98 protein-coding genes and 3 tRNA genes (1 of these 101 running past the window's edge) are annotated in these 114,071 nt (G+C 66.3%); 48 read left to right on the forward strand and 53 right to left on the reverse strand.

What is annotated here, in order from left to right; translation table 11 throughout:
* The 10 genes from rimM to tsaD all read right to left on the reverse strand — a co-directional run.
* A protein-coding gene (rimM, locus tag EV687_RS04930) for a ribosome maturation factor RimM (RefSeq protein WP_122226708.1) crosses the window boundary here: on the reverse strand, positions 1-562 show its 5' portion. Its footprint begins 158 nt before the window's first position; 562 of the gene's 720 nt are visible here — the first part of the coding sequence; the start codon lies at positions 560-562; its stop codon lies beyond the left edge, outside the window.
* Between the two features lie 159 nt (positions 563-721).
* The gene (gene rpsP / locus EV687_RS04935; protein WP_122226709.1) at positions 722-997 is read right to left on the reverse strand and encodes a 30S ribosomal protein S16; all 276 of its coding nucleotides are present in this window, start codon (positions 995-997) and stop codon (positions 722-724) included.
* Positions 998-1,237: 240 nt separating this feature from the next.
* Positions 1,238-2,647 (reverse strand): GntP family permease, encoded by a 1,410-nt coding sequence (locus EV687_RS04940; RefSeq protein WP_122226710.1) that lies wholly within the window; start codon positions 2,645-2,647, stop codon positions 1,238-1,240.
* A gap of 294 nt (positions 2,648-2,941) precedes the next feature.
* Positions 2,942-3,421 (reverse strand): DUF2269 family protein, encoded by a 480-nt coding sequence (locus EV687_RS04945; protein WP_122226711.1) that lies wholly within the window; start codon positions 3,419-3,421, stop codon positions 2,942-2,944.
* Between the two features lie 27 nt (positions 3,422-3,448).
* Positions 3,449-3,847: a DoxX-like family protein gene (locus EV687_RS04950; protein WP_122226712.1), complete on the reverse strand. Its 399-nt coding sequence runs from the start codon at positions 3,845-3,847 to the stop codon at positions 3,449-3,451.
* A complete protein-coding gene (locus EV687_RS04955; protein ID WP_122226713.1) occupies positions 3,847-4,782 on the reverse strand; it encodes an NAD-dependent epimerase/dehydratase family protein in 936 nt (311 codons plus the stop codon). The genes EV687_RS04950 and EV687_RS04955 overlap by 1 nt, the downstream gene beginning before the upstream one ends.
* Positions 4,783-4,851: 69 nt before the next feature.
* The gene (locus EV687_RS04960; protein WP_122226714.1) at positions 4,852-5,274 is read right to left on the reverse strand and encodes a hypothetical protein; all 423 of its coding nucleotides are present in this window, start codon (positions 5,272-5,274) and stop codon (positions 4,852-4,854) included.
* A gap of 141 nt (positions 5,275-5,415) precedes the next feature.
* Positions 5,416-5,871 (reverse strand): thiol-disulfide oxidoreductase DCC family protein, encoded by a 456-nt coding sequence (locus EV687_RS04965; protein WP_122226715.1) that lies wholly within the window; start codon positions 5,869-5,871, stop codon positions 5,416-5,418.
* A 135-nt stretch (positions 5,872-6,006) separates the two neighbouring features.
* Complete coding sequence (locus tag EV687_RS04970) at positions 6,007-6,555, reverse strand: GbsR/MarR family transcriptional regulator (protein ID WP_122226716.1); 549 nt, start codon at positions 6,553-6,555, stop codon at positions 6,007-6,009.
* Between the two features lie 59 nt (positions 6,556-6,614).
* A complete protein-coding gene (tsaD, locus tag EV687_RS04975; protein ID WP_122226717.1) occupies positions 6,615-7,682 on the reverse strand; it encodes a tRNA (adenosine(37)-N6)-threonylcarbamoyltransferase complex transferase subunit TsaD in 1,068 nt (355 codons plus the stop codon).
* A 225-nt stretch (positions 7,683-7,907) separates the two neighbouring features.
* Here tsaD and EV687_RS04980 point away from each other — a divergent pair, with 225 nt between their 5' ends.
* The 4 genes from EV687_RS04980 to ligA all read left to right on the forward strand — a co-directional run bounded on the left by EV687_RS04980 (position 7,908) and on the right by ligA (position 12,501).
* A complete protein-coding gene (locus tag EV687_RS04980) occupies positions 7,908-8,159 on the forward strand; it encodes a GlsB/YeaQ/YmgE family stress response membrane protein (protein WP_122226718.1) in 252 nt (83 codons plus the stop codon).
* Between the two features lie 146 nt (positions 8,160-8,305).
* Positions 8,306-8,869 (forward strand): hypothetical protein, encoded by a 564-nt coding sequence (locus EV687_RS04985; RefSeq protein ID WP_242612470.1) that lies wholly within the window; start codon positions 8,306-8,308, stop codon positions 8,867-8,869.
* A gap of 132 nt (positions 8,870-9,001) precedes the next feature.
* Positions 9,002-10,201 (forward strand): cell division protein FtsZ, encoded by a 1,200-nt coding sequence (locus EV687_RS04990; protein ID WP_122226719.1) that lies wholly within the window; start codon positions 9,002-9,004, stop codon positions 10,199-10,201.
* 101 nt (positions 10,202-10,302) lie between these two features.
* Complete coding sequence (gene ligA, locus EV687_RS04995) at positions 10,303-12,501, forward strand: NAD-dependent DNA ligase LigA (RefSeq protein WP_423201063.1); 2,199 nt, start codon at positions 10,303-10,305, stop codon at positions 12,499-12,501.
* A 59-nt stretch (positions 12,502-12,560) separates the two neighbouring features.
* Here the strand turns inward: ligA and EV687_RS05000 are convergent, their stop codons facing one another.
* The 5 genes from EV687_RS05000 to EV687_RS05020 all read right to left on the reverse strand — a co-directional run bounded on the left by EV687_RS05000 (position 12,561) and on the right by EV687_RS05020 (position 17,480).
* On the reverse strand, positions 12,561-13,382 hold the full coding sequence (locus tag EV687_RS05000) for a TFIIB-type zinc ribbon-containing protein (RefSeq protein ID WP_122226720.1): 822 nt from the start codon (positions 13,380-13,382) through the stop codon (positions 12,561-12,563).
* 59 nt (positions 13,383-13,441) lie between these two features.
* A complete protein-coding gene (locus EV687_RS05005) occupies positions 13,442-13,966 on the reverse strand; it encodes a phosphoribosyltransferase (protein ID WP_122226721.1) in 525 nt (174 codons plus the stop codon).
* An 84-nt stretch (positions 13,967-14,050) separates the two neighbouring features.
* Positions 14,051-15,481 (reverse strand): adenylosuccinate synthase, encoded by a 1,431-nt coding sequence (locus tag EV687_RS05010; RefSeq protein WP_122226722.1) that lies wholly within the window; start codon positions 15,479-15,481, stop codon positions 14,051-14,053.
* Between the two features lie 215 nt (positions 15,482-15,696).
* Positions 15,697-16,863, reverse strand: coding sequence for an ATP phosphoribosyltransferase regulatory subunit (locus EV687_RS05015; protein WP_122226723.1), 1,167 nt, complete (start codon positions 16,861-16,863; stop codon positions 15,697-15,699).
* Positions 16,864-16,955: 92 nt separating this feature from the next.
* Positions 16,956-17,480, reverse strand: coding sequence for an Lrp/AsnC family transcriptional regulator (locus EV687_RS05020; RefSeq protein WP_122226724.1), 525 nt, complete (start codon positions 17,478-17,480; stop codon positions 16,956-16,958).
* A gap of 140 nt (positions 17,481-17,620) precedes the next feature.
* Between EV687_RS05020 and glmS the strand changes: the two genes are divergently transcribed.
* Positions 17,621-19,513 (forward strand): glutamine--fructose-6-phosphate transaminase (isomerizing), encoded by a 1,893-nt coding sequence (glmS, locus tag EV687_RS05025; RefSeq protein WP_122226725.1) that lies wholly within the window; start codon positions 17,621-17,623, stop codon positions 19,511-19,513.
* A 160-nt stretch (positions 19,514-19,673) separates the two neighbouring features.
* Here the strand turns inward: glmS and parC are convergent, their stop codons facing one another.
* Positions 19,674-22,115, reverse strand: coding sequence for a DNA topoisomerase IV subunit A (parC, locus tag EV687_RS05030; protein WP_122227228.1), 2,442 nt, complete (start codon positions 22,113-22,115; stop codon positions 19,674-19,676).
* 362 nt (positions 22,116-22,477) lie between these two features.
* Here parC and hpxO point away from each other — a divergent pair, with 362 nt between their 5' ends.
* The 5 genes from hpxO to EV687_RS05055 all read left to right on the forward strand — a co-directional run bounded on the left by hpxO (position 22,478) and on the right by EV687_RS05055 (position 27,573).
* Positions 22,478-23,635: an FAD-dependent urate hydroxylase HpxO gene (gene hpxO, locus EV687_RS05035; RefSeq protein ID WP_122227230.1), complete on the forward strand. Its 1,158-nt coding sequence runs from the start codon at positions 22,478-22,480 to the stop codon at positions 23,633-23,635.
* 132 nt (positions 23,636-23,767) lie between these two features.
* Complete coding sequence (locus EV687_RS05040; protein WP_122226726.1) at positions 23,768-24,508, forward strand: GntR family transcriptional regulator; 741 nt, start codon at positions 23,768-23,770, stop codon at positions 24,506-24,508.
* A gap of 282 nt (positions 24,509-24,790) precedes the next feature.
* Positions 24,791-25,816 carry an ABC transporter substrate-binding protein gene (locus tag EV687_RS05045; protein WP_122226727.1) on the forward strand — a complete coding sequence of 342 codons (1,026 nt, stop codon included), beginning with the start codon at positions 24,791-24,793 and terminating at the stop codon, positions 25,814-25,816.
* 118 nt (positions 25,817-25,934) lie between these two features.
* Positions 25,935-26,783 carry an ABC transporter ATP-binding protein gene (locus EV687_RS05050; RefSeq protein WP_122226728.1) on the forward strand — a complete coding sequence of 283 codons (849 nt, stop codon included), beginning with the start codon at positions 25,935-25,937 and terminating at the stop codon, positions 26,781-26,783.
* 22 nt (positions 26,784-26,805) lie between these two features.
* Positions 26,806-27,573 carry an ABC transporter permease gene (locus EV687_RS05055; RefSeq protein ID WP_122226729.1) on the forward strand — a complete coding sequence of 256 codons (768 nt, stop codon included), beginning with the start codon at positions 26,806-26,808 and terminating at the stop codon, positions 27,571-27,573.
* A 124-nt stretch (positions 27,574-27,697) separates the two neighbouring features.
* Here the strand turns inward: EV687_RS05055 and EV687_RS05060 are convergent, their stop codons facing one another.
* The 3 genes from EV687_RS05060 to EV687_RS05070 form a co-directional block, all read right to left on the reverse strand.
* Entirely contained in the window at positions 27,698-28,099 is a 402-nt protein-coding gene (locus EV687_RS05060) for a BLUF domain-containing protein (RefSeq protein ID WP_122226730.1), read from the reverse strand.
* 224 nt (positions 28,100-28,323) lie between these two features.
* The gene (locus tag EV687_RS05065; RefSeq protein ID WP_122226731.1) at positions 28,324-29,355 is read right to left on the reverse strand and encodes a porin; all 1,032 of its coding nucleotides are present in this window, start codon (positions 29,353-29,355) and stop codon (positions 28,324-28,326) included.
* A 174-nt stretch (positions 29,356-29,529) separates the two neighbouring features.
* Entirely contained in the window at positions 29,530-30,471 is a 942-nt protein-coding gene (locus tag EV687_RS05070; RefSeq protein ID WP_242612516.1) for an isopenicillin N synthase family dioxygenase, read from the reverse strand.
* Between the two features lie 944 nt (positions 30,472-31,415).
* Here EV687_RS05070 and EV687_RS05075 point away from each other — a divergent pair.
* The 4 genes from EV687_RS05075 (at position 31,416) to ileS (ending at position 39,634) form a co-directional block, all read left to right on the forward strand.
* Positions 31,416-32,444, forward strand: a complete 1,029-nt coding sequence (locus EV687_RS05075) for an ABC transporter substrate-binding protein (RefSeq protein WP_122226733.1) — start codon at positions 31,416-31,418, stop codon at positions 32,442-32,444.
* Between the two features lie 33 nt (positions 32,445-32,477).
* Positions 32,478-33,446 carry an isopenicillin N synthase family dioxygenase gene (locus tag EV687_RS05080; RefSeq protein ID WP_122226734.1) on the forward strand — a complete coding sequence of 323 codons (969 nt, stop codon included), beginning with the start codon at positions 32,478-32,480 and terminating at the stop codon, positions 33,444-33,446.
* A gap of 390 nt (positions 33,447-33,836) precedes the next feature.
* A complete protein-coding gene (locus tag EV687_RS05085; protein ID WP_122226735.1) occupies positions 33,837-36,413 on the forward strand; it encodes an EAL domain-containing protein in 2,577 nt (858 codons plus the stop codon).
* Positions 36,414-36,748: 335 nt separating this feature from the next.
* Positions 36,749-39,634, forward strand: coding sequence for an isoleucine--tRNA ligase (gene ileS / locus EV687_RS05090; RefSeq protein WP_122226736.1), 2,886 nt, complete (start codon positions 36,749-36,751; stop codon positions 39,632-39,634).
* Between the two features lie 54 nt (positions 39,635-39,688).
* On the opposite strand, the gene EV687_RS05095 is transcribed toward ileS, so the two are convergent.
* The 5 genes from EV687_RS05095 to EV687_RS05115 all read right to left on the reverse strand — a co-directional run bounded on the left by EV687_RS05095 (position 39,689) and on the right by EV687_RS05115 (position 42,122).
* Positions 39,689-40,405, reverse strand: a complete 717-nt coding sequence (locus EV687_RS05095) for an HAD family hydrolase (protein WP_122227232.1) — start codon at positions 40,403-40,405, stop codon at positions 39,689-39,691.
* A gap of 136 nt (positions 40,406-40,541) precedes the next feature.
* Positions 40,542-40,817 carry a heme-binding protein gene (locus EV687_RS05100; RefSeq protein ID WP_242612517.1) on the reverse strand — a complete coding sequence of 92 codons (276 nt, stop codon included), beginning with the start codon at positions 40,815-40,817 and terminating at the stop codon, positions 40,542-40,544.
* A 199-nt stretch (positions 40,818-41,016) separates the two neighbouring features.
* The gene (locus EV687_RS05105) at positions 41,017-41,226 is read right to left on the reverse strand and encodes a YgaP family membrane protein (protein ID WP_122226738.1); all 210 of its coding nucleotides are present in this window, start codon (positions 41,224-41,226) and stop codon (positions 41,017-41,019) included.
* 33 nt (positions 41,227-41,259) lie between these two features.
* On the reverse strand, positions 41,260-41,787 hold the full coding sequence (locus EV687_RS05110) for a rhodanese family protein (RefSeq protein WP_122226739.1): 528 nt from the start codon (positions 41,785-41,787) through the stop codon (positions 41,260-41,262).
* 23 nt (positions 41,788-41,810) lie between these two features.
* Positions 41,811-42,122: an ArsR/SmtB family transcription factor gene (locus tag EV687_RS05115; RefSeq protein WP_122226740.1), complete on the reverse strand. Its 312-nt coding sequence runs from the start codon at positions 42,120-42,122 to the stop codon at positions 41,811-41,813.
* Positions 42,123-42,258: 136 nt separating this feature from the next.
* On the opposite strand from EV687_RS05115, the gene EV687_RS05120 reads away from it, so the two are divergent.
* Positions 42,259-42,612 (forward strand): carboxymuconolactone decarboxylase family protein, encoded by a 354-nt coding sequence (locus tag EV687_RS05120; protein ID WP_122226741.1) that lies wholly within the window; start codon positions 42,259-42,261, stop codon positions 42,610-42,612.
* 14 nt (positions 42,613-42,626) lie between these two features.
* A complete protein-coding gene (locus EV687_RS05125; RefSeq protein ID WP_122226742.1) occupies positions 42,627-43,001 on the forward strand; it encodes a DsrE family protein in 375 nt (124 codons plus the stop codon).
* 151 nt (positions 43,002-43,152) lie between these two features.
* Here EV687_RS05125 and EV687_RS05130 read toward each other — a convergent pair whose 3' ends face one another.
* On the reverse strand, positions 43,153-44,145 hold the full coding sequence (locus tag EV687_RS05130) for a porin (protein WP_165392810.1): 993 nt from the start codon (positions 44,143-44,145) through the stop codon (positions 43,153-43,155).
* A 279-nt stretch (positions 44,146-44,424) separates the two neighbouring features.
* On the opposite strand from EV687_RS05130, the gene dapC reads away from it, so the two are divergent.
* From dapC to EV687_RS05150, 4 genes are all read left to right on the forward strand, one after another.
* Positions 44,425-45,645 carry a succinyldiaminopimelate transaminase gene (gene dapC / locus EV687_RS05135; protein ID WP_122226744.1) on the forward strand — a complete coding sequence of 407 codons (1,221 nt, stop codon included), beginning with the start codon at positions 44,425-44,427 and terminating at the stop codon, positions 45,643-45,645.
* A 118-nt stretch (positions 45,646-45,763) separates the two neighbouring features.
* Complete coding sequence (locus EV687_RS05140) at positions 45,764-46,747, forward strand: ABC transporter substrate-binding protein (RefSeq protein ID WP_122226745.1); 984 nt, start codon at positions 45,764-45,766, stop codon at positions 46,745-46,747.
* A gap of 18 nt (positions 46,748-46,765) precedes the next feature.
* Positions 46,766-48,514 (forward strand): ABC transporter permease, encoded by a 1,749-nt coding sequence (locus EV687_RS05145; protein WP_242612471.1) that lies wholly within the window; start codon positions 46,766-46,768, stop codon positions 48,512-48,514.
* Positions 48,502-49,701 carry an ABC transporter ATP-binding protein gene (locus EV687_RS05150; protein WP_122226747.1) on the forward strand — a complete coding sequence of 400 codons (1,200 nt, stop codon included), beginning with the start codon at positions 48,502-48,504 and terminating at the stop codon, positions 49,699-49,701. The genes EV687_RS05145 and EV687_RS05150 overlap by 13 nt, the downstream gene beginning before the upstream one ends.
* Before the next feature lie 72 nt (positions 49,702-49,773).
* Here the strand turns inward: EV687_RS05150 and EV687_RS05155 are convergent, their stop codons facing one another.
* The 3 genes from EV687_RS05155 to EV687_RS05165 form a co-directional block, all read right to left on the reverse strand.
* Positions 49,774-52,926: an efflux RND transporter permease subunit gene (locus tag EV687_RS05155; protein WP_122226748.1), complete on the reverse strand. Its 3,153-nt coding sequence runs from the start codon at positions 52,924-52,926 to the stop codon at positions 49,774-49,776.
* A gap of 20 nt (positions 52,927-52,946) precedes the next feature.
* Positions 52,947-54,239 (reverse strand): efflux RND transporter periplasmic adaptor subunit, encoded by a 1,293-nt coding sequence (locus EV687_RS05160; RefSeq protein ID WP_122226749.1) that lies wholly within the window; start codon positions 54,237-54,239, stop codon positions 52,947-52,949.
* Positions 54,240-54,569: 330 nt separating this feature from the next.
* Positions 54,570-55,946 carry a Glu/Leu/Phe/Val family dehydrogenase gene (locus EV687_RS05165; protein ID WP_122226750.1) on the reverse strand — a complete coding sequence of 459 codons (1,377 nt, stop codon included), beginning with the start codon at positions 55,944-55,946 and terminating at the stop codon, positions 54,570-54,572.
* A 163-nt stretch (positions 55,947-56,109) separates the two neighbouring features.
* On the opposite strand from EV687_RS05165, the gene EV687_RS05170 reads away from it, so the two are divergent.
* The 11 genes from EV687_RS05170 (at position 56,110) to proX (EV687_RS05220) (ending at position 70,333) form a co-directional block, all read left to right on the forward strand.
* On the forward strand, positions 56,110-56,559 hold the full coding sequence (locus tag EV687_RS05170) for a PACE efflux transporter (RefSeq protein ID WP_122227233.1): 450 nt from the start codon (positions 56,110-56,112) through the stop codon (positions 56,557-56,559).
* 582 nt (positions 56,560-57,141) lie between these two features.
* Entirely contained in the window at positions 57,142-59,583 is a 2,442-nt protein-coding gene (pgaA, locus tag EV687_RS05175) for a poly-beta-1,6 N-acetyl-D-glucosamine export porin PgaA (RefSeq protein WP_162846554.1), read from the forward strand.
* A gap of 123 nt (positions 59,584-59,706) precedes the next feature.
* On the forward strand, positions 59,707-61,761 hold the full coding sequence (pgaB, locus tag EV687_RS05180) for a poly-beta-1,6-N-acetyl-D-glucosamine N-deacetylase PgaB (RefSeq protein WP_207226377.1): 2,055 nt from the start codon (positions 59,707-59,709) through the stop codon (positions 61,759-61,761).
* Positions 61,758-63,086, forward strand: coding sequence for a poly-beta-1,6-N-acetyl-D-glucosamine synthase (pgaC, locus tag EV687_RS05185; protein ID WP_122226752.1), 1,329 nt, complete (start codon positions 61,758-61,760; stop codon positions 63,084-63,086). The genes pgaB and pgaC overlap by 4 nt, the downstream gene beginning before the upstream one ends.
* 52 nt (positions 63,087-63,138) lie before the next feature.
* Positions 63,139-63,783: a poly-beta-1,6-N-acetyl-D-glucosamine biosynthesis protein PgaD gene (gene pgaD, locus EV687_RS05190; RefSeq protein ID WP_162846555.1), complete on the forward strand. Its 645-nt coding sequence runs from the start codon at positions 63,139-63,141 to the stop codon at positions 63,781-63,783.
* A 69-nt stretch (positions 63,784-63,852) separates the two neighbouring features.
* Positions 63,853-64,257 carry a rhodanese-like domain-containing protein gene (locus EV687_RS05195; RefSeq protein WP_122226754.1) on the forward strand — a complete coding sequence of 135 codons (405 nt, stop codon included), beginning with the start codon at positions 63,853-63,855 and terminating at the stop codon, positions 64,255-64,257.
* 196 nt (positions 64,258-64,453) lie between these two features.
* On the forward strand, positions 64,454-64,861 hold the full coding sequence (locus tag EV687_RS05200) for a hypothetical protein (protein ID WP_130466456.1): 408 nt from the start codon (positions 64,454-64,456) through the stop codon (positions 64,859-64,861).
* Positions 64,862-65,560: 699 nt separating this feature from the next.
* Positions 65,561-66,838 carry a glycine betaine/L-proline ABC transporter ATP-binding protein ProV gene (gene proV, locus EV687_RS05205; protein ID WP_122226756.1) on the forward strand — a complete coding sequence of 426 codons (1,278 nt, stop codon included), beginning with the start codon at positions 65,561-65,563 and terminating at the stop codon, positions 66,836-66,838.
* 14 nt (positions 66,839-66,852) lie between these two features.
* Positions 66,853-68,175 (forward strand): glycine betaine/L-proline ABC transporter permease ProW, encoded by a 1,323-nt coding sequence (gene proW / locus EV687_RS05210; RefSeq protein ID WP_122226757.1) that lies wholly within the window; start codon positions 66,853-66,855, stop codon positions 68,173-68,175.
* 42 nt (positions 68,176-68,217) lie between these two features.
* Positions 68,218-69,258 carry a glycine betaine/L-proline ABC transporter substrate-binding protein ProX gene (proX, locus tag EV687_RS05215; protein WP_122226758.1) on the forward strand — a complete coding sequence of 347 codons (1,041 nt, stop codon included), beginning with the start codon at positions 68,218-68,220 and terminating at the stop codon, positions 69,256-69,258.
* A 58-nt stretch (positions 69,259-69,316) separates the two neighbouring features.
* A complete protein-coding gene (gene proX, locus EV687_RS05220; RefSeq protein WP_122226759.1) occupies positions 69,317-70,333 on the forward strand; it encodes a glycine betaine/L-proline ABC transporter substrate-binding protein ProX in 1,017 nt (338 codons plus the stop codon).
* Between the two features lie 194 nt (positions 70,334-70,527).
* Here the strand turns inward: proX (EV687_RS05220) and EV687_RS05225 are convergent, their stop codons facing one another.
* Together EV687_RS05225 and EV687_RS05230 are read right to left on the reverse strand one after the other, a co-directional pair.
* Positions 70,528-71,463: a DUF6999 family protein gene (locus EV687_RS05225; RefSeq protein WP_122226760.1), complete on the reverse strand. Its 936-nt coding sequence runs from the start codon at positions 71,461-71,463 to the stop codon at positions 70,528-70,530.
* On the reverse strand, positions 71,460-73,457 hold the full coding sequence (locus EV687_RS05230; protein ID WP_122226761.1) for a StlD/DarB family beta-ketosynthase: 1,998 nt from the start codon (positions 73,455-73,457) through the stop codon (positions 71,460-71,462). Before EV687_RS05230 ends, EV687_RS05225 begins: the two co-directional genes overlap by 4 nt.
* A 265-nt stretch (positions 73,458-73,722) precedes the next feature.
* Here EV687_RS05230 and EV687_RS05235 point away from each other — a divergent pair, with 265 nt between their 5' ends.
* Together EV687_RS05235 and EV687_RS05240 are read left to right on the forward strand one after the other, a co-directional pair.
* On the forward strand, positions 73,723-74,430 hold the full coding sequence (locus EV687_RS05235; RefSeq protein ID WP_122226762.1) for an AzlC family ABC transporter permease: 708 nt from the start codon (positions 73,723-73,725) through the stop codon (positions 74,428-74,430).
* A gap of 14 nt (positions 74,431-74,444) precedes the next feature.
* Positions 74,445-74,801 carry an AzlD domain-containing protein gene (locus EV687_RS05240; protein WP_122226763.1) on the forward strand — a complete coding sequence of 119 codons (357 nt, stop codon included), beginning with the start codon at positions 74,445-74,447 and terminating at the stop codon, positions 74,799-74,801.
* Positions 74,802-74,822: 21 nt separating this feature from the next.
* Here EV687_RS05240 and lolA read toward each other — a convergent pair whose 3' ends face one another.
* Positions 74,823-75,464 (reverse strand): outer membrane lipoprotein periplasmic chaperone LolA, encoded by a 642-nt coding sequence (gene lolA / locus EV687_RS05245; RefSeq protein WP_122226764.1) that lies wholly within the window; start codon positions 75,462-75,464, stop codon positions 74,823-74,825.
* 337 nt (positions 75,465-75,801) lie between these two features.
* Here lolA and EV687_RS05250 point away from each other — a divergent pair, with 337 nt between their 5' ends.
* Both EV687_RS05250 and EV687_RS05255 read left to right on the forward strand, forming a co-directional pair.
* Positions 75,802-77,316, forward strand: a complete 1,515-nt coding sequence (locus EV687_RS05250; RefSeq protein ID WP_122226765.1) for an AMP nucleosidase — start codon at positions 75,802-75,804, stop codon at positions 77,314-77,316.
* A 10-nt stretch (positions 77,317-77,326) separates the two neighbouring features.
* Positions 77,327-77,842, forward strand: coding sequence for an AAA family ATPase (locus tag EV687_RS05255; RefSeq protein ID WP_122226766.1), 516 nt, complete (start codon positions 77,327-77,329; stop codon positions 77,840-77,842).
* On the opposite strand, the gene EV687_RS05260 is transcribed toward EV687_RS05255, so the two are convergent.
* From EV687_RS05260 to EV687_RS05275, 4 genes are all read right to left on the reverse strand, one after another.
* The gene (locus EV687_RS05260; RefSeq protein WP_122226767.1) at positions 77,833-79,515 is read right to left on the reverse strand and encodes an ABC transporter ATP-binding protein; all 1,683 of its coding nucleotides are present in this window, start codon (positions 79,513-79,515) and stop codon (positions 77,833-77,835) included. The two genes, EV687_RS05255 and EV687_RS05260, sit on opposite strands and share 10 nt — an antisense overlap.
* On the reverse strand, positions 79,512-80,651 hold the full coding sequence (locus EV687_RS05265) for an ABC transporter permease (protein WP_122226768.1): 1,140 nt from the start codon (positions 80,649-80,651) through the stop codon (positions 79,512-79,514). Before EV687_RS05265 ends, EV687_RS05260 begins: the two co-directional genes overlap by 4 nt.
* Before the next feature lie 146 nt (positions 80,652-80,797).
* The gene (locus EV687_RS05270) at positions 80,798-82,483 is read right to left on the reverse strand and encodes a long-chain fatty acid--CoA ligase (RefSeq protein WP_122226769.1); all 1,686 of its coding nucleotides are present in this window, start codon (positions 82,481-82,483) and stop codon (positions 80,798-80,800) included.
* Positions 82,484-82,695: 212 nt separating this feature from the next.
* On the reverse strand, positions 82,696-83,280 hold the full coding sequence (locus EV687_RS05275) for an IMPACT family protein (protein ID WP_122226770.1): 585 nt from the start codon (positions 83,278-83,280) through the stop codon (positions 82,696-82,698).
* A 42-nt stretch (positions 83,281-83,322) separates the two neighbouring features.
* Here EV687_RS05275 and cobT point away from each other — a divergent pair, with 42 nt between their 5' ends.
* From cobT to EV687_RS05290, 3 genes are read left to right on the forward strand one after another with little or no spacing between them, the layout of a single operon-like run.
* Complete coding sequence (gene cobT, locus EV687_RS05280) at positions 83,323-84,402, forward strand: nicotinate-nucleotide--dimethylbenzimidazole phosphoribosyltransferase (protein WP_122226771.1); 1,080 nt, start codon at positions 83,323-83,325, stop codon at positions 84,400-84,402.
* Complete coding sequence (locus EV687_RS05285; protein WP_122226772.1) at positions 84,399-85,274, forward strand: adenosylcobinamide-GDP ribazoletransferase; 876 nt, start codon at positions 84,399-84,401, stop codon at positions 85,272-85,274. The genes cobT and EV687_RS05285 overlap by 4 nt, the downstream gene beginning before the upstream one ends.
* A 14-nt stretch (positions 85,275-85,288) precedes the next feature.
* Positions 85,289-85,885, forward strand: coding sequence for a histidine phosphatase family protein (locus tag EV687_RS05290; protein ID WP_122226773.1), 597 nt, complete (start codon positions 85,289-85,291; stop codon positions 85,883-85,885).
* 95 nt (positions 85,886-85,980) lie between these two features.
* On the opposite strand, the gene EV687_RS05295 is transcribed toward EV687_RS05290, so the two are convergent.
* Positions 85,981-86,056 (reverse strand) — tRNA-Asn (locus EV687_RS05295).
* Between the two features lie 254 nt (positions 86,057-86,310).
* On the opposite strand from EV687_RS05295, the gene EV687_RS05300 reads away from it, so the two are divergent.
* The 3 genes from EV687_RS05300 (at position 86,311) to EV687_RS05310 (ending at position 88,989) form a co-directional block, all read left to right on the forward strand.
* Positions 86,311-86,514 (forward strand): hypothetical protein, encoded by a 204-nt coding sequence (locus EV687_RS05300; protein WP_130466457.1) that lies wholly within the window; start codon positions 86,311-86,313, stop codon positions 86,512-86,514.
* Between the two features lie 517 nt (positions 86,515-87,031).
* Complete coding sequence (locus EV687_RS05305) at positions 87,032-87,973, forward strand: replication initiation factor domain-containing protein (protein ID WP_162846556.1); 942 nt, start codon at positions 87,032-87,034, stop codon at positions 87,971-87,973.
* Entirely contained in the window at positions 87,970-88,989 is a 1,020-nt protein-coding gene (locus tag EV687_RS05310) for a tyrosine-type recombinase/integrase (protein ID WP_122226776.1), read from the forward strand. The genes EV687_RS05305 and EV687_RS05310 overlap by 4 nt, the downstream gene beginning before the upstream one ends.
* Positions 88,990-89,032: 43 nt before the next feature.
* Here the strand turns inward: EV687_RS05310 and EV687_RS05315 are convergent.
* Both EV687_RS05315 and EV687_RS05320 read right to left on the reverse strand, forming a co-directional pair.
* Positions 89,033-89,108, reverse strand: a tRNA-Asn gene (locus tag EV687_RS05315).
* A 64-nt stretch (positions 89,109-89,172) separates the two neighbouring features.
* Positions 89,173-89,808 (reverse strand): response regulator, encoded by a 636-nt coding sequence (locus EV687_RS05320; RefSeq protein ID WP_122227237.1) that lies wholly within the window; start codon positions 89,806-89,808, stop codon positions 89,173-89,175.
* A 125-nt stretch (positions 89,809-89,933) separates the two neighbouring features.
* On the opposite strand from EV687_RS05320, the gene EV687_RS05325 reads away from it, so the two are divergent.
* Positions 89,934-91,379: a sensor histidine kinase gene (locus tag EV687_RS05325; RefSeq protein WP_122226777.1), complete on the forward strand. Its 1,446-nt coding sequence runs from the start codon at positions 89,934-89,936 to the stop codon at positions 91,377-91,379.
* 107 nt (positions 91,380-91,486) lie between these two features.
* Positions 91,487-92,965, forward strand: a complete 1,479-nt coding sequence (locus EV687_RS05330; protein ID WP_162846557.1) for a trypsin-like peptidase domain-containing protein — start codon at positions 91,487-91,489, stop codon at positions 92,963-92,965.
* A gap of 194 nt (positions 92,966-93,159) precedes the next feature.
* Here EV687_RS05330 and EV687_RS05335 read toward each other — a convergent pair whose 3' ends face one another.
* From EV687_RS05335 to trhP, 11 genes are all read right to left on the reverse strand, one after another.
* Positions 93,160-93,816: a VTT domain-containing protein gene (locus EV687_RS05335; protein ID WP_122227239.1), complete on the reverse strand. Its 657-nt coding sequence runs from the start codon at positions 93,814-93,816 to the stop codon at positions 93,160-93,162.
* A complete protein-coding gene (locus EV687_RS05340; RefSeq protein WP_122226779.1) occupies positions 93,816-94,535 on the reverse strand; it encodes a hypothetical protein in 720 nt (239 codons plus the stop codon). Before EV687_RS05340 ends, EV687_RS05335 begins: the two co-directional genes overlap by 1 nt.
* 240 nt (positions 94,536-94,775) lie before the next feature.
* On the reverse strand, positions 94,776-95,306 hold the full coding sequence (gene secG, locus EV687_RS05345) for a preprotein translocase subunit SecG (RefSeq protein ID WP_242612472.1): 531 nt from the start codon (positions 95,304-95,306) through the stop codon (positions 94,776-94,778).
* A gap of 66 nt (positions 95,307-95,372) precedes the next feature.
* A complete protein-coding gene (tpiA, locus tag EV687_RS05350; RefSeq protein ID WP_122226780.1) occupies positions 95,373-96,176 on the reverse strand; it encodes a triose-phosphate isomerase in 804 nt (267 codons plus the stop codon).
* A gap of 27 nt (positions 96,177-96,203) precedes the next feature.
* Positions 96,204-97,193: an NAD(P)H-quinone oxidoreductase gene (locus tag EV687_RS05355; RefSeq protein WP_122227243.1), complete on the reverse strand. Its 990-nt coding sequence runs from the start codon at positions 97,191-97,193 to the stop codon at positions 96,204-96,206.
* A 45-nt stretch (positions 97,194-97,238) separates the two neighbouring features.
* Complete coding sequence (gene pnp / locus EV687_RS05360) at positions 97,239-99,446, reverse strand: polyribonucleotide nucleotidyltransferase (RefSeq protein ID WP_122226781.1); 2,208 nt, start codon at positions 99,444-99,446, stop codon at positions 97,239-97,241.
* Positions 99,447-99,687: 241 nt separating this feature from the next.
* A complete protein-coding gene (gene rpsO, locus EV687_RS05365) occupies positions 99,688-99,954 on the reverse strand; it encodes a 30S ribosomal protein S15 (RefSeq protein ID WP_122226782.1) in 267 nt (88 codons plus the stop codon).
* A gap of 174 nt (positions 99,955-100,128) precedes the next feature.
* Positions 100,129-101,331 (reverse strand): deoxyguanosinetriphosphate triphosphohydrolase, encoded by a 1,203-nt coding sequence (locus tag EV687_RS05370; RefSeq protein ID WP_207226378.1) that lies wholly within the window; start codon positions 101,329-101,331, stop codon positions 100,129-100,131.
* Positions 101,331-102,461 (reverse strand): 3-dehydroquinate synthase, encoded by a 1,131-nt coding sequence (aroB, locus tag EV687_RS05375; protein WP_122226783.1) that lies wholly within the window; start codon positions 102,459-102,461, stop codon positions 101,331-101,333. The genes EV687_RS05370 and aroB overlap by 1 nt, the downstream gene beginning before the upstream one ends.
* A 100-nt stretch (positions 102,462-102,561) precedes the next feature.
* The gene (locus tag EV687_RS05380; RefSeq protein ID WP_122226784.1) at positions 102,562-103,086 is read right to left on the reverse strand and encodes a shikimate kinase; all 525 of its coding nucleotides are present in this window, start codon (positions 103,084-103,086) and stop codon (positions 102,562-102,564) included.
* A complete protein-coding gene (gene trhP, locus EV687_RS05385) occupies positions 103,083-104,480 on the reverse strand; it encodes a prephenate-dependent tRNA uridine(34) hydroxylase TrhP (protein ID WP_122226785.1) in 1,398 nt (465 codons plus the stop codon). The genes EV687_RS05380 and trhP overlap by 4 nt, the downstream gene beginning before the upstream one ends.
* A 338-nt stretch (positions 104,481-104,818) precedes the next feature.
* Here trhP and EV687_RS05390 point away from each other — a divergent pair.
* The 3 genes from EV687_RS05390 (at position 104,819) to EV687_RS05400 (ending at position 106,936) form a co-directional block, all read left to right on the forward strand.
* Positions 104,819-104,895, forward strand: a tRNA-Val gene (locus EV687_RS05390).
* Positions 104,896-105,071: 176 nt separating this feature from the next.
* A complete protein-coding gene (locus EV687_RS05395; RefSeq protein ID WP_130466459.1) occupies positions 105,072-105,278 on the forward strand; it encodes a hypothetical protein in 207 nt (68 codons plus the stop codon).
* Between the two features lie 161 nt (positions 105,279-105,439).
* Entirely contained in the window at positions 105,440-106,936 is a 1,497-nt protein-coding gene (locus EV687_RS05400) for an ABC transporter substrate-binding protein (protein WP_122226787.1), read from the forward strand.
* Positions 106,937-106,945: 9 nt separating this feature from the next.
* Here the strand turns inward: EV687_RS05400 and EV687_RS05405 are convergent, their stop codons facing one another.
* Positions 106,946-107,164, reverse strand: coding sequence for a hypothetical protein (locus tag EV687_RS05405; RefSeq protein WP_130466460.1), 219 nt, complete (start codon positions 107,162-107,164; stop codon positions 106,946-106,948).
* Here EV687_RS05405 and EV687_RS05410 point away from each other — a divergent pair.
* A complete protein-coding gene (locus tag EV687_RS05410) occupies positions 107,158-108,987 on the forward strand; it encodes a PhoH family protein (protein WP_122226788.1) in 1,830 nt (609 codons plus the stop codon). The genes EV687_RS05405 and EV687_RS05410 overlap by 7 nt on opposite strands.
* A gap of 285 nt (positions 108,988-109,272) precedes the next feature.
* Complete coding sequence (locus tag EV687_RS05415) at positions 109,273-110,382, forward strand: NAD(P)/FAD-dependent oxidoreductase (RefSeq protein WP_122226789.1); 1,110 nt, start codon at positions 109,273-109,275, stop codon at positions 110,380-110,382.
* Between the two features lie 78 nt (positions 110,383-110,460).
* On the opposite strand, the gene EV687_RS05420 is transcribed toward EV687_RS05415, so the two are convergent.
* The 3 genes from EV687_RS05420 to EV687_RS05430 all read right to left on the reverse strand — a co-directional run bounded on the left by EV687_RS05420 (position 110,461) and on the right by EV687_RS05430 (position 114,024).
* The gene (locus tag EV687_RS05420; protein ID WP_122226790.1) at positions 110,461-111,426 is read right to left on the reverse strand and encodes an N-carbamoyl-D-amino-acid hydrolase; all 966 of its coding nucleotides are present in this window, start codon (positions 111,424-111,426) and stop codon (positions 110,461-110,463) included.
* Positions 111,427-111,527: 101 nt separating this feature from the next.
* Entirely contained in the window at positions 111,528-112,751 is a 1,224-nt protein-coding gene (locus EV687_RS05425) for a Zn-dependent hydrolase (RefSeq protein ID WP_122227247.1), read from the reverse strand.
* Between the two features lie 10 nt (positions 112,752-112,761).
* Positions 112,762-114,024, reverse strand: coding sequence for a diaminopropionate ammonia-lyase (locus tag EV687_RS05430; protein WP_122226791.1), 1,263 nt, complete (start codon positions 114,022-114,024; stop codon positions 112,762-112,764).
* Positions 114,025-114,071: the final 47 nt, after the last annotated feature.

The following is a 114,071-nucleotide window of genomic DNA, read 5'->3' on the forward strand; positions in this document are numbered from 1 at the left end:
GCACGGTTCCCAGCAGCACACCTTCGCGGTTGTGCACCGCCATGCCCAGCAGATCGAGCCAGTAATACTCGCCCTCGGGCAACGGCGGGAAATCCGAACGCGGCACCGCGATCTGCGCCCCGCGCAAGGCCTCGGCCACATCGCGATCATCCAGCCCCTCGAACGAGGCCACCAGGCCATCGCCCTGTTCGCGCAACTGCTGCACTGCCAGCTTCAGCGGCGCACGCAGCGCGCCACCGGCCGGTCGCCGCCCGGTGGCAGGCGGCAGCAAATACCACACTGCAGCCTGCTGAAGTACCTGGGCATCGGCGCTGTAAGGCGCGAGCTTGACCGCGCCGCGCACGCCCCACGCCCCCAGAACGTGCCCCAGTTCCACCAGATCGGACGGCAAGGCCGCCGCATCGACCTGCGCAGGTGCCAGTGCTTGCACGACCTTGCTGCGCACAGCCGCCGCGTGCGCGGTGGATGCGGTCGGGTCGGCATTGGCTCGCTGCGATTTCTTCTGATCCGGAGCAGACGAAGATGCGGGCAGCGGAAGGTGACGGGGAGCGGTTTTGGCCATTGGGGACGAACACCTGGCGGACATGAAAAAACAGGTATTGTGCCGCATGTGCGGACATCAATACCTGTGATGTGCGGAATGCACCACGCCCTTGGTGGTCTGCCGCATTCCATTGCAATGAACCGTGCCGCCCGCGGCGGCACCATTCATTCGGCCCGATCAGGCCGCAGCGGCAACAGCAGTCTGGGCTTGCTCGGCAGCGGCCTGCTTGGCCAGACGCTGCACGGTGTCAGACGCCTGGGCGCCAACACTCTGCCAGTAGCTCAGGCGGTCGTGGGCCAGGCGCAGGCCTTGCTCGGAACCGCGGGCGTTGGGGTTGTAGTAACCGATGCGCTCGATGAAACGACCGTCACGGCGCACACGCTTGTCAGCCACGACGATGTTGTAGAAGGGACGAGCCTTGGAGCCGCCGCGAGAGAGTCGGATAACGACCATGTTCAGTATTCCTTGGAATCAGTCAAATGCAATCGCACTGGCCCCCAAAGGCCCGGCACGATTGCCAGCAAATCCACAGCGCTTGAGACACGCGACATGACCACCCGGCCAGCGACTACGCTGTAAAACAGGCGATTATAGCAAAGGAGCCGCCTCTTTTTCCATGGGTGGCTTGTCAATTTGTCGCCATTGCGCGCGCGATGCCATAAAACCATGCCCGGATGGATCCTCTGCGCCCACTCAGAAACTGCCGAACAAGGTGCCCAGCGTGATCACGACGGCCAGCGCCAGCAGCGGGAACAGCATGGTCACCGCCGCGATGTTCAGGTAGGACTGGCGGTGCGTGAGCTTGCAGATCGACAGCAGCGTGATGATGGCGCCGCAATGCGGCAGGGTATCCATGCCGCCGGCAGCCATCACCGCCACGCGGTGCAGCAGCTCGGTGCTGATGCCCATCTCCTCGGCCATGCGCAGGTAATCGGCCCCGAGGGTCTGCAGCGCGATGCTCAGGCCGCCCGAGGACGAACCGGTGATGCCGGCCAGCACGTTCATCGCCACCGCCTCGGAAATCAGCGGGTTGTTCGGCGCCACGTTGAGCACGGCGTCGCGGATGATGGCAAAGCCCGCCAACCCGGCGATGACGGCGCCATACCCCACTTCGGAGGCTGTGTTGAAAAGCGGCAGCATGAAACCGAACACACCCTTGTTGACGGTCTCCTTCAGATTGCCCCAGCGGCCCAGGCGCACCAGGATCAGCGCCGTGCAGGCGACCACCAGCGCGATGATCAGCGACCACAGCCCGACGATGCGCTGCGGGCTGACCTGCGGGAACGGCTCGGCCAGGAACGAGAAATCCACGTTCGGAAACACGGCATAGACAAACAGCGCGTTGACACCGACGACCAGCAGCAATGGCAGCAATGCCAGCGGCAGCGGCATGATGGAATAGCGGCCATCGGCCTGGCCCTGCCCGCCCTCGGCCTGCTCGGCCGATTCGTCATGCTCGCCATAGCCCTCGCCGTTGGCATGCGCCTTGGCCACCCGGCCATGCAGCCACCACAGGCCACCGGCGAGCATGATGATCGAGGCAATGATGCCCAGCCCCGGCGCCGCAAACACATTGGTGCCGAAGTACGGGATGGGGATGGCGTTCTGGATCGCCGGCGTGCCCGGCATTGCCGTCATCGTGAAGGTGAACGAGCCCAGCGCGATCGCCGCCGGAATCAGCCGCTTCGGAATGTGGGCGGCCCGGAACAGGCTGCGCGCGATCGGGTAGATGGCAAACGCCACCACGAAGAGCGATACGCCGCCATAGGTCAGCAGAGCGCAGGCCACCACCACGGTAGCCACCGCATGCTTCTCGCCGATGACCTGCACGATCCAGCGCGCCAGCGTATTGGCGGCACCCGAGTCGGCCATGAGCTGGCCGAACAGCGCCCCCAACAGAAAGATCGGCAGGAACTGCAGCACATAGTTGCTCAGTGCCGACATGAAGGTGCTGGTATAGATCGGCAGCATCAGGCCGATGTCGCCCGACAGCAGCACGGCCAGGCCCGCCATCAGCGGCGCCAGGATCAGCACCGTGACGCCGCGGTACGCAAAATACATCAACAGAAGCAGCGAAACGACAATGGCAAGCGTACTTGTCATGGAATCTCTCTAGAGAAGGGGGAGTTCAGGAAGACAGGCCGACACCACAGCGGTAGAGCGGCCAAGGAGCGATGGCGTGGCGGACCATGCCGGCCAGCCATTACCCAGTGGTTACCACTACGTAACAACCCGCACAAATCCGCACAGACTGTCTACTTTAACAGCAGCTAACGACATTTAAAGGACCAGAAACGACCAGATCGACCCTTTTTTCTCCGTGTTTTCCCTATGTCTGCTGGTCTTCCATAAAGGGTCCGCTGGCGGCTCCTCAGCCACCCGGCAGTTCTCAAGCCTTCAAGCCCATAGAGCCGGCTTGTTCACCATCAGGTAGTACACCGCCACCATGGCCAGAAAGGCCGGGTAGCCCAGCGCTTCCCAGCAGCGTGCGTAGCGGTGGTAGCGCGGCGGCAGTTGCGCCGCCCCTTCGGCAGCGGCAGCGGCGGCCATCGCCGCCATGCGCAGTTGCAGCCAGACCACCGGCAACCAGCACAGCCCGGCCACCGCATACAACAGGAGCGACAACAGCAGCCAGGGCGCATCCCAGGGCCAGCCAGCCAAATGCACCAGAGCCAGCCCGCTGATCGGCTGGACGAGGCCCGCCGGGGTGGTGAACCACCAGTCGGCCCGCACCACCAGCCGGCTGACCACGGCAATCGCCGCCACATTGCCGCTGCGATTGGCAAAGAAAAGATAGAAGGCCGTGCCAAAGCCTGTCCCCACCAGCAGCACGCTGGAGATGATGTGCAACCATTTGAGCAGCAAATAGGTGTTCATGACATCCTCCTTGATCCCTATCGGGTTTCATCGGTGTTCGGATTGCGGCGGCTCGGCACCGCGTCCGGTCTGTATCCCGTACCAGAGAATCGCCGTGATCGGCAGGTTCTTCAGCAGTGGCCCCAACGGATCCAGCCAGAGTCCGGGCAGCCAGAGGCTGGCCAGCAGCGTCATCGCCAGCATGCCGGCCAGCGCCCAGCAGAAACTGCGCCGTCCCGGTGCCAGCCACAGCCACACGCCAATGACCAGGTCCCACAGCGTACCGGCCGTCATCAGCGTCAGTTGCCAGTGCGGTGCCTGCACGCCGCCCTCGGCCAGCAAGGCCTGGCCCGCGCCCCTCCAGTTGAGGGCGCTGACCAGGGCCGTGCCCAGCCACACCACCGCCACGCTGCGGTACAGCCCGCGTTCACCGCTGGATATCGGCATTACGCCACCTCCAGTTCACGCCCATCGCCCTGGCATCGCAGCAACTGACTGTGATGGGTGGGCGCTCTCCCGAGCAGCTGTGCCATGCTCTGTGCATCACCCACGTTGTCGTGGCTGAGCAGCGCCAGTGCCTCCGATCCCCAGGGCGTCACAGGCAGCCAGTCGCCCAGCCGCGCACTCAGGCGCGTGGGCCCATCCGGGCACAGCCAGACCCGTGCCGGCGCATGGCCGAGTTGACGGCGCAGGCTGGCGATGAAATCCACCAGTGACAATGGCTGCGGCCCGACGGCATCCAGGACTCCGGGCGCATGAGTCGCCGCTACCCCGGCAACCTCGCCAGCCAGCAGCTGAGCAACAGCCTCGGCCAGTTCCAGCACATGCACGGGCTGGATGCGCGTCTGCCCGGCCACCCGTGGCAGCACCAGCAGCGGCAGACGCGCCAGTTGCAGGAACAGCGCACTGCTGGCGCCCCCGGGGCCAAACACCACGCTGGGCCGCACCAGCGTGCCGGCCAGCGCCCTCGCCTCCATCAGGCCCAGCAGTGCGTCCTCCGCCTTGCGCTTGGTGCGGGCATAGATGGTCGGATTGCCCTCGATCCCCAGCGCGCTGATGTGGATGAGTCGCCGCACGCCCGCCGTCGCACAGGCCCCGAACAAGGCCGCTGGTGCCGCCGCATGCACGGCCTGGGCCGGCCGCGCCCGGGTGTCGCGCAACACCCCCACGGCATTGACGACAGCATCGATGCCCGCCAGCCGGGGCAGCCAGGCATCCTCCGTCACGTCATGCACGAAATCGATATGGTACTCCTCGCGCCCTGCCTGCTGTGCCGGCCCAAGGCGCGCCACGCCATGCACCACCTGATGACCGTGCCAGGCCAGCGCCTGCGCAACATGCCGGCCAATGAATCCATTGGCACCACAGACCAGAACCCGCATGGCAAGCTCCTTTCTTTTTCTTCATGTCATTCATGTTCTTCAAGGCCTCGCTGGTTCGAGCATCCCGGCTCAATCACGGGCCACCGTTGCGTCAAGTGCAACAGGCGCGCCAGGTGCGGCGGGCATGGCGCCCGTGGCAAGTGTCATGGGCAACACCCCTGCGTCCACCCGATCCGCTGCCGGCAGTTGCCTGCGCACACTGCGGGTGATGTAGGCCACCGTCATGAAAATGCCGGCCAGCACCAGCCAGGTGGTGCGGCGCAGACTGCCGGCAACACTGCTACCGGCATCGAAGTCGCCAAAGCTCAGAATCAGCAACAGGGTGCCGGAAATAGCCAGCACATTGGCACTGCGCAACCAGAATTCAACGCCCTGTCCGGTTGTGCACAACGCGCGCAGCACATCGGCGAGGATGGGACGCATATAGGCCAGCGCGGCCCAAGGCCCGAGAATGCCCAGCAGCATGGAGATGATCAGCAAAGAGGTGTTCATGGTGTCGCTCCTTTCAACGGCATGCAAACCGGCATGCCTGCGTGGCACATCACTCGCTTCGATCAAGCGCCTGCCGCAGGCTGATGTGCCAGGGTCTGCGACAGGGTTGTCCTCACATTCAGAATTGGCGCGAGAACCTGCTCACAGGCCGCATTGCCCGGCGTCGCAACGGCTGCGCGCAACAGCCCGCCTTGCGGCGCGGCGGGAGGCCTGCTCGAACAGCAGCCAGGCCAGCCACTGCGGGAAGCGGTTGCGGTGGCGCGCCACCCAGGGATAGAGACGCCTGGCCAGCGGTCCCACCACCGGCCAGCGCAGCGGCCGTGCCACCCAGTCCAGGCCGGCGGCCGCATAGGCGGCCTCGAACACCGCCACGCCCCGCAACCAGCGCCCCTGCGCATCCCGGGCGTGGATCAATGCCAGCAGCTCCTGCTGCGGCACGCCCAGCGCCAGACCGGCCAACTGCTCGGCCTGCGAAGCGTCGACCAAGCGCAGCCGGTCTGCCTGATCGCGCAGCTTGAGGTTGTGCATTTCGCTGCGGCACAGGCGACAGCTGCGGTCATAGAAGATGGTCAGCGGAAAAGCCACGGTATCGGACATATCAGGCTCCTTGAAACGGGTTGCACAACGGATCGGATTCATCTTTCAGTTATTTCTATTTATTCTTTTGTTTCTGTCTATACAGAAATAAATAGCCAAAAAATTTTGAAAACATCGACCTTCAGCGGAAACTCATCATGGCGGGTCTTGCCTGGATGCGGCGTCCCCGCGCACGAACTTCTGCACCTTGGCACCCAAATCCAGCACCTTGAGCATGGTGCCTGGGGAAAGCCGCAGCATCTCGTCGGCCCAGATGCCCAGCGACTCCATCAGCTTGAGCGTCTCGCGCACGCGGTCCCGGGTGCCGGCAGCCTCGTTCTCGAAGCCGGGATCGGCCACCAGTTCGCGCAGCATTCGCACCGTAGGGTCATACTCGCGCTGCTTGCGCTCGCGCACGATCGTGCGGAACAGTTCCCAGACATCAGCGGAGGTCTCGTAATAGTCACGCCTGTCACCGAGCACCTGGGTCACGCGCACCAGCCGCAACGACTGCAGCTCGCGCAGGCTGTTGCTGACATTGGAGCGGGCCACGCCCAGGGTCTGGGCGATCTCCTCGCCATGCAACGCCTGGCCATGGTAGAACAGCAGTGCATGGATCTGCGCCACCGTGCGGTTGACGCCCCATGCCGCCCCCATCTCGCCCCAGTGGAGTACGAATCTTTGAGCGCTTGGTGTCAGTTCCATGGTGCCGATTCTATGATTTCCTTTATTTCTGTCAATACAGAAATAAAGGAAATCTACATTCAAGCCGCACTCGGCAAGGCATTGAGCGGCCAGCGTGGCCGCACATCGAAGGCATAGTCACAAACAGCCTGCTGCTGACCGGCCTGCAGGCGCATGGCCGCGGCCAGGGCAATCATCGCGCCGTTGTCGGTGCAGAGATACAGCTCCGGGTAATGTACCCGGATGCCACGCACCTGACAGGCCGCATCGAGCTGGGCCCGCAGTTGCCGGTTCGCACCCACGCCGCCGGCCACCACCAGGCGTCTGAGACCCGTTTGCCGCAAGGCCAGCAGCGATTTCTTGACCAGCACCTCGACAATGGCCGCCTGGGTGCTGGCAGCCAGGTCGGCGCGGCGCGCCTGCAGTACTTCAGGGCCCTGCGCCTCAAGCTTCTGCACCTGCGTGAGCACGGCCGTCTTCAGGCCCGCAAACGAGAAATCCAGGTTCCCGGCGCGCAACAATGGACGCGGCAGCGCAAAGGCCTGGGCATCGCCCTGCTCGGCCAACTGCGCCAGCACCGGCCCGCCCGGGTATGGCAGGCCCAGCAGCTTGGCGGACTTGTCGAAGGCCTCGCCAGCAGCGTCATCGATGGTCTCGCCCAACAGGGCGTATCGTCCTACTCCATCGACGCGCATCAGTTGTGTATGCCCGCCCGAGACCAGCAGTGCCACGAACGGAAACTCGGGCGGGTCGGCGCTCAGAAAGGGCGAGAGCAAATGGCCTTCCAGATGGTGTACGCCCAGCACCGGCTTGTGCAGCGCGGCACCCAGCGCACAGGCCACACCCGCCCCCACCAGCAGTGCTCCGGCCAGGCCCGGCCCCTTGGTGTAGGCCACCACGTCGATGTCGGCCAGCGCATGCCCGCTTTCGCGCAGCACCTGCTGCGCCAGCGGCAGCACCCGCCGGATGTGATCGCGGCTGGCCAGTTCGGGCACCACCCCGCCATACAGCCGGTGCATGGCAATCTGGCTGTGCAACGCATGCGCCAGCAGCGCCGGCACCGCGCGCTGCGGCTCAGCCCGCACCAGCGCCACGCCGGTCTCGTCGCAGGAGGATTCGATGCCCAGCACCAACAAGGGTGCCGGCATGACGGGCTGGGGCCGGGAGTCAACGGCGGGGGACGGGTTGGCGTTCATGGGACGTGGCAATCGCGTGGGACGGAACGAAGCAGTTTAGCGCAGGGGTCCTCCCTCCTGCCGGCCCCGGACTGGACCAGTCAGCGGACGGCAGGGTTGCTGCATTTTTGCTTTAATAGCGCGCATGGCCCGCATCGGGCGGGCCAGCATCCCCATCGGGGCAAGAAAGGGAGTGACATGGGAATCATCTGGACCATTCTGATCGGTCTCATCGCCGGCCTGGTCGCGCGGGCCATCAAGCCCGGCAACGACGCCATGGGCTGGATCATGACGGCGGTGCTGGGCGTGGCCGGTTCGTTCTTCGCGCAGTTCATCGGCGCGCAGCTCGGCTGGTACCAGGAAGGAGAATCTGCCGGCTTCATCGCCTCGGTGCTGGGCGCCATCGCGCTGCTGTTCATCTGGGGCCTGGTGACCAAGAACAAGAAGTAAGAACCTGTTCACGATTTTCTCGAGGGCGGCTCGCTGGCGCACCACGCCGGTGGCGCCCTCGTTGTCATCTGGCGCTGCCGGCCAGCCTCGCGCCTGGTCTTTGGCCTTCAGCGTTCGACATGCCATTCATCACCATGGAGTCCTGCATGCATCTTCCGAAATTCGACCACCACCCCAGCGCACAGGATCTGGCGCAAGGCGATCCCCGGCTCGAAGCAGCGGTGCTCCGCAGCAAGAAGATCCTGCACCGCAAGGCGCTGTTGGCTGCGGTCGCCAGTTCGTTGCCATTGCCGGGGCTGGACTGGGCCGCCGACGCAGCGCTACTGACCAGGCTGATCCCGCAGATCAACCGCGAATTCGGCCTCACGCCCGAGCAAATCGACGCATTGCACCCTGAAAAACGTGAACAAGTGCAAAAGGCCGTGGCCATGGTCGGCTCGGTGCTGGTAGGCAAACTGGTCACGCGGGAGATGGTCATCAAGCTTGCCACCAGCATCGGCCTGCGCATGAGCGGCAAACAGGCCGCGAAATTCGTGCCGCTGGCCGGCCAGGTGATCTCGGCGAGCATTGGCTATGCGGCGCTACGCTACCTGGGCGAGCAGCATTTGCGCGAATGCGTGGAGGTGGCCCGGCAAGCGCAGTTGCTGCTGCCCGGCAATGATGAGGGCGCAAATGGCGGCCCTGCTGCGGCCCGCAAGGCTGCGGCCTGAACTCCCTGCCGCCTTCCTCCGCTCCCCGACATCTTCCCGGTCCATCAGACGGCATGCATGTTGCAGACGGGCGGCGACTGACGGGCATTCTCACCCTTGGGCAAGCGTCTCAAAACTACAATAGCGGGCATTATGAGCACCCTGCAAATTTCACTGGTTCTACTGGGCATCATCGTGGTGCTGGCGGTCATCGCCTACAACACTTGGTACAACAGCACCCATGCCCCGCGCAAGGCCCGCCAGGCCGAGATCGAAGCGGCCGCCGATCCGGCCCAGCGCAAGGAACCGGCGCTTGATGCCCATGCCAGCGCAGCGGCGCCAACCGAAGGGGCCGAGCCACGGCTCGATGGCACAGCCTTTGCCGGGCAATCCGCCCATTCCGCACCCGTTCCAGATGCCGTAGCTGCTGAGGCAACGGGCGCCCCCCAGTCCGCCCATCCCGCAGCGCCCGCTCCGGCGCAGGCGCAGGCACAGGTCCATGCCAATGGCGCAGCCCATGCGCCCAGCCATGGCCAGGAGCTCGACAGCCTGGTCTTCAGCATCGTGCCCATCGAGCTGGACAAGCCCGTCTCCGGCGACGCCGCCCTGGCTGCGCTGCCACCGACGCGGCGGGTGGGCAACAAGCAGTTCGTCATCCAGGGTCTGAACCTGCAGAACCAGATCTGGGAGTCACCCCGCCTCGGCGCGCGCTACGGCCAATTCCAGGCGGGCATCCAGTTGGCCAACCGGCAGGGTGCGCTCAACGAGATCGAGTTCTCCGAATTCATTGTCAAGTCGCAGGAGTTCGCCGATGCCGTGGCCGGCGCGCCTGATTTCCCGGACATGCTGCACGAGGTCGCGCGGGCCCGCGAGATCGACGGCTTTGCCGCGCAGAACGACGCAGTGCTCAGCTTCATGCTGGTGGCCCGCCGCGCCACCTGGAGCCCCGGCTACGTGCGCCAGTGCGCGGCCGAATATGGCTTCAAGCCATCAGTGACGCCAGGACGCCTGGTGGTGCCAGCCAGCAATCCGCTGGCGCCGCCGGTGCTGGTGCTCAACTATGATCCGCAGGCCGCGCTGGCCGATGACCTCGATCACGCGCCCATCCACGAGATCGTGCTGACCCTGGACGTCCCCAACGTGGACCGCAGCGAAAACGCCTTTGCCCGGCTGCGTGCCGCCCTGGAGGGCCTGGCCGCGACCATGGAAGGCTCCCTCGCCGACCCGCAGGGCCGCAGCCTGCCGGCCATGGTGATGGAGCCCATCGCCGGCGACATCGACCGCCTCTACGACAGCCTGGAAGCGCGCGGCATTGCCGCCGGCAGTCCGGCCGCGCTGAAGCTGTTCAGCTGAGACAGACGAACCCGCCCCCAGGACCGCCACGTCAGGCCGATCCGGCCTGCCCCTTCGCCAGAACACCGGCAGCCCCTTTGCCATACGCCAGCACGCCTTCCGTGACCAACACCATCCGCACCGACGGAACATCCGACGCCGTCCCCGCACCTGCTGCGCCAACCGCCGTGGCCGCCCAGGCCGAACAGCTGCGCCAGCAGTTGCGCCGCTGGGAACATGCCTACTACGTGCTGGATGCGCCGGAAGTGCCGGATGCCGAGTTCGACCGGGTCTTCCAGCAGCTGCAGGCGCTCGAGGCCACCCATCCCGAGCTGATCACCCCCGACTCGCCCACGCAGCGCGTGGGCGGCGCCGCGCTGGCGGTTTTCCCCACGGTGCATCACACGGTGCCAATGCTGAGCATCCGCACCGAGACCGACATCAGCCCCGAGGGCGCGCGTGCCTTCGACGCACGGGTGCGCAAGGAGCTGGGTCTGCTCGAAGGCGATCCGCCCGTGCAGTACCAGGCCGAGTTGAAGTTCGACGGCCTGGCCATGAACCTGCGCTACGAGCATGGCCAGCTGGTGCGGGCCAGCACGCGCGGCGACGGTGAGACCGGAGAGGACGTCACGCAGAACATCCGTACCATCCGCCAGATTCCGATGCGGTTGCAGACCGCCACACCGCCAGCACTCGTCGAGGTGCGCGGCGAGGTCTACATGCGCCGCGACGACTTCGAGGCGCTCAACGAGCGCCAGCGCGAGCGCATCGCCCAGGGCGCGCGCGGCGAGCGCACCTTCGCCAACCCCCGCAATGCCGCCGCCGGTGCGGTGCGCCAGCTCGATCCGGCCATTGCCGCGAGCCGTCCGCTGTCCTTCTTTGCCTATGGCTGGGGTGCCATCGAGGGCTGGGATGCGCAGCCGCAGACCCAGAGCGGCATGATGGACACCTTCGCCGCCTGGGGCTTTCCGGTCAACGGCGAGCGACGCCTGGTCGACGGCGCCGAAGGCCTGGTGCAGTTCCATGCGCACATCGGAGCCATCCGCGACCAGCTGCCCTTCGACATCGATGGCGTGGTCTACAAGGTCAACAGCCTGACGCTGCAGCGCGACCTCGGCTTCGTCTCGCGCGAGCCGCGCTGGGCCGTGGCCCACAAGTACCCCGCGCAAGAGCAGCTCACCACCGTGCTGGCCATCGACGTGCAGGTCGGCCGCACCGGCAAGCTGACCCCGGTGGCCAAGCTCGCGCCGGTGTTCGTCGGTGGCGTCACCGTCACCAACGCCACGCTGCACAACGAGATGGAAGCGCGCCGCAAGGACGTGCGCGTGGGTGATACGGTGATCGTGCGCCGCGCCGGCGACGTGATTCCCGAGGTCGTCGCCAGCCTGCCCGACAAGCGCGTGGGCGACCCACCGCCCTTTTCCATGCCTACGCACTGCCCGATCTGCGGCAGCGACGTGGTGCGCGAGGAAGGCGAAGTCGACCACCGCTGCACCGGCGGCCTGTTCTGCCCGGCGCAGCGCAAGCAGGCGGTGCTGCATTTCGCGCAGCGTCGCGCGCTCGACATCGAAGGCTTGGGCGAAAAGCTGGTAGACCAGCTCGTTGACGGCGAGCACATCCACACCCTCGCCGATCTGTTCCGGCTGGACGCCAGCCAATGGGCAGCGCTCGATCGCATGGGCGAGCGCTCGGCGCAAAACCTCGTGAAGGCGCTGCAGAAGTCCAAAGAGACCACGCTGGCACGCTTTCTGTTCGGGATGGGCATCCGCCATGTGGGCGAACGCACCGCCAAGGACATCGCCCGCTACTTCGGCAGCCTGCCCGCACTGATGGGTGCCACGCCCGCCGATGTGGCCAGCGAGGCGCAGCTGCTGGGCATCCGCGACGTGGGTCCGGTAGTGGCGCAAAGCATCCACACCTTCTTCCAGCAGCCCCACAACCGCGAGGTGATTGCCGACCTGCAGGCGCAGGGCCTACACTGGCCCGAGAGCGAAGGCTTGGCCGCGAGCGACGCCGCCAGCCAGCCGCTGGCCGGCCAGACCTTCGTGCTGACCGGCACCTTGCCGACGCTCAGCCGCGAGCAGGCCAAGGAGCGGCTCGAAGCCCTGGGCGCCAAGGTGTCCGGCTCGGTCAGCAAGAAGACCCACTATGTGGTGGCCGGTGCCGAGGCCGGCAGCAAACTGGCCAAGGCCGAAGAGTTGGGCGTGCCGCTGCTCGACGAGGCCGGCCTGCTGCAGTTGCTCGAATCAGCCGGCCGTTCATCTGCCTCGGCGGCCGCGGCACCGCCGGAGGCATCCGGCACCGGCGATCTGTTTGCCTGAAGCCCTGCAACGCCGCAGCGCCATCCGTGCGGCGCGCATCACGCATCCATCAGCGCCTCTCAGCGCAGCAGGCGGCCGATGGTGCGCCAGACCAGTTCCAGCCCGGTGGACCAGAGTTCGTCCTCGAAGAGTCCGCCACTTAACGGCTCGTGGCGGCGTTCCTGGGCCCTGCGCCGGTGCTCCATGCGTACCCGTTCCTGCGCAACCAGTACCTCCGCGGAGGTCTCGGCCGCCTGGGGCGCCATAGTGGTGGAAGCGCCTGGCTCCACGGCGGATACGGATCCGCCTGCCGCACCCTGGTAGCGGGCCAGCGCCTGCTCGACCGCCTGCGGATCCAGCAGCGAAAAGGCCGAGCGGCAATACGGGCACGCATGGTCGCGGCGCAGATCAACAGCCGCGCCGCAACTGCTGCAATGGATCACCCGCACCTGCCGCGCCAGCGCATGGATCTCGGCGCCATTCAGGTGGCGCACGAAGCCTTTCTCGACCATGAACGAGGCGAAAGTGCTGAAGCGGCCATGCCGCTCAGGACATCGGTAGACCACATAGACCCCGCTCTTGGTGCGGTCGGCGCCACGCTCCAGCGCCTCGGGCCCGCGCGGGCAGCGCATGCGCTCGCGCAGCGGCTGATGGGGCTCGTCGCGGTGTGCGTGCAACGTCTTGAACAGCGCGAGGATGGAGGCGGGCGAGAGCTGCAGGCTCTCGCGATGGTCGAACCAGATGCCGTGGCAGGCAAAGCACAGATCGAGTTCGAGCGGCTGGCCCTGGTTGGACTCCAGCTCCAGCACCTCCATCGCCGCACCGCAGGAAGGACAGGCGGCACCGACAGTGGCAGAGGGGGCGGGAGTGGCCGCCACACGGGTACTGTTGCGCGTGTCCATGGATGATCCTGGCGGCGTGCTGGTTCAGGCGCGCAGCGCTGCTGCTGCTGCGGCGGCGCTCACAGGCTCCACTTTTTCTCGAGCTGCTCCGGCGTCATGTTGTCGTAATGCTCGAACGGCTGATGGATCCACGGATTGGTCGGCAGGTGCTCGACCGAATACTCGGCCTGGAAGGTCGAGACACCCTTGGTCCAGATCACCCCGGTGCGCAGTTCGGTGATCGGCGGGTACTCCTCGCGCAGCATCTTCACCACGGCCGCGAGGGTGTGGCCCGTGTCGGCCAGGTCATCGACCAGCAGCACGCGCCCGGCCACCTGGCCTTTGGGCGTGGTGATGTACTTGGCCAGGTCCAGGTGCCCCTGCACGGTGCCAGCCTCGGCGCGGTAGGAACTGGTGGACATGATGGCCAACGGCTTGTCGAAGATGCGGCTGAGGATGTCACCGGGCCGCATGCCCCCGCGCGCCAGGCACAGGATGATGTCGAACTGCCAGCCGGAGCGGTGCACCATCAGGGCCAGCTTCTCGACCAGCACATGGTATTCGTGGTAACTGACATACAGGTGTTTGCCATCTTCGGTCAGCATGGGATGTCCTCGTGGTGTAAGGGGTGACGAAGGGCGGATCGGAACCCGCCTCTGGGGTCTTGTGGCCTGCCCGCGCTCAGCGGTTCAGACGCTCAGGCCGTATTCGAACGGCTTGTGGCGCAGAATGGTGTGGTCGCGGTCCGGGCTGGTGGAGATGATGGCTACGGGCACACCGGTGATGGCCTCGATGCGCTCGAGGTAGTGCCGCGCATTGGCCGGCAGCTTGTCGTACTCGGTCACACCCACGGTCGATTCGCTCCAGCCGTCGATCGTTTCGTAGATCGGCTTGCACTCGGCAATGTCGTCGGCACCCAGCGGCAGGATGTCGATGCGGCGGCCATCGAGCTCATAGCCCACGCACAGCTGCAGCTTGTCGAGGCCGTCGAGCACGTCGAGCTTGGTGATGCACAGGCCCGTGAGGCCATTGACCTGGGCGCTGCGCTTGAGCAGCGCCGCGTCGAACCAGCCGCAGCGGCGGCTGCGGCCGGTGGTCACCCCCTTTTCGGCACCGACGGTGCTCATGTGGTAGCCGGGCGTGCCGGGCTTTTCCCATTCCAGCTCGGTCGGGAACGGACCACTGCCCACGCGGGTGCAATAAGCCTTGGTGATGCCCAGCACGTAATGCAGCAGCTGCGGGCCCACGCCGGCGCCGGCAGCGGCATTGCCGGCCACGCAGTTGCTGGAGGTCACGAACGGGTAGGTGCCGTGGTCCACGTCCAGCAAGGTGCCCTGCGCGCCTTCGAACAGCAGGTTCTCGCCTTTCAGGTGCGCCTCGTTGAGTTCCACCGAAACGTCGGCGATCATGGGCCGCAGCCACTCGGCGTGGCGCATGGCCTCCTCGTAGATCGGCTCGAACTGCAGCTCGCCATTCTTCACATAGGGCTGCAGGTTCTCGGGCACCGGCGTCTCGGCCGAGTGCAGCAACTCGGTGAGCAGCAGGTTATAGAGGCCCAGCAGTTCCTTGAGCTTTCTGGCGAAGCGGTCGGGATGCAGCAGATCCTGCACGCGCAGCGCGCGGCGCGCCACCTTGTCCTCGTAGGCCGGGCCGATGCCGCGCCCGGTGGTGCCGATCTTCTCGCTGCCGCTCTTTTCCCGGGCCAGTTCGCGCATCACGTCCAGATAGGCGTGCGGAGGCAGGATCAGCGGGCAGGCCTCGCTCACGCGCAGGCGTTCGCGCACCTTGACGCCCGCCGCTTCCAGGCCGGCGACTTCCTCGATCAGCTTGGCCACCGAGACCACCACGCCATTGCCGATGTAGCACTTGACGCCCGCGCGCATGATGCCGCTGGGCACCAGGTGCAGGGCCGTGCGCACACCATTGATGACCAACGTGTGGCCGGCGTTGTGTCCACCATGAAAGCGCACCACGCCCTGGGCGCTCTCGGTCAGCCAGTCGACCAGCTTGCCCTTGCCTTCGTCACCCCACTGGGTGCCGACCACCACTACATTGCGGCCTTTGGCCTGGGTTGCCCGTGCCGCAGTCCCCGCAGCTGTCGCAGTTGCCGTTGTATTCATGTCGAAATCCGTCCAAACAAAGAAAAACCTGAAAATCCGCCCAATCCGCTCACGCGCCCAGCACGCGGCAGGCCTGCGCGGCCCATGTCATGTGGCGATGGCCAGTGTCTGGTTGCACAAGTCCTGCCGCATTCAAACCGCCTTGCAGCCGGGGCGCAGGACGTTTTCGGTGCGACGCAAACTTATGCAACCGGACACCAGGGCCATCACGCCGTTCATTGGGAATGTGCCTGCAGGGGATGAACCCGCCAATTGCCGTCTTCGTGCACCAGTTCGCGATCGCACAGAAATTCATCGACCTCGGAGGCATGGCCGGGCAAGGCGCAAATCACCGTCTCGCCAGCCTGGCGCAGGCTGCGGATCAGCGCGCCCAGCGCCCCATCCTCGGACCAGGGCGCGCGAATGGCGGCCTGTAGCGGCCGCTGGGCGGCCACGCTGACCAGTTGCTTGATATCGAGGCTGAAGCCCGCCGCCGGGCGGTTCCGCCCGAAGGCCGCGCCCACCTCGTCGTAGCGACCGCCGCGCACCAGCGCATCGGTGCATCGGTCAGCGTACATGGTAAAGCGCAGGCCGCTGTAGTAGGCGTAACCCTGCAGGTCGGCCAGATCGTAGCCAACGGCGGCATCCGTACCCATCCGCGCACCGATCCACTCGAGCTCGCCCAGCACCTTGAGCGCCTGCGGGAAATGCGCTAGGCGCGCGCGCGCCGCTTCCAGCACTTCGGGACCGCCATAAAGATCGAGCAGGGCCATCAGGCCCTCGCGCGACGCGGCGGGAAAGGTTTCGGTGAGCTGTGCCAGTGTCGAGGCGTCCTTGGCTGCCAGCGCCGCATGCACGGCGCGCAGCGTGTCCATGCCGACCATCACGCCGCCCATCAGGCTGCGGGCGATGCGCACGTCGCCCATCACCACCATCGGGTTGCTGACGGCGGCCTTGCGCAGGCAGTCGAGCGCCAGCGAGAGGGCCTCCAGATCGGCTTCGAGGCCGTCATGACCGTAGATCTCGGCACCGAACTGCAGCGGCTCGCGTGAAGCATAGGGGCGCTCGGGCATGGTGTGCAGCACCGGGCCGCAATAACACAGGCGCGCCACGCCGGCGCGGTTGAGCAGATGGGCATCGATGCGGGCGACCTGCTGCGTGCTGTCGGCGCGGATGCCGACCGTGCGCCCTGAGAGCTGATCCACCGTCTTGAAGGTCTGCAGATCGAGGGCCTGGCCGGTGCCGGTGAGCAGCGACTCCAGGTACTCCATCAGCGGCGGAATGACCAATTCATAGCCATAGGTGGCTGCCACGTCGAGCAGGCTGCGCCGCAACTCCTCCATGTGGCGTGCCTCTGACGGCAGGATATCGGCAATGTGGTCGGGCAGGACCCAGGCAGACATGGCGGACGGGGATGGCTGTTAAAAACGCTATTCTACAGATTCATGGCGGCCGGCCGATGAAGCCGCCGCGCGGGTCCGCGCCCTGCCCCACCTCAATCGGCAACCGCTATGGCGCTGGCCGCAGCATCCACCGCGGCAATCGGCATCCGTGTGGAGAATTTGGCCCGCCGCGTGACGAAATAGGTCTTGACGTTGCGCACATTGGCATCCTCGCCAAACAGGCGTTGCGCCAAAAACTGGTAGGCCTGCATGTCGGCCACCTGCACGATCAGCACGAAATCCGGCCCCGACGACACCCGCCAGCACTGCTGCACGCCGGCCTCGACCACGGCCCGTGCCTCGAAAGCCTGCAATGCTTCCTGCGACTGGCGGTCCAGGCTGATCTCGGCGACGCAGGCCAGCGGTTGGGGCGCACCCGTGCAACGCGCCAATGCTTCGGGGTCGAGGATGGCCACCTCCTTCTCCAGCACGCCCAGTGCACGCAGGCGCCGCGTGCGGCGCAGGCAGGTAGCCGGCGAAATGCCAAGCTGCGCGGCCCGTTGCTGGTTGCTCTGGCTGGCATCCATCTGCAGTTGTTCAAGCAGACGGATGTCAATGGTGTCGAAATTTTCATTCATAGATTATCAATCAATGAAATAAATGATTGGACCTGCATTTTTTTGCAATTTTATTTCATGTAAAACCCATTTTTGCAAGCACATATTCCGCCAACCACACTAGCATCCAGACCTCATGCAACCAGTTCAGGAGTTTTGCGATGTGTGGAATCGTCGGCGGCGTCTCCCGCCAGGATGTGGTGCCAGTGCTGCTGCAGGGTCTGCGCCGGCTTGAGTATCGCGGCTATGACTCGTGCGGCCTGGCCGTGCACATGGCCAGCCTGAACCCGGCCTCGGGTGCCGGCCTGCACCGCACCCGCAGCACCGCGCGGGTGGCCGAACTGCAGGCCCAGGTACAGGCCGAGAACCTGCACGAAGCCACCGGCATTGCCCACACGCGCTGGGCCACGCATGGCGAACCCTCGATGGCCAACGCCCACCCGCACTTCAGCTTCGGTCCCGGCCAGCGCGAGGCCTTTCCGCCCGAATCGGTCGCGCGCGTCGCGCTGGTGCACAACGGCATCATCGAGAACTACGAGGAACTGCGCCGCGCGCTCGAAGCCAGGGACTACCGTTTCTTCAGCGACACCGACAGCGAGGTCGTCGCCCACCTGATCGACAGCTGCTACAACGGCGACCTGTTCGAGGCCCTGCAGGCGGCCATCGCGCAGCTGCGCGGCGCCTATGCGCTGGCCGTGATCCACCGTGACGAGCCGCACCGCCTGGTGGGCGCGCGCGCCGGCTCGCCGCTGGTGCTGGGCGTGGCGGCCGAGCAAGGCGGCCACTTCGTCGCCAGCGATGCCATGGCGCTGGCCGGTGTGACCGACCAGATCGTCTACCTGGAAGAAGGCGACCTGGTGGACCTGCAGGCCAGCCGTTACTGGATCTGCGATGCCGGGGGCCGCGCCCTCACGCCCGAGCAGCGCCCGGTGCAAACCGTGCAGGCTTTTGCCGCCGCCGTCGAGCTCGAACCCTATCAGCACTACATGCAAAAGGAGATCTTCGAGCAGCCGCGCGCCCTCTCCGACACGCTCACCGACGTGCTCGCCATCAGCCCCGAATTGTTCGGCGACGGTGCCTGGCGGCGTTTTCAGGAGATCGATTCGCTGCTCATCCTCGCCTGTGGCACCAGTTACTACAGCGGGCTGGTGGCCAAGTACTGGATCGAGGCGCTGGCGCGCATCCCGGTACAGGTGGAGATCGCCAGCGAGTACCGCTACCGCGAATCGGTGCCCAACCCCAAAGCGCTGGTGGTCGTCATCAGCCAGTCGGGCGAGACCGCCGACACGCTGGCCGCGCTGCGCCATGCCAAGGGGCTGGGTCACACGCACACGCTGACGGTGTGCAACGTCGCCACCAGCACCATGGTGCGCGAGTGTGCGCTCTCCTACATCACCCGCGCCGGCGTCGAGATCGGCGTGGCTTCCACCAAGGCCTTCACCACCCAGTTGGCAGGCCTGTACCTGCTGACACTGGCGCTGGCGCAGACCAAGGGCAGCCTGGACGACGAGACCATCAACGACCACCTGCAGCAGCTGCGCCACATCCCCAGCGCCGTGCAGGCCGTGCTGGCGCTGGAGCCGCAGGTCATCAGCTGGGCGCAATCCTTCACGCGCATGGAGAACGCTCTCTTCCTCGGCCGCGGCATGCACTACCCGATCGCACTCGAAGGCGCGCTCAAACTCAAGGAAATCAGCTACATCCACGCCGAGGCCTACCCTGCCGGGGAACTCAAGCACGGCCCGCTGGCTCTGGTGACCAGCGCCATGCCGGTGGTGGTGGTGGCGCCCAACGACGCGCTGCTGGAAAAGCTCAAGAGCAACATGCAGGAAGTGCGCGCGCGCGGCGGCGTGCTCTACGTACTGGCCGATGCCGAGACCAACATCACCAGCGACACCGGCACCCACGTGATCCGCATGCCCGAGCACTACGGCCTGCTCAGCCCCATCCTGCACGTGGTGCCGCTGCAGCTGCTGGCCTACCATACCGCCCTCGGCAAGGGCACCGACGTGGACAAGCCGCGTAATTTGGCCAAGAGCGTGACGGTCGAATGAGCGCGGCCCAGCGAGGCGGCACAACTCAGCCTGCCACAACGGCCGAGCTCAAACCCGGCACATCCCGGGAAGCCGCGCTGCACGGCGCACGACGCATGGCGCTAAAACGACGGTCACCAGCGTGCTCGCCAGCACCGGGAATCTCCCGTCGTGCGGCAGCTCACAGCACCCGCGTGACCGCATTCGGCTTGAAGCCGAAGTCGCCTTTCTTGCCCTTGTTGGCGCGCTTGCCCTGCGCGTTGTTGAGGCTGCGAATCTCCAGCGTTTCCTCGCGCTCCTTGCCGCCGCGGCCGATGCCGGCGATGCGCACGCTGCGCGTGTAGGCAGCGGCACCGGCCAGTGCGTCCTTGGGCTCGAGGTCCAGCAGTACCACGCCACGGCCGCCATTGGCCAGTTGCTTGACGTCGCCGATGGCGAAAGTGAGGATGCGCCCGCCGGTGGAGACGGCGCAAACGTGGGTGGCGGCGGGCAGTTCCACCGAGGCTGTGCTGCCCTCCGCATGCGAGGGCGCGCACAGGGTCTCGCCTTCGCCCACGCTGATGAAGGCCTTGCCGGCCTTCTGGCGCGAGACCATGTGGGCCACCTTGGAAAGAAAGCCGTAGCCGCCCGAGCCCGCCAGCAGCAGCAGCGCCTCGGCCGGGCCGGCGAAGTAGTGCACGAGGTCGGTGCCCTTTTCCAGCTCGATCAGGGTGGTGAGCGGCTGGCCATCGCCGCGCGCGCCGGGCAAGGCCGCCACCGGCACCGAGTACACGCGGCCATTGCTGCCGAAGGCCAGCAGCGTATCCACGGTGCGGCATTCGAAGGTGCCATAGAGCGCATCGCCAGCCTTGAAGGCAAAGCCCTGCGCGTCGTGGCCGTGGCCGGTGCGCGCACGCACCCAGCCCTTTTCGGACACCACCACGGTGACGGGCTCGTCCAGGACCTTGACTTCGGCAACGGCACGTTTTTCCTCCTGGATCAGGGTGCGGCGTGCATCGGCGAATTCCCTGGCATCGGCCTCGATTTCCTTGACCATCAGGCGCTTGAGGCTGCCGGGGTTGGCGAGGATGTCCTCGAGCTTCTGCTGCTCGCCGCGCAGTTCGGCGAGTTCCTGCTCGATCTTGATGGCTTCGAGCCGCGCCAGTTGGCGCAGGCGGATTTCCAGGATGTCCTCGGCCTGCCGCTCCGAGAGGTTGAAACGCGCCATCAGCGCGGCCTTGGGCTCGTCGCTGGCGCGGATGATGGCGATCACCTCGTCGATATTGAGCAGGATGAGCTGGCGGCCTTCGAGGATGTGGATGCGGTCGAGCACCTTCTCCAGGCGGTGCTGGCTGCGCCGCGTGATGGTCTGGCGACGGAAGTCGATCCACTCTGCCAGCACCTGTCGCAGCGATTTCTGCATGGGCCGGCCGTCGATGCCGATCATGGTCAGGTTGATCGGCGCGGAGGTCTCCAGGCTGGTCTGCGCCAGCAGCGTGGCAATCAGCTCCTGCTGCCCGGTGCGGCTGCTCTTGGGCTCGATCACCAGGCGCACCGGCGCATCCTTGCTGGATTCGTCGCGCACGCCGTCGAGCACGGACAGCACGGTGGCCTTGACCTGGGTCTGCTCCTGCGTCAGGGCCTTCTTGCCGGCCTTGAGCTTGGGATTGGTGAGTTCCTCGATTTCCTCGAGGATCTTGCGCGCACTGACGTTGGGTGGCAGTTCGGTCACCACCATCTGCCACTGGCCGCGCGCCAGTTCCTCGATGGTCCAGCGCGCCCGCACCTTGAGCGAGCCGCGCCCGCCCTGGTAGGCCGCGGCAATGTCGTGCGCCGGGCTGATGATCTGGCCGCCGCCGGGGAAGTCCGGCCCCGGAATCAGGGTGAAGAGTTCCTCGTCGGCCAGCTTCGGATTCTTGATCAGCGCTACCGCGGCGTCGGCCACCTCGCGCAGGTTGTGGCTGGGAATCTCGGTGGCCATGCCCACCGCAATCCCGCTGGCGCCGTTGAGCAGCGTGAAAGGCAGGCGCGCCGGCAATTGAGCAGGCTCCTGGAACGAGCCATCGTAGTTGGCCACGAAATCCACCGTGCCCTGGTCGATCTCCTCGAGCAGCAGGCGCGTGATCTTGGCCAGCCGTGCCTCGGTGTAGCGCATGGCGGCAGCGCCATCGCCATCGCGGCTGCCGAAGTTGCCCTGTCCGTCGATGAGCGGGTAGCGCTGGCTGAAATCCTGTGCCATGCGCACCAGCGCGTCATAGGCGGCGCTGTCGCCATGCGGATGGTACTTGCCCAGCACGTCGCCGACCACGCGCGCGCTCTTGACCGGCCTGGCAGCGGTGTTGCCGCTGTAGCCCAGGCCCATCTGGTCCATGGTGTAGAGGATGCGGCGCTGCACGGGCTTCTGACCATCGACCACATCGGGCAGCGCACGGCCCTTGACGACCGAAAGCGCGTACTCCAGATAGGCGCGCTGCGCATAAGCAGCCAGCGAGGAACCATCGTCATCGGTGATGGCCGGCGCCGCGCTGGCAGGCGGTGGCAGAGCGCCATCACCAGCGCCACTGCCGATGCCATCGAGGTGTTCGGGCGATTCGGTCGTCGAAGCGTCTGCGGATACGGAGTCGGGAGTGATATCGGTGGACATGGGCAATTCAGACTGGCGCGGCACCTGCATCGCATCGGCAGGGAGCGGCGAAATTCGATTGAAGAACGGCTGGCATTGTAGGGCGTGTCATCGTCGCCGCCCCGACCCCGCTGGCTGGCTCGGACTGGGCCGCCATTCTGCCGCCACACACGCGGCAGATCAGGATGCAGCCGATTACGGCACGATTCTTGTATACGATTTACCGGCACCATTTCACAACCTGCTGCGCCATCGTGTAACAGGCCGGCCGCCCCGCGCCACCGTCGCGCCAGGGCGGCCGGCTCCACGCCCATCCTCCCAAGCGTTTTCGCTGCGGATGGGCCATGGCACAACGATGGCGCGGGCATACAAGGATGAAAAGCATGAAGATCACCATCATTGGCGCAGGCATGGGCGGCCTGAGCGCCGGCATCGCACTCCAGCGTCTCGGCCATGACGTGCAGGTCTATGAGCGCGTCACCGAAATCAAACCCGTGGGCGCCGCCATCTCGCTGTGGTCCAACGGCGTCAAGTGCCTCAATTACCTGGGGCTGGAGCAACAGATCGCGGCACTGGGCGGCCGCATGGATTTCATGGCATACGTCGATGGCGCTTCCGGTGAAACCATGACGCGTTTCAGCCTCGCACCGCTGGTGCAGCAGGTCGGCCAGCGCCCCTACCCGGTGGCGCGCGGTGCATTGCAGAACATGCTGCTGGAGGAATTCGGCCCGCAAGACGTGCACCTGGGCATGGCCCTGGCGGGAGTGGAAGACGATGGCGCGCAGGTCACGGCCGTCTTTGCCGATGGCAGCCGTGTCAGCGGCGACCTGCTGATCGGCGCGGACGGCACCCACTCCACCGTGCGCGCCCACGTGCTGGGCAGCCAGCCCGAGCGCCGCTATGCCGGCTACGTCAACTGGAACGGGCTGGTCGAGATCGACGCGGACATCGCACCGGCCGACCAGTGGACCACCTTCGTCGGCGAAGGCAAGCGCGTCTCCGTCATGCCCATTGCGGACCATCGCTTCTATTTCTTCTTCGACGTGCCGCTGCCCAAGGGACTGCCCAATGAAAAGGAGCAATACCAGGCCTTGCTGAAGACGTACTTCAAGGGCTGGGCGCAGCCGGTGCAAAGACTGATCGAACGCATCGACCCGCAGGCCACCAACCGCGTCGAGATCCATGACATCGAGCCGTTCATGCAATGGACCCGGGGCCGCGTGGCGCTGCTGGGCGACGCGGCGCACAGCACCACGCCCGACATCGGCCAGGGTGGCTGCCAGGCCATGGAGGATGCCGTGGTTCTGGCCATGGCGCTGCAGACCAACACCCTGGGCGTCGAGGATGCACTGGTGCGCTACCAGAACCGCCGCAACCAGCGCACTGCCGAACTGGTGCTTCGCGCGCGCAAGCGCTGCGACATCACCCATGCCAAGGACCCGGCTGTCACGCAGACCTGGTACGACGGATTGTGGAAGGAAGGTGGCGACAAGATCATCCATGGCATCGTCGCCAACATCGACGGCAACCCGCTGGGCTGAAGCACCGTATCCAGACAGCCTGTTCAAGGAGGGGCTGGCGCCAGCAGTCCATGGCCGGCCCATGCCGTCCATCCGATCGGGCGGCACACGGCTTGCTTGCCGGAGGTGCATACCATTGCCCCCCGCCACCCCATGTCCAGCACCTACCCGCACGCATCTTCCACCAGCATCATCGCCAATGCGTTGACGCAGGCCATCGTCGAGCAGCGCCTGCGTCCCGGTGCCAAGCTCACCGAACAAAAACTCGCCGCCAGCTTCGGCGTCTCTCGCACCTTGGTGCGCCAGGCCCTGCTGCAACTGGCGCAGCAGAAGCTGGTGACGCTGGAGCCGGCGCGTGGCGCCTTCGTGGCCAGTCCTTCGGTGCAAGAAGCCCGCGAGGTCTTTGCCGTGCGGCGCATGCTCGAAGGGGCGATGATGCGCCAACTGGCCGCGCAGATCACCGCCACGCAGCTGCGCGCACTGCGGCTGCATGTCAAGCGCGAGCAGGCGGCGCTGGAAGGGCGCAATGTCCAGGGGCGCACTGAACTGCTGGGCGACTTCCATGTGCGCATGGCCGAAATGCTGGGCAATGAGGTGCTGGCCCAGATGCTGCGCGAACTGATCTCGCGTTGCGACCTGATCACGCTGATGTACCAGAGCAGCAGCGCTGCCGCCCATTCGCACGACGAACACAGCCTGATCGTGCAGGCGCTGGCCAGACGGGATGCCGAACTGGCCGCCCGCGTGCTGGACGAACACCTCGAACATGTCGAGGCCAATCTGAGCTTGGATGCACCGCGCCGCACCACCCGTGGCCGCCAGGCCGCCGGCCAGGACGAAGTCCAGGCTCAAGTCCAAGCGCAAGCCAAGGGACAAGAACCTGTTCAAGGGTGAACTGCATGCAATCTGCCTGAACGAGATTGCACCAATACAAGGCAGACCTCCTTATAAACGCCCCATCAATGCCATTTTGCACACTGAATTGCACCATATTGATGCATTCATGCCTTGTGCATCGGTGCTCTGGCCGTCGCGCACAACGCATTGAGGCAACCAACACACCGGATTGATTGCATACAATTTTTCTGCCGACCGCTCATATCCAGAACAGGCATTGATCTTGCGTAAGCGAGTGCAACCGGATTTTTCCTCCACCCTTGCCCTCAGGAGCCTGCCATGGACAAACGCTTTTTCATCAAGACCGCCCTGCTGATGGTCACTGCCACGAGCTGGGGCCTGGCACAGGCGCAGACCACGCCGATCAAGTTCCAGCTCGACTGGCGTTTCGAGGGGCCAGCGGCCTTCTTCACGCATCCCGCCGCCAAGGGCTACTTCAAGGAAGCCGGGCTGGACGTCAGCGTCGACGCCGGCAACGGCTCGGGGGGCGCCGTCACCCGGGTGGCCTCGGGCTCCTACGACATCGGTTTCGCCGATCTGGCGGCGCTGATGGAATTCCACGCCAACAACCCCGATGCTCCGACCAAGCCGGTGGCGATCATGATGGTCTACAACAACACGCCCGCCTCGGTCATGGCGCTGAAGAAGAGCGGCATCACCACGCCGGCGGATCTCAGCGGCAAGAAGCTGGGTGCGCCGGTGTTCGATGCCGGTCGCCGCGCCTTCCCGCTGTTTGCCCAGGCCAACGGCATCACCAACGTGAGCTGGACCTCCATGGACCCACCGCTGCGCGAGACCATGCTGATCCGCGGCGACATCGACGCCATCACCGGCTTCACCTTCACCTCGCTGCTGAACCTGGAGACACGCGGCGTCAAGGCCGCTGACGTGACCGTGCTGCCCTACCCCGACTATGGCGTCAAGCTCTACGGCAACGCCATCATCGCCACGCCCAAGCTGCTCGCCGAGAAGCCCGAAGCCGTCAAGGCCTTCCTGGCCGCCTTCGCCAAGGGCGCCAAGGATGTGATGGCCGATCCGGCCACCGCCATCGAATCGGTCAAGGCGCGCGACGGCCTCATCAACTCCGAGCTGGAGACACGCCGCCTCCAACTCGCCATCAACACCGTGGTCAATACCGACGACGCACGCCGCGAAGGCTTTGGCCAGATCGACGCCGCGCGCCTGGCGCTGATGGCCGAGCAGGTCAGCACCACCTTCGAGACCAAGACCCCGGTGGACCCGGCCGTGGTGTGGGACGGCAGCTTCCTGCCGGCCGAGGCTGCGGACGTGCTGCCCAAGCCCTGAGGCCGATGCCGCGTGCCCGTGCGCCTGGCATGCCCGGCCTGCGTGCGCGGACCGGCCCTTGCCGGCCGTCGGCATGTCAGCGCCGCCCTTCAGCCTTTACCGCCCATGAGGACTCCCGATGAGCACTGCAACAGCCTCCCGCCCCTTCGTGGATTTCCGCGATGTCTGGCTCGCCTACAACGAAGAGCTGCTGGCAGCCAACCAGTTCGCCGTCGAAGCCATCAACCTGCAGATCCAGGAAGGTGAATTCATCGCCATCGTCGGCCCGTCGGGCTGCGGCAAGTCCACCTTCATGAAGCTGACCACGGGCCTGCGCATGCCCTCGATCGGCAAGATCCGCATCGACGGCCAGCCCGTCACCGGGCCGCTGAAGATCTCCGGCATGGCCTTCCAGTCGCCCTCGCTGCTGCCCTGGCGCACCACCGTGGACAACGTGCTGCTGCCGCTGGAGATCGTCGAGCCCTACCGCAGCAGCTTCAAGAAAAAGCACAAGGAATACGTCGAGCGCGCGCGCCGCCTGTTGCAGAAGGTCGGCCTGGCCGGCTACGAGGACAAATACCCCTGGGAGCTCTCGGGCGGCATGCAGCAGCGCGCCAGCATCTGCCGCGCGCTGATCCACGAACCCAAAATGCTGCTGCTCGACGAACCCTTCGGCGCCCTCGATGCCTTCACGCGCGAGGAGCTGTGGTGCATCCTGCGCGACCTCTGGACCGAGCAGAAATTCAACGTCATCCTGGTCACGCACGACCTGCGCGAATCGGTGTTCCTGGCCGACACCGTGTATGTGATGAGCAAGAGCCCCGGCCGCTTCGTCGTCAGGCGCGAGATCGAACTGCCGCGCCCGCGCGAACTGGAAGTGACCTACACCAAGGAATTCACCGACATCGTGCTGGAGTTGCGCGGCCACATCGGCGCCATCCGCCAGGGCGCCCATGTCACCGGCGAAAGCCCGGTCATCAGCCAGTGAGACGCCGCAAGGAGCACATGCCATGAAAAACCGCAAACTGTTCGAGACCTGGTCGCCGTGGATCCTGCTGGTGGTCATCCTGGCGCTGTGGCAGATCATCTGCTCGGCGCTGAACATCTCCGAATTCATCTTCCCGAGCCCGATGCGCATCTGGGAGCAGTTCTGGGAGTACAAGACCGTGATCGCCGGCCACGCCTGGCGCACCTTCTGGGTGACCATGGCCGGTTTTGGCATCTCCATCGTGGTGGGCGTGCTGCTGGGCTTTCTGATCGGCTCATCACGCCTGGCCTATGCCGCGGTCTATCCGCTGATGACGGCCTTCAACGCGCTGCCCAAGGCCGCCTTCGTGCCCATCCTGGTGGTGTGGTTCGGCATCGGCGTGGGCCCGGCCATCCTCACCGCCTTCCTGATCAGCTTCTTTCCCATCATGGTCAACATCGCCACCGGCCTGGCGACACTGGAGCCCGAGCTTGAGGACGTGCTGCGCGTGCTCGGTGCCAAACGCTGGGACGTGCTGATGAAGATCGGCCTGCCGCGCTCGCTGCCCTACTTCTTCGCTTCGCTGAAGGTCGCCATCACGCTGGCCTTCGTGGGCACCACCGTCTCGGAGATGACCGCGTCCAACGAGGGGATCGGCTACCTGCTGATCTCGGCGGGCTCGTCGATGCAGATGGGCCTGGCCTTCGCCGGCCTGATGGTGATCGGCGCCATGGCCATGGCCTGCTACGAACTCTTCAGCCTGGTCGAGAAGCACACCACCGGCTGGTCGCGTCGCGGCTCGCAGAGCTGAAGCCTGCCGCGGGGCCTAACCCCCGGTTGCCGCACCAGAGCGGCTCGCCCAAAAGGGAAAGGCAAAGGTAAAGGCAAGGGGGATGCATGATGGCATCCCTCTTGCTTTTTTGTCGCGACCCCTGTCAGGCCATATCCAGCTTGCACTGGATTTCCTCCAGGTACCCCAGAGCGGTATCCGCATCCCGCTCCAGCAAGGGAGCCAGCACGGCACTGTCATCGAGCAATGCAAAGGCCATTGACCAGCCCGCATAGCGCCGCGGCGACTGCAGCGGCTGGTGGATCAGCGGCATGAACCCCTGGTGGCGCGGATCCATCATCAGGCGCCCGATCAACTGGCCCAGCGGGCCGGCCGGTCCTTCGAGATACTGGCAGAAATGCTCGCCATCGAACACCAGCACACCAGTGATGTCGTGCTCCGCATTGAAGCGCCGGGCGGTGCGGATGATGTCGCTGACACAACCAGCGTCCTGGCCGTCGGCCAGCACACTGTGATAGAAGAAGCACTCCAGTGCGGGGGATGACATGCTGCGTGCTCCGTCAAGATGGACCGGGGCGCCGGCTGGCGCCTCCTGTTCGACATTCTAGTGACGCCAAGGTCTCGGGACGTTCGATCTACCGACAACAGGCACAAAAATGCGCCAACCGGCACAGGGACCGGTTGGCGCAAACATGCAGGAAAAGCGAGGCGGCCTTCAGCTCATCGAATCACGCCGCCGGGCACCCCTCTTGGGCCATGCAAACCTCAAAATCAGAAGTTGTGGCGCAGGCCCACCGCATAGCTGGTGCCGCTGTTGGTGCCGGTGAAGCGGTCATGCATCACCACGGTGTAGAGATCGGTGCGCTTGGAGAACGGGTAGTCGTAGCCCACGGACAGGGTCTTGCGCTTGAGGTCGCTGCTGGCGCCCGGGTCATAGTTGGTCTGAGCATAGGAAGCCAGCAGCTTGCCGGCCCCCAATGGCACACTGGCGCCCACCTGCAGGGTGCCGGCATCATCGCCGTCGATGGCCATGTCATCGGCGGCGCCATAGCTCAGGAAAGCCTTGACGAACTTGAAGTCATAGGCGCCGCCGATCATCCAGTCGCTGGTCTTGAAGGCACGCGCACTGACATTGGGATTGGTCAGCTCGGCCTGCTCATAAAAGCCCGCCAGCGTCAGCGGACCGCTGAAGTAGGTGGCGCTGATGGCCGCGTTGTTCTTGTTGTCATCCGGCGACGACAGATTGCTGAACTGGTAGTGCAGGTTCACGGTCAGGCCGCCAAGCTTGGGCGTGCTGTAGACGACCTGATTGCTCCAGCCCGTATCCGCCTGCGCCGTCTTGACGTAGCCCGGCACGTTGGTCATGTCCATGTGCTGGATCAGCGGCGAGAACGCGAACGAGGCACCGAACGGGTTGACCAACAGCGAAGGCACGAAGTTCGGCGAGCTGCTGCGGCCGAGCTTGAGGCCGCCGAAACCGCCACTGAGACTGACGTTGGCATCGCGCGCATAGGTCGTGTCGCCATTGAAGCGGCCATAGGAGCCGCTATCCATGCGGATGAAGGAGCCGAAGGCGAAGCCGGCCTTGAGGCCGTTGCCCAGATCCTCGGTGCCGGAGAAGCCCAGCCACGAGGTGGTCATGCCGCCGCTGCCGACCTTGCTCAGACGATCGGTGCCGGCATACTTGATCGAGCCGACATACATGTCGGCCGTGCCGCTGATGGTGACGCTGCTTTGGGCCAGGGCCGCAGTGCTGGTCAGCAGCAAGGCGATGGCAGCAGGCACGAGCGATTTTTGAAACATAGTGAACTCTCCATGAGTGGGGGCGGGAAAACAATCCTGCCAAGCGTGGCTCAAGCCAGCCGGGCTGGCGATTTTGTATGCAGTTTCTGTGCCAGAAGACAGCTGCGGGCGCAAGTGCTGCCGGAAGCCACTCGCACCCCTTCGCCAAGGCACGAACAGCCCCCTGCAAGCGGTTCAATACTTGGTGAAATTCGCCATGATGCGTTCGCGCAGGTAATCGCCGCCCGTGATTGGCGGGTACTTCTTCTGCGGACCTTCGATGACCGCCTCTTCATTGGCCTGGCAGAAGAAGGCGATGCTGTAGCGCGGCCCCAGGTACTCATCCGCACGCGGGCAGCGCACGCGATGGAAGTTCGAGGGCAGCACGTCATCGCTCCAGCGCATCAGCATGTCGCCGATGTTGCAGGTGATCACGTCGTCGGCAGGCTCCACGCTGGTCCATTCCTGGCTTTCCATCTCCTTGCCTGGCAGCACCTGCAGGCCGCCCTGGCCCTGGCGCTGGAACAGCAGCGTCAGCGTATCGAAGTCGGTGTGCGCACCGGCGCGCCAGATGCCGGGCTGGCCCTGCAGCGAACCGGCGTCCACCCCAAAGTAGTGCAGCATGCGCAACGTGCTCTGGTAGCCGGGGGAGGCGGGGTCGTGCGCCTTGTCGAAGAAGTCCGGCGCAAAACCCAATTTGTATGCAAAACACGAAAGAATCCGCATGCCCACATGCCAGCAGGCCGACTCGAACGCCAGCACGCCGTCCTTGAATCCGGGCAATTCCTGCTCGCTCGGCCACAGGCCTTCCATGCGCGGGAGCGTGACCTGGTAGGACTCCTTCTGGTCCGGCGTGCGCGTCGACGGCCGCACCTGCGCCCGGCTCTCCCAGCCGGCATTGCGCTTGAGCGGCCACTGCGCCTTCACCGCCTCGGGCTGCGCGAAAAAGCGATCGGCCAGCACAAAGGCACCGCGCACCTGCTCCAGCGGGATGCCATGGTTATAGACCTGGAAGAAGCCGATCTCCGTGGCGGCGTTCCAGAGTTGCTCGGCAATCTCCTCCTTGCGACTATCGAAATCGGAGAGGTCGATGCGACGCACCTCGCGGCTGAGGCTTTCATGCCCCATCGCACCCATGCGCGATTCCTTCTCCAGTTCGACGAGTGAATAGGCATCCGCGCCCTGGCCCGCAGACGGGGATGGTGCAGGCGTGTGCCCGGCGGCCTGTTCGGAGGTTTGCTCGAGTGTTTGATGGCGGTTCATGCGTGATGTCCTCTGGCTTGGCAGGAGGTGGTGGCCGTCGCTGCCGTTCTTGAAGTTGCGATCCTGCGCCTGCCGGCAGCCGGACTCTCGGCCGGCCTCCCCGCACGCGCAGCTTCAAGAGCAATGACCCGCCGCCGCACCTCAGGAGCAAGGGATAACGGCCGACTGAACGCTTCTACTCTTGCCACCGGCCATGCAACTTCCAGGCCAGCCCGCCATTTCTCTCTCTGCCCCCGCCTCTTCTTTCCTTGTGCCCGGCAAGTCCGCCGATGCCACGCACCAAGCATGCGCATGCTCGCATCGATTTGGTGCCAATTCGTAACATCGGTGCGAGGTCTGTTCACCCATGCTCGTCCACACCCCTATCCGCACATCGAACGCCCTCCGTCCTGGCACAGTCATTGCTTGACGGCTGGCAAGAGTAGAAGCGTTCAGCGCGGCGGTCCTTCAGAACCTGTTCACGGCCCCGGCGCCCGGAAATTGCTCGATGTCCCATGTCCTGTTCGCAGGACCGGCAGGTAGGCGCACGCGCGCCGCAGTGCTGGTTTCTGCCGGCTGGAATGTCCAGAAATCCGGGAGATCCATCGATGACGCAACGCCCAACGCTCCTTGGCACCGCGGTCCTGCAAGCCATGGCCGCCAGCCCCGCTCCATCCCCATGCCTTTCGGCCCGCGGTGATGGAAGCTGCCATGCTCCGCCGCACGCAATCCCGGGCTGAACCTCGCTTTGGCAGGCCACGACTGGCGCGTTGGCAAGCCGACCCGTCCCCCTTCGCCTTCTCCACCCTCGCTCATTCCATTCTTAAAAGGAATTCCCCATGAAGCGCCGCTCCCTTCTCCAGGCCGCCAGTGTCATCTCCGCGCTCTCGCTGAGCCCCTTCGGCATCCTGCGCGCCCAACGCAAGACCCCTTTCAAGTTCAACCTCGGCTGGAAGTTCGAGGCCTCCGGTGCCGGCTTCTTCCTGGCCAAGCAACGCGGCTATTACGACGAGGCCGGCCTGGATGTGACCATCGACTCGGGCAATGGCTCCACGGCCGCCATCAGCTTGGTCGCCAGCGGCGCCTATGACGCCGCCTCGGCCGACCTGGCCTCGATGATCGAATTCAACGTCAAGCACCCGGAAGCCGGCCTCAAGGCCGTGGCCATGCAGTACGACCTCAACCCCAACGCGCTGATCGTGCGCAAGGGCGGGCCGATTGCCAAGCCTGGCGATTTCGCCGGCAAACGCATCCTGGGGCAGCCCTTCAATGCCTCGCGCAAGCTGTTTCCGGTGTTCGCCAAGGCCCAGGGCTTCGATCCGAGCGGCGTGGTCTGGGAGAACATGGATCCGGGCGTGGGCGATACGCGCTTCGCGCAGGGCGACTTTGACGCCGCCGCCTATTTCTATTTCACCGGCCTGCTCAATCTCAAGGGCCGGGGCGTCGATCTCGATACGCTGCAGGTCTATCGCTACTGCGATTACGGCATGAAGTCCTATGGCAATGGCCTTGTTGCCAACCCCAAGTCCATGGCCAACGCCGAGGCCATGAAAGCCTTCGTGGCGGCATCGACGCGTGGCTGGCTCGACGCCATCGCCGACCCTGCAGCAGGCGGCGCCGCTGTCAAGCAGCAGGAACCGCTGGCCAACCAGGCGCTGGAGACCGAGCGCCTGCAGCTCATCACCACCGGCACCATGCAGACGCCGGATACCACCGCCAACGGCTGGGGTGCGGCCACGCCGGAACGCGTGCAGGCCACCATCGATGAGACGCTCGACGCCTTCGGCCTGCAGGCCATGCTGCGCCCTGCCGACATCTGGGATGATGCCTTCCTGCCGCCGCTGGAGGTGCGCAAGCTGCGCGTCTGAACCCGCAGACCCGTTCCACACCGGAGTGCCTGGATGTCCATCCCCGTCATCGATCTCGCCGGGGCGCTGCGGCCTGGCGATGCCCACCATGCACGCAGCGCCGAAGTGGCGGAACAGATCCGCTCTGCCGGCGAGGCGGCCGGGTTCTTCTACATCGTCAACCATGGCCTTGATGCCGCACTGATCGCCCGGCAGTTCGATGCCGCCAAGGCCTTGTTCGACCTGCCCGAGACAGACAAGGAGGCGATCTCGCTCGCGCATTCGCGCGCCGCGCGTGGTCACGAGCGCATTGGCGCGCAGACGCTCGATGCCAATGCCCGGCCGGACGTCAAGGAGAGCTTCTATTGCGGCATCGAGTATCCCCCTGACCATCCCTATGTCCAGCGGGGCTACTACTCGTACGGTGCCAACCAGTGGCCCGCGCAACGGCCCTGGATCGCCGCGCAAAGCCTGGCCTATACCGGCGCCATGTGCGCGCTGGCGCAGCGGCTGATGCAATTGCTTGCGCTCTCGCTGGGCCTGCCTGAAAGCCATTTCGACCACATCCACGCCAGCCCGATGGTGACGCTGCGCATGATCCGCTATCCGGCCCACCCCGCCGATGCCGACGAGCGCACCTTCGGTGCCGGCGCGCACACCGACTGGGGCGCCATCACCCTGCTGGCGCAGGACGCCTGGGGCGGACTGGAAGTGCAAATGCCCGACGGCACCTGGACCGCGGCCACGCCACTCGAGGGTTCGCTGGTCATCAACCTGGGCGACATGATTCCGCGCTGGACCAACGGCCGCTACCACTCCAACCCGCACCGGGTGCGCAACACCCGTTCGGGCGGCGCGCCCCGCTACGCCATCCCGTTCTTCTACACCCCTGATTACATGGCGCGCATCGAAGCCGTGCCCGGCAGCGTGCCGGACGGCGCGGCACCGCTCCATCCGCCCTGCACGGTGGGCGAGCATCTGCAGGAGATGTACCGCAAGACCTACGGCGTTCAAGCCGCCTGAGCATGGACACGGCCATGCCCTCCACCATGCGGGTCTTCTTCAACCTGTTCTGCCGCGACATCAAGGCCCCGTTGGCCTTCTGCCAGGGCCTGCCGGGGCAGCATGGCCCCACGCAAAGATCGTGAACAGGTTCTTACGCCACCTCTTCACGCGAATGGCAGGCCGTGCCGGAATATCCCGAAGGCCAGGTTTTCCGCGTCAGCAGTGCGCTGGAGCTGGCCTAGCCAGACCAGGGCCTAGTGCGCCCCGGTCGCTGTCCCATCCGCTTTTCCTGGATAATCGCCATCCATCTCCCGGGCCTGTTGCCACCCTGCGCCAGGCCCAGCGCCGCCGCCCCACCCGGATCAAGCCCCGTACACCTGCCAGCCTCCACATGGCCACCTCACCGCCATGAATGACTTCACTGCCCACAGGGGGCTTTCCAAGCCACCGGAGGCCATCGATCCATCGACCTGCGAGGCACACCGCCAGCGCATGGGCATCGATGCCGAGACGGCCGCGCTGCTGCATCGGCTGCAGCCCTTTTTCCAGCGCTACGGGCGTGATCTCGTCGATGGCTTCTACCGGCACTTCGCCAGTGCTCCGGAACTGCAGCCGCTGATCGGCGACGAGGCCACGCTCGAGCGCCTCAAGCAAGCCCAGTTCGACTACTTCCAGGAGCTGTGCTGCGGCCACTACGGGTCGGCGTATTTCGAAAAACGTGCCCGCATGGGCCGCGTGCATGCCGACATCGGCCTCTCGCCCAGCTGGCACCTGAGTGCCTATGCACATTACTTAGAGCAGATGCTGCCGATGCTGGCCCGCCAACTGGGTGAGGCCTCACAGCCGCTGATCCCCGCGCTGCAAGCCCTGCTCAAGATCATGCTGCTCGACATCGAGCTGGCCATCAGCGCCTACATCAAGCAACGCGATGCCATCATCGGCGAGCTGCACGACTACCGCACGGTGTTTGCGCAACTGCCGTTCGCCACCATGGTGATCGACCAGGATCTGGTGGTGCATTTCGCCAACCAGGCCTTCGAGAAGCTGTTCGACATCGCGGTGCTGGACATCGAGGGCCAGGCGCTGGGACGCTTCATGGACTGTCCCGACCTGGCCCGCCTGACGCAGCAGGTCCGGCCCAAGCAGCAGTTCGAGGCCTTCACCTGGCTGTCGTGCCTGAATCGGCCGACGCCCGCGCGCTACCCCGTCAACCTCTGCATCAGCCTGTTGCCGGGCGTGCCGGCCGACCAGCGCCGCCTGCTGCTGGTGATCGAGGACCAGCGCCACCGCATCCAGCTCGAATCGGAACTGCAAAAGGCGCAGGCGGCCGCCGGCGTCGGCAGCTGGCGCATCAACATGCTCGACGACAGCCTGCTGCTGAGCCACGAGGCGGCCGACATCTACGGCCTGGGCCCGGCCACGCCGATGACGCTCAAGGCCTTTCTCGGTCTGGTGCACCGCGCCGACCGGCGCGCGCTGCGGCAGGCCTGGCGCAAGGCCCTCAGGGGCGAGCCGCTGCTCTTCGAGCACCGCTTCCGGCGCAATGGCCAGGAGCACTGGATGGAGGTGCGCGGCCAGGTGGCGTTCGAGAAGATCTTCCAGGTGCCCATCAGCCTCTCGGGCATGGTCCATGACATCACCGAGCGCAAGCAGTCGGAGGCACAGATTCACCAGCTGGCTTTCTACGATCCGCTGACGGGCCTGCCCAACCGGGCCATGGCGCTGCAGCAGTTGCACAGCTGGCTGGCCCACCATGGCAGCGACCGCCTGGCCGGGCTGCTGTTCATCGATCTGGACCACTTCAAGAACATCAACGACTCCAAGGGCCATTCAGTTGGCGACCAGGTGCTGGTCGACGTGGTGCGGCGCCTCGCCCAGGTGCTGCGCCCGAACGAGATGCTCACGCGCATCGGCGGGGACGAATTCGTGGTGCTGCTGCACAACACCGAGCGCAGCGCCGCCAGCGCCACCGCCCGGCGTCTGCTCGGCATTCTGGAGCAGCCGGTGATCCACCAGCAGCAGCGCCTCTCGCTGGGCATGAGCATCGGCATCGCGCTGTTTCCCAGCGATGGCCGCAGCGCCGAGGACCTGCTCAAGCACGCCGACATCGCCATGTACAGTGCCAAGCGCGCCGGTGGCAACAACTTCGCCTTCTACCACCCGGACATGAGCCGGGACATCGAGCGCGCCACCTTCCTGCAGGGCAAGCTCGAGCACGCGCTGCAGCATGGCCTGCTGCGCGTGCATTACCAGCCCATCATCGCACTGCGCCACAGCCAGGCCAGGCGCATGCAGGGCGCCGAGGCGCTGCTGCGCTGGGATGACAGCGAGTGGGGCTGGATCAGCCCGTCCGAATTCATCCCGCTGGCCGAGGCGCGCGGGATGATCCACCGCGTCGGCGACTGGACACTCTCGGAAGTCTGCCGGCAGATCCGCCGCTGGAAGGACGCCGCCCTCAGCCCCAACGGGCGCATCTCGGTCAACATCTCGGCCCAGCAGATCGAGCGCGTGGACTTCGTCGACCACATCTCGCGGCTGGTGCGCAATGCCGGCATCGCGCCGGCCGATCTCGAACTGGAGCTGACCGAGCGCGTGCTCATCAAGAATCCGCAGGCCGCCTGGCAGGTGGGCCAGGAGCTGAGCGCGCGCGGCTTCCTGCTCTCGATCGACGACTTCGGCACCCACTATTCGTCGCTGGAGCAGCTGCAGCGCATACCGGCGCAAAAGCTCAAGCTGGACATGGTCTTCATCCGCGACATGCTCAAGAGCCCCAAGCACTTCAAACTGGTGCAGTCCATCATCCGCATGGCCCACAGCATGCAGATGCGCACCGTCGCCGAAGGGGTCGAGAACGTCCAGCAGGCGCTGGCGCTGGCGGAGATGGGCTGCAACCAGGCCCAGGGTTTCCTGTTCAGCCGCGCACTGGCGGCCGACGAGCTCGCAGATCACTGGCTGATGCCGGCGTTCAGCCGCACCCAGCATTGAGCGCCTGTGAATGCGGGTAGAATGCCCCGCAATGTGCACCGCCTCCGCTCCCCACTGCTCAGAAGCTGCCCGCCTGCCGGCGGGATCGCTGGTGGCATCGGCGCTGGCATGCGCCGATGGCCAGACCTGCTTCACGCAGACCCGCCGCCAGACCACGCGCGATCGAATTTGACGCCCTCTGCGGCCTGCGGCCATCGCTTGGCACCGGCTGCCGCACAACCAGCGACCGGCGCATGGCCCCACCCATCACGCGGTGGCCGCCACCCCATGGAACACCCCTGAATCACCTCGCCAGACGGACACCGCCTGCCCGGCTGGCCCAGCAAGGATCGAGCATGTCCGAGACCCCGAAGCCCACGACCGGCGACAAGACCGAAGCGTCCACCGACTACCGCAGCCGGCTGAACCTGCCCGACACGCCGTTCCCGATGCGCGGCGACCTGCCCAAGCGCGAACCCCGGTGGGTGCAGCAATGGGAGGAATCCGGCCTCTACCAGAAGCTGCGCGCCGCCCGCAAGGGCCAGCCCCTGTTCGTGCTGCATGACGGCCCGCCGTATGCCAATGGTCAGATCCACATCGGCCACGCGGTCAACAAGATCCTCAAGGACATGATCGTCAAGTCTCGCCAGCTCGAAGGCTTCGATGCCGCCTACGTGCCCGGCTGGGACTGCCACGGCCTGCCGATCGAGAACGCCATCGAGAAGAAGTACGGCCGCAATCTCGGCCGTGACGACATGCAGGCCAAGGCACGCGCCTTCGCGCAGGAGCAGATCGACCAGCAGATGGCCGACTTCAAGCGCCTGGGCGTGCTGGGCGACTGGGACCACCCCTACAAGACCATGAACCACGCCAACGAGGCTGGCGAGTTGCGGGTGCTCAAGAAAGTCATGGAACGCGGCTTTCTCTACCGCGGCCTCAAGCCCGTGTACTGGTGCTTCGACTGCCAGTCGTCGCTGGCCGAGTTCGAGATCGAGTACGCCGACAAGAAGTCCGACACGCTGGACGTGGCCTTCAAGGCCGATGACGCGCAGGCGCTCGCGGCGGCCTTCGGCCTGTCGGGCCTGCCCGATGCCGGCAAGAATGCCTTTGCGGTGATCTGGACCACCACCGCCTGGACCATTCCCGCCAACCAGGCGCTCAACCTCAACCCCGAGATCGACTATGCGCTGGTCGACACTCCCAAGGGCTACCTGGTGCTCGCCGAGGTGCTGGTCGAGCCATGCCTGGAGCGCTTTGGCCTGCCCGGTCAGGTCGTGGCCACCGCCAAGGGCCTGGCCCTGGCCGGCCTGCAGTTCCAGCACCCGCTCTTCGATGCCGACGCCGGCTACCGCCGCACCGCCCCCGTCATCCTGGCCGACTACGCCACCGCCGAGGACGGCACCGGCATCGTGCACTCGGCCCCTGCCTACGGCGTGGACGACTTCAACTCCTGCACCTCGCACGGCTTCAAGCACGGCGACATCCTCACGCCGGTGCAAAGCAATGGCGTGTATGCCCAGGAGCTGCCGCTGTTCGGCGGCCTGCATATCTGGAAGGCCGTGCCGGTCATCCTCGACGCGCTCCGGCTCGCCGGGCGCCTGCTGGCCACGCAGCCCATCACGCACAGCTACCCGCACTGCTGGCGCCACAAGACCCCGGTGATCTACCGTGCCACCGCGCAATGGTTCATCCGCATGGACGAGGGCGAAGGCCTGTTCGCCCAGGAGAAGCCGGCAATGACGCTGCGCCAGACCGCGCTGGCGGCCATCGAGGAGACCAGCTTCTACCCGGCCAACGGCAAGGCGCGCCTCTACGACATGATTGCCAATCGGCCGGACTGGGGCATCTCGCGCCAGCGCAACTGGGGCGTGCCACTGCCCTTCTTCCTGCACAAGGACACCGAGGAACTGCACCCGCGCACGCTCGAACTGCTGGACCAGGCCATCGCCATCGTCGAGGCCGGCGGCATCGAGGCCTGGAGCCGCGCCAGCACCGAGGACATCCTCGGCACCGGGGAAGCGGCGCAATACAACAAGGTGAATGACATCCTGGACGTGTGGTTCGACTCGGGCTCGACCTTCTCGCACGTGCTGCACGGCACGCACCAGGAGGCCGGCCACCAGCGCGGCCAGGAGGCCGACCTGTACCTCGAAGGCCACGACCAGCACCGCGGCTGGTTCCACAGCTCGCTGCTGCTGTCCTCGGCCCTCAACGGCCGCGCGCCATACAAGGGCCTGCTCACGCACGGCTTCACGGTGGACGGTCAGGGCAAGAAGATGAGCAAATCGCTGGGCAACACCGTCGCGCCCCAGCAGGTCAGCAGCAAGCTCGGCGCCGAGATCATCCGCCTGTGGGTGGCCTCGACCGACTATTCGGGCGATCTGGCCATCGACGACAAGATCCTCGCGCGCGTCGTCGATGCCTATCGCCGCATCCGCAACACGCTGCGCTTCCTGCTGGCCAACACCAGCGATTTCGACCCCGCCACCGATGCCGTGCCGCTCGAGCAGATGCTGGAGATCGACCAGTACGCGCTGGCGCGCGCCGCCGCCTTCCAGCAGGAGATCCTGGCCCACTACCACGTCTACGAATTCCACCCGGTGGTCGCCAAGCTGCAGGTCTACTGCTCGGAGGATCTGGGCGCCTTCTACCTGGACGTGCTCAAGGACCGGCTCTACGTCACCCAGGCTGGCAGCCTGGCGCGCCGCAGCGCGCAAACGGCACTGTGGCACATCACCAACGCCATGCTGCGCTGGATGGCGCCATTCCTCTCGTTCACCGCCGAGGAGGCCTGGCCAATCTTCGCGCCCGGCCAGTCCGAAAGCATCTTCTTCGAGACCTTCCACACCGTGCCGGTAACGGCCGACGCCGCGCAACTGGGCGCCAAGTGGGAGCGCATCCGCGCCATCCGCGAGGTCGCCAACAAGGAAATCGAGAAAGTGCGCGAGGCCGGCCAGCTCGGCGCCTCGCTGCAGGCGGCCATCACCATCACCGCTGCCCCCGAGGACTATGAACTGCTCGCCAGCCTGGGCGCCGATCTGAAGTACGTGTTCATCACCTCGGTGGCCACGCTGCGCGCCGGCGACGCACTGGCCGTGCAGGTCGAGCTGGCCCCGGGCAAGAAGTGCGCCATGACCTGGCACTACAGCGAGGACGTCGGCCAGGACCCGGCCCACCCGGAACTCTCGGCCCGCGCCATCAGCAACCTCTACGGCAGCGGCGAAGTGCGCAGCGTGGCCTGATCATCCTGACCACCCCAACTGCCCCAGCCGCGCAGGCCCGCGGAGCGCCGCAGTTCAGGCGCGCGCGCCCAACAGCTCCAGCATGCCATCGAGGCTGCGGACGCTCACCGGCCCCGACTGCTCTTGCGCACCGGCGGCGCCGGGCCAGTCCCGGCCCTCGCGGTTGACCCAGAGGGCCTGCATGCCGGCGGCACGCGCACCCTGCACGTCTGCGTCAGGGTCGTCGCCAACGTGCAACAGCGCCTGTGCAGGCAGGCCGGCACGCTCGGCCGCCAGCCGGAAAATCCGCGCATCGGGCTTGGCCACGCCCACGTCCCGCGCGGAGATGCTGGCCGTGAAGTAGCGCCCGATCGGCATCTGCAGCACCTGCGCATTGCCATTGCTCAGCGCCAGCAGCGGATAGCGCGCCGCCAGCGCCTGCAGCGCCGCCTCGACCTCCTCGAAAGGCTCGACCTGCTGGCGTACCGCGAAGAAAAGCTCGAAGCCGGGCTCGGCCAGCGCCGGATCATCGCCCGCCTGACGCAGCATCTCGCGAATCATCTCCAGACGCAGAAACGACAGGTCGTAGGCACGCTGCGGATGGCGTTGCTCGACGCGCTGGCGCGCCGCCTGGGCCACGCCCTCGCCCTGCCAGAGGGTGGCGGTGGCCGGGGCCTCCTCGCGCAGCCAGGCCTGCAAGGTGGCCTCGGCCTTGCGGATGGTGGGCCAGACCGGCCAGAGCGTGTCGTCCAGGTCGAGGCTGATGGCTCGGATGCGGTGAATATCGATCATGCGGGCAAGCATAGCGACAATGGCCGCGGCGCGCCCCGCAACCGCCATCATGGCCCCGTCACGCGGGGGAATAAAAACCTGTGTTCACGGGAGGTGACGCGCGGTCAATACCAATACCGCGCCCAGCCATAGGCACTCAGCGCACGGCATCCGCGCCCGCCTGCGCCACCTGCGAGTCATTGGGACCGTGGGCGCCACTGACACCAACCGCCCCCACGACCTGCCCATTGAGGGTGATGGGAACGCCGCCTTCCAGCGGCGTGATTCCCGGCGTGGACAGGAAGCTGGGACGTCCGCTGTTGATGTGGTCCTCGAAGTTCTTGGAGGGCTGGCGCAGCAGCGCGGCTGTGCGCGCCTTGCCGTTGGCGCGATCGGCCTTGTGGAAGGCCGCCAGTTTTCCGCCCGAATCCACCTCCGCCAATGGAACTGGTGATTCCCTGGCTTGGGCTGGTGGCGCTGATAGAGTTCCGACGCCCCCGAAACCGGGCGACGGGAGCTAGCGGCCCTTTGCGAGGGCTGCTTCTTTCAGGGTGTCGCGCCCCATCTTGAGCTTGGCCACAAGGTGTCTTTGAAACCGGCAGCAGCCCAGACAGGCGGGCCCTGCCATACACTCACTGATCGACTCGTTTGGCTTTCTTCAGCGAGCAGGTATTCAGGCCCAGCAGAGGGTACAACGGACAAAAACCAACCAGCCCGGTGAGCAACGGCACGATCCCCAGCCAGCCCCACCAGCCTACGATACCCTTGGCTGCCAGGCCAAGCAGCACGGCGCCCACCACAACGCGCAACACGCGGTCGATACCACCAACATTGGATTTCATAAGTCCTCCTGTAAAAGATAAAAGGGAAGCAGATCAACGGGTAGAGGCCCTGCGGTTCCATGGCGCCTTCACCAGCACACGCGCCAGCCCGCAGAACCCGGTCACACCCGCGAACACCAGTCCGGCGCCAACGACGCCGGGCAGCACGTAGAACCACGGCGACACCGCAGCGCCCAGCACTGTGCCGGCAAGCGCCAACGAGCCGGCGGCAATCTGTACCTGGCGCTGCAACTCCAGTGGCTGGCGCGGGTCGGTCGCCACGGGCAGGCCGGCGCGCTTCCATGCGTCGAGCCCGCCGTCGAGCACGTAGGCGTCGCAGGCCGCGCAGCCCTCCAGCAGCCGTGCGTTCATTCGTGTGCGGTGCCCCGAGCGGCAATGGAAGATGACGGCAGTCGCATTCTCGAAACGAGCGGCGCCTTGCGCCAGTTGCGCCAACGGCACATGGCAAGCCTGCGCGATGTGCTCACGCGCACGCTCGTCGGCCTGGCGGATGTCCACCAGCACCGCACCTTCGCTGAGGAGCTTGCAGGCAGCCTGGGGGGAAAGAGCCTTCAGATTCATAGCGCGTGCTCCGGTGAAAAGAGTCAGGGGCAGAAGATGTCCTTGAGCGTGGCGATGAGTTTGGCCACGTTCGGATCATCGATCCGGTAGTACAGCGTCTGCGCCTCGCGCCGATACGTCACCAAGCCCTCATCGCGCATCCGGGCCAGGTGCTGCGACAGCGCCGAAGGACTCAGGGGCACCATCTCATTGAGCGCGCCCACGCTCATCTCGCCCCGCTCTATCAACAGGCACAACACCAGCAACCGGTTGGGATTCCCCACGGCTTGCAGCAAAGCCGCAGCCTGCGCGGCGCTGTCCTGCAGCAGTTCAAGGTCGGATTTGCTTCGGGTCATGCTTTCGGTCCTCCTGCAGAGCCATTTATTTAGGTATTGCTAATTTAGCATTAACTGAATTATAGTCCATGGAAAGGGCGATTCCGCTGCAGAGGACTCGCCGCCCGCGTTCACTTCATCGACCAGGAACCTTCCAATGACCATGCAATACAAGCAACTCACCCAGACCATCTCCACCCACCTCGCCCATTTGCACAAGACGCAGGCGGGCGTGATGAAGGGCTTCGGCGACATGGGCAAGACCGCCATGGCGGGTGGCGCGCTCGATCCCAAGACCAAGGAACTGATCGCCCTGGCCGTGGGCGTGGCCGCCCGCTGCGACGGTTGCATCGGCTTTCACACCAAGGCGCTCGCACGGCTGGGTGCCACCACTGAAGAGGTGCACGAGGCCCTGGGTGTAGCCATCTACATGGGTGGTGGCCCTGTGGCCATGTACGCGGCCAATGCCGTGGCCGCGTTCACCGAATTCGCCGCGCCCGTTCAGGCGTGAGCAGGAGCATGAACATGGTGACCACCGCCGACTTCGTCTCCACCCTGTTCCATGGCCGGAGCAACCCCGACAAGGTGACCGTGGCCCTCACCATGGCACTCAACGCGCGGCTCAAGAGCCACACGGCCTGCCTGATCCTGATGACCGAGGGCGTCGTGCTGGGCCTGCCGGGCGCAGCGGACAGCATGGACATCGGCCAGCCGTTCGAGCCTGCGGCCGATTTACTGCGCAAATACCTGGCTGAAGGCGGACGCGTGGCCGTGTGCAAGTCATGCATGTTGCACAACGGCCTGACGGCCGGACAGATGGATGCCCGCTTCGAGATCATCACGGCACCCGACGTCATCGATCTGCTGATGGGGGCCAGGGGGTCGTTGCAGGTGGCTTGAGCAGCATGCCTGCGCCGACACCAGGAACGACAAAAAAAAGAGCCGCCCACCACGGCGGCTCAAATGTCTTGGAGTATCCATCTCACACGGCGAAGGGCTGGCCCCCGCCGTGTTTCCTAAGCACATTACGTGCCATATTCAATCAGATCAATCAGAACTTGTGGACGACACCCAGGCCGAAGGTGTTCTTCGAGCCATAGTTGCGGCCATTCTGGGCTTCCTTGTTGACGCGGCCGTAGTTGGCGTACAGGCGGGTGCGCTTGGAGAGCTTGTAGTCGCCGAACAGTTCGAATGCCGTGGCATCTTCCCAGGCCGAGACGCTGCTGTCGGTGATGCGGGCCACTTGCAGGCCAGCCGTCAGATTGCCGAGCGGCACCGCTGCGCCCAGGCCAAAACCGCGGCCGACGGCCTTGGATTCGTCCTGCGTGTACAGACCGCTGATCACGAAGCTCGTGAAGTCGTACTTGGCAGCCACGGCATAGCCGGTGCGGGCGTCGGTGCTGTTCTTGACCAGCTTGCTCTGCACGGCCGCGCCGATGGCCAGGCCGCCATTCTTGTACTCGACGGCGCCCTGCACGAAGGCCTTGTTGTTGCTGGCGGGATCGCCACCGGTGCGGTTGTCTTCCGGCACATAGGCGATGCGACCCTGGAAGCCGTTGAGCTTGGGCGTTGCGTACTGGATCTGCGCGTCCTGGCGCGAACCGCCGAAGCTGCCGTTGGCTTCCAGGCGCACGGCCTTCAGGGCCGAGGAGCCATCGGCCGTGTCGTTCAGGTCGAACTGGCCCATGATGCGGTTTTGCGGGGTGGTGGTGCGGCCGATCATGACGCTGCCGAAGCCACCGCTGAGGCCCACCCAGGCCTGGCGGTTGAAGCCGCCATTGCCACCAATCGAGCCACTTTTCAAATCGATGGCACCAGATTCGAGGTTGAAATCAGCCTTCAGACCATTGCCCAGGTCTTCGCTGCCGCGCAGGCCCCAGCGGGACGTGCCGTCGTAGTTGGTGATGACACCACGTTCCTTGTTGCCGGCTGCATCGTAGTAGCGCTGGCCGACGCCGGCGTCCAGTTCACCATAGATGGTCACGTTCGACTGGGCGAACGCGGTACCGGCCATCATGGCAGCAACCGCGGCTACCAGGGACATCTTCTGCATTGTCATCTTTACTCCATCGAGATTGGACATGCCCGCGGCTGATAAGTCCGCAGAGCATGGGTTGTTGATAAGTCGCGAACGGCCAGCAACTGAGCAACTGGCCCTTCAGCGCAGCGGATTAGGCCCACCGAATGTGACAAGACAGATACACGCAACACGGCATGTTGCACCGCCACAACGTCAAATTCCTGTCACTGCATATCCGGCGAACGCATTTCGCCATCCCTGCCTGCCACCACGCCCCCGGCACAGGACGGATAATCGCAGCCCATGAATCCACGCCTAGACAGCCTCCACCCCTACCCGTTCGAGCGTCTGCGCCAGCTCTTTGCGGGCCTCGCACCGAACCCGCAGTTGCGCCCCATCAGCCTGGGCATCGGCGAGCCGCGCCATGCCACGCCGGCCTTTGTGCTGCAGGCCTATACCGACGCTCTGCACAGTGCCACCCAGGGCCTGGCCAGCTACCCGGCCACGGCCGGCACGCCCGCGCTGCGCCAGGCCTTCGCGGCCTGGCTGCAGCAGCGCTACGGCATCGCCGTCGATGCCGATCGCCAGACCCTGCCCGTCAATGGCTCGCGCGAGGCGCTGTTTGCGCTGACCCAGGCGGTGGTCAATCCAGGCAACCCGCAGGCCGTCGTGGTCTGCCCCAATCCGTTCTATCAAATCTACGAAGGCGCGGCGCTGCTGGCCGGCGCCACGCCGCACTACGCCAACAGCGACCCGGCGCGCAACTTCGCGGTGGATTGGGATGCCATACCGGAGGACGTGTGGCAGCGCGCCGAACTGGTGTTCGTCTGCTCGCCGGGCAACCCCACCGGCGCGGTGATGCCGCTGGCCGAATGGCAGAAGCTTTTTGCGCTCAGCGACCGCCACGGCTTCGTGATTGCCAGCGACGAGTGCTACAGCGAGATCTATTTCCAGGGGGAGGCGCCGCTGGGCGGCCTGCAGGCGGCCAGCCAGCTCGGCCGCACCGACTTCCGCAATCTGGTGATGCTCACCAGCCTCTCCAAGCGCAGCAACGTGCCGGGCATGCGCAGCGGCTTCGTGGCCGGTGATGCGCGCATCCTCCAGCAATTCCTGCTCTACCGCACCTACCATGGCTGCGCGATGGCGCCACCGGTGCAGGCCGCCAGCCTCGCCGCCTGGGGCGACGAGGCGCACGTCGCGGCCAACCGCGAGCTGTATCGCCAGAAGTTCGAGCAGGTCACCCCCATCCTCGCCGAGGTGCTGGACGTGGCCCTGCCCGATGCCGGCTTCTACCTGTGGGCCGGCATTCCCGCCGCGCTGGGCATGGACGACACCCGTTTTGCCCAGGAACTCTATGTGCGTCAGCACGTCACGGTGCTGCCGGGCAGCTACCTGGCACGTGCGACGCCGGCGGGCAACCCGGGTGCGGGCCGGCTGCGCATGGCGCTGGTCGCCGAGGTGGATGAATGCCTGGAAGCCGCCCATCGCATCGCCAGCTGCGTGGAGCAGTTGCGCGGCCAATGAGTTGTCATGAAAGCATCACATTGACGCCATACGCTGTGCGGTTCTCACGGGGCGACGCCCGCAAGGCAGCCCGCCCGCATTGCCTTTCCATACAGAGACACGACAGAGACACGCCGCCATGCCCACACTCCGCACCTTCCTGCCGGCCCTGATGGCCGTGGCCACGCTCGCCACCACCGCCGCCAACGCGCAGACCATCACGCTCTACACCAGCCAGCCCAATGCCGACGCACAGGCCACGGTGGATGCGTTCATGGCGCAAAACCCCGGCATCAAGGTCGAATGGGTGCGTGATGGCACCACCCAGCTGCTGACACGGCTGGAAGCCGAGATCAGCGCCAACGCCGTTAAGCCGGACGTGCTGCTGATCGCCGATGCGGTCACGCTCGAGTCGCTCAAGCAGCGCGACCTGCTGCAGCCCTACCAAAGCCCCGAACGCACGCACTACGACGCCGCCCTCTACGATGCCGATGGCTACTACCACGGCACCAAGCTGATCACCACCGGCATTGCCTACCACCAGGCCGCGCCGCAACGCCCGACCAGCTGGCAAGACCTGACCCGGCCCGAATACAGGGGGCTGGTGGCCGCGCCCAGCCCGCTCTACTCAGGGGCCGCGCTGATTCACTTGCAGACGCTGGTCAACCTGCCACAGTTCGGCTGGCCCTATTACGAAGCACTCAAGGCCAATGGCGCGCAGGTCCAGGGCGGCAATGGCGGTGTGCTCAAGGCGGTGGCCACCGGCACCAAACCCTACGGCGTGCTGGCCGACTATCTGGCCATCCGCGAGAAGGCCAAGGGCGCGCCCGTCGAATTCGTCTTCCCCACCGAAGGCGTCTCGGTGGTGACCGAGCCAGTGGCCATCCTCAAGGGCAGCGCTCAGCCGGCGGCGCGCAAACTGGTCGACTTTCTGCTCTCCGAAACCGGCCAGCAACTGGTGTTCGAGCAAGGCTATCTGCCGGCCCGCCAGGATGCGCCGGTGCCGGCCGGTTTTCCGGCGCGTGATGCCATCCAGCCGCTGCCACTCGATGCAGCCCGGGCCCTGCAGCAGACCGAGGCCGACAAAACCCGCTTTGGCCAGATCTTCGACAGCGCGCCCTGACCGTCTGCTGCCCGTACCTTGCCGCATTCCTCCGGTTTCCGCCCTGCTTCGGCCGCCACGCCACGCCAGATGGGCCAGCACCGCTGGCTGACACTGGGCCTGCTGGTGCTGGCGGCCCTCATCTGCCTGCTGCCCATGCTGCGGCTCGCAGGCGTGGCCGTGGCCGACTGGGCCGAAGGCGACCAGTCGGCCGCCTGGCAGGTACTGCGCCAACGGGCGACCTGGCTGGCGCTGTGGCACAGCATCGCCACCAGCGCGGGCGGCATGCTGGTGGCGATGCTGCTGGGCGGGCTGTTCGCCACGCTGGTGACGCTGACCGACATCCGCGCCAAGGCGCTGTGGGTGTTCGGCCTGATGCTGCCGATGATGATTCCGCCACAGGTCACGGCGCTGGCCTGGCTGCAGATGACGGGGCCTTCGAGCGCGCTGCTGCAGGCGCTGGGCATGGCGCCGCCGCTGGGCAGCCCGCAGCCGCTCTACTCGGCCGGCGGCATCATGCTGCTGCTGGGCGTGCAACATGCCGCGCTGGTCTATCTGGCGGTGCGCACCAGCCTGCTGAGCGTGCCGGCCGATCTGATCGAGGCCGCTCAGCAAGCCGGCGCCTCGCGCTGGCGCGCCGCGCGCGATGTGCTGTGGCCACTGGCGCAGCGGGGCCTGGGCGTGGGCGCGGCACTGGCCTTCGTCTCGGCGCTGGGCAACTTCGGCATTCCGGCGTTGCTGGGCATCCCGGTCAGCTACTACGTGCTGCCCACGCTGATCTACCAGAAGATGGCGGGCCTGGGCAGCGCCATGCTGCCGCAGGTGGCCACGCTCTCGATGCTCACCGGCCTGGTCGCGCTGGCGGGACTGGCACTGCAGCATGGCCTGCAAAAGCGCCGCAGCCACCGTCTGCTCGGCCACATCGGCCAGCCGCTGCAATGGCGCCTGGGCGGCTGGCGCTGGTGCTGGGAGGCACTCCTCGCAATCATCCTGCTGGCCGTGCTGGCCGCGCCCTTGCTGGCGCTGCTGGCCGCCTCGCTGGTGCCGGCGCTGGGCGTGCGGCTGACACCGGAGTCCCTGAGCTGGGCGGCCTATGCCGAGATGCTGGGCCGCCAGGGCGTCACCTGGCGGGCAGGCGGCAACAGCCTGCTGCTGTCGCTGGCGGCGGCGCTGCTGCTGGTGCTGCTGTCGCTGCCACTGGCCTGGCTGCTGACGCGCCGCAACGGCCTGCTGGGCCGGCAGGCCCGCCTGGGCACCTGGCTGCAAGGCCTCTTGGAGCTGCCCTATGCAATCCCCGGTGTGGTGCTGGCCGTGGCCTGCATCCTGGCCTTCGCGCGGCCGCTGCCATGGTGGAATGTCGGCCTCTATGGCACGCTGTGGCTGATTCTGCTGGCCTATCTGGCGCGCTTCTGGATCGTCGCGCTGCGGCCGGTGCTGGGCGCCATGCAGGAGCTGGATCCGGCCATGGAAGAAGCCGCGCAGCTCGCCGGTGCGGGCATGCGCCAACGCCTGCAGCACATCCTCGCGCCGCTGCTGGCACCGGCCATCTGGGCGGCAGGGCTGCTGGTGTTCCTGACCGCGCTCAACGAACTGACGGTGTCCGCACTGCTGTGGAGCGCCGGCAACGAGACCCTCGGCGTGCTGATCTTCAACTTCAACGAAAGCGGCGAAAGCGTGCTGGCCTCGGCCATCTCGGTGCTGATCGTGCTGTTCGTCGTGCTGGCCATGCTGCTGCTGGCACATCTGGGCCGGCATCTGCCGCGCGGAGCCATTCCATGGCGCAATTGACGCCCTTCTCCCCCTCCTCTGCCTCCTCCCCGCAGGCGGCCAGGCCGCACCTGGTGCTGCAGCAGCTGCGGCGCAGCTATGGGCACCACACCGTCGTGCGCGACCTGAACCTGCAGGTCGCACGCGGCCAGTTCCTGGCTTTGCTGGGACCGAGCGGCTGCGGCAAGACCACCACGCTGCGCATGATCGCTGGCTTCGAGCAGCCCGATGGCGGCAGCATCCAGCTCGACGGCCGGCTGCTCGCCAATGCCACCACCAGCGTACCGCCCGAAGCGCGCGGCATGGGCATGGTGTTCCAGTCCTATGCGCTGTGGCCGCACATGAGCGTGGCCGACAACGTCGGCTATGCGCTGCGGCTGCGCGGCATGCGCGGCGAGGACTACCGGCGCGCCGTCAACGAGGCGCTCGAACAGGTGGAACTGGCCGACAAGTCCGAGGCCATGCCCCAGCAGCTCTCGGGCGGCCAGAAGCAGCGCGTGGCGCTGGCGCGCTGCATTGCGGCCAAGCCGCAGCTGATTTTGCTGGACGAGCCGCTGGCCAACCTGGACCGCCACCTGCGCCGCACCATGGAGGCCGCGTTTCGCCAGTTGCATCGCCACAGCGGCGCCACCTTCATCTACGTCACGCACGACCAGGGCGAAGCCATGGCGCTGGCCGACGAGATCGCCGTGATGCATGCCGGCCAGCTGGTGCAGCGCGCCAGCCCGCAAAAGCTCTACCAGACGCCGCGCAGCACCTGGCTGGCGCGCTTCATCGGCCAGGGCAGCGTGCTGCGCATCGAAGCACCCGGCAACCGGCGAAGCAGCCCGCCGGCCACTTCCGGGCTGCTGCAGGAGCCGGCCGTGATCCACATGGCGCTGCGCCATGCGCATGCCGATTCGCTCAAGCCCCAGCAGCATATACTGGTGCGTCCCGAGCATGTGTCGCTGCAGGCGGCCACGCCGGTCGCATCGGCCACACCGGATGCACAGACCGCGCCGGAGGCGGCAGCGCCAACCGATGCGGCATTGTCCGGCAAGGTGCTGGACTGCGTGTTCAAGGGCGAGCGCTTCGAGGTCGAGGTGCTGCTGCAACTGGCCACGCCGCAGCGCCTGCTGGGCTATGCCTCCCAACACCTGATCGCCGGACAAGCCGTGCGGGTTTCGATCCGGCAGGCTTGGTGCCTGCTGGATGAGCCGGCAGGCTAAGAACCTGTTGGGGCAACGTGGCCCACGGAAAGATCGTGAACAGGAGCCAGGAGGAATCCCGGAAACAGGTTGTCAGACGCCAGGCGCGGCCGCGTGAGCCGGCCCGCCCGCTACAGCAGTGGTGTGGGCTGCTTCGTCATCAACCACGTCCATGCGCGCGCCGGGCACGCGCTGGCGCGCGAACAGCAGGTACACGGTCGGCACGACGTAAATGGTCAGCACGGTGCCCACCGTCAGGCCGCCGACGATGACCCAGCCGATCTGCATGCGGCTTTCGGCACCGGCACCGCTGGCCAGCGCCAGCGGCAATGAGCCCAGCACCATCGCGCCGGTGGTCATCAGGATCGGCCGCAGGCGCTGGGTCGCCGCATGCACCACGGCATCGACCCGGTCCATGCCCTGCTGGCGCATCTGGTTGGCGAACTCGACGATCAGAATGCCGTGCTTGGTGATCAGGCCCACCAGGGTGATGAGGCCGATCTGCGAGTACACGTTGAGCGAGCCGCCAGTCAGTCGCAGCGCCAGCAGGGCCCCCACCATCGACAGCGGCACCGAGACCATGATGACCAGCGGATCGATGAAACTCTCGAACTGCGCGGCCAGCACCAGGTAGATGAACAGCAGCGCCAGCATGAACACCATCGTCAGCGCGCCCTGCGAACTGCGGAACTCGCGCGAGGTGCCATTGAGGTCGGTGGCGTAGCCGGCCGGCAGGATGCGCGCGGCGGTCTGGTCCATGAAGTCCAGCGCCTCGCCGAGGGTGTGGCCGGGCGTGATGCGCGCCGTCAGCGTGGCCGAGCGCCGCTGGCCGAAATGGTTGAGCTCGCGCGGGCTGGTGGTCTCGCGCACCTGCACCAGCGCCGAGAGCGGCACCATCGCGCCGCTCTCGGCGCGCACATGGATGTGGTCGATGCTCTCGGGCGTGGCGCGTTCGCCGGCCTGCAGCTGCACCATCACGTCGTATTGCTCGGCGCCCTTCTTGTAGCGTGTGACGGTGCGGCTGCCGAGCATGGTCTCGAGCGTGCGCGCGATGGTGCCGGCATTGACGCCCAGGTCTGCGGCGCGCTCGCGATCGACCATGATGCGCAGCTCGGGCGTGCTCATGCGCAGGTCCACGTCTGGGCTGTCGATGGCCGGGTGCTGCTCCATGGCCACCATGAATTCCTGCACCACCGCGTCCAGGTTCTCGTAGCTGTCGCTGGTCATGATGACGTACTGCAAAGGCCGGGCATTGAAGCCCCCGCCCAGCGGCGGCGGCGTGTTCAGCAGCGTGAAGACGCCCGGCAGCTCCTGAACATCCTGGCGGATCAGTTGCGAGAGCTGATCGATGCTGCGGCTGCGCTCGCTCCAGTCCACCGTGCGCAGGATCACGTTGCCATTGACCACCGAGGGGTTGCCGATGTTGGCGAACACCCGGTCGAACTCCGGGTAGCGGGCCGCCAGCGCCTCGGCCTGGCGTGCATAGGCATCGGTGTAATCGAGCGAGGCGCCGTCGGGCGAGGTCATGCGCAGTTGCAGCGTGCCGCGGTCTTCCATCGGGGCCAGCTCCGAGGGTAGGCGCGGGTACAGCCAGGCCAGCAGCAGCACGCAGGCCAGCATCACCAGCACCACCAGCGAGCGCCCCTGCAGCAATGCGCCGGCCGCGCCGCGCACGCGGGCCGTGACCAGCCAGCGCAGCGAACGCCCATAGGCCGCGGAGAGGCCGCTGAGCGCGCGCTCCATGAAGCGGTCGAAGCGGCCTGGCCGCGGATTGTGCCGCAGGAACACGGCGCAGAGCATTGGCGAGAGCGTCAACGCCACGAAGCCCGAAACCAGCACCGCGCCCGCGAGCGCCAGCGCGAATTCGGCGAACAGCCGGCCGGTGCGCCCCGGCGTGAAGGCCAGCGGCGCGTAGACGGCCACCAGCGTCAGCGTCATCGCCACGATGGCAAAGCCGATCTCGCGCGCGCCCTTGATGGCGGCGGCAAACGGCGCCACGCCTTCCTCGATGTGGCGGTAGATGTTCTCCAGCATCACGATGGCGTCATCGACCACCAGGCCGATGGCCAGCACCATCGCCAGCAGCGTCAGCGTGTTGACCGAGAAGCCGGCCAGCGCCATCAGCGCGAAGGCGCCGATCAAACTGACCGGGATGGTGATGATGGGAATGATGGACGCGCGCACCGTGCGCAGGAACACGAAGATCACCAGCACCACCAGCACCACGGCTTCGACGATGGTGGCATAGACGCTCTCGATCGAGCGCTCGATGAAAACGGAGTTGTCGTTGGCCACCTCGACCTGCACATCCTCGGGCAGTTCGGTGCGCAGCGTCTCCAGCTCGTTGCGGATGCCCTCGGCCACCTCCAGCGGATTGGCCGTGGCCTGCCGCACGATGCCCATCGACACCGCGTCGATGCCATTGAAGCGCACGCGGCTGCGCAGGTTGGCCGGCCCTTCCTCGATGCGCGCGATGTCCCGCAGCCGCACCGGATGGCCGTTGACCGAGCGCAGCACGATATCGGCAAACTGCTCCTGGGTGGCCAGATCGGTCTGCGAGACGACGTTGAATTCGCGCTGCGCCGACTCGATGCGGCCGGCCGGCAGCTCCAGGTTGTTGCCGCGAATGGCGGCCTCCACGTCTTCGACCGTGAGGTCATAGGCGGCCATGCGCTGCGGCTCCAGCCAGATGCGCATGGCGTAGCGGCGTTCGCCATAGATGGGCGTATCGGCCACGCCCGGCACGGTTTGCAGGCGCGGCTTGGCAATGCGCTCCATCAGGTCGTTGATTTCCAGCTGGTTGCGCTGCTCGGAACTGAAGGCCAGCCACATCACCGGGGAAGCATCGGCCTCGACCTTGGCAATGACCGGCTCGTCGATCTCGTCGGGCAGCCGCCCGCGCACGCGCGAGACGCGGTCGCGCACCTCGGCGGCAGCGGTGTCGGCATTCTTCTCCAGCAGGAAGCGCACGCTGATCTGCGCCTGCTCGGCCCGGCTGATGGAGGTCAGCACATCGACACTGTCGATGCCGGCGATCGAATCCTCCAGCGGCTTGGCCACCTGGGTCTCGATGACCTCGGCCGAGGCCCCCGGATAGTTCACCCGCACGGTCACCACCGGCTCGTCGATCTGCGGGTATTCGCGCACCGACAGGCCCAGAAAGCTCACCAGGCCGATCAGCACGATCAGCAGCGACAGAACGGCGGCAAAAACCGGCCGGCGGATCGAGATTTCGGAAAGCTGCATGTGATGGCCTCCTGTCCGGCTCAATGCCCGGTGCCATCGGACGCGGCCCGCATGGCCGCATCCAGTCCGGCGTCTTCGGCGGCCGCGCCCTCGATGCCGGTCGCATCGAGCGGCTCGGTCGCGCCGGCCTGCGGCCAGCGCAGCCGCACCCGTTGCCCCGAGCGGCTGACACGGTGCTGACCAGCCGTCATCACCACATCGCCGGCCACCAGGCCACCGGCGCGCACCTCCACCAGGCCCGGCAGCCGCAAGCCCAGTTGCACAGGCAGGCGCTCGGTGCGATACGCCGTCCCGGCGGGCAAGGCCGCCGGGTCCCGCCCCTGCAAGGCCTCGTCCCACGGGGTGACACGGATCAGCGCGGCCCCCCCGGTATCGGCGAGCACCGCCTGCTCGGGCACCACCACGGCGTCGGGGCGTTCCTGCAGCAACAGTTCGACGCGCGCAAACATGCCCGGACGCAGGCGATGCCGCGGGTTGGGCAGGCTGGCGCGCAGGGCCACCGAGCGCCCCTGCACATCCACCAGCGGATCGATCGCCATCACCTGCGCCTCGAACGATTCACCGGGCAGCGCATCGACCATCAGGCGTGTCGTCTGCCCCTCGCGCAGGGCGCCCATCAGCCGCTCGGGCAGGCGGAAATCGACGAACAGCACATCCATGTCCTGCAGGTTCACGAGTTCATCACCCTCGCGGAGGTAATCGCCCACATGCACATTGCCGATGCCGGCGATGGCATCGAATGGCGCCAGCAGGCGAAGGCGCTCCACGGCGGTCTGCGCCAGCGCCAGGCGGGCCTCGCTGACCTGCAGGTTGGCAGCACTCTCGTCGAGCGCGCGCTGGCTGATGAAGCCCTGCTCGACCAGTTCGCGGTTGCGCTGATGGTTGGCGCGCGCCAGGTTCAGCTCGGCCTGGGCCTGCTGCAATTGGGCGCGTTCGAGCCGGTCGTCGAGCTGCAGCAGCAGTTGCCCCTTGCGCACCCGCTGGCCGTCCCGGAAATGAATGGCCTGCACCCGCCCGCTGCTCTCGGGCCGCAGGCTGGTGCTTTGGCGCGAAACCAGCGTGCCCACCGCCTGCACCTCGTCACGCAGCAGGCGTTGCTGGGCCTGCGCCACCTCGATGAGCGGCATGGCGCCGGCATTGCCTGTCTGCGCCCCGCCGGAAGGCGCGGCAGCGCCTGTGGTCTGCGGCGCACTGCCCCCTGCGGTGAACTTGGCGAGCAGGCCATGCCCTTCGGGCTGTTGCAGCCACCAGGCCGCAGCGATCGCCAGGACCAGGGCGAGGAACAGGACAATCTTCAGGAGTGGGGAGCGCATGGGCGGCGGGCTCGCGATCTGGGGCTGGAAGGCTTCGGGACAGGCACGGTCCGTATGGGTGGTGCATGCCACCTTATCGGCATTGCGGCAAACACATTCGCCAAGCTGCGCAATTTACCGAATATTTACATTGCCACCCGCCTGCCGGACGCAAATCCCAAAAAATACGGTGGGATTAAGAACCTGTTGATGCGGCCAGCGCCAGATCGCCCCCGAACGAAAGAACTGCAGAAAAAAGAACAAGCAAGAGCATGGGAAAAGCAAAAGCGGCCTGTGCCGCGAAGGAACAGACCGCTGGAGAAAAAGCGCCACGAATCGGACGCGCGCAGATCAGGGGTACAGGCCGCGCAACTCGCGTGCCTGCAGGATGCGCGAGCAGGCCACGATGAAGGTGGCCGTGCGCAGCGACACCTTGTGCTGCTGCGCCACCTGCCAGATGCTGTGGAAGGCTTCCTTCATGATCTTGACCAGGCGCTGGTTGATTTCGTCCTCGGTCCAGAAGAAGCTGGAGAAATCCTGCACCCACTCGAAGTAACTGACCGTGACACCACCGGCGTTGGCGATCACATCGGGCAGCACCAGCACACCCCGGTCCTGCAGGATGTCGTCGGCGGTCGGCGTGGTCGGTCCGTTGGCGCCCTCGATCACCATGCGGGCCTTGATCTTGCCGGCGTTGTCCTTGTTGATCTGCCCCTCCAGCGCCGCCGGAATGAGGATGTCGCAATCGACTTCCCAGAAAGCATCCTTGTCGATCACCTCGGCCTCGGCAAAGCCGCCGACGCCGCCATGCTCCTGCACATGCCGCAGCAAGGCCTCGACGTCCAGCCCCGAGGCACGATGGATGCTGCCGGTGTGGTCCTGCACCGCCACCACTTTGGCGCCAGCCTCGCCAAACAGCTTGGCGGCCGTGCCGCCCACGTTGCCGAAGCCCTGCACCGCCACCCGGGTGCCATCGATCGGCAAGCCGATCAGCTTGGCCGCCTCGACGCCGACGGTGAAAACGCCACGGCCCGTGGCTTCGCGCCGGCCCAGCGAGCCACCCAGCTCGATGGGTTTGCCGGTCACCACGCCGGTGGCGGTGGAGCCGACATTCATCGAGTACGTGTCCATCATCCAGGCCATCACCTGCTCATTGGTGTTGACGTCGGGCGCCGGAATGTCCTTGGTAGGACCGATGATCAGGCCGATCTCGCTGGTGTAGCGGCGCGCCACCTTCTCCAGCTCGTTCTTCGAATACTTGCGCGGATCGATGCGCACGCCCCCCTTGGCGCCGCCATAGGGGACATTGACAGCGGCGTTCTTGACCGACATCCAGGCCGACAAGGCCATCACCTCGGAGAGCGTCACGTCCTGGTGGAACCGCACGCCACCCTTGCCCGGGCCGCGCGAGAGGTTGTGCTGCACGCGGTAGCCCTCGAAGTGCGCCACCTCGCCGCTGTCCAACTCGATCGGAATGTCGACGATCAGCGCGCGCTTGGGGCGCTTGAGGGTTTCGACCCAGCGCGCCAGATGCCCCAGGTAGGGCGTGACCCTGTCCACCTGCTTGAGGTAGATGCCCCAGGGGCCGAGGTGGTCCGCGTCCAGATAGGACGGCAATGCGTGCGGATGCTGGTAGGTCTTGCCGCTGGCCCGGGGCTGGCTGGCGTCGCCTGTGGGCGCAGTGCTGATCTTGGAAGCGGCGGCGGAATCCGCCTTTTTTGCGGGCATGAATGGGCTCCTGAGTTGCGCAAGCGCCAAAGCATAGCGCCCTCCTGCGAGGTTTGTCCACGACCGTCCATGCCAGGCCACGAGGTTCCAGGACACCCTGGCAAAGTTGCCCGCAACAGGCTACAGTGGCGGGTTGCTCCTCTAACGTCCGCCCTCCATGAAGCTGCAAGGCATCCGTCGCCGCATCGTCTACGTCGCTCTCTATGAGGCCATCGCCATCGCTGTCTCCAGCCTCGGCCTGGCCCTGGCGAGCCGCCACGACGTGGGGCACGCCCTGCCGGCAGCCGTTGCCGCATCGGCCGTCGCGGTGCTGTGGAACTATGTGTTCAACACCTTGTTCGAGCGCTGGGAGGCTCGCCAGCAGGTGCGCGGCCGCAATCTGCGCCGCCGCATCGTCCATGCGCTGGGCTTCGAGGGAGGGCTGATCTTCTTTCTGGTGCCGCTCTTCGCCGTGTGGTTCGGCGTCAGCCTCTGGCACGCCTTCATCATGGACTTCGGTCTGATGCTCTTCTTTCTGGTCTACACCTTCGTCTTCACGTGGTGTTTCGACCGCATCTTCGGCCAGCCCCACGCAGGCCGGACCACGCCCCGGGCCAGCCAGGCCGTCGCCTGAACTGAGCAGGCTGCGGCCAGCCGCGCCGCGCCGCCCATGACATCCGCAACGTCCGGCCGTCGCTGAAATGGCCCGGATCAGCCGTTCCAGCCATGCCTGGACGGTACCTGCACTCCCCTTCCCAGACCACGGCCCGGCAGCTCCGGCCAATCCGCTCCCGGCATGAAGCCGGCGGGACAGCGCGGTCCCACGCCCGGCGCCGGGCCCCCGCCTGCGTGCAGGCCATCGCCCGGCCGCTCCACAGCACGCACGGTCCGATCCTCTCATGGCGCACCTGTGCACCGGCAGCCATCCGCTTGCACGCTCCCGGAAGCTGACCGCCAACGGCCCCGATGTCGCTTCACCGGAACACAAAGGTCAATCAGTGTCAAACCGCACCAATGCACCCGAAGTTCCAGAACATTACTTCATATACTTTTCATTCCATTGAAAATTAAATAATAAAAACAAATACTTATACATAAAAATTTACATTCCATCCATGAGGAGGAACGATTGAGACATTCTCGCGAAAGCGCGCGGCCCGAGCACACGTGCCGGCCCCGCCCATGCGCAGCAAACAGTGTGGCCATGGCCATCGGCATGCTGCTTGCCCTGGCCGGACAAGGCGCTGTGCAGGCCGCTCCAGCAGACGGCTACGAGCAGCGCATCCAGCAGGCCCGGCAGGGCGAATATGCGGCGGCGCTCGCCGCGTTCGAGCAGGACGCCCGGCAAGGCCCCCTTTCCAGCCGCCAGATCGACGACTGGCTGCTGATCAGCAGTTGGGCCGGCCGTGACCAGGACGTGCTGGACATCCACCAACGCCACGGAGCCAGCGCAGCACTCTCGGCCGACGCGCTTGCGGCGGTCGCGCGCGCCCTGCGCAACCTGCGGCAATGGGATGCCTCGGCGCGGCTCTATCAGGCGCTGATGCAGCGCGAGCCCGACCAGCCCGACTGGCAGCTGGGCGCCATCCACGCCCTCGCCGACGCCGGAAAGACGGGTGCGGCTCAACAGCAACTGGCGCAGTTCGGGCACCGTTTTCCGGACCGGCAAGCCGACCACCTGCTGGCGAAAAGTTATCTGCAACGTGCCACGCATCAGCCGTATGCGGCCTTGCGGACCGCTGACGAGGCCGTGCGGCGATGGCCACGGAACGCGGCGGCTCAGGACAACCACCTGCTGAGCCTGGAAGCCGCAGGCCTGCCTCTGCCGGCGCTGCAAAGGTTGGATGGCAAGCCCGGGGCCCCGCTGGATGCCGCGACACAGCGCCGCCTGCAACTCGACCAGGCCGCCGAGCTGGTGCGTCTGTCATTCACTGCCACGCGCGCCGAGCACGAGCGCCTCGGCCTGGCCGACAAGGCGCTCGCCCTCTACGATGCGCTGCTGCCCGGATGGCAGCGCCAGATGGCGGATGCGCGGTCATCGGACGCGCAACTCGCGCACGACATCCGTCGCGCACGAGTGGACCGTCTTGGCGCCTATTGGAATGCCCGTCAGTTGCCGGAGCTGCTGCAGGAGTACGAAGCCCTGCGCGCGCAAGAGCCGCAGATCACCGATTACGCGCTCGTCTGGGTGGGCGCGGCACTGCTGGAGCAGCGCCAGCCCGAACGCGCACGGGACGTCTTTGCAGCGCTGCTGGCGCGGCCCGGCCAGGCCCCGGAAATCGTCGAGTCGGCGCAGTCCGGGTTGTTCTATGCCCTGATCGAATCCGAGGCGCTCGATGAAGCCAGCGCCCTGGCGCACCGGACCCTGGCCCGGACGCCGCCGCAGTTCCGGCTGCCTGGCGGCACCGCCGCCGAGCCCAACGGCCACTGGCCCGCAGCCCGCCGGGACCAGGCTCTGGGCGATTACTACTCCGACCGCCTGGCCAGTGCCCAGGCCGGACTCGAAGCCATGCTGGCGTTGGGCGCGGGCGACCAGAACACCCGCATCGCGCTTGCCAACGCGTACCGCAGCCGCGGGTGGCCGCGCCGCGCCGCCGACGAGTTGCGCATCGCCCAAGCGAACGACAATCCGCTTCACCCCGAGCTGCTGCGGGCACAGGCCGGCGTGGCCACGGATTTGCAGGACTGGCGCACCGCCGAGGCCCTGGTCACCAACCTGTATCAGCGCTTTCCGGAGGAGGACTGGGCACGGCGCGCCATGCGCAGCTGGCAGACAACGCGTCAGCCGGAGCTGCGCATCGAGGCCGGCTGGAGCGACTCCAACGGCGCAACAGCCATCGGCCAAGGCGCCATCGACTATTCGCTGCTCGTCTACAGCGCCCCCGTGCAGCAGGACTGGCGCCTGTTCGCCGGCACCGCGCATGGCAGCGGCAGCTACCCCGAAGGCAAGGGGCATTACACCCATTGGCGCGCCGGCCTCGAATGGCGCCACCGCGACACCCATGCCGAGGCCGAATTGTCCTCGCTGCGCGCGGCCGGACACGGCCACGCAGGTCTGCGTCTGATGCTGCGGCAGCAATGGGGCGACCATTGGCAGGCCCTGGCCAGTTGGGGCCGCAACAGCGTGAACACCCCGCTGCGTGCGCTGCGCAGCGGCATCAGTGCCGACGAAGGGCAAGTGCAACTGCAATGGCGGGCCCATGAAAGCAGCCGCTGGCAGCTCGGGCTGGGCACGCTGCGTTTCGACGACGGCAATCGCCGCACCGAGCTGCAGCTGGCCGGCCAGCAGCGCGTGCTCACGGGCGCGCACTGGCAACTCGATGCCGAGCTGATGCTGGCACAAAGCCGCAACTCGCAGCCCGGCGGCCCCTACTTCGCGCCCAGCCGCGACCACAGCATCCTGCCGGGCCTGACTGCGCGTCACATCCTGCATCGCCGCTACGAACGGGCCTGGAGCCAGGAGCTGCATGCCGCACTGGGGCGCTACTGGCAGCGCGGCCATGGCAGCGGAGCCATCGAGCAGTTGCGCTACGGACAGCGCCTGGCATTCGACGAAGCCACGGAAATCGGCTTCCAGACCGGGCTGCAGTGGCGCCCTTATGACGGCAGGCGCGAGCGCGACCTGTTCTTCACCATCGATCTCACCCACCGGTTCTGAGCCATGCCCAGTCTGCTCCCCTTCTTCTCGCCCATGCCCGGGATGCGAAGCCACCGCCTGCTGGTGTGGCTCCGGCGTGCCCCTCGCACCGCATCATTGCCACACAGATCGCCTCGGAGGCTCTTGCTGCCGCTGCTGGGCGCATGGGTGCTGCTGGCCGCAGCACTGGCGCCTCAGGCCCTGCAGGCGGCCCAGCCAGTCTTCACGACCCCGGAGCAACGGCCCGTGCCGCTGCGCAGCCAGCCCTGGCCCTCCGGCAGTTTCCTGGTGCTGGCCTACCACGACGTCGACGATGACGAGGCCGACCAGCGCTACCTGGCGGTGACCACACGCAAGCTGGTGGGCGAGTTCGCCTGGCTGCGCGAGAATGGCTACCAGCCCGTGTCCGTGCAGCAAATCCTCGACGCGCACGCCGGCCGCTCACCATTGCCCGAGAAAGCCGTGCTGCTGTCGTTCGATGATGGTTTCAGCAGCTTCTACACCCGGGTCTTCCCGCTGCTGCGGGCCTACCAGTGGCCGGCGCTGTGGGCACCGGTGGGCAGTTGGCTCGATGCGCTGCCAGACCAGCCCATCGACTTCGGCGGTCTCGTCACCCCCCGCGAACGCTTTGCCACCTGGGAACAGGTCCGCGAAGTACACCGAAGTGGTCTGGTGGAGATCGGTGCGCACACGCAGAACCTGCACTTCGGCCACATCGCCAACCCGCAGGGCAATACCCAGCCGGCTGCCGCCAGCCTGTTCTATGACCAGCAGGACGGACGCTACGAAAGCCATGCTCAGTTCGAGGCCCGCATCAGCCAGGATGTTCAGGCCATCACCGGCCGCATCGCTCGGCACACCGGCCAGCCGCCCCGCGCCTGGGTCTGGCCCTATGGCGCCATGCATGGCCGCAGTTGGCAGATCGCGCGCCAGCATGGCTACCAACTGTCCTTCAGCCTGGAGCCGGGCTTGGCCAACGCCGCCGACCTGGACAACATCCCGCGCTTTCTGATCAGCGCAGACCTGCGCCTCAGCCAGTTCGCCGACTTCATCACCGGCATCCAGGACGCCGAGCCGCTGCGCGCCGCGCATGTCGATCTCGACTACGTCTACGACAGCGACCCCGAACAACAGGAGCGCAACATCGACGCGCTGGTGCAGCGCATCCACGACATGCGTCTCAACACCGTGTTCCTGCAGGCGTTCGCGGACCCGCAGGGCGACGGACTGGTGCGCGCCGTGTACTTCCCCAACCGGGTGCTGCCCATGCGCGCCGACCTCTTCAACCGCGTCGCCTGGCAACTGCGCACCCGCAGTCAGGCCCGCGTCTACGCCTGGATGCCGGTGCTCGCCTTTGACCTCGAGCCGGGGCTGGCCAGGGTCGGGCACGCCGCTGCCGTCGAACCGTTCGATGGAGGCAGCCATGAGGCCGCGCCATCGATACCCGCGCCTCCAGCGCCCGGCCAGTATTCCCGGCTTTCGCCCTTCGACCCGGCGGCGCGGCAGGCCATTCGCACCCTGTACGAAGACCTCGGCTGGCAGGCGGCCTTCAGCGGCGTGCTGTTCCATGACGATGCCATGCTGACCGAGGACGAGGACCTGAGCGCACCGGCACTGCAGGCCTACCGCGACGCCGGCTTCACGGGAGCGCTGCCGGTGCCGCTCGAAGACGCGGAACAACAGCAGCGCTGGATGCGTTTCAAGACCGGCGCGCTGACCGATTTCACGCTGGAGCTGGTGGACGCCGTACGCGGCGTGCGGGGCGCGCATGTGCGCAGCGCACGCAACGTCTTTGCCGGCACCATCACCGAGCCCGGGAGCGAGCGCTGGCTTGCGCAGAACTTCCGGCAGGCGCTGGCCGCTTATGACTGGACGGTGCCGATGGTCATGCCGCTGATGGAGCAGGTGCCGCGCCGGCAGATCGACGCCTGGCTCGATGGCATCGTCGATGCCGTCGCCCGCATCCCGGGCGCGCTGGACAAGACCGTCTTCGAGGTGCAGGCGGTGGACTGGCTGCAGCCGGATCAGGAAGGCCGGCAGCGCCGCATCCCCAGTGCGGAAATCGCGCACTGGCTGCGCCGCCTGAATCTCCGGGGCGCCAGGCACCTTGCCTACTACCCGGACGACTTCAAGCACCAGCACCCCGACGCCGCCAGCATGCGCCGGCACCTCTCCAATCACTGGTTTCCGCTGCCATGAACAACCGCCGCATCACGACTCCCATCCTGCTGTTCATGCTGTTCGGCCCGTTGCTGGCCATCTGGCTGCTGGGCTTTGACGCCGTCCTCGACTTCATCCTGTACTACCCGTTGCTGATGTCCTGCATCTGGGTGACCGGCGGACTGGTGTTCTGGTGGCGCTGGGAGCGCCACTGGCCGTGGGGCGAGAAGGTGCCGCCCCCCAGGCTCGCCGACGCACCACTGATCTCCATCATCGTGCCGTGCTTCAACGAAGCCCGGCACGTGCGCGAGACCATTGGCGCGGCGCTCACCCAACGGTATCGCAACATCGAGGTCATCGCCGTCAACGATGGCTCCAGCGACGACACCGGCGCGCTCCTGAACCAGCTCGCCAGCACCAACCCCAGGCTGCGCGTCATCCATCTGGCGCAGAACCAGGGCAAGGCGATTGCGCTGCAGATGGGCGCACTGGCGGCGCGCAGCGAATACCTGGTCTGCATCGACGGCGACGCCATGCTGGGCGCCGATTGCGCCGCCTATCTGGTCGAGCCGATGTTGCGCAATGCGCGCGTGGGCGCGGTCACCGGCAACCCGCGCATTCGCACCCGCAGCACGCTGGTGGGCCGCATCCAGGTGGGCGAGTTCTCTTCCATCATCGGGCTGATCAAGCGCACCCAGCGCATCTATGGGCGCCTCTTCACCGTCTCTGGAGTGATCGCGGCATTCCGCCGCAGCGCACTGCACCATGCCGGCTACTGGAGCAGCGACATGATCACCGAGGACATCGACATCAGCTGGAAGCTCCAGATGAATGGCTGGAGCACGTTCTTCGAGCCGCGCGCGCTGTGCTGGATCCTGATGCCCGAGACCTTGCGCGGCCTCTGGAAGCAACGGCTGCGCTGGGCCCAGGGCGGCGCCGAGGTGTTCGTCAAGCAGCTGCCGGAACTGGCGCAATGGCAGCACCGCAACATGTGGGGCCTGGCGGGCGAATTCATTCTCTCGGCACTCTGGTCGTTCTGCCTGTTCTATGCGCTGTGCCTGTACCTGATCGGGTGGCTGGTGCCGCTGCCCATCGAAATCGACCCGACGCGGCTGACGCCCTCGTCCTTCAGCGGCGTCATCCTGGCGGTGGCCTGCGTGGTGCAGATGACCGTGAGCCTCTTCATCGAGCGCCGCTACGAGCGCGGCCTGCTGGGCCTGCTGCCCTGGATCATCTGGTATCCGGCCGCCTTCTGGCTGATCAGTTTCCTCAGTACCCTGGTGAGCTACCCCAAGGTCATGCTTCGCAAAAGCCGCGGGCGCGCCCGCTGGATCAGTCCAGACCGGGGGATCCAACATGGCTGACAAGATGGCACTTGGGATGGCACCCGAAAATCCATCCGGAAAACCGCACCCGGTGAGTGCGGCAGCGGCTGCCCGCGCAAGCACCGCCCGGCGCAGCACCGCCACGCCACCTGCCCTGGTCTGGCACCATGGCCAGTGCCCGGTGCTGCCGCACCAGCCGGCCCAGTCCATCATCCTGCGGCCGCGCAAGGGCTCGCCGCGCCACCTCGTCGAGCTCTTCATCACCGCGCTGCTGTGGCTGGCCTTCATCTACCTTTGCCTGGCCTACCTGGGCAAGCGCTCGCTGCAGGAACTGCCCGGCTGGCGGGACTTCGGACTGGACTTCGCCACCAGCATCCTGATCATCGCCGTCCTGTACCTGGCCACGCTGGCGGCCGGCGCCATCGTCATGGGCATCTGGGCCGCATGCAACAAGTTCCTGGCCCTGCGACGACCGGCGAGCGCCCCGGCGCCAAGCCTCGAAGAGCGCCGCATCATGCGTGCCTTCGAAGTCTCGCGCACCATGTTCGACCGACTGCAACAAGGCAACGTGGTGACCATGTTCCACGATGCGCATGGCGAGATCGAATCGATCCGCGCCGGCTGCCAGATTCCCGAGAACGGCGAGACCCTCTCCCAGCTGCCGCCCGACAGCTTCTACCCCACGCAGTGGGACAGTGCCTTCGAGGATGACGCGCCCAGGCTCATGCCATCCTGAACGCCTGCGGCAGCAGGCGAGCAGATGCGACGAGAGAAATCCGGAGCGAGAAATGCGATACTCGCGGCCATGACTTCAGAAACCGCAAACGGCTACGCTGGCGACCTGCCTCCGCAAGAAGCCTGGCAATGGGTGCAGGATGGCACGGCGATCCTGGTGGACGTGCGCAGCGACGCCGAGCGCGCCTGGGTCGGCCGGGTTCCGGATGCCGCCGACATCGCCTGGAAGCAATGGCCCGGCATGGTGCCCAACGAAGACTTCGACCGCCAGTTGCAACAGTTGCCGAGAGACAAGAAGCTGCTCATGCTCTGCCGCAGCGGCGTGCGCTCGATCGCCGCGGCCCGGCGCGCCACCGAACTGGGCTACACGGCCTACAACGTGCTCGAAGGCTTCGAGGGCGATCTGAACGAGCAAGGCCAGCGTGGCACGCTCGGCGGCTGGCGCAGGCGCGGCCTGCCCTGGGTACAGCAGTAAAAACCGAACCTGTTCATGATCTTTTCATGGGCCGCGTCGCCGGCGTAGGCCGGCACGGCACTTGCTTGGTCTGCCTGGCATCCCCGCCTTGCCTGCAGCGAGCAGGGGCAATGCCTCCACCGCATAATTCATGGCTGCAGGCTTGCCGCGCTTCCGTCCGGGGCGCAAGCAGGTCTTGCCATGATCGGAAACCACCGTGAACGCACGCTCCAGACGCCACCTCAGGCTCCTTACCGCCCAGACTGCCGATCTGGGCCAGGCCGTACCACAGGTCATGGCCTATCGGCTCGGCAAGATGGCGCATGCCATGGCCCATCCGCATGACGCGGACGCGGTCGAACTCAACCAGATGATCGTCGAAAAGCAGGTCGCCTTCTGGCAGGCCTGGACGGCCATGGGACTACACGGCATGAGTGCCGCCCAGAACTTTTCGCAGCAATGGCTGCGCTGGTCCTGCATGCCCTGGACCAGCCCGGCAGCCCTCACCCCGCTGGCGCTGACCGGACAGTTGCAGGCCTCGCTGCTCGAGATGGCCACCAAGGGCCTCGCCCCGGTGCGCCGCAAGGCGGTGGCCAACTCACGGCGCCTGGCGCGGCGCCGCTGACCATACCGACCCGCCCCGGGCCGGGCCGGTCGCATCTCCAATCTCACATCTGCCGCAGCCAATGTGGCAGCGCCGTTCGCCTGTCAGAACCTGTCCGACAACCGTCGGCAAAAGCGGCTGACAAGGACTTTCTGCACACAAATTCGCCATTTGTTATAATTTACGGCGTTATGGTTGTTAATTTGCAATAATTTCTGCAATTTCAATCATCATCCGTTCATGCATGCTGGAGGTCTCAACGGCTTGGCAGGCATGAAGTTGTTCAACGGTTGGCAGGCATCCACCACACAGGCCCGCCGACCATCTGGATGGTCGTGTTTTCGACCCGATGCCCGACGGCCAGTCGCAGTGCGACTGGCACGTTTGCGTGAGACGGAATGCTTTTCCGGCTCACTCGGCAGCCAGTCGGCGCCTGGATGGAGTTCATCCGCCAGTGCCTGCTGTCTGAAGGCTTTCGCTTTTTTAGCGTTTTTTCTTCGTTGGTTCTTGTCGGTCCAGCCTGGCTGGGTTGGCGCATCGGGCGCCACCTCTCCAGGCCGGGCCGAGCGGTCCCGCTGGACTTTCATGGGTCTCACCCACGAAGGGGCGGTGGATCGGTTCCGAACCAGTTGCCAGGCATCGCCTCGCCCCATGCCGTGCATGGAGGCGCCGATGTGCGTTTGCGCATCCTTCTTTAGAGAGTCAAGGAGTTGCAGCAAGGTGGCCAAAAGTATTCAAATCGAACATGTCTTCAAGGTCTTTGGAGACAAACCCGAGCAGGCGCTCGCGTTGGCCCGGCAGGGCCTGGACAAGCAGACCATCCTGGAGAAGACTGGGCACTCGATCGGCGTGTACGACGCCAACTTCCACATCGAGGCCGGTGAGATATTCGTCATCATGGGCCTTTCGGGCTCGGGCAAATCCACGCTGGTGCGCATGCTCAACCGCCTGATCGAGCCCAGCAGCGGCAAGATCCTGGTCGATGGCCAGGACATCAACGACCTCAGCGACGCCAAGCTGCGCGCGCTGCGCCGCAAGGACATCAGCATGGTGTTCCAATCCTTCGCGCTGATGCCGCACCTGACGGTGCTGGACAACACCGCTTTCGGCCTGGAACTCGCCGGCGTGGACAAGGCCACGCGCCAGCAGGCCGCGCAGGACGCGCTCGAGCAGGTCGGCCTGGGTGCCTGGGGCGCAAGCTACCCCGACGAGCTCTCCGGCGGCATGCAGCAGCGCGTCGGCCTGGCCCGGGCGCTGGCGGCGGACCCCTCCATCCTGCTGATGGACGAGGCCTTCTCGGCCCTCGATCCGATCATCCGCACCGACATGCAGTCCGAATTGCTGCGCCTGCAGGAAGTCAAGCAGCGCACCATCGTCTTCATCTCGCATGATCTGGACGAAGCGATGCGCATCGGCAACCGCATCGCCATCATGAAGGACGGCCATGTGGTGCAGGTGGGCACGCCCGAAGAGATTCTGCGCAACCCGGCCGACGATTACGTGCGCAGCTTTACCAAGGGCGTCGACGCCTCGGTGGTGTTCAAGGTGGCCGACATCGCCCGCGTCACCCAACCGGTGCTGGAGATGCACAAACCGGGCACCGGCCTGCGGGCGGCACTGCGCATCCTGCAGGATCAGGACCGCGACTACGGCTATGTGGTCTCGCGCGGTTACCACTTCGAAGGCATCGTCTCCACCGATTCGCTGCGCAACGCCCGCAATGGCACCACCGAGTTGCAGCCGCTCTCGGACGCCTTTCTTCCAGAGCCCATCGTCGTGCGCGGCGATGAACTGGTGGCCGACGTGGTGGGCCGCGCCGCCGAGCCACGCTATCCGCTGCCGGTGATCGATGAGACCGGCAGGTTCCTGGGTGTGGTCAGCCGCACACGCCTGCTGCGCTTTCTCGACCGCGACACGCCGCCCCTGCCCGAGGAAGCCGGTGCCGGGCACGCCCCAGCGCAAGCCACCGCGGCAGCCGCAATGGCCGCCACCGTTTGAAAGGCACACGCACCATGACAGATACCACCCATACCACACTGCTGGCCCAGAACACCGTTGCCACCGACAACCCCTGGGCCACCACCGCCGCGCCACCGGCTGCGGCAGCCGAATCCAGCGGCGCGGCCAGCAATGGCAGCAACCCTTGGGCAACAGCCGGCAGCGCGCCTGCCGAAGCGCCCGCATCAACCCCTGCGGACAATCCCTGGGGCGGCAGTGCCGGTGCGACACCGGACGCCGCGGGCGCCGGCAGCAATGACTGGCTCTCCGCAGGCAGCAGTGCCACGCCAGTCAATGAGGGCTTCCAGATCAACCAGCTGTGGGACGGCTCCCTGCCCATCCAGAGCTGGATCAACGATGGCCTGGCCTGGTTCGTCGCCAGCTTCCGCCCCTTCTTCCAGGCCGTTCGCACCCCCATCGACGCAACGCTCGGCGGCATCCAGGATGCACTGCTGGCCGTGCCGACCCTGGGCATGATCGGCCTGCTAACGCTGCTGGCCTGGCAGTTCGCCGGCCGCGGTGTCGCCATCGGCTCGCTGATCTCGCTGCTCGTGGTCGCCATGCTGGGCGTCTGGCCCGAAGCCATGATCACGCTGGCGCTGGTGCTGACCTCGCTGGTGTTCTGCATGCTGATCGGCCTGCCGCTGGGCATCGTGCTAGCCAGCAGTGACCGGGCGCAGCGCATTGCCCGCCCGATACTCGACGCCATGCAGACCACGCCGGCCTTCGTCTACCTGGTGCCGGTGGTGATGCTGTTCGGCATCGGCAACGTGCCAGGCGTGATCGTCACCATCGTCTTCGCGCTGCCGCCGCTGGTGCGCCTGACCAACCTGGGCATCCGACAGGTGCGGCCCGACCTGATCGAGGCCGCCAAGGCCTACGGCGCCTCGCCCATGCAGATGCTCGCCAAGGTGCAGCTGCCGCTGGCCATGCCATCCATCATGGCCGGCATCAACCAGGCGCTGATGCTGTCGCTGTCGATGGTGGTGATCGCCTCGATGATCGCCGTCGGCGGTCTCGGCCAGATGGTGCTGCGCGGCATCGGCCGCCTGGACATGGGCCTGGCCACCGTCGGCGGCCTGGGCATCGTGCTGCTGGCCATCATGCTCGACCGCATCACCCAGGCAATGGGCCAGCCCAAACGCGGCGGCCAGTCCTGGCGGGACAACGGCCCGCTCGGCCTGCTGCGCCGCCTGCAGGCACCCAAGCCCGCGGCGGGCCCCGCCAAGGCGAATACCGCCGACGCTGCCGAGGCCGCGCCCCGCGCCGGCCAGAAGCAGGCCGGCACGGCGCGCCAGCCGGTCGCCGCCGACCCCGGGCATGCACAGCAAGCCTGAATCCACCGCTTTCGACCACCCAGACATGGAGACCATCAACGGATGCCTTTGAAAACCCTTCGACTTCGCAGTGCCGCCACCCTTGCCACTTTTGTCACGCTTGCCGTCACCTGTGCCCTGAGCCTGGGCGCAGCCCCCGCCGCCGCGCAGGACGCGCTGCCCGGCAAGGGCGTGGCCGTGCAACCGGTGCAGACCAACATCGCCGAAGAAACCTTCCAGACGCTGCTGGTGCTGCGCGCCCTCGAGAAGCTGGGCTATGACGTGAAAAGGATCCAGGAGACCGACTACTCGGCCGCCTACCTGGCCATCGGCAATGGCGATGCCACCTTCATCGCCACCAACTGGCAGCCGCTGCACGACGACTTCTACAAGCAGTCCGGCGGCGACACCAGGTTCTACCGGCCCGGCACCTATGTGACCAACCTGCTGCAGGGCTACCTGATCGACAAGAAGACCGCCGACGCGCATGGCATCACAAGTGTCGAGCAGCTCAAGGACCCGGCCATCGCCAAGCTGTTCGACACCAATGGTGACGGCAAGGCCGATCTCACGGGCTGCAACCCCGGCTGGGGCTGCGAGGCGGTGATCGAACACCACCTCGACGCCTATGGCCTGCGCGGCACCGTGACCCACAACCAGGGCAACTACTCGGCACTGATCGCCGACACCATCGCGCGCTACCGCGCCGGCCAACCGATCTTCTATTACGCCTGGACGCCCTACTGGGTCAGCGGCGTGCTCAAGCCCGATCAGGACGTGGTGTGGCTGCAGGTGCCCTTCTCCTCGCTGCCCGGCGAGCAAAAAGGCATCGACACCCAGCTGCCCGACGGCTCGAACTATGGCTTCCCGGTCAACACCATGCACATCGCCGCCAATCGGGCCTTTGCCGAACAGAATCCGGCAGCGGCCAAGCTGTTCGAGATCATGCGGCTGCCCATTGGCGACATCAGCGCGCAGAACCTGCGCATGCAGGAGGGTGAAAACCGGCAAGCCGACATCGAACGCCATGTCGATGCCTGGATCAAGGCCAACCAGGCCACCTTCGACGGCTGGCTGGAACAGGCGCTCGCCGCCGCCCGCTAGGCCCGGGCCTCGCCCGCCAGCCGACTCTTCCATTCATCATTGACCCCAAGGAGTCTCCATGAAAACCACCATCTCTCCCTTTGCGCTGCGCCACCTGCTGGCCGCCTCCCTGTTCGGCCTCGGCCTGGGCGCGGCACAGGCACAGGACCTGCCCGGCAAAGGCGTTACCGTGCAAGCCACCAAGAGTTCCATCGCCGAGGAAGGCTTCCAGACCGAGCTGGTCAACCGTGCGCTCGAGCAACTGGGCTACACCATCAAGCCCACCCAGGAGACCGAGTACGTCACCGGCTTCGTGGCCATCGCCAACGGCGACGCAACCTTCATGGCCGTCAACTGGCAGCCGCTGCACGACGACTTCTACAGGAACGCCGGCGGCGACGCCAAGTTCTACCGCCAGGGCACCTATGTCAACAACTCGCTGCAGGGCTACCTGATCGACAAGAAGACCGCCGACGCGCATGGCATCACCAACCTCGCGCAGCTCAAGGACCCGGCCATCGCCAAGCTGTTCGACACCAATGGTGACGGCAAGGCCGATCTCACGGGCTGCAATCCCGGCTGGGGTTGCGAGGCGGTGATCGAACATCATCTCAAGGCCTATGAACTGGGCAATACCGTGACCCACAACCAGGGCAGCTACTCGGCGCTGATCGCCGACACCATCGCACGCTACCGCGCAGGCCAGCCGGTGCTCTACTACACCTGGACGCCCTACTGGGTCAGCGGCGTGCTCAAGCCCGGCCAGGACGTGATCTGGCTGCAGGTGCCCTTCACCGCCCTGCCGGGTGAACAGGCCAAGGTCGAGACCAAGCTGCCCGATGGCTCGAACTATGGCTTCCCGGTCAACACCCAGCACATCGTCGCCAACAAGGTCTTTGCCGAGCAGAACCCGGCCGCGGCCAAGCTGTTCGCCGTCATGCGGCTGCCCATCGCCGACATCAATGCGCAGAACCTGCGCATGCAGCAGGGCGAGAACAGCGCCGCCGACATCAACCGCCACGTGGATGCCTGGATCAAGGCCAACCAGGCCACCTTCGATGGCTGGCTCGAACAGGCCAAGGCTGCCGCGCAGTAAAGACAAGGCGCAAGCCATCACCGCGCCACGAGGCGCTCCATGCACCCCGCTTTGGCGGGGTGTTTTTCATGGCGCAGGCAGATAGGAACCTGTTCAGCCGCGAAAACCGCCGCCAGTTCGGGCAGCCGCCGGCACAGGGTGCCGAGCGCCTGCGCCGAAAACGGCCGTCTCGCCAACGCAGCGCAAGGCCTTGATCAGCTTTCCGTCAATGGCGTGGCGGTATGGGCCCTGTTCTGTGCGGGCTGCGCAAGTGCACGGCTGGGCAGCGGCACCTCTCCGCTGGCCATGCGGCTGAGCAGGCAATGCAGCATCTCCGTCGAGAGGCCGTGCAGCACCAGCCGGTGACCGGCGCGCAGCGTGCTCTCAGGCACCAGCGGGTGCTTGTTGTTGAGAAGCACCAGATGCTCGGGTGCGGCAAGGATGCGGGCCACGTAGATCGCCACGGTCTCATCGAGCTGCAGCGAATTGCTGGCACGCCAGAAATCGTGGTCGGTCAGCAGCAACTGATAGACCGGCGTGTAGAGCTCGATGGCGGTTTGCAAATCCAGCACATTGAGGCGTCCGCTCGGCAGGTCCTCGAGGCGCAGCGGCGGCTCGACGATCATCGAGAAATCCGGCTCGGCCACCGGCCCCAGTTCGGCGCCCGCGGCGCGCAGCGCGGTATTGAGGCGGATCACGAAGTTGAAGAGATTGAGGTCGTGCTTGAGGAACAACTCGTCCTTGACGTCATCGATGGCCAGCGGCTCCAGCGGGCTGGTGGCCACTGGCGTGGGCGCGTTGCGCGCGACGAAGGACAGCACCTGCGAACCCAGATGGAAGTGCCGCAGGATGAACCAGTTGGCCTCCGGCGAGATGAAGTTGCGCATGCTCCAGGCCAGCAGGCGGTGCAGCAGCCGCGAGTGCGCCCATTTCCTTGGCAGCAGCACCTTGACGAGCTGGATCAGGACGATCGACAGGCGCGCCAGCGGCCGCGCGAACGGCAACAGGTACTGGCGCGAGGCGCTGCTGGAATCGCGCAGCCAGGCGGCCTTGACGGCATCGGGCAGCGGCGTGCTCCGGTCCAGGTACAGCGCCAGCCAGGGGCTGGGGTCACGCTCGTCGTGCGGCTGGTCGCGAAAGTCGGTGCTCATGCGTGGTCTCCGGTCAGCACATGTTCGAACTGCATCAGATAGAGCTGCGCGGTGCGCCTCGCCGTGGCGATGATGGCGCGCGCGACCTGCGCGCCATCGTCACCGGCCACGGCCATCTGCACGGCCACCAGCCAGCGCTCCAGGTGGTCTTCGTCGTTCTCGCCATGGTATTCGAGAAAGCGGAAGCACTCGGGCCCGAGCGGCAGGCTCGCGCGCAGCAGCGGCAGCAGGCTGGGCACGATGCGCTGGCCGGTACCCTCGATGATGTAGATGGCGCCCAGCAGACCCAGCGGGTCGGGCGTGGCAGCCAGCCCGTGCAGGTAGGCGTTGAGCGCCTCCCCGCCCGGGTTGCGGCGCAACTGCGTGATGTCCTCGGCCGTGCCGCCGGCCTTGCGGTAATCGCTGAACAGCACCAGGAAGTCGTTCTGCTCCTCGCCCGCGTGCAGACTGATCAGCGCCGCCAGCGCGGCATGGCGCTGCGTCAGCGAGGCCGCGCCCTCGCGCATCCACAAGCTGCCTTCGCGCACCTGCGGAATCCACTGCTGCATCCACTGCACATAGTCGTCCACCGCCATGGCGCCGCCACGGATGCGCTGCACCAGCGGCGTGCGCCAGACCTGCGAGCGGTAGTCGTGCCAGATGCTGGCCAGCTCGGTCAGCAGGGACGCCAACTGCGGTGGCGCCGCAGCCGGGTCGTGCGGCGGTGCAATCGCCGGGGCATCGGCTTCAGCCGGCGCGGTGATGGCACTGCCACTGCCACTGGTGCTCGTGTTCGTGTTTGCGCTGTCGCTTGTGTTGGCAGGCCGTACCCCGGCGGTCACAGCAGCAGCTGTGGAGGCGCCGGTATCCTCCCCATGCGCCTCGACCTCCCAGAGCAGATAACCCGCCGTGAAGCGCCCCGACTCGGGCACGAAACACAGCACCGTATCGCCCGGCCGCAGGCGAGCTTTTTCCTGTTGCAGGAACTCGGCCAGCATGATGAAGATCGAGGCGGCGCCGGTGTTGCCACGCCAGGCCAGGTTGCTCCACCAACGCTCGCGCGGGATGGCCAGTTGCGCCTTCTCCAGCAGATCCTGCACCACCGGGATGAAGCGCTCGGATGAGTAGTGGCAGAGGAAATGATCGATGCCGCGTGCCGGCAGCCAGCCCTGGTGCGCCAGCTGCGCGTACTCATGGATGCAGACATCGAACAGGTGCGGCAGCAGCCGCGTGTCCTGCCGCAGCGCCAGCGCGCCGGCCGCCTCGGCCGCGCCCCAGGACGGGAAGTCCAGGTGGCTGGTGTGCCGGTCGGCCGTCAGCCCGAGCTGCATGCATACCGGGTAGTCGCCGGCGAAGCTGCGCAGATGGCTCCAGCGCAAGCGCATCCGCAATGGCTTTGCCCCGCTGCCGGGCAAGGCGGCCGGCCCGCCCAGCAGTACCGCCCCGGCGCCATCAGAGAGCATCCAGCGCAGGAAGTGGGCATCGAAGTCGGTTTCGTAACCTTGCGCGGCATAGCGCGAACGCTTGAAAAGCCGCGAAGGCATCTCGCTGGCCGCGGCCAGCGCCAACGGCTGCCGACCATGCTCGATGGCCAGCGCGGCCGCCTGCAGCGCCCCCACACTGGCGGCGCAGACGCCATGCACCGAAAGCGTCTCCATCGGCGGCGCCGCCAGCTCGCCCTGGATCATGCTGGCAAAGCCGGGCATCAGCGCATCGCCGCCCGATGAGCCGCTGGCCAGGTAGCCCAGCTCGGCGAGCTGACGGCCGGCCTGCGACAGGCACTGGCGCACGGCAGCGGCAGCCATGCCGGCGTTGCCGATGACGGTCTGCCCTGCGGGATCGATGGCATAGTGCCGCTGGCGAATGCCGTTCTCGGCCAGGATGCGCCGCTTGATGCGGCCCGACAGGCGGTTGAGCGGCGCCACATAGGCATCCATGCCGTCGTTGTCGACGGGCTCACCGGGCAACCAGGCGCTGGCCGACTGCAGGAATACATTGGAATAGGAAACGGGCATGGCAACTCCTTGGAGGGCTCGACTATATCGGCACCGCGCCGCCTGCTCTTGCGCTGCGGCGGGCCTTGGCAGGCATTCTGTTGCCATCGATACCAAATTCTTCTCAGTTGCTTCCCGGTATCGAAAAACGCATCTCTTGGCACGATCCGGTGGCCATTCCGTCCTCCAACCGCACTGAAAAGGCGCCATGGATTCCGTAGAATCCGAGGTCACTCTTCTGCTTCTGGCCGCCCGCTGCGGGGGCTCCTCACCCATTCCCACTCCCATGCACGCATTCCTCAAAGGGCTTGGCGGCAGCCTCTCCATTGCGGCGGGCTATTTCCCGGTCGCCATCTCGTTTGGCCTGGCGGCCATGGAAGCGGGGCTGCCGGCCTGGGCCGTGATGATGGTATCCGTGCTCGTGTATGCGGGCGCCAGCCAGTTCCTTCTCATCAGCCTGCTGGGCTCCGGCGCCGGCCTGGCCGCCAGCGTCTCGACCGTGCTGCTGATGAACCTCCGCCATGTGTTCTACGGGCCGGCACTGGCCACGCAGTTGCCGGCGCCCGGTCACGGCCCGCAATTGCCCTCGCCGCTGCTGGCCTTCGGACTGACCGATGAAGTGTTTGCCACCAGCATGAGCAAGATCGGACAGGTGCCTCCAAGGCAGCGCCAGGCCTGGTATGCGGGCATGGCGCTGGGCGCCTATGCGGCCTGGATCGCCGGCACCGCGTGCGGAACCTTGCTGGTGGGAGACCTGGGCGCCTGGCCACAGTGGCTGCGCGATGGCCTGGCCTTCGTGCTGCCGGCGCTCTTCTTCACACTGCTGCTCGACGCCGGGTTGCGTCGCTGGCGCATGGCCGTCTGCACAGCGGCGCTGGCCGCTGCGCTGCTGTCCCGGTGGCTGCCGGCACACCATGCATTGGTGCTGGCCATCGTGCTGGGCGCGGCTTGCCATGCGCTGAGCCAGCGCCAGCGTGCCCTCGTCCACGCCTGAACGGAAATCACCGCATGTCGCGCATCGAATGGATCATCCTGCTCAGCGGCGTGGGCACCTTTGCACTGCGCTGGCTGCCACTGCGGCAAGCCCGGCGCCGGCTTCGCCGGCCGCTGGCCGATGCCGCGCCCTCGGCACTGCAACGGCTGCTGGCTGGCATTGGCCCGGCGGCCATTGCCGCACTGCTGATGGTTTCGCTGCTGTCTCTGCCGGCCACGGCGGGCCCGGCGCAGGGGCTGCCAGGCCGTCAGATCATCGCCGCAGCGCTGGCACTGCTGCTGGTCTGGCTGCTGCGCCTGCGCGTCAAGGGCATCGCCATGCCCACGCTGGCCGGCGCATTGGCCTATGGCCTGCTGCTGCAGTGGCTGTAGCCGCCGCCCTGGCGGGCGGCATCACTGAGCAGCGTCGTGGATCACGTCGGCATCGGCCGGAGGCGTGAAGCGAAACTGCGCCGCATCGACCGGCGCGTTGGGTTCAAAGTTCTCGAAACGCAGCGCCGAGTGCTGCGAGAAGCTGTCCTCGATGTCCAGCGCCGCCAGGTGCTCGCCCTGGAAACCGATGCGCACGCTGCGCAACTGGCCATCGGTGGCCTTGGGCGTGGCCACCACCCATTGCAGCCCATCGGCCGCAGGGCCGCTTTGCAGCGTGAAGTCGCGCTCCAGCGACGCGCGCGAAGTGGCCGACGAGAGGATCGCCGCCGGCGTGCTGTCGAGTGCCTGTTGCTGCGGGCGCGAGGTGGCCTGGTTCAGATCCTCGTCATACACCCACAGGGTCGTGCCGTCGCCGACGATCTGCTGCGGGAAGGGCTTGAGGTAGTCGAAGCGGAACTTGCCGGGCCGCTCGAAGGCGAAGGTGCCGCTCGAGCGGCTCACCCGGCCCGGCTGGCCGTCGCGCTCCGGCGCGGTGACGGTCTGCGTGAAGCTCGATTGGCCCGAGCGCACGTTCTGCAGGAACGCATCGAGCGCCTGCAGGCCATCGGCCATGGCCAGACTGGACGCCAGCGACAAAGCCAGCATTGCAATGGATTTCTTCATCCTCACCTTTCTGTCAATCGTGTACTCATATGCCGCGCCGGCGGTGCCGGCACGCGGCCCTGCGTGGGAAGAGGCTTGGAGGGCCGGGAGGGCCGCAAGTTCGACGCGTCCAACTACAACGCGCGGGCTTTGCCGAAGTTTACAGAGCATCCGGAGCCATTAGCTCCGCCGGGGGGGCTGGGGTCTTGCACGTCTTGCGCCGTCATGCCGCGGACTTGTTCGGCGGCATAATCCCTGCAAGAGAGTACAGGCGCCCAGAACACGACCTCCGCCTCCTGACGCGCCCGGGCGTCTCCGCAAGCACGACACCGCCACGGGCCCTGCCACCACCATCCGCATGACGCAAACTCCCCATTTCAGCCTCCATCACGATGCCGCCAGCGCGCTGGCGGCCGTGCAGACCATCTACAACCAGCAGATTGCCCATCTGCGCGAGGGTCTGGCGCGCTTCATCGCCGGCGAGGACACGGGCCGCATCCAGGCCTTCTACCCCTGTGTGCGCATCGAACCGGCCCCCACCGCCGGCAGCGCGCTGGCCTCGTTCGATACCCAGTCGGCCTATGGCTTCGTGGCCGGGCCGGGCCGCTACGAATCGACGCTGACCCGCCCCGACCTGTTCGCCCATTACTACCGCGAGCAGTTCGAGCTGCTGATCCGCCACCACGGCGTGCCGCTGGAAGTGGGCTTGAGCCAGGAGCCAATCCCGGTGCACTTCGCCGCCAGCGAGCAAGGCCTGGCCGAGGCCGATTTCGACTTCGCCCGCAAGCAGTTGATGCACATGTATTTCGATGCACCCGATCTGGCCGCAGTGGACGACACGGTCGCCAATGGCACGCGCTTCTACGCGCCGGGCGAGGCCATGCCGCTGTCGCTGTTCTCGGCCCAGCGCGTCGATCTGTCGCTGCAGCGCCTGCGGCACTACAGCGGCACCTCGGCCGAATGTTTCCAGAACTTCGTGCTGTTCACCAACTACCAGTTCTATGTGGAAGAGTTCGTGCGCATGGGATTGGCGCAGATGCAGGATCCGGCCAGCCCCTACATCGCCTTCATCGAACCGGGCAACCGCGTCACCTGGCGCGAGGGCTACACGCCGCCTGCCGGCCACCTCTACCCCGCCAACAGTCGATCCGGCCGCCACAGCGGCGGCGCCACCGGGCGGCTGCCGCAAATGCCGGCCTACCACCTGGTCAGGGAAGGCAACCAGGGCATCAGCCTGATCAACATCGGCGTGGGCCCGGCCAATGCCAAGAACATCACCGACCACATCGCCGTGCTGCGCCCGCATGCGTGGATCATGGTGGGCCATTGCGCCGGCCTGCAGAACAGCCAGAAGCTGGGCGACTACGTGCTCGCGCACGGCTATATCCGCGACGACCACGTGCTCGACGACGATCTGCCGGTGTGGGTGCCGATCCCGGCGCTGGCCGAGGTGCAGCTGGCCCTGGAGCAGGCCGTGGCCGAAGTGGCCGGCGTGCAGGGCGTGGCCCTCAAGAGCGTAATGCGCACCGGCTCGGTGGCCAGCACCGACAACCGCAACTGGGAACTGCTGGACCATCGCATCCCGCTGCAGCGCTTCCGCCAGGGCCGCGCCATCGCACTGGACATGGAAAGCGCCACCATCGCCACCAACGGCTATCGCTTTCGCGTGCCGTATGGCACGCTGCTGTGCGTGAGCGACAAGCCCTTGCATGGCGAGCTGAAGCTGCCCGGCATGGCCGACCAGTTCTATCGCGGCCGCGTGCTGCAGCACCTGCAGATCGGCATCAAGGCCATCGAGATCCTGCAGGTGCAGGAGGCCGTGCGCCTGCACAGCCGCAAGCTGCGCAGCCACGCCGACGTGGCCTTCCGCTGAACGCCTGCCCATGTCTGCACGGATATTCAACCCGGATGCGTATCTGCAGACGCCTCAAGGCCGGATCTACACCTCCGAGCGCAATGCCCAGGCTTGGGAACAGCTTTACCGGGACCTCGCAGCAGCACTGAAGCACGCCGATCCGGCCCGCAGCCGCCTCTACCTGGTCATGGGCCTGCAAGGCGGTGGCAAGACCCACTGGATTGCGCAGCAGGAGGCTCGCTCCGATTCGAATGTACTGTTTCTCGATGCAGCCCTGCCCGCCCGCCGACATCGCCAGCGCGCCATTGGGTTGGCGCGCGAACATGGCATACCGGTCATTGGCGTATGGGTCCAGGTGACACTGGAGTTGGCCCTGTCGCGGAATGCGCGGCGAACTGGCGATGAATTGGTGCCAGAAGCGGCGATCCGCAGCGTGTTTTCGATGCTGGAGCCGCCCTGCACCGAAGAAGGCTTCACGGACCTGATGATGATGGACGCAACTGCTGCGCAAGCCGACGCGGCGGCCCGTACGGCTCAGCCCTGACTTCGCTGTGGACGGCTGTCCTGCCGGCCCATGCCGGCGGCCGCCACCAGTGCCTGGGTGTAGGGGTGCCGGGGTTGCCCCAGCACCTGTTCGACGGTACCCGCCTCCACCTGCTGTCCATTCTTCATGACCAGCACACGGTGTGCCATGGCGCGCACCACATCCACATCGTGGGTGATCAGCAGATAGGCGAGGCCCCGCTCGCGCTGCAGGCGCTGCAGCAAGGCCAGTACCTGCTGCTGGATGGTGGCGTCGAGCGCACTGGTTGGCTCGTCGAGCACCAGCACGGCGGGCTCGACGACCAGGGCCCGGGCGATCGCAATGCGCTGGCGCTGGCCGCCGGAGAACTCATGCGGATAGCGCTCGAGCAGGCCCGAAAACTGCGCCTCGTCCAGCCCGACCTCGGCGAGCATGGCCAGCACCCGGGCGCGCCGCTGAGCCGGCGCCAGCGTCGGTGCATGCACCAGCAGACCTTCCTCGACGATCTCGCCGATCGTCAGGCGCGGCGAGAGCGCCGAGTAAGGATCCTGGAACACCACCTGCACATGCTGCCGCAAGCCCTGGTTATGGGCATTGTTGCGGGCGGCCGGCTGCTGCCAGCGGCGGCCGTCCAGCAGCAGTTCGCCACGGCACGGCAACAGGCCCAGCACGGCCTGTGCCAGCGTGGTCTTGCCCGAGCCCGATTCGCCAACGACAGCCAGTGTCTCGCCCGCATGCAGCCCGAAGTCCAACGCCTTGACGGCGGCAAAGCGGCCCTTGCGGAACCAGCCGCGCAGCCCGCCCAGCGGCACCTCGTAGTCGACCTCCAGCTGACGCGCCTGCAGCCACAGCGGGCCTGGCGGCTCGGGCAGCGCAACCACGTCGCGCGCCGGGCGGCTGCCGATGAGCTTGCGGGTGTAGGCCTGCTGTGGCACTTCGAAAATTTGCGCCACCGGCCCCTGCTCGACGATGTGGCCGCTTTGCATGACGGCCACGCGGTCGGCGAACTGGCGCACTAGGTGCAGGTCGTGCGTGATGAGCAGAATGGCCATGCCGGTCTCGCGCTGCAAGTCGGCCAGCAGCCCGAGGATCTGCAGACGCAGGTTGACGTCCAGTGCGGTGGTGGGCTCGTCGGCAATCAGCAGCTTGGGCCGGTTGGCCAGTGCCATGGCGATCATGGCGCGCTGGCGCTGGCCGCCGCTGAGCTGGTGCGGGTAGGCCGCGGCGCGGCGCACGGGCTCGGGGATGCCGGTTTTCTGCAGCAACTCGACGGCAGCCTGCCAGGCCGCGGGCCGCGCCAGCCCCTGCTTGAGCTGCACGACCTCGGCGATCTGCCGGCCCACCGTCATCAGCGGATTGAGTGCCGTCATCGGCTCCTGGAACACCACGGCGATCTCGCCGCCGCGCACGGCGCGCAGGCGGGCATCGCCCAGCTGCAACAAATCCTGGCCGTCGAACTGCGCCTGGCCCGAGACCTGCGCGCCTTCGAGCAGTCGCAGCAGACTCAGCGCAGTGACGGTCTTGCCCGAGCCGGACTCGCCCACCAGCGCCAGCTTCTCGCCAGGCTGGATCCGGAAATCCACACCAGCCACCACGCTCTTGCGACCACGCCCCTGGCCGAAGGCCACGCGCAGGCCGCGCACGTCCAGCAGCGGCGCATCGTGAGGCAGGTCGGGATGCAGGGCCTCGCTCATAGCACCCCGCCCTTGAGACCGACGGCCTCCGGAGGCTGGCGGTGCACGGCTTCGCCGGGCGGTGCCTCGTCGTCATCGGGCTGGATCGGAGCCACCTCGGAGAGCGTCTTGCGCGGGTCCAGCGCATCGCGCAGGGCGTCGCCCATCAGCGTCAGCAGCAGCAGCGTGACCACCATCACGAGAAAGGTGAAGGTGCCGATCCACCAGGCGTCGAGGCTGTTCTTGCCCTGGCCCAGTAGCTCGCCCAGCGAGGGGGTGCCCGGCGGCACACCCAGGCCCAGGAAATCCAGCGCCACCAGCGAGGCGATCGCCGCGCTCATGCGAAACGGCAGGAAAGTCACCACCGGCGTCATGCTGTTGGGCAGGATGTGGCGGCGGATCAGCTGCCAGTTGCCCACGCCGAGCGCACGCGCGGCCCTGACGTAATCGAGCTGGCGGTTGCGCAGGAACTCGGCGCGCACGTAGTCCGACAGGCCCATCCAGCCGAAGATGCTCAGGATGACCAGTAGCAGCACGATGCTGGGCTGGAAGATGGCGCTGAGGATGATGAGCAGGAACAACTCGGGCATCGAGCTCCAGACTTCGATGAAGCGCTGGCCGACCAGATCGACCTTGCCGGCGAAGAAGCCCTGGATGGCGCCAGCCAGCACGCCCAGCGCCACGCCAATGGCGGTGAGCGCGATGGCAAACAGCACGCTGACGCGAAAGCCATAGAGCAACTGGGCCAGCAGGTCGCGCCCGCGATCGTCGGTGCCCAGCCAGTTGTCGGCCGACGGCGGCGCCGGGTCGGGTGCGGTGCTGTGGTAATTGATGGTGCGCGAGCCATATTCATTGAGCGGAAACAGTGCCCAATTGCCGTCACTGGTGATGCGCGCGCGGATGAACGGATCGAGGTAGTCGGCCTCGGTGTCGAAATCACCGCCGAAGGTCTTCTCGGGATAGTGCTTGACGATCGGGAAGTAATACTGCCCCTCGTAGCGCAGCACCAGCGGCTTGTCGTTCGAAAGCAGCTCGGCCAGCAGGGCGAGCACCAGCATGGCGGCGAACAGCAGAAAGCTCCAGTACCCCAGGCGGTTGCGCTTGAAGCGCCGCCAGGCGCGCTGGCGTGGGCTGAGGATGGCGGTTTCCACGGGCATGTGGGCGGTCTTTTCGATGAAAAAGGGTTCGCGAAGCGCTGTTTATACACCAGCGCAGCGCGCCCGCCGCCGTCCGCGGACAGCACCAGCGCCGGCCTGGCCGCCGCGCCATGCCCCTGTGCCCGCGCCGCCGCCCGGGAGCCGGCTCACGCCGGCTCTTTTTCCTGCAGCAGCCGCCACATCACCTTGCCGCTGCCGCTCTTGGGCAGGGCCTGGACGAATTCGACGATGCGCGGCGTCTTGTAGACGGCCATGTTCTCGCGGCACCAGGCGATGATCTGCTCGGCATCGGTGTCCTCATGGCCGGGGCGCAGCACCACCACCGCCTTGACGGTCTCGCCGCGGTAGTCGTCGCGCGCGGCGATCACGCAGGCCTCCTGGATGGCCGGGTGGCGGAACATCAGCGCCTCGACCTCGGCGGGCCAGATCTTGAAGCCCGAGGCATTGATCATGCGCTTGAGGCGATCGGTGATGAAGAAGTAACCTTCGTCGTCGGTGCGCCCCAGATCGCCGGTGCGAAAAAAGCGCTCGCCCTCGAAGTCGATGAAAGCCCGCGCAGTGGCTTCGGGGTGCTTCCAGTAGCCCTCGAACACCTGCGGGCCGCGGACGATGATCTCGCCCTGCTCGCCCGGCGACAGCTCCGCCAGCGTGTCGGGGTCGATGATGCGCGCATCGACACCGATCAGCGGAATGCCAAGGCACTGTTGCTTGGGCCGGTCGGTCGGGTTGCTGTGCGAGGGCGCGGCAGTCTCCGTGAGGCCATAGCCCTCGACGTAGCGCAGCCCATACTGCTCCAGCAGGCGTTGAGCCACCGCCTGCGGCATGGCGGCCCCGCCACCGCCGATGTGCCGCAGACTGGTGAGGTCGTAACTGGCGAAGTTCGGACTGGCCAGCAGGTCGATGACCATGGTGGGGATGTTGGTCCAGCTCGTCACGCGCCACTTGGAGATCAGGCGCCCGGCCAGGTCGCGGTCCCAGCGCGGCATCAGGATCTGCGTGGCGCCCAGGTAGATGCCGCCGTGCATCACCACCACCATGCCGGTGATGTGGAACATCGGCACCACCGAGAGCGTGACGGTCTGCATGCTGTGGTAGCCCCACAGGGTCGAGGCCACGGCGTTGTAGTTGATGCTGCGATGCAGGTGCATGCAGCCCTTGGGCAGGCCGGTGGTGCCGCTGGTATAGGGCAGCACGGCCAGGTCCTCCTGGCCCACCACATGCTCGGGCGCAGCCGCCGTACAAGCCAGCGCGTCCCGGTAGCGGTGCAGTTGCGCTCCCGCGATGGCGGGCGGCGGGTAATCGCGGCACAGCCAGTCCTGCCAGGCCGGTGGCGGTGCATCCTCACCCTGCACGGCCGGATCGAAGGCGTCGGTGAACTGGGAGATGATCAGATGTTCGAGGCGCTGCCCGGCCGGCAATGCGTCGGAAGCCTTGGCCAGTTGCGGTGCCAGGTCGCCGGTGCTCAGTGCCACCCTGGCGCCCGAATCCTCGATGTAGTGCTGCAACTCGTGCGCCAGATTCATCGGGTTGACCGGCACCACCACCGCGTTGGCGCGCAGGATGGCGTAGTGCGCGGCCACCAGTTGCGGGCAGTTCTGCATGAAGACGATGACCCGGTCGCCGCGCCGCACGCCCAGTCCGTGCAGGTAGGCGGCCAGCCGCTCGACCTGCGCGGCCAGTTCGGCATACGAGGTCTCGGTACCGAAGAACACCAGCGCCGCCTTGTCCGGGAAACGCGCGGCACTGACGGCCAGGTTGTGCCACACCGAACTGGCCGGCGGCGTGATGGTGCGGGGGATGTGATTCGGCCAGAACGGGTCATACAAGGCCATGATGCGAACCTCCAGGATGGCGAATGGGTGAGAACCTGCCGGCGATCTTGCTGCTTCACAATCTTTTCGCGCTCGCGCGCAGGTTCCAGGAACAGTCGCCCGCAGGCTATCGGCGATCACCGGCACCATCAACCGTGGCAGCCCCAGGTCCGGGGCGTTTTCGGTCACCTGGGTTACAGCATGCGCGACAGCGGATCCATCCAGGCAGCCGATCAATCCAGCCAGCGCACCGTCCCCTGCGTCGCGTCGACCAGCGCCTGCCGCAGGGCCGGCGCCACGGCCTCGACAACGCTGGCGTGCACCGTGACCTGCTCGTCGTGCGCCACCTCCCACTGCGTGACGCCATGCTGCTGCAACAGATGCCGCACGACGCCCTCCTGCGGATACCGCACCGCAAAAGCCAAAGCGCAGACCGCCTGCAGCTCGACTTTCTCGGCCACCAGCAGCGCCTGTGCGACGGCATCCGTGTAGGCCCGCACCAGACCGCCCGCACCCAGCTTGACGCCGCCGAAGTAGCGCACCACCGTGGCCAGCACCCCTTCCAGGTGCTGATGGCGCAGCACCTCCAGCATCGGCCGACCGGCCGTGCCACTGGGCTCGCCATCATCGACTGCGGCCGATTCGCCACCGGCCATCAAGGCCCAGCACACATGGCGCGCCTCCGGGTGCTGGCGCCACAACTCCAGCACGACCTGCTGCGCCTGGGCGCGCCCCTCCACCGGCTGCACACAGGCGATGAAGCGGCTTTTCTTGATGACGAGTTCGCTGTGGGCGGGGCTTTTGAGGGTCTGGCGCATGATTGCGCTTAGCATACTGCACTCCCCGTGCAGCACCGAACCATGACTTCCTCCCCCGACACCCCCATCGCGGACGGCATTCCCCCTATCGCCTCGCTCGATGCCCCCGCCCTCTCCGAACGTCTCACCTCGCTGCTGGACCACAAGACCAAGCCGCTGCGCGCGCTCGGCCGCCTGGAAGATCTGGCGCACCAGCTCGGCCGCATCCTCGGCAGCACGGCGCCGGCATTGACGGCGCCGCAGGCGCTGGTCTTCGCCGCCGACCATGGCCTGGCCCGCCAGGGTGTCTCGGCCTATCCGGCCGACGTGACTTGGCAGATGGTGCGCAACATGCTCGCCGGCGGCGCCGCCATCAGCGTGCTGACCCGCCAGCACGGCATCGCGCTCAAACTCATCGACTGCGGCGTGGCGCAGGCCCTGCCGCCCCACCCTGACCTGATGAATTGCAAGGTCGCCACCGGCACCGCCGATGCCTCCGAACAGCCGGCCATGACAGCGGAGCAATGTGCGCAGGCCATCGCCGCCGGACGCCGCGCCGTCCAGGCCGTGCCGGGCAACGCCGTCCTGCTGGGCGAGATGGGCATCGGCAACACCTCCGCCGCGGCGCTGCTGCTGGCACGGCTGATCGACCAGCCCGTCGAGGCCTGCGCCGGTGCCGGCACTGGCGTGCAGGGCGAGGCGTTCGCGCGCAAACTGCAGGTGCTGCGCAAGGTGCTGGCACGCCATGCCGGTGCCCACGCACCGCTGGACGTCCTGGCCGCGATGGGAGGGCTGGAGATCGCCGGCATGGTCGGCGCCATACTGCAAGCCGCGCTGGAGCGGCGCGTCATCGTCGTCGATGGCTTCGTCACCAGCGCGGCCGTACTGGTGGCGGCGCGCCTGCAGCCGAACGTGCTGCAGCGCTGCGTGTTCTCGCACCTCTCGCATGAGCAGGGCCACCGCCTGATGCTCGATGCCATGGGCGTGCGGGCCCTGCTGCAGATGGACATGCGCCTGGGCGAAGGCTCGGGCGCGGCGCTGGCCTGGCCGCTACTGGAATCGGCCTGCCGCATCCTGCGCGAGATGGCCAGCTTCGAGTCGGCCCAGGTTTCCGGCCAGACTTCGAACCAGAGCATCCCATGAATCCATGCCAGGGCCTGCGGCATTTTCTGCTCGCACTGCAGTACTTCACGCGCATTCCCGTCACCGGTGGGCTCGCGCGCTGGATGGGTTACCAACCCGAGTGGCTGCCGCGCGCACTCGGCCATCTGCCCGGCGTAGGCGCGCTGGTGGGCCTGCTCTCGGGTGGCGTGCTGGCCGCCATGCTGTGGCTGCTGCCCAGCGTGCAGATGGTGCCCGCCACGGCCTGGGTCGCCGCGCTGTTGGCCACCAGCGCCGGCCTGCTGCTGACCGGCGCGTTCCATGAAGACGGCCTGGCCGACCTGGCCGATGGCCTGGGCGGCAGCCATGAGAGGGAGCGCGCACTGGAGATCATGAAGGATTCGCGCATCGGCGCCTTCGGTGCCATCGCCCTCGCCATGGCACTGCTGGGCAAAGTGGCGCTGCTGGCCGCCGTGGTGCAGGCCGCCAGCGTTGCATTGCCTGCCATGGCCGGCTGGCAGCCAGCAGCGCTGCTGGGCGGTGCGGCTCTGCTGGGCGCCCATGCATGCTCACGCATGATGCCCATCCTCATCACCGCGTGGCTGCCGCACATCGGCGACAGGCCGTCATCCAAATCCAAGCCGATTGCCTCCCATGTCGCCGCGAGCACCGTGCTGGTGGCGCTGGTCTGGGTGGCGCTGATCCTGCTGCTGCTGTCCATCGCTCTGCCACACCTCGACTGGTGGCTGCCGCTGCTGGGCGCGCTGGCCGGCGGTGGCCTGGTCGGCTGGCGGCTCAAGGTCCGATTGCAGGGCTTCACCGGCGACGGACTGGGCGCGGCCCAGCAACTGGGCGAACTGGGCTTTTACCTGGTGCTGCTGGCCGGCCTGGGCCGCACCGGCGCGCCGGCCTGAACAGGGAACCGGCCATGCCCCTGTGGATCATGCGCCACCCCCGCGTCGTGCAGGCCGAGCCGACCTGCTACGGCGCCAGCGAAGTGCCGCTGGATACTGCACATCTGCAGACCTGTGCAGAAGCCCTGGCCGCTGCTCTGCCGCAAGGCAGCCGCATCACCACTTCGCAGCGGCAGCGCACCCAGGCACTGGCCACCGCACTGGCGGCGCTCAGGCCTGACCTGGCGGACTGGCAGACCGATGCGCGCCTCAATGAGATGGATTTCGGCTGCTGGGAACTCGTGCCCTGGCGCCAGATCCCGAAACCCGCCATCGACGCCTGGACGGCGGACTTTGCCAGCCATCGCTTCGGTGGCAGGGAGTCGGTGACCGACATCATCGGCCGCGCAGCCGCCATGCTCGACGATCACCGGCGCATCGCCGACACCGACGATGCGCCCCGGCTCTGGATCACTCATGCGGGCGTCCTCAACGCGCTGGCCCTGCTGCAGGAGCGGCCCGATGGCCGCATCCGCTCCGCCGCAGACTGGCCGCCCACCCGAGTCGGCTTTGGCCAATGGCTGATCTATCCCGATCGGGGAACGCACGAGCCTCGCAAGAGCAAGACATAGGTGCTCTTTCCCAGCCCAGCGACCATCCCGGACAAAGAAAAAGCACCGCCATCGTGGCGCCCGGACCGGACGCACCATGGGAGTGCTTTCGAATATGGCTCCCCGACCTGGGCTCGAACCAGGGACCTGCGGATTAACAGTCCGTCGCTCTACCGACTGAGCTATCGGGGAAAGAAGCCCGCGATCATAGCAGAGTTTTTTGCGTGACTGGCAAATGGCTCTTATGAACGCGGAATTTCCGTCTCTCCGTACCTGCTGACGTGGCCCGACTTTCTGACAACAGCTACGCAGGAGCTACGCATGGATTCATTGAAGACAAACGGGGTGGGGGCCGCTGGCGGGAGGGGCAGCGCCCCTCCGGGGGCTGGAGCGAAGCGCAAGAAGGGGGTGCCCCCCCTGCTGACCGCTCGCGGGAGGGCTGACGCATGAAGAAGACGCCACCGCAAAAGATGAGCAGGTCGGTCGAGGATATCTACGTGATGCGTATCGCCGATCTGCTTTCCGATGACCCGATCCTGTTGGACGTGATCGGCCACCGCTTCAAGCTGGTGGCGGAATGCGACCGGGAGCGCCGCCGCGTCACGTACCAGTTTCGGGCCGTTGACGACGATGGGCCGGGGACGCTGTAGGCACCGCCTGCTTAGCGAATCCGTGATAGCATTTGCGTTGCAACTAACGGACTGGCCCGTCGGAACTTGTAGGGGCTGCAGAGGCATACCAAAATCCGCGCCAAGCTCGCGTACCGAATAGAAAAGGTTGAGCTTAGGTAGCAAGCGATCACAAGTCCTCACAAACGCAAATAATGCTGTTGCGAATTCCCTTTCATCCGGGGTTCGCTGCTGCATGTCTATGTTGTCAGCGAACCCCAATCACAGCATTGGAGTTCGCGTGTTTTTCCCCAACGATAGATCAGACGTTCCGCATGGAAATGCGGAAGACATAAGCGGACGCATGCCCGCCGCGCAGAGGGGCCCCGCTCGCGGGGACACTTGCGCGGCGGGCGGGCGCCCGCTGAAATCCACCACAGCGCCAGCCCCCCGTGTAGTAACCACGGGAGGAAAGCAACAGAAGGCCCCGAAGTACGCAGGGATCGACCAGGACACCGGAGAACCTGTCGAACTCTACGTTACGGGTTCGCGGCTGGTCGTGACACGCCATCTGCAGCCTGACGCATCCTCGCATCCGGGTGCGGCCCTGGTCGATGCCCTGGCCTTCAGCATCGTGCCGCCCGACGAGCTGTCCTATCCCTGGGTGCTGGAGAACCTGCGCCGCTTCATGGTTCTGGAGGGCTTCGAACAACGCCGCGGCATGTTCGGCTTCCGCTGTTCCGCCCGGCTGGGCGATGGTGCGGGCGTCATCGCCTGGGGCGGCGAAAGTCAGCGCGGGCGCGTCTACGTCAGCCTCATGGGCAAGGGTTGCGGCATGGTGTTTGACTGGCAGGGGCTTGCGTCCTGGCTGGAGGAACACCGCGCCAAGCTCAAGCGCGTGGACCTGGCCCATGATGACTTCCAGGGCCAGCAGGTCAGCATCGATTGGGCCGTCGAGCAGTATCGGGCCGATGGCTTCAATGCAGGCGGGCGTCGGCCTGCACACGAAACCGTAGGCGATTGGCTGGCCGGCAATGAAGCGCGCAAGGGTCGAACCCTCTACATCGGCAACCGCACCAGCGGCAAGCTCTGCCGCATCTACGAAAAGGGCAAGCAATTGGGCGACCCGGAAAGCGGCTGGGTGCGCGTGGAAGTCGAATGGCGCGACCAGGACAGGTTCATTCCATACGACGCCCTCACCCACCCTGGCCACTATCTCGCCGGAGCGTATCCGTGCCTGGCCTTCCTGAGCGAGGAACAGTCGCGCATCAAGACCATCGCCAAGGGCGCATGCATCGCCTTCGACCGCGCCATCGAGAACGCCAAGCAGCACTGCGGCAAGCTGGTGAATCTCGCGCTGGAAGTGTTCGGCGGCGATTACGCCGAAGTGGTGGACCGGCTGCGCAGACCCGGCTATCCGAGCCGCATCGATCCGTTCAGCTACCACGTGCAGCATGACCCGGCCATGCTCGATCCAGCATTGCGGGAGGCCTGCGCATGAGCCTCTACAAACGCAAGGATTCCCCGAATTGGTGGGTCAAACTGCCACCGATCCCCGGCGAGGGTGGAAAGCCGCTGCAGATCAGCACCGGCACGGCCAGCAAGCGGGATGCGCAGGCATTCCACGACCGGCTCAAGGTCGAGCGCTGGGAGCAGGCCAGGCTGGGTGTCAAGCCGCGCCGCAAGTGGGAAGATGCCGTCGCCAAGTTCCTGGAGGAAACCAGCCACAAGCGCACGCACAAACAGGACCAGGCCATGCTGGCATGGCTGACCCCTGAACTAGGGGGGAAATGGCTTGACGAGATCGACCGGGCGCAAATCGACCGCATCAAGGCCAAGCGTGCCAGGATCGCCAGCAAGGCACGCGCCAATCGTTATCTGGCGCTGCTGCGTTCCATCCTGCGCAAGGCGTGTCATGAATGGGAATGGATCGACCACATCCCCAAGATGACGCTGTTCCGGGAAAACAATGGCCGCATCCGGGCGCTGACGCGGGAAGAGTTCTGGCGACTGCACCGGGAATTGCCACCGCATCTGGCGGATATGGCGCTGTTCGCGGTTTCAACGGGCCTGCGTGCCGCGAATGTGCGCTTGCTGCAATGGGCATGGGTAGACATGCCCCGCCGCCACATGCGGATTCCTGCCGACCAGTTCAAGAACGGGGAAGCGCACGGGGTGCCGCTCAATCAGACCGCCATGGACATTCTGAACAGGCGGGACGGCCTGAACGCGAAATACGTTTTCACCTTCAACGCGAAGCCGGTGGAACAGATTTCGACGCGGGCATGGCGTGCGGCACTAGCTCGCGCCGGAATCGAGGATTTCCACTGGCATGACCTGCGCCACACCTGGGCGACCTGGCAGCGCCAGGCTGGCACGCCGACGCATGAGCTGCAACGCTTGGGCGGCTGGAAATCTCTGGTGATGGTGGAGCGCTACGCGCACGTTGCGCCGGAGGGCTTGCGCGTTGCGGCCGATCGGCTGGATAATGTGCTCGGCTACACGGCAGCTACGTAGAAACGGCAAGGGGCAGACCGGATGGCCTGCCCCTTGGAAATAGTGGCTCCTCGACCTGGGCTCGAACCAGGGACCTGCGGATTAACAGTCCGTCGCTCTACCGACTGAGCTATCGAGGAACAAGCCCAAGATTATATACAGGAAAACGCCCGCACTCCGGCAAACGGCGCGGATTTTTCGATCTCAGTCGAGCAGACCGTTTTTCAGGGCGTAGTAGGTCAGGTCACTGTTGGAGTGCAAGGCCATCTTGGTCATCAGGCGCGTGCGGTAGGTGCTGACGGTCTTGACGCTCAGCGACAGTTCGTCGGCGATCTCCCCAGCCGTCTTGCCTTTGGCCAGCTTGAGAAAAACCTGGAACTCGCGCTCGGAGAGCTGCTCGTGGGGCAGGCCCTCGTCCTCGCCACGGCCCAGGTGCTGGGCCAGCAAGTCGGCCACGTTGGGGCTGATGTAGCGTTTGCCCAGCGAGATGACGCGGATGGCCTCGACGATCTCGGACGGATCGCACTCCTTGTTCAGGTAGCCGCTGGCGCCCTGGCGGATCAGGTTGACGGCATAGTGCTCCTCCGGGTAGCCGCTGAGGATCAGAATGCCCATGTCGGGCGCTTTGGCGCGCAGCATCGCCAGCACATCCAGACCGCTCTGGCCGGGCATGGACAGGTCCATGATCAGCACATTGATCTCCTGCTGGCGCACCAGATCGATGGCCTCGCGCCCGGACGCGGCTTCGCCGACCACGCGCAGATCCACATGTTCGGAGAGGTATTGCCGCAGTCCCGAACGGACGATGGCGTGATCATCAACAATCCCTACAGCGATCATGGTGGCTCCTTTTTCGAATACGGCAATGCCAAAGCGCGGCAAGCTTATCATGGCGCCGGACGATCTGACCCGCATTTCCTGCCCGGCCACCGCGCCGCCCTCCGACCCACAAGACAAACCCTTACATGCCCCTACCGAAAATGGCCCAAGAACGGGAAAAGCTGCTCGACCCGGCCTTTCTGCTGGTGCTGGCGCTGATGCTGGCCGCAGCCTTCCTGAGCATCAACGAGATCGCCTACCAGGGGGCGCGCCATGCGGCGCAGCAGACCTTTGCCTACCAGGACAGGCGCGCCGACATCAATCGCCTGGTGCAGGCATTGTTCAATGCCCAGACCCATCTGCGCGGCTACATGCTCTCGAGCCAGCCTGAACATCTCGATCTCTATCAGCAAAGCCGCCAGCACCTGCGCGATGAGCTCGGCGCAGTGTCCACGCGCCTGTCCGCCAGTGACGCCGACCGCGCCACCTTTGGAAAACTGCAGGAAGAAGTCATCTACCAAATGTCGGAGATGGACCTGAGCCTGCGCCTCTTCCAGCAGGACAAACCCGAGGCGCTGCAATTCCTGCTGAGCGCCGATCGCGCATCGGAGCCGCTGCAGTCGATCCAGGCCATCAGCGACAACATCGTCCAGGAGCAGGGACAGGAGATGCGCCTGGGCCGGCAGACGCTGCTGCGCTCGCTGCTGATTTCGCGCATCGGCGTTGCCTTCCTCAGCGCTGCGGCCCTGCTGGCCTTCTGGCTGTATCTGCGGCAGGTCAAGGCGCGCAAGCGCATCGACGCGCAGATCCAGCAGCGCCTGATGGACGAACGCGACGCCCTGGAGAAACAGGTGCGCCAGCGCACCGCCTCGCTCTCCGAGCTGGCCAGCTACCTGCAGCAGGTGCGCGAAAACGAACGTGCCCACCTGGCCCGCGAGCTGCATGACGAACTGGGTGCGCTGCTGACTGCCGCCAAGCTCGACATCGCCCGCCTGCGTCCGCGCATCGACATGGGCAATGCCGAGATCAAGGAGCGCATCGCGCACCTGAGCGACACCCTAAACCAGGTCATCTCGCTCAAGCGCCGCATCATCGAGGATCTGCATCCCTCGACGCTGAGCACGCTGGGCCTCAATGCCGCACTGGAAATCCTGACACAGCGCTTTACCAACACCACCGGCGTCGGCGTCGAGAGCAACCATGAGGTCGTCTCCATCCACAACGCAGACCTGCGCCTGACGATCTACCGCGTCATCCAGGAATCACTCAACAACATCGCCAAATACGCCAAGGCCTCTTCGGTGCAGACCTTCCTGCACCAGTACCCCAGCCACCTGTTCGTGCGCATTCGCGACGACGGCATCGGCTTCGATCCGGACAAGGTCGGCATCCACTCGCACGGCCTGCGCGGCATGCGCCACCGCATCGAGGCGATGGGCGGCCAACTGCGCATCGACACCGCGCCCGGCAAGGGCTGCACCATCACAGCGACGCTCCCGATGGTGGCCGACCTGCCCGGCGCCAGTAGCCACCCGCTGCCGCCGCCACCCGTCGCACCCATACCCCCATCTGCACCTGAAGCCGCATCCTGAGTCTCAAATGGCAATGATCCGGTGACAGGAATGCGATGTTCGACCAATGTCAACGGTCTTACGGATTGGAACCGTATCCTCTCTTACATTCGGTCAAAATGCGTGCCATGCAAAAACACCTTCGATTCCATATCATCGGCGCCATTGCGGCCGGCCTGCTGGCTGCATGTGGCGGTGGAGAAAGCGATGGCGGCAATGACCTCCCCCCCGCACTCAGCATTCAAAAAGTCGATGGCCGCTATCACACCGGCAAGCAGGCGGCCATCACCACATTCAAAAGCCATGAGGCGCCTGCCAATCTGCAGGTCGGCCGCATCGACCTGCCGGCGCTCGCGGCCGAGAAATCCACCGCACTGCCAGAGCCGTTCGGCGCGCGCAGGATCGGCGAGGCACGCGAGATCGCCAGCACCGCCAGTCCGGCCCTGCTGGCCGATCAGTTGCACTGGAGCGTTGCCGCCGATGGCAGCCAGCACGCCGCGATTCGCGTCCAGGCCGAGGCCGCCTTCGGCCTGCGGCTGGGTCTGCTGATCGAGCAATTACCCGATGCCGCGCTGCTGCGCCTCTACCACGACCAGAACGAGGATGAGGCCTATGAAGTCAGCGGCTCCAGCATCAATGCCCTGCTGGCCCTGAACGCCGAAGCGGGCGACACCAGTGCCGCAGGCAGGACCTGGTGGTCGCCCAATCTCGGCGGCGACCATGTGGTGCTCGAGTTGGAGCTGCCCGCCGGAGTGATGCCACAGGCCCTGCAAATCGCACTTCCAACCCTCTCGCACATCTTCACGGATCTCAGCCAGTACAGTGAAGAAGAGGCATCCGGCAGCATCGAGAAAGCCATTGGCGATGCGGAAAGCTGCAACCAGGATGTCAGCTGCTACAGAACCGGCCAGGAGCAGCGCGATGCCGTTGCCCGCATGCAATTCGTCGCCTCGGACGGCAAGAGCTACCTCTGCACCGGCACCTTGCTCAACGACGCGATTGCCTCGGACATTCCCTACTTCCTGACCGCCAACCACTGCATCGGCACGCAGGCCGAGGCCAGCTCGCTGCAAACCGACTGGTTCCTGCGCACGGCCAGTTGCTCGAGTGCCGCGATCGACAGTCGCCACACGGTCCGCGGCGGCGGCGCCCGCCTGCTGGTGAGCACCACCGGAACGCAAGGCTACGACGCCACCCTGCTGGTTCTCAATGACGCCGCGCCCGCCGGCACCTACCTGGCCGGCTGGGATGCCAATCAGAACAATACCGTGCAGGCCATCTACGGCATTCACCATCCTGCGGGTGATCTGGCAAAGATCAGCGGTGGCCAGCTCGTCTCCTACGCCAGCTGCAATGGCAGCGGCAGTTGCTCGACAGAGGGAAGCGACAGCGACAACTACTACGCCGTAAGCTGGGCCAGCGGCACCACCGAAGGCGGCAGCAGCGGCTCGGCACTGTTCTCGTCGAGCGGGCACGTGCTGGGCACCCTTTACGGCGGCGCCGCCAGCTGCAGTGCGCAACAGGCGCCAGACTTCTATGGCCGCTTCGACAAGGCGTTTGCAGCAGGCATGAACCGCTACCTGGCGGCCTCGGAACGGCCGCTGTGACGGCAGGCAGGCTCCCGGCCCCCGACCGGGAGAAACACATGGCGAGCCTGGTTCTCGCCATGCACCGATGATCCCACGGCCCCGGCGCCAGATCGGGCACCATCTGCAGATGGTTTTGCACTGCGCTGCGCAGACCGGCAAGCTCAAGGAACCTCAAGGGCGGCCGGGAAACCAGACCGCCTTCGCCTTTCACCCTATCCGCCGCGATCATACTCGTCGTGCCGCTGTCGTCTTGACAGGCCCCACAAGGCCAGCATGCCGGGCGCCAGTACCAACGTCCAGATCAGCGTGGAGAGGTGCTGCTGCACCCAGGCCTGATGGCCCAGCAAGTAGCCCAGGCTGGAAATGCCCACGACCCACAGCAATGCGCCGATCACATTGAATGCGACGAAGGTGGGTCGATGCATGCGCGCCACGCCAGCGACAAACGGCACGAAGGTGCGCAGAAATGGCATGAAACGCGCCAGCACCACGGTGATCGGGCCGTGACGTTCATAGTAGCCTTGGGCAAGATCGAACGCGCGGCGGTTGAAGAAGCGCGAGCCCTCGCGCCGGAACACCCGCAGGCCAACAAAGCGGCCAATCTGGAAATTGCACTGGTCACCCAGGATGGCTCCGGCAAGCAAGGCCCCCATGCCCAGCGGCAGACTGAGCAGACCTGCGCCCGCCAGCATGCCGACCACGAACAGCAGCGAATCGCCCGGCAGCAAAGGCATGACCACCAGGCCCGTCTCGACGAAGAGAACGGCGAACAGCAACAGATAGATCCAGGCGCCATACTGCTGTACGGCGACCTCCAGATAACGATCCACATGCAGGATGAAATCCAGCGGCAAGGTAAGCCATTCCATCATGCCCGCCCCTGCGCGCTGCCCGCACACCGACCGAGCACGCGTCGCATGCGCCACTGGCCCAGCAGCAAGAAGAAGTAGGCCACAAGCTCGGCAAACTCCTCCAGGATCTGGCTGGCACCAGCATCCAGGCCCGGTACATGCAGGCCCATATGCCCTTCGGTGGCGGCAGACACCATCATGCAGATGCCGAAGAGGCCCAGTTCCAGCCATGGCAACCCACCCTGGCGCCACAGCAGGGGCAGCAGCCGGTCGATGCGCCAACGCACAGCCGCCACGGCCATCACCGCCAGCAGAAAGCCCAATACGGGTGCCACCGCCCATTTGTAGAGCAGCTGTTGCGACGAGGAAAACACCGGACCCGTCACGGAGTCCACCGAAAGCGGCACCATCATGGTGGCGCCCCAGCTGAGTTCGCGCAGGGCCAGCGCAAACCAGAACGGTGCCACGATCCACCACACACAGCGCCGCACCGGCTGCTCGGCCCGATACGCCTCACGCAGCGCCAACACCCCGCCGACCAAGAGCAGAGCAACCTGCAGATTCTCGATCGGACCGTTCTCCCAGCCGATGCGCGGCGGCAGCGACGGCGCCAGCGCGTAGGCGACAAGCAGGAAAATGGTGGTTGCGGTGATGAGAACAGTGACACTGCGCCAGTTCTGGCGGTGTGGAAAAATCCATGCTGCCGGCGCAGCAGGCCCGGTCTTCGAAGCAGGCATGCAAACAATGAATCAAGACAGATGGCGGACCAGCGTGGCGGAAACGCGTGCAAGGCAAGGCTGAACCAATCGCCATCTGCAGACGACGCGACACGGCGCCGACACGCCAAGCCAACAAGTCCCGCCAGGGCATTGGCCGCCGTGCATTGTCAAATCGGATACGCCCATGGCGGGCAACACCACCTGGCCGGGTTCCTCACGCCTTCATGCAGGATGGGACCGAAACAGGGCCCCACGCCATCATGGCTGGCTTGTCGTCCCTGGCGCCGCAGGCGCGGGCTGCGTGGGCTCTGCATCTGCAGGAGCGGCATTGCCTTCTTCCGCTGGCGCGGGGGCGGGAGCTGACCCTGATGCGGGTGCGCCAGTCTCGGCACCCGGGATGGCATCGACACGCTCATTGCCGGTAGCTGCCGGAGCCGGCGCCACAGGTGCAGGTGCATCAGCACCAGGAATGGCGGATGCCGGGCCACTCTCGATGGGAGCGACAATCGGGGCGTTCTCCAGCACGCTGCTGCCGCCGCCGGAAGGCTGCTGCAAGCCCTTGCCGGCCATGAAGGCCAGCGCCAGGGTGGCCGCAAAGAACACGGTGGCCGACACCGCCGTCATGCGCGAGAGAAAGTTGGCGCTGCCGCTGGCGCCGAACAGGCTGCCGGCGCTACCGGTGCCAAAGGCGGCCCCCATGTCGGCACCCTTGCCGTGCTGCACCAGAATCAGGCCGGCCATGGTCAACGCGGCCAGGATCTGGATGGTCAAAACAACTGTCATCAGCATGATGGTTCCTCGGTCTCAGTCAATAGTGTCTAGTGTCGTGTCAGTACAACCTGCGGCAAAAACGCCTCAGGCCGGGTTTGCCGCGCGCTGTGCGCAGGCAATGATTTCCAGAAAATCGGGCGCCTTCAGGGCGGCCCCGCCGATCAGACCGCCGTCGATGTCGGCCTTGGCCAGCAGTTCGGCAGCGTTGCCGGCATTCATGCTGCCGCCATACAGAATGGCCACATGGCGTGCTGCCGACTCGCCCAGTGCCGCGGCCAGCTGCGCACGCAGAGCGGCATGCACCTCCTGCGCTTGCTCCGGTGAGGCCGTGCGGCCGGTACCGATGGCCCAGACGGGCTCATAGGCCACGACCAATGCCGCTCCATTGACGCCTTCATGCTCGAGCACGGCCTGCAACTGCTCCTGCACCACGGCCAGCGCCCGGCCGGCATCCCGCTCCTCCAGGGTCTCGCCCAGGCACGCGATGGGGGTGAGACCTGCCGCCTGGGCCTGCGCGGCCTTGGCTGCGATGACGGCATTGCTCTCGCCCTGGTATTTGCGGCGCTCGGAATGGCCGACGATCACATACCGCACGCCCAGTTCCCTGAGCATCGCTGCGGCAATGTCGCCGGTGTAGGCACCCGATGGCGCGGCAGAGACATCCTGCGCCGCCAGTGCCACGGTCGCACGGCACTGTCCGGCCTCCTCCTCGCCTGCCGCCAGCAACCCGCCGACCTGCGCCAGATAGACGCTGGGCGGCGCCACTGCCACCGTCACGGCGGCACCCGCGCGCTCCAGCCCCTGCCCGATGGCCTGCACGAGGGCAGCATTGGCAGCCAGCGAGCCATTCATCTTCCAGTTACCGACAATCAGCTTGCGTGTCGTCATAAAAACCCTTGTCTCTCGCCTTGTCCGTCACGGCCATTGCAGCACGATCTTGCCGACGTGCTCGCCGGCTTCCATGCGCGCATGGGCCTGGGCGGCCTGCGCCGCCGGAAACACCGTATCGATTACCGGGCGCACCGTCCCGGCCGCCAGCAGCGGCCAGACCCGCTCGCGCAGCGCCTGGGCGATATGCCCCTTGAAGGCCACTGGCCGCGCCCGCAATGTCGAGCCGGTGATGGTCAGGCGCCTGCGCAGCACCAGCCCGGCATCAAAGCCGGCGGCCACGCCGCCCTGCACCGCGATGATGACCAGCCGGCCATCTTCGGCCAGCGCCTGCACCTCGCGCGCCACATAGTCGCCAGCGACCATGTCCAGAATCACGTCCACGCCGCGGCCATCCGTCAGGTGCAAGGCTTGCTGCACGAAGTCCTGGCTGCGGTAGTTGATGGCGTGGTGCGCACCCAGCGCCTCGCAGGAACGGCATTTGGCATCGCTGCCGGCGGTGACCAGCACCTGCGCGCCGAACGCCCGGCCCAGCTGGATCGCGGTGACGCCGATGCCGCTGCTGCCGCCCTGCACCAGCAGGGTCTCGCCGGCCTGCAGGCCGGCACGCTCGAACACATTGCTCCAGACCGTGAAAAAGGTCTCGGGCAGGCTGGCCGCCTCGACTTCGCTGAAACCGGCGGGAATGGGCAGGCACTGGGGTATCGGGGCCACGCAGTACTGCGCATAGCCGCCACCGGCCACCAGTGCGCAGACCTTGTCGCCCACGTGCAGGCCCACCGCCGCCATGGCCTGGGCATCGCCATCGACGATCTCCCCGGCAATCTCGAGGCCGGGAATCTCGCTGATGCCCGGCGGCGGCGCATAGTGCCCCTTGCGCTGCAACACATCCGGCCGGTTGACGCCGCTGGCAGCCACGCGCACCAGCACCTCGCCAGCACCCGGCACAGGCCGGGCCAGCGTGGTCAGCTGCAGTACCTCGGGCCCGCCGAAGCGGCCGATCTGCACCGCCTGCATGCTCATGCGCGAAAGCTCCCGCGACCAGCCGTCAGCACGCCTGGCTCACTCTGCCTGCTGGGGCTGCACCTGGACTGGCGTATCGCCCTGCTCCTGGCGCTCGCCGCGTTGTTCACCACGGTCGGCACGCTCAGGACGCTCGGTGCGTTCAGCGCGCTGCGGGCGGTCCAGCAAGGCCTTCATCGACAGCTTGATGCGCCCCTTCTCGTCGGTCTCGAGCACCTTGACCTTGACGATCTGGCCTTCCTGCAGGTAATCGGTCACCTTCTCGACGCGCTCATGGGCGATCTGGCTGATATGCAGCAGGCCGTCCTTGCCGGGCAGAATGTTGACCAGCGCTCCGAAGTCCAGCAGCTTGACGACCGGGCCTTCATAGACCTTGCCGATCTCGGCCTCGGCGGTGATCTCCTCGATGCGGCGTTTGGCCTCATCGGCCTTGGCGGCATCGACCGCGGCGATGGTGATGGTGCCGTCTTCCTGGATGTCGATCTGCGTGCCGGTCTCTTCGGTGAGCTGGCGAATGGTGGCGCCGCCCTTGCCGATCACGTCGCGGATCTTCTCGGGATTGATCTTGAGCGTGAAGAGCTTGGGCGCGAAGTTGGAGACTTCCGTCTTGGCCTCGCCCAGCGATTCGCGCATCTTGCCCAGGATGTGCAGGCGCGCTTCCTGAGCCTGTGCCAGTGCCACCTGCATGATCTCGCGGGTGATGCCCTGGATCTTGATGTCCATCTGCAGCGCGGTCACGCCGGTGGTGGTGCCGGCCACCTTGAAGTCCATGTCGCCCAGGTGGTCCTCGTCGCCAAGGATGTCGGTCAGCACGGCGAAGCGGTTGTCTTCCTTGATCAGGCCCATGGCGATACCGGCCACGTGCGCCTTGAGCGGCACGCCGGCGTCCATCAGCGACAGGCAGCCGCCGCAGACCGAGGCCATCGACGAGGAGCCGTTCGATTCGGTGATCTCGGAGACCACGCGGATCACGTACGGGAATTCGTCCTTGGCGGGCAGGACGGCTTCGAGCGCACGCTTGGCGAGGCGGCCGTGGCCGATTTCGCGGCGCTTGGTCGAGCCCATGCGGCCGACTTCGCCAGTGGCGAACGGCGGCATGTTGTAGTGCAGCATGAAGCGATCCTCATACTCGCCGGCCAGCGCGTCGATGCGTTGCGCATCGCGCTCGGTGCCCAGCGTGGCCACCACCAGCGCCTGGGTCTCGCCACGCGTGAAGAGGCTGGAGCCATGGGCGCGTGGCAGCACGCTGTTGCGGATCTCGATGGGGCGCACGGTGCGCGTGTCGCGGCCATCGATGCGCGGTTCGCCAGCGAGGATCTGGCCACGCACGATGGCGGCCTCGATGTCGAACAGCACGTTGTCGACCTTGACGGCGTCGAACTCGGCACCCTGCTCGGCCAGCGCGGCCTTGACCTGGGCGTAGACCGTGCGGCTCGCCTGGGTACGGGCCTGCTTGGAGCGGATCTGGTAGGCGGCGCGCAGGCCTTCCTCGCCCAGCGCCTTGATGCGGTCGATGAAGGCATGATCCTTCTCGGGCGCCTGCCAGTCCCACACTGGCTTGCCGGCTTCGCGCACCAGCTCGTGGATGGCGTTGATGGCGACCTGACCCTGCTCGTGACCGAACACCACGGCGCCCAGCATCACGTCTTCGGTGAGCTGGTCGGCCTGCGATTCGACCATCAGCACGGCCGCCTCAGTGCCGGCCACCACCAGGTCGAGGCGGCTGTTCTTGCGCGCCGTCCTGCCGGGATTGAGCACGTATTCACCGTTGATGTAGCCCACGCGCGCGGCGCCGATCGGGCCATTGAACGGCAGGCCGGAAACCGCCAGCGCGGCACTGACCGCAATCATCGCGGCGATATCGGCATCGACCTCGGGGTTGAGCGAGAGCGTGTGGATGACCACATGCACCTCGTTGTAGAAGCCTTCGGGGAACAGCGGGCGGATCGGACGGTCGATCAGACGGCTGGTGAGCGTCTCGAGCTCACTGGGCTTGGCCTCGCGCTTGAAGAAGCTGCCGGGAATCTTGCCGGCCGCATAGGCCTTCTCGATGTAGTCGACCGTGAGCGGGAAGAAGTCCTGGCCCGGCTTGGCATCCTTGCTGGCGACCACGGTGGCCAGCACCACGGTGTCCTCGATGTTGACCAGCACGGCACCGGAGGCCTGGCGGGCGACTTCGCCCGTCTCCATGATCACCTTGTGATCACCCCACTGGAATTCCTTGACGACTTTATTGAAGATGGACATGTATTCCTCTCGTTTCGAGTGAATGAATCAAAAATGAATCAAAAGCACGCGGCACCACAGAAGTGCAGCATGCGGGATCGAAAGCCAGTCAGAACACGATGCCATTCCATCGCAACCCGCGCCGGATTGCGATGGAATGACACAGCTTCGCTCTGCCTTGACCTTCGCTGGAACCTGTTCTTGAAAACGCAAAACGCCTGAGCACTGCAAGCAGACCCAGGCGTTCTTGCATCTGGCGCGATTACTTGCGCAGACCCAGCTTGGCGATCAGCGCCGTGTAACGCTCGGCATCCTTGTTCTTCAGGTAGTCGAGCAGTTTGCGGCGACGGCTCACCATGCGCAGCAGACCGCGACGACCGTGATGGTCCTTGGCGTGCTGCTTGAAGTGCGGCGTCAGTTCGTTGATGCGTGCGGTCAGCAAAGCGACCTGCACTTCAGGGCTGCCGGTATCGTTGGCGCCACGGGCGTTGTCCTTGATGACTTCCGCCTTGATCGAAGATGCAATCATTGGTTTTCCTCGTTGGGGATGCCTGTTGCCTGAAAAGAAAGAATAGGCAGAACCGGCACCCGGTTGACACACGCGCCGCAACTGGAACGGGTCGCGGCGTGACAAAGCGCTCGATTATACCTCTGAAAGGAAGAGGCGGCCATTCCAAGCACCACCCGAGCCCTGAGCAGGTGCTCAAACCTGCAGCGCACCGCCCGCCTTCATGATGCGGTAGCCCGTCAGGCGCTCGTGCTCGCGCAGCGCAAAGCGGTCTGTCATGCCGGCGATGAAGTCCGCCGCCACCCGGGCCAGCTCGGTCTCGCTGGCCGCTGCCTTGGCCTTGGCGGCGAACTCGGGCTTCATGGTTTCGGGCGCGGCCAGATAGGCGGCGAACAGCTCGGCGATGACCTGCTGGGCCAGGCCGGTGGTGTGCATGACCTGCGGGTGGCGGTACAGGTTGGCGAACATGGTGCGCTTGAGCTGCACGGCCTGGCCCTGCATGGTCTCGGAAAAGCGCACCAGCGGCGGCAGCTGACGCACCGCGTCGGCACTGTCGGGGCGGTGCCGGTCCAGGTTGGCGCGGGTAACCTCGATCACATCGTAGATCTGCGCGCTGAGCATCAGGCGGATGGTCTCATACAGCCAGCGCTTGGGCTGACCGCGCAGGTGCGGAAACTGCGCAGCCGCCTTTTCGCGGTAGGTCCCGAACAGCGGCACATCCTGCAACTGTTCTTCATGCAACAGGCCGGAGCGCACACCGTCGTCGATGTCGTGCGCGTTGTAGGCGATGGAGTCGGCCAGATTGCACAGCTGCGCCTCCAGGCTGGGGCTGGGCCAGGCCGGGTCGAGAAACCGCCGTGCAATGCCGCCGGGCTCGCAGGCCTCGATGCGACGGGCATTGGCGGCCGAGCAGTGCTTGAGGATGCCTTCACGCGTCTCGAAGCTGAGATTGAGCCCATCGAAGGCGGCATAGCGCTGCTCCAGCACATCGACCACGCGCAAGCTTTGCAGATTGTGCTCGAAGCCGCCAAAGTCCTTCATGCAGACGTTGAGCGCATCCTGCCCGGCATGGCCGAAAGGCGTGTGGCCCAGGTCGTGCGCCAGCGCGATGGCCTCGACCAGATCCTCATCGAGCCCGAGCGGGCGGGCGATCGAGCGCGCCACCTGCGCCACTTCCAGCGAATGCGTCAGGCGCGTGCGGAACATGTCTCCCTCATGGTTCAGGAACACCTGGGTCTTGTAGACCAGGCGCCGAAACGCCGAGGAATGCACGATGCGGTCGCGGTCGCGCTGGAAGTCGCTGCGCGTGGGCGCAGCCGGCTCGGCGATGCGGCGTCCGCGCGTGCAGAACGGCTGGCAGGCGTAGGGTGCGCGCCCCGGCATGGCGAGAGCGGCCATCAGGCGATGCACTCGTCGAGCAACTGCGCGGCGACGGCGTCGGCCACCTTCTCGGTGTGCGCCTGGCCGGGCGGGGCGATCAGGACGAAGCGGATCGCCCCGCCCTGCGTCTTCTTGTCCACGCGCATCAGCTCCAGGTAGCGCTCGGCGTTGCGTGCGGGGTCGAGGCGGGGCGCCTCGATCGGCAGGCCGGCTTTTTGCAGCAGCGGCACGAGCCGCGCCAGGAAGTCAGCGTCGGGCAGGTGGCCGAGCTTTTGCGACAGGCGCGTGGCCAGCACCATGCCGGCGGCGACCGCATGGCCGTGCAGCCAGGCGCCATAGCCCATGCCGGCCTCGATGGCATGGCCGAAGGTGTGGCCGAAGTTCAGGATTTCGCGCAATCCGGCCTCGGTTTCGTCGGCGCTGACCACTGCCGCCTTGATCTCGCAGCTGCGGCGGATGGCGTGGCGCAGCGCATCGGCGTCCTGCGCCACCAACCGTTCGACGTTGGCCTCCAGCCAGGCGAAGAATTCCATGTCATAGATCGGGCCGTACTTGATGACTTCGGCAAGGCCTGCGCTCAGTTGCTCGGTCGGCAGCGTGCGCAGCGTGTCGATGTCGCACACCACCAGACGCGGCTGGTAGAAAGCGCCGATCATGTTCTTGCCCAGCGGGTGGTTGATGGCCGTCTTGCCACCCACCGAGGAGTCGACCTGTGCCAGCAACGTGGTGGGCACCTGCACGAAGGGCACGCCACGCATGTAGCAAGCGGCGGCAAAGCCGGTCATGTCGCCGATCACACCACCACCCAGCGCGTACAGCACGGCCTTGCGGTCGGCACCGTTGCCCAGCAGCGCATCGAAGATGAGGTTCAGCGTCTGCCAGTTCTTGTGTTGCTCACCATCGGGCAGCGCAACCTCCAGCACCTTGGGATAGTGGCGTTCCAAGCGCTGGCGCAGCGCCTGAAGATACAGGGGTGCCACGGTGGTATTGGTGACGATGACGGCGCTGGTGCCCTTGGGAAAGTGCACTTCGGCCTGCTGCCACAGGGACTCGCCCTGCCCGATCAGGATCGGATAGCTGCGGGCATCCAGGGCAATATCGACGACGTCCACCGCGGCGGTGGCTGGGGCAGGAGAGGACTGGCTCATGGCAGGCGGACAGGCAAAGCGGTCTGGAGGTCTGGGGCTGGAAAAGGTGAACGCGCCAGACGGCATGCGGTCTGGCGCAGCAGCGATCATACCCGGCGCATCAGGCGGATTGCAGCCCATGCACGGCCAGGTGCCGCTGCAGCTCGGCCAGCACGGCGCGGGTGCCGGCGGCATCGGCCGCGACGTGGAAGTCGGCCGTCTCCTGGTAGAGCGGATGCCGCGCGGCATACAGCTCCTGCAGCCGCGCCAGCGGATCGTCCACCTGCAGCAAGGGCCGGGTGCGGTCATTGCGCACGCGGCGCAGCAGCACCTCGGGCGTGGCAAACAGATAGGCCACCAGGCAGCGCTGGCGCAGCAGTGCGCGGTTCTCCGGCCGCAACACGATGCCGCCGCCGGTGGAGAGCACCGCAGCCCCGGGGCGCGCCACGTGGTCGGCCAGCACCCGCGACTCGACATCGCGGAAGGCTGCCTCGCCCATGCCGTCGAAATACTCGCGGATGCTGCAACCGATGGCCTCCTCGATGGCATGGTCGAGATCGACGAAATCCATGCCGTAGATGCGGGCCAGCTTGCGCCCGAGTGTCGTCTTGCCGATAGCCGGCATGCCGATCAACGCGATCTTCATGCAGCCACCACCTCGGCAGCAGGCTGCAGCAGCCGTGCCACCAGCGCGCCTTCGACCGGACCTCCGAGAGGAATCCACACGCGCAGCGGATTGCCCGCCGCCACCGCGATGCTGGCGCCCTCGGCGTTCTGCATGGTCTCGAGTTGCACGATGCGGTTACCGCTCGGGTGGATGATCTCCAGCGTGTCACCGACGGCAAAGCGGTTCTTGGTCTCGACCTCGACCCAGCCATCGGCGCGCACGCCGCGCACCTCGCCGACGAACTGGCTGCGCTGGGCCACCGAATGACCCGTCTCGTAGTTCTGGTAGCTGTTGGCCGGCCGACGCTCGAGCAGGCCGCTGGTGTAGCCCCGGTTGGCCAACCCTTCGAGTTCGGTGATGAGCTCCGGGTTGAAGGGGCGGCCCGCCGCCGCGTCATCGATGGCGCGGCGGTACACCTGCGCGGTACGTGCCACGTAGTAGAGGCTTTTGGTGCGGCCCTCGATCTTGAGCGAATCGACGCCGATCTTCACCAGCTTCTCGACCAGTTCGACGGCGCGCAGGTCCTTGCTGTTCATGATGTAGGTGCCGTGCTCATCCTCCATGATGGGCATCAGCTCGCCGGGGCGGCCAATCTCCTCGATCAGATAGACCTGGTCGGCCTTGGGGTGGCGCTGGCCATCACCACAGGCGGAGAAGGCCTGGTCGGCCTCCTCCTGCATCTGCTGGAAATTGAAATCCTGGCCGATCCGCTCCACCGCCAGCGCTTCGCCGGTGTTCGAGTCGACCGCCGCGGGATGCGCCTTGTAATCCCAGCGGCAGGCATTGGTGCAGGTGCCCTGGTTCGGGTCGCGGTGGTTGAAGTAGCCCGAGAGCAGGCAACGGCCCGAATAGGCGATGCACAAGGCGCCGTGCACGAAGACTTCCAGCTCCATGTCCGGGCAGTCCTGGCGGATCTGCTCGACCTCCTTGAGACTCAGCTCGCGCGAGAGGATGATGCGCGAGACGCCCACCTTCTGCCAGAACTTCACCGAGGTCGAATTGGTGGTGTTGGCCTGCACCGAGAGGTGAATCGGGATCTCGGGCCACTTCTCGTGCACCAGCATGATCAGGCCCGGATCGGCCATGATGAGCGCATCGGGCCTGAGTGCAATGACCGGCTCGATATCGCGCAGATAGGTGCGCACCTTGTCGTTGTGCGCCAGCAGGTTGCTGGTGACAAAGAACTTCCGGCCACGCGCATGAGCCTCCTCGATGCCCTGCTGGAGCTGCTCGAGCCGGAAGTCGTTGTTGCGCGCACGCAGGCTGTAGCGCGGCTGGCCCGCATAGACGGCATCGGCGCCAAAGTCGTAGGCGGCACGCATCTTGTCCAGGGAACCTGCGGGCAGGAGAAGTTCGGGGCTGAAGGCGGTCATGGTGGGCAAGTGGTTCAGGGTCCGCGTCCTCGGCGGACACAAGGCCTGCACAGATTGGCAGTAAACCGGCGATTATCCCAGCCCGCACGTTTCCTTGCCACTCCGGAGGCTGCTGCCAGGATGGTTTGTCCACGATAGAAGCCGAAGAGAAGGATGCGCGGCAATGCCCTGCCGCACCTCCCATGCACATCCTCGCTACCGAGGCCCTCCTGGGTGCCTCCTGTATGTTTCCTCAGGTTTCCGCATGCCTTCGCAGGCCCGACCCATGCCGTGAAAATTTTTCCCGGTTTTCGATTCCATCCCCAAAAAATGGCATAGAATCTCGCCTTCACGAAAGCAGGCACGTAGCTCAGTTGGTTAGAGCACCACCTTGACATGGTGGGGGTCGTTGGTTCGAATCCAATCGTGCCTACCAATGGACTCCCGTTCATTGGATAAAAAAAGCAGCAGGTCGCCATGGGCGGCCTTTTCTTTTTTGTCTCTGTCCGCGCCACCCATCGGGCCCGGCAAGCGCTGCCTCCCCCCGTTTGCGCCGTCGCGCCCCGCACACCGATTCACCCAACATGCGGCCAAGCGTCTATGATCTGGCGCATGACACTCGAACGGCAGATTGCACTCATCATCGGACGCGAGACCGGACTGCAGGATGTGGGCCCGGAAACCAGGCTGGACTGGCAGCAGGCCCGCGATGTCAATGACACGGTCTGCATCCAGCTCAATCTCAACATCGGCACCATCGAGGCCATGCACTGCCGCACCGTGGGCGACTACATCGAGCTGGTGCGCAGCAAATCCTGAGCCGCTCGCGTGTTGTCTCCTCCTCCAAAGCCTCTGTCCGTGCCCGCAGGGGCTTTGTCGCGTTCAGGGGTATGGAGGCTGTGTGCACCGCCGCACCGACTGGCTCGTTCCAGGAACCATCGTGAAATAATGCCGGCAGACCACAAGGAGATCCACCGCACATGTTAAATCGCCGTTCCGTACTGGCCTCGGGTGCTGCCATGCTGGCTGCCTCGGCCGTGCCGCTGCCGAGCCTGGCCCAGCCGAACACCAGGAACACCATCACCCTGGGCATGTCGCTGGAGCCGCCAGGGCTGGATCCGACGGTCAATGCCGCTTCCGCGGTGGGCGAGGTCACGCTCTACAACATCTACGAGACGCTCACCAAGATCAATGCCGACGGCAGCGTCACGCCGCTGCTGGCAGAGAGCTGGGACGTGGCGCCCGACCTCAAGACCTACACCTTCCGGCTGCGCAAGAATGTGCTGTTCCACAACGGCGAGCCCTTCAACGCCGAGGCCGTCAAGTTCAGCCTGGAGCGCGCGCGCTCCGAGCGCAGCACCAACAAGGACAAGGCGGTTTTCGAGAAACTCTCGACCGAGATCATCGACGAGCACACCATCCGGCTGGTCAACGCAGAGATCGACCCGGAGCTGCTGTTCGTGCTGGGCCAAGCCACCGCCATCATGGTCGAACCTAAAAGTGCCGGCAAGAACACCAGTGCCCCGGTAGGCACCGGCCCCTACCGGCTCGAGCGCTGGAGCAAGGGCTCGTCGATCACGCTCAAGCGCTGGGAGGAGTACCCGCGCGGCGCGAACATCCGCCTTGACTCGGTCACTTTCCGCTTCATTGCAGACCCCGCCGCGCAGGTCGCAGGCCTGCTAGCCGGCGATCTCGATGCCTTCCCGCGCGTCTCGCCGCGCAGCGTCAGCCAATTCACCAGCAATCCGCGCTACCAGGTCGTCATCAGCGGCTCGCGCGCCAAGACGATCCTGGCCATCAACCACCGCCGCAAGGCGCTGGCCGACGTGCGGGTGCGCCGCGCGCTGGCCGCCGCCATCGACCGCCGCGTGGTCATCGAGGGAGCCGGCGACGGCTATGGCACGCCGATCGGCAGCCATTACGTGCCTGGCGTCTTCGGCTACGTGGATACCACGGGCATCAACCCCTACGACCCGGACAAGGCCACCGCGCTGCTGGCCGAGGCCGGCGTGAAGACACCGCTGAAGTTGCGCATGACGCTGCCGCCACCGCCCTATGCACGCCAGGGGGGAATCGTCATCGCGGCGCTGCTGGCCAAGGTCGGCATCGAAGTGCAGCTGCAGAATGTCGAATGGGCGCAGTGGCTGAACAACACCATGGGCCAGCACAACTTCGACCTGACGCTGATCTCGCACGTCGAGCCCTTCGACCTGGGCAACTATGCCAACCCCGACTATTACTGGGGCTACGATTCGCCTGCCTTCCGCGAGCTGTGGGAGCAGATCAAGAATGCTGCGCAACCGGCCGAGCGGGCACGCCTGCTGGGCAATGCGCAGCGCCTGCTGGCCGAGGATGCCGCCAACGTGTTCCTCTACCAGCCGCAGTGGGTGACCATCGCCAGCAAGGACCTGCGCGGGCTGTGGCGCGACATGCCGGTCTTCGTCAACGACCTCGCGTCGCTGCGCTGGGTTGGCTGATACCGCAGACTACACGGCAGCCCGCATTGCCGCGCGGCAGGCCCGGACGTTGGCATAATCGACGCAATGCACGCAGCCGCCCGCTCCGCTTCCCGTCATCTTCACGCCCAATACATGGGGCGCCCCGGCGCCGCCACTGAATCCGCAGCCGCCTTGCCGTCGTTCGACGGTCAGGCGGTTTTTGTTTGCCCTCTCCATTTCGGCACCCTGCCGCAGCTCCAATGCCATTGCCTCCCGCTCCCACCAGCCGCGGCGCACGCGTGACCGCGCCCGCGGCCACCAAAACAACCGCACGCCCCAACAAACAGAAACTGGCCAAGAGCGCCGCACCGGCCGAGGCGCCGGCGCGCGCCACTGCAGTCCCACTGGCAGCGCCCCCGACCACACCGGCGAACGCCCCGGCAAACGTCCCGGTGAAAGCGCCGGCGACCTCGCCAGTGGCTGCGCAAACACCCGCCCCGGCCTCCGCCCAGACAGCGGCTCTGCTGAGCGCCGCGCCTGCCAGGCCCAGCATCCCGGCCCCCGCCCCTTCTGCCAGCAGCACCCCGGCCGCCGCAACACAGCCACTGCCGGCAGCGGCGGCGCAGGCCGCCCCTGAGCGGCCCGCCGCCAAGCGCTCGTCGCGCAGCGCCCGGCGCGCGCGCAGCCGCCAGCGCCAGGCCACACGCCTGTTCGTACTCGACACCAATGTGCTGCTGCACGATCCCACGAGCCTGTTCCGCTTCGAGGAGCACGACATCTTCCTGTCACTGGTGGTGCTCGAGGAGCTGGATGCCCACAAGAAAGGCACGACCGAAGTCGCGCGCAATGGCCGCCAGGTCAGCCGCAGCCTCGATGCGCTGGTCTCGCTCAATCCCCATGCCGATCTTTCGGCCGGCCTGCCTCTCAACGCCACCGGCCAGATCCAGGCTGGCGGCAAGCTGTTCTTCCAGACCACGCTGCTCGAGGACGATCTGCCCAAGGCTCTGCCGCAGGGCAAGGCCGACAACCAGATCCTCGGCGTCGTGCATGCGCTCAAGAAGCAGTTCCCGGAGCGCGACGTGGTGCTGGTCTCCAAGGACATCAACATGCGCGTCAAGGCGCGCGCGCTGGGTCTGGCCGCCGAGGACTACCAGAACGACAAGGCGCTCGAGGATGACGAGTTGCTCTACACCGGTGCGCTGGCGCTGCCCGAGAACTTCTGGGTCAAGCAGGGCAAGAAGCTCGAGAGCTGGCAGTCGCAGGGCGACACCTTCTACCGCGTCAGCGGCAAGACTGTGGAGTCGATGCTGATCAACCAGTTCGCCTACTACGAGGCGCCGGGGGAGGCCGGCCTCTACACCATCGTCGAGGAACTGCAGGGCGACACCGCCGTGCTGCGCACGCTGCGCGACTACACCAGCGCGAAGAACGCCGTCTGGGGCGTGCTGGCGCGCAACCGCGAGCAGAACTTCGCGCTCAACCTGCTGATGAACCCGGACATCGACTTCGTCACGCTGGCGGGCACGGCCGGCACCGGCAAGACGCTGATGGCGCTGGCCGCCGGCCTGACTCAGGTGCTCGACCAACGCCGCTACAGCGAGATCATCATGACCCGTGCCACCGTCAGCGTCGGCGAGGACATCGGCTTTCTGCCCGGCACCGAAGAGGAGAAGATGGGCCCGTGGATGGGCGCGCTGGACGACAACCTGGAGTTCCTCAGCAAGGGCAGCGGCAATGGCGGCGGCGAATGGGGGCGCGCGGCCAGCAACGACATCATCCGAAGCCGCATCAAGATCAAGAGCATGAACTTCATGCGCGGGCGCACCTTCATGAACAAGTACGTCATCATCGACGAGGCGCAGAACCTCACGCCCAAGCAGATCAAGACCCTGATCACGCGGGCCGGCCCCGGCACGAAGATCATCTGCATGGGCAACCTCGCACAGATCGACACGCCTTATCTGACCGAAGGCTCCTCGGGCCTGACCTACGCGGTTGACCGCTTCAAGGGCTGGACGCACAGCGGCCACATCACCCTGGCGCGCGGCGAGCGCTCGCGCCTGGCCGACTTCGCCAGCGAGGCACTGTAAGAACCTGTTGACGATCTTTCCGTGGGTCACGCAGGAGGTCAAAATGCAGTGGGCAAGGCGGGCAACGCCGCCCGGTGCGTTTTTGACCTCCTGCCCCCTTCGGGTTGCCCGGGCAGGCGTGCGCTGCGGTGTGACAAATCCTCGCCGGGCCACCGACCCACCGGCCCGACTGCGGTTTGCGCCTTGCATCGCATCGCCTGCCGGGGCAACGTGGCCCGCGAAAAGATCGCCAACAGGTTCTAGGAAGGACCGGCCCCAAGAGCCCATTTCAACGGAGACATTCTCATGAGCAGTTCCCTCACCTGCGTCGTCATCGGTGCCGGCGTCGTTGGCCTGGCCACGGCGCGCGCGCTGGCCCTGGCGGGCCATGAAGTCATTGTGCTGGAGGCCGAGAACGCCATCGGCACCCAGACCAGCTCACGCAACAGCGAGGTCATCCACGCCGGCATCTCCTATGCGCCCGGCTCGCTCAAGGCGCGCCTGTGCGTGGCGGGCAAGCAGATGCTCTATGCCTATTGCGAGGAGCGCGGTATCGGCCACCAGCGACTGGGCAAGCTGATCGTCGCCACCGCCGACGGGCAGGAGGAAAAGCTGCACGGCATCCACCAGCGCGCCGTGGACTGCGGTGTCGATGACCTGCAATGGCTCGATGGTGCCGCCGCCCGGCAGCTGGAGCCGGCGCTGCAGTGCCGCGCCGCGCTGCTCTCGCCGAGCACCGGCATCGTCGACAGCCATGCACTGATGTTGAGCCTGCAGGGCGACATGGAAAACGCCGGCGGTGTCATCGCCTTTCTCTCGCCGGTAGAGCAGATCACGCGCCAGAGCCGCTGCATGCTCGTGCGCACCGCGGACGGCACCGAGCTGGAAGCCGACATCGTCGTCAACGCCGCCGGCCACGGCGCCATTCCGCTGGCGCATCGCACCGAGGGTCTTCAGGCCAAGGACATTCCCCAGGCATACTTCGTCAAAGGCCAGTACTTCACGCTCTCGGGCAAAGCGCCGTTCCAGCGGCTGATCTACCCGGTGCCGCAGATCGGCGGCTGGGGTGTGCATCTGACGCTGGACCTGGGTGGCCAGGCCAAGTTCGGCCCCGATGTGCAATGGACGAACCGCGCCGACGACCTGCAGGTCAACCCGGCCGACGAGGCCCGCTTCGAGCAGGCCATCCACAGTTACTGGCCGGACCTGCCCGCCGGCCGCCTGCAGCCTGGCTATGCCGGCATGCGTCCCAACATCGGCGGGCCGGGCAACGCCGCGCCCGACTTTGTCATCCAGGATGCCAGCGTGCACGGCATCCCGGGCCTGGTCAACCTGTTCGGCATCGAATCACCGGGCCTGACCAGCTGCCTGGCCATCGGCGCCCATGTGCAGGCGCTGTGCGGGCCGCACGGCTGATCCAGGCCCCCTCGTCCCACGATGCCAGGGTGCAGCCCCCGTCACAGAAGGGGGCTTCGCGTTGCCTGTCCGTGCCAGTCAATGCCCGACCGCAGCCTGCCACAGCGTACCGTCGGCAGCCAGCGTCTCGCCTTTTTTCGCGGTGATCAGGCCGTAGGCGTGCGGACGGCGGTGCAGGTCGAAATCGAAGGTGGTGCGCTTGTAGATGGCGCACCAGTCGAGGTCGCAGCGCGCCACCTGCACCTCGTCGTCCTTGGTGATGCAGCGCGAGATGACCTCGCCCGACGGCGCGACGATGCAGCTGCCACCAATGCTGTCGACGCCCTCTTCCAGCCCGCCCTTGGCCACGCCCACCACCCACATGCCGTTCTGGTAGGCACCGGCCTGCAGCGAGAGCTGGTTGTGGAACAGCGACAGATCGTCATGCTGCGGTGCCGGCGCGTTGTGCACCGGCGTGTTGTAGCCGATGAACACCATCTCGCAGCGCTGCAGCGCCAGCACGCGGTAGGTCTCGGCCCAGCGCCGGTCGTTGCACAGCGCCATGCCCATGACGCCGCCGAAGGCTTCGGTGACGCCAAAGCCCGGGCCGGATTCGAAATAGCGCTTCTCCAGGTGCTGAAAGCGCCGCCACGGCTCGTGCTCGCTGTGCCCCGGCACGTGCACCTTGCGGTATTTGGCGATGATCTCGGCCTGCTGGTTGACCAGGATGGAGGTGTTGTACTGGTGCAGGCCATCGGCTTCTTGGGCCAGCTCGGCATAGCCGAGGTAGAAGCCGATGCCCAGCTCGCGCGCGAGGTCGAACAGCGGCTGGGTGTCGGCATTCGGCATCGTGGTTTCGTAGAAGGCGTGCAGCTCCTGCGGGTCTTCGATGTACCAGCGCGGGAAAAAGGTGGTCAGCGCCAGTTCGGGGTAGACGATGAGCTGGGCGCCCAGCGCCTTGGCCTCGCGCATCATGGCGCACAGGCGGGCGACGACGCTGGCGCGGCTGTCGGCGCGCTGGATCGGGCCGAGCTGGCCCATGGCGACGGTGAGATAACGGCTCATGACAATGGTCTTTCGGGTCAATGGGGTCGGTGTTTCGCTGCGGCAGGAACGCGGCACCGCACAGGGCAGCACCACGCACCCGGCAGCTTCTTCGCGTCTTTTCAGCGGTTGGCGCGTTCGAGCATCACTTGCAGCAGGATTTGCGCACCGCGGCCGATGTCGGCCGGGGGCGTGTACTCACGCACGTTGTGGCTGAGGCCATCGATGCTGGGCACGAAAATCATCGCGGTCGGGCAGACGCGCGCAAGCATTTGCGCATCGTGCCCAGCGCCACTGGGCAGCCGCAGCGTGGAGCAGCCGGCGGCGCGGGCATGCTGCTCCACGCTGTCGACCAGCGCCGGGTCGAACGCGACGGGGTCGAAGTCGGCCAGCGTCTCGGCTTCCAACTGCACGCCATGCTCCTGCGCGCATTGCGCTGCAAACGCGTGCAACTGCGCGCGCACCTGCGCCAGCGCGGCGGCATCGGTGTTGCGCAGGTCCACGGTCATGCGCGCCTGCGCGGCGATGACGTTGACCAGGTTCGGCACCAGCTCCAGGCTGCCGACGGTGGCCAGTTGGCGCCCGCCGGTCTGCTCGGCCAGCTGATGGGCAAACGCAGCCGTGCGCATCGCCGCCATGCCGGCATCGGCGCGCAAGGCCATCGGCGTGGTGCCGGCATGGTTGGACTTGCCGGTGAACACCAGCCGCGTCCAGTAAATCCCTTGCACGCCCTCGACCACGCCGATCTGGATGCCTTGCTGATCGAGCACCGGGCCTTGTTCGATGTGCAGCTCGAAATAGCTGTCGACCACCGGCTGGCCCACCGGCGCGCTGCCGGCGTAGCCGATGCGTGCCAGCTCATCGCCCAGCAATGGGCCATCGACGGCGGGCGCCGCCAGCGCCTCGGCCAGCGGCAGGCCGCCGACGTAGACCAGGCTGCCCAGCATGTCGGGCTGAAAGCGCGAGCCTTCCTCATTGGTGAAAAAGGCCACAGCAATCGGGCGGCGCGGGCGCACGCCGGCATCCTTCAACGTGCGCACCACCTCCAGCCCGGCCAGCACGCCCAGGTTGCCGTCGTACAGGCCGCCGGTGCGCACGGTGTCGATGTGCGAGCCGCACATCACCGGCGGCAAGTCCTCGCTGCCGGCATAGGTGGCAATGCCGTTGCCGATGGCATCGATCTCCACCTGCATGCCCAGCGCGCGCATCTGCGCCACCGTCCAGTCGCGCCCGGCGCGGTCGGCATCGGTCAGCGCCAGGCGGTTGACGCCACCGCCCGGCAAGGCGCCGTGGGTTCCCAGTTCCAGCAGGCTGGCCACCAGCCGCTCGGTATTGATTTGCAGCATGGCAGGCTCCTCAATCCTGGTCAGCCACGGCATGGGCCGCGCGCAGGCTGGCGGCGGATTGGCCCACCAGTTGCTCATACAGCGCCGCGTCGGTATCGGCCTCGCTGCCGATGAAAAACAGGCGGCTGCCGGCATCGATGCCCAGTTGCGCGCGCTGCTGCGGGTTTTGCGCGATGGCAATGGCCGCAGCCAGACCCGCCACGGCCGATTCGCCGGCCACCACCAGCGGGTCGCCCCGCTCGGGTGCGGCCAGCAGACGCATCGCCGCCACGGCGGCGGCGTCGTCGATCACGGCGAAGGCGTCGGCGCCCTGCTGCAGGATATCCCAGGCCAGGTGCGAGACCTCTCCGCAGGCCAGGCCCGCCATCAGCGTATCCAGATCGCCGCCGACCGCGGTGATCTGCTGCGCCAGCGCGCTCTGGTACAAGCAATCGGCCGCAACCGGCTCGACCACGATGAAGCGCGGGCGCCTCCCCGCGTGCGCGTGGGCACGCTCCCAGAACCAGCCGCACACGGCTGCCGCAAAGCCGCCCACCCCGGCCTGGATGAAAACGTGCGTGGGCCATTGCTGCCACTGCGTGGAGGCCTCCTCGACCATGCTCTGGTAGCCCTGCATCACGTCGCGCGGCACATCCATGTAGCCGGGGTAGGAGGTGTCCGAGATCACGTGCCAGCCATGGTCAGCGGCCTGGCGATCGGCTTCACGCACGGAGTCATCGTAATTGCCATCGGTGCGCACCACGCGCGCGCCAAACGCGGCGATGGCGCGCTGGCGGCCTTCGCTGACGGTGGCATGCACGAAGATCACGCACTGGCAGCCAAACATCTGCGCCCCCCAGGCGACCGAGCGGCCATGGTTGCCATCGGTCGCACAGGTCACCGTCACGCCCGCGCTGATGGCGCGCACTTCCGGCGTACCCAGTTCAGACAGGGCAACCTCGCGGCCGAGTTGGCGACCCGCCACGCGGCAGAGCTGACGCGCCACCGCATAGGCGCCACCCAGCGCCTTGAAGCTGCCCAGGCCGAAGCGCCCGCCCTCGTCCTTGTAGTCGATGCGGGCCACGCCCAACTGGCGCGCCAGCGCCGGCAAGCTGCGCAGCGGCGTGGCGGCATAGCCCGGCCAGGCGGTGATGGCCGCCTGCGCGGTGGCCAACGCCCGACGGTTGAGGATGGCCTCGCGCCTGGGCCCATAGGCCTGCTGCGGCGCATGGGCGGGGTTGAGCAGCAACCTGGCCTGCAACGCAGGCAGGCCAGGGGAAGGGACAGTCTTCATATCAAAAACCTTGTCAAAAAACGATCAGAAAAAAGGGAAAAGAGGCT

The organism is Corticibacter populi, from assembly GCF_004217315.1.
GTDB lineage: Bacteria > Pseudomonadota > Gammaproteobacteria > Burkholderiales > Burkholderiaceae_C > Lampropedia > Lampropedia populi.

What these genes read in the sequence shown, in the direction of transcription:
- dapC (WP_122226744.1), top strand. Translation starts at nt 44,425, where the DNA reads ATGAATCCACGCCTAGACAGCCTCCACCCCTACCCGTTCGAGCGTCTG.
- EV687_RS04980 (WP_122226718.1), top strand. Translation starts at nt 7,908, where the DNA reads ATGGGAATCATCTGGACCATTCTGATCGGTCTCATCGCCGGCCTGGTC.
- EV687_RS05425 (WP_122227247.1), bottom strand. Translation starts at nt 112,751, where the DNA reads ATGCTGCAAATCAATACCGAGCGGCTGGTGGCCAGCCTGCTGGAACTG.
- EV687_RS05040 (WP_122226726.1), top strand. Translation starts at nt 23,768, where the DNA reads ATGTCCAGCACCTACCCGCACGCATCTTCCACCAGCATCATCGCCAAT.
- trhP (WP_122226785.1), bottom strand. Translation starts at nt 104,480, where the DNA reads ATGACCGCCTTCAGCCCCGAACTTCTCCTGCCCGCAGGTTCCCTGGAC.
- tpiA (WP_122226780.1), bottom strand. Translation starts at nt 96,176, where the DNA reads ATGACGACACGCAAGCTGATTGTCGGTAACTGGAAGATGAATGGCTCG.
- EV687_RS04990 (WP_122226719.1), top strand. Translation starts at nt 9,002, where the DNA reads ATGAGCACCCTGCAAATTTCACTGGTTCTACTGGGCATCATCGTGGTG.
- EV687_RS05370 (WP_207226378.1), bottom strand. Translation starts at nt 101,331, where the DNA reads ATGGCCGCTCTCGCCATGCCGGGGCGCGCACCCTACGCCTGCCAGCCG.
- EV687_RS05115 (WP_122226740.1), bottom strand. Translation starts at nt 42,122, where the DNA reads ATGACCCGAAGCAAATCCGACCTTGAACTGCTGCAGGACAGCGCCGCG.
- EV687_RS05000 (WP_122226720.1), bottom strand. Translation starts at nt 13,382, where the DNA reads ATGGACACGCGCAACAGTACCCGTGTGGCGGCCACTCCCGCCCCCTCT.
- secG (WP_242612472.1), bottom strand. Translation starts at nt 95,306, where the DNA reads ATGCTGATGACAGTTGTTTTGACCATCCAGATCCTGGCCGCGTTGACC.
- aroB (WP_122226783.1), bottom strand. Translation starts at nt 102,461, where the DNA reads ATGAGCCAGTCCTCTCCTGCCCCAGCCACCGCCGCGGTGGACGTCGTC.
- EV687_RS05330 (WP_162846557.1), top strand. Translation starts at nt 91,487, where the DNA reads ATGCAAAAACACCTTCGATTCCATATCATCGGCGCCATTGCGGCCGGC.
- EV687_RS04955 (WP_122226713.1), bottom strand. Translation starts at nt 4,782, where the DNA reads ATGCGGGTTCTGGTCTGTGGTGCCAATGGATTCATTGGCCGGCATGTT.
- EV687_RS05085 (WP_122226735.1), top strand. Translation starts at nt 33,837, where the DNA reads ATGAATGACTTCACTGCCCACAGGGGGCTTTCCAAGCCACCGGAGGCC.
- EV687_RS05165 (WP_122226750.1), bottom strand. Translation starts at nt 55,946, where the DNA reads ATGCCCGCAAAAAAGGCGGATTCCGCCGCCGCTTCCAAGATCAGCACT.
- EV687_RS05340 (WP_122226779.1), bottom strand. Translation starts at nt 94,535, where the DNA reads ATGCCTGCTTCGAAGACCGGGCCTGCTGCGCCGGCAGCATGGATTTTT.
- EV687_RS05320 (WP_122227237.1), bottom strand. Translation starts at nt 89,808, where the DNA reads ATGATCGCTGTAGGGATTGTTGATGATCACGCCATCGTCCGTTCGGGA.
- EV687_RS05420 (WP_122226790.1), bottom strand. Translation starts at nt 111,426, where the DNA reads ATGAGCCGTTATCTCACCGTCGCCATGGGCCAGCTCGGCCCGATCCAG.
- EV687_RS05300 (WP_130466457.1), top strand. Translation starts at nt 86,311, where the DNA reads ATGAAGAAGACGCCACCGCAAAAGATGAGCAGGTCGGTCGAGGATATC.
- EV687_RS05410 (WP_122226788.1), top strand. Translation starts at nt 107,158, where the DNA reads ATGCCATTGCCTCCCGCTCCCACCAGCCGCGGCGCACGCGTGACCGCG.
- EV687_RS05235 (WP_122226762.1), top strand. Translation starts at nt 73,723, where the DNA reads ATGCACGCATTCCTCAAAGGGCTTGGCGGCAGCCTCTCCATTGCGGCG.
- EV687_RS05285 (WP_122226772.1), top strand. Translation starts at nt 84,399, where the DNA reads ATGAATCCATGCCAGGGCCTGCGGCATTTTCTGCTCGCACTGCAGTAC.
- EV687_RS05140 (WP_122226745.1), top strand. Translation starts at nt 45,764, where the DNA reads ATGCCCACACTCCGCACCTTCCTGCCGGCCCTGATGGCCGTGGCCACG.
- EV687_RS05380 (WP_122226784.1), bottom strand. Translation starts at nt 103,086, where the DNA reads ATGAAGATCGCGTTGATCGGCATGCCGGCTATCGGCAAGACGACACTC.
- tsaD (WP_122226717.1), bottom strand. Translation starts at nt 7,682, where the DNA reads ATGCCGGCACCCTTGTTGGTGCTGGGCATCGAATCCTCCTGCGACGAG.
- EV687_RS05120 (WP_122226741.1), top strand. Translation starts at nt 42,259, where the DNA reads ATGACCATGCAATACAAGCAACTCACCCAGACCATCTCCACCCACCTC.
- EV687_RS05260 (WP_122226767.1), bottom strand. Translation starts at nt 79,515, where the DNA reads ATGAGCGAGGCCCTGCATCCCGACCTGCCTCACGATGCGCCGCTGCTG.
- EV687_RS05270 (WP_122226769.1), bottom strand. Translation starts at nt 82,483, where the DNA reads ATGGCCTTGTATGACCCGTTCTGGCCGAATCACATCCCCCGCACCATC.
- EV687_RS05275 (WP_122226770.1), bottom strand. Translation starts at nt 83,280, where the DNA reads ATGCGCCAGACCCTCAAAAGCCCCGCCCACAGCGAACTCGTCATCAAG.
- EV687_RS05150 (WP_122226747.1), top strand. Translation starts at nt 48,502, where the DNA reads ATGGCGCAATTGACGCCCTTCTCCCCCTCCTCTGCCTCCTCCCCGCAG.
- rpsP (WP_122226709.1), bottom strand. Translation starts at nt 997, where the DNA reads ATGGTCGTTATCCGACTCTCTCGCGGCGGCTCCAAGGCTCGTCCCTTC.
- rpsO (WP_122226782.1), bottom strand. Translation starts at nt 99,954, where the DNA reads ATGATTGCATCTTCGATCAAGGCGGAAGTCATCAAGGACAACGCCCGT.
- EV687_RS05160 (WP_122226749.1), bottom strand. Translation starts at nt 54,239, where the DNA reads ATGCGCTCCCCACTCCTGAAGATTGTCCTGTTCCTCGCCCTGGTCCTG.
- EV687_RS05080 (WP_122226734.1), top strand. Translation starts at nt 32,478, where the DNA reads ATGTCCATCCCCGTCATCGATCTCGCCGGGGCGCTGCGGCCTGGCGAT.
- EV687_RS05045 (WP_122226727.1), top strand. Translation starts at nt 24,791, where the DNA reads ATGGACAAACGCTTTTTCATCAAGACCGCCCTGCTGATGGTCACTGCC.
- EV687_RS05010 (WP_122226722.1), bottom strand. Translation starts at nt 15,481, where the DNA reads ATGAATACAACGGCAACTGCGACAGCTGCGGGGACTGCGGCACGGGCA.
- EV687_RS05230 (WP_122226761.1), bottom strand. Translation starts at nt 73,457, where the DNA reads ATGCCCGTTTCCTATTCCAATGTATTCCTGCAGTCGGCCAGCGCCTGG.
- EV687_RS04985 (WP_242612470.1), top strand. Translation starts at nt 8,306, where the DNA reads ATGCATCTTCCGAAATTCGACCACCACCCCAGCGCACAGGATCTGGCG.
- EV687_RS05005 (WP_122226721.1), bottom strand. Translation starts at nt 13,966, where the DNA reads ATGCTGACCGAAGATGGCAAACACCTGTATGTCAGTTACCACGAATAC.
- parC (WP_122227228.1), bottom strand. Translation starts at nt 22,115, where the DNA reads ATGTCCACCGATATCACTCCCGACTCCGTATCCGCAGACGCTTCGACG.
- EV687_RS05310 (WP_122226776.1), top strand. Translation starts at nt 87,970, where the DNA reads ATGAGCCTCTACAAACGCAAGGATTCCCCGAATTGGTGGGTCAAACTG.
- EV687_RS05400 (WP_122226787.1), top strand. Translation starts at nt 105,440, where the DNA reads ATGTTAAATCGCCGTTCCGTACTGGCCTCGGGTGCTGCCATGCTGGCT.
- EV687_RS05065 (WP_122226731.1), bottom strand. Translation starts at nt 29,355, where the DNA reads ATGTTTCAAAAATCGCTCGTGCCTGCTGCCATCGCCTTGCTGCTGACC.
- pgaA (WP_162846554.1), top strand. Translation starts at nt 57,142, where the DNA reads ATGCTGCTTGCCCTGGCCGGACAAGGCGCTGTGCAGGCCGCTCCAGCA.
- EV687_RS05240 (WP_122226763.1), top strand. Translation starts at nt 74,445, where the DNA reads ATGTCGCGCATCGAATGGATCATCCTGCTCAGCGGCGTGGGCACCTTT.
- EV687_RS05405 (WP_130466460.1), bottom strand. Translation starts at nt 107,164, where the DNA reads ATGGCATTGGAGCTGCGGCAGGGTGCCGAAATGGAGAGGGCAAACAAA.
- ileS (WP_122226736.1), top strand. Translation starts at nt 36,749, where the DNA reads ATGTCCGAGACCCCGAAGCCCACGACCGGCGACAAGACCGAAGCGTCC.
- EV687_RS05110 (WP_122226739.1), bottom strand. Translation starts at nt 41,787, where the DNA reads ATGAATCTGAAGGCTCTTTCCCCCCAGGCTGCCTGCAAGCTCCTCAGC.
- EV687_RS05195 (WP_122226754.1), top strand. Translation starts at nt 63,853, where the DNA reads ATGACTTCAGAAACCGCAAACGGCTACGCTGGCGACCTGCCTCCGCAA.
- EV687_RS05015 (WP_122226723.1), bottom strand. Translation starts at nt 16,863, where the DNA reads ATGTCTGCCTGGGTCCTGCCCGACCACATTGCCGATATCCTGCCGTCA.
- EV687_RS05355 (WP_122227243.1), bottom strand. Translation starts at nt 97,193, where the DNA reads ATGCAGGCGGTGCAGATCGGCCGCTTCGGCGGGCCCGAGGTACTGCAG.
- cobT (WP_122226771.1), top strand. Translation starts at nt 83,323, where the DNA reads ATGACTTCCTCCCCCGACACCCCCATCGCGGACGGCATTCCCCCTATC.
- EV687_RS04960 (WP_122226714.1), bottom strand. Translation starts at nt 5,274, where the DNA reads ATGAACACCTCTTTGCTGATCATCTCCATGCTGCTGGGCATTCTCGGG.
- EV687_RS05255 (WP_122226766.1), top strand. Translation starts at nt 77,327, where the DNA reads ATGTCTGCACGGATATTCAACCCGGATGCGTATCTGCAGACGCCTCAA.
- EV687_RS04965 (WP_122226715.1), bottom strand. Translation starts at nt 5,871, where the DNA reads ATGTCCGATACCGTGGCTTTTCCGCTGACCATCTTCTATGACCGCAGC.
- EV687_RS04970 (WP_122226716.1), bottom strand. Translation starts at nt 6,555, where the DNA reads ATGGAACTGACACCAAGCGCTCAAAGATTCGTACTCCACTGGGGCGAG.
- EV687_RS05395 (WP_130466459.1), top strand. Translation starts at nt 105,072, where the DNA reads ATGACACTCGAACGGCAGATTGCACTCATCATCGGACGCGAGACCGGA.
- EV687_RS05075 (WP_122226733.1), top strand. Translation starts at nt 31,416, where the DNA reads ATGAAGCGCCGCTCCCTTCTCCAGGCCGCCAGTGTCATCTCCGCGCTC.
- EV687_RS05020 (WP_122226724.1), bottom strand. Translation starts at nt 17,480, where the DNA reads ATGAATGAAAATTTCGACACCATTGACATCCGTCTGCTTGAACAACTG.
- EV687_RS05070 (WP_242612516.1), bottom strand. Translation starts at nt 30,471, where the DNA reads ATGGGTGCGATGGGGCATGAAAGCCTCAGCCGCGAGGTGCGTCGCATC.
- EV687_RS04940 (WP_122226710.1), bottom strand. Translation starts at nt 2,647, where the DNA reads ATGACAAGTACGCTTGCCATTGTCGTTTCGCTGCTTCTGTTGATGTAT.
- EV687_RS04945 (WP_122226711.1), bottom strand. Translation starts at nt 3,421, where the DNA reads ATGAACACCTATTTGCTGCTCAAATGGTTGCACATCATCTCCAGCGTG.
- EV687_RS05325 (WP_122226777.1), top strand. Translation starts at nt 89,934, where the DNA reads ATGCCCCTACCGAAAATGGCCCAAGAACGGGAAAAGCTGCTCGACCCG.
- EV687_RS05055 (WP_122226729.1), top strand. Translation starts at nt 26,806, where the DNA reads ATGAAAAACCGCAAACTGTTCGAGACCTGGTCGCCGTGGATCCTGCTG.
- EV687_RS05130 (WP_165392810.1), bottom strand. Translation starts at nt 44,145, where the DNA reads ATGTCCCTGGTAGCCGCGGTTGCTGCCATGATGGCCGGTACCGCGTTC.
- pnp (WP_122226781.1), bottom strand. Translation starts at nt 99,446, where the DNA reads ATGTCCATCTTCAATAAAGTCGTCAAGGAATTCCAGTGGGGTGATCAC.
- EV687_RS05095 (WP_122227232.1), bottom strand. Translation starts at nt 40,405, where the DNA reads ATGATCGATATTCACCGCATCCGAGCCATCAGCCTCGACCTGGACGAC.
- proX (WP_122226759.1), top strand. Translation starts at nt 69,317, where the DNA reads ATGAAAACCACCATCTCTCCCTTTGCGCTGCGCCACCTGCTGGCCGCC.
- EV687_RS05155 (WP_122226748.1), bottom strand. Translation starts at nt 52,926, where the DNA reads ATGCAGCTTTCCGAAATCTCGATCCGCCGGCCGGTTTTTGCCGCCGTT.
- EV687_RS04950 (WP_122226712.1), bottom strand. Translation starts at nt 3,847, where the DNA reads ATGCCGATATCCAGCGGTGAACGCGGGCTGTACCGCAGCGTGGCGGTG.
- EV687_RS05250 (WP_122226765.1), top strand. Translation starts at nt 75,802, where the DNA reads ATGACGCAAACTCCCCATTTCAGCCTCCATCACGATGCCGCCAGCGCG.
- EV687_RS05335 (WP_122227239.1), bottom strand. Translation starts at nt 93,816, where the DNA reads ATGGAATGGCTTACCTTGCCGCTGGATTTCATCCTGCATGTGGATCGT.
- EV687_RS05105 (WP_122226738.1), bottom strand. Translation starts at nt 41,226, where the DNA reads ATGAAATCCAATGTTGGTGGTATCGACCGCGTGTTGCGCGTTGTGGTG.
- EV687_RS05225 (WP_122226760.1), bottom strand. Translation starts at nt 71,463, where the DNA reads ATGAGCACCGACTTTCGCGACCAGCCGCACGACGAGCGTGACCCCAGC.
- EV687_RS05050 (WP_122226728.1), top strand. Translation starts at nt 25,935, where the DNA reads ATGAGCACTGCAACAGCCTCCCGCCCCTTCGTGGATTTCCGCGATGTC.
- hpxO (WP_122227230.1), top strand. Translation starts at nt 22,478, where the DNA reads ATGAAGATCACCATCATTGGCGCAGGCATGGGCGGCCTGAGCGCCGGC.
- EV687_RS05125 (WP_122226742.1), top strand. Translation starts at nt 42,627, where the DNA reads ATGGTGACCACCGCCGACTTCGTCTCCACCCTGTTCCATGGCCGGAGC.
- glmS (WP_122226725.1), top strand. Translation starts at nt 17,621, where the DNA reads ATGTGTGGAATCGTCGGCGGCGTCTCCCGCCAGGATGTGGTGCCAGTG.
- EV687_RS05265 (WP_122226768.1), bottom strand. Translation starts at nt 80,651, where the DNA reads ATGCCCGTGGAAACCGCCATCCTCAGCCCACGCCAGCGCGCCTGGCGG.
- lolA (WP_122226764.1), bottom strand. Translation starts at nt 75,464, where the DNA reads ATGAAGAAATCCATTGCAATGCTGGCTTTGTCGCTGGCGTCCAGTCTG.
- EV687_RS05290 (WP_122226773.1), top strand. Translation starts at nt 85,289, where the DNA reads ATGCCCCTGTGGATCATGCGCCACCCCCGCGTCGTGCAGGCCGAGCCG.
- EV687_RS05060 (WP_122226730.1), bottom strand. Translation starts at nt 28,099, where the DNA reads ATGTCATCCCCCGCACTGGAGTGCTTCTTCTATCACAGTGTGCTGGCC.
- proW (WP_122226757.1), top strand. Translation starts at nt 66,853, where the DNA reads ATGACAGATACCACCCATACCACACTGCTGGCCCAGAACACCGTTGCC.
- proX (WP_122226758.1), top strand. Translation starts at nt 68,218, where the DNA reads ATGCCTTTGAAAACCCTTCGACTTCGCAGTGCCGCCACCCTTGCCACT.
- EV687_RS05415 (WP_122226789.1), top strand. Translation starts at nt 109,273, where the DNA reads ATGAGCAGTTCCCTCACCTGCGTCGTCATCGGTGCCGGCGTCGTTGGC.
- pgaC (WP_122226752.1), top strand. Translation starts at nt 61,758, where the DNA reads ATGAACAACCGCCGCATCACGACTCCCATCCTGCTGTTCATGCTGTTC.
- EV687_RS05430 (WP_122226791.1), bottom strand. Translation starts at nt 114,024, where the DNA reads ATGAAGACTGTCCCTTCCCCTGGCCTGCCTGCGTTGCAGGCCAGGTTG.